The organism is Chelativorans sp. J32 (genome assembly GCF_000518985.1).
In the GTDB taxonomy this organism is placed as follows: Bacteria; Pseudomonadota; Alphaproteobacteria; order Rhizobiales; family Rhizobiaceae; genus Chelativorans.
In genome coordinates this window covers 110,398-222,964 of the sequence record NZ_JAEQ01000002.1, presented here as the reverse complement: position 1 = coordinate 222,964, position 112,567 = coordinate 110,398, and the positions used below count along the sequence as shown (strand labels likewise).

110 protein-coding genes, 1 tRNA gene and 1 pseudogene (2 of these 112 running past the window's edge) are annotated in these 112,567 nt (G+C 60.7%); 65 read left to right on the top strand and 47 right to left on the bottom strand.

Annotated features, from left to right (window positions below; genetic code table 11):
* From CHEJ32_RS23900 to CHEJ32_RS27010, 5 genes are all read left to right on the top strand, one after another.
* On the top strand, positions 1-720 hold the 3' portion of the coding sequence (locus tag CHEJ32_RS23900) for an ABC transporter substrate-binding protein (RefSeq protein ID WP_034657835.1). It extends 150 nt beyond the left edge of the window; the window shows 720 of its 870 coding nt (coding positions 151-870); its start codon lies off the left edge, out of view; its stop codon occupies positions 718-720.
* On the top strand, positions 717-1,706 hold the full coding sequence (locus tag CHEJ32_RS0104325) for an iron ABC transporter permease (protein WP_028032755.1): 990 nt from the start codon (positions 717-719) through the stop codon (positions 1,704-1,706). Before CHEJ32_RS23900 ends, CHEJ32_RS0104325 begins: the two co-directional genes overlap by 4 nt.
* A complete protein-coding gene (locus tag CHEJ32_RS0104320; protein WP_028032754.1) occupies positions 1,706-2,482 on the top strand; it encodes an ABC transporter ATP-binding protein in 777 nt (258 codons plus the stop codon). The genes CHEJ32_RS0104325 and CHEJ32_RS0104320 overlap by 1 nt, the downstream gene beginning before the upstream one ends.
* Positions 2,479-3,684 carry an energy transducer TonB gene (locus tag CHEJ32_RS26120; protein ID WP_028032753.1) on the top strand — a complete coding sequence of 402 codons (1,206 nt, stop codon included), beginning with the start codon at positions 2,479-2,481 and terminating at the stop codon, positions 3,682-3,684. Before CHEJ32_RS0104320 ends, CHEJ32_RS26120 begins: the two co-directional genes overlap by 4 nt.
* 84 nt (positions 3,685-3,768) lie before the next feature.
* A complete protein-coding gene (locus tag CHEJ32_RS27010) occupies positions 3,769-4,170 on the top strand; it encodes a hypothetical protein (protein ID WP_156936601.1) in 402 nt (133 codons plus the stop codon).
* 84 nt (positions 4,171-4,254) lie between these two features.
* On the opposite strand, the gene CHEJ32_RS23890 is transcribed toward CHEJ32_RS27010, so the two are convergent.
* Positions 4,255-4,590, bottom strand: a complete 336-nt coding sequence (locus CHEJ32_RS23890; protein ID WP_034657832.1) for a hypothetical protein — start codon at positions 4,588-4,590, stop codon at positions 4,255-4,257.
* Positions 4,591-4,875: 285 nt separating this feature from the next.
* A complete protein-coding gene (locus CHEJ32_RS0104305; protein ID WP_028032752.1) occupies positions 4,876-7,044 on the bottom strand; it encodes an OmpA family protein in 2,169 nt (722 codons plus the stop codon).
* A gap of 130 nt (positions 7,045-7,174) precedes the next feature.
* Here CHEJ32_RS0104305 and CHEJ32_RS0104300 point away from each other — a divergent pair, with 130 nt between their 5' ends.
* The 3 genes from CHEJ32_RS0104300 (at position 7,175) to CHEJ32_RS0104290 (ending at position 8,496) form a co-directional block, all read left to right on the top strand.
* Positions 7,175-7,618, top strand: a complete 444-nt coding sequence (locus tag CHEJ32_RS0104300; RefSeq protein WP_028032751.1) for a YcgN family cysteine cluster protein — start codon at positions 7,175-7,177, stop codon at positions 7,616-7,618.
* On the top strand, positions 7,615-8,031 hold the full coding sequence (locus CHEJ32_RS0104295; RefSeq protein ID WP_028032750.1) for a nuclear transport factor 2 family protein: 417 nt from the start codon (positions 7,615-7,617) through the stop codon (positions 8,029-8,031). The genes CHEJ32_RS0104300 and CHEJ32_RS0104295 overlap by 4 nt, the downstream gene beginning before the upstream one ends.
* A 111-nt stretch (positions 8,032-8,142) precedes the next feature.
* A complete protein-coding gene (locus tag CHEJ32_RS0104290; protein ID WP_028032749.1) occupies positions 8,143-8,496 on the top strand; it encodes a hypothetical protein in 354 nt (117 codons plus the stop codon).
* 61 nt (positions 8,497-8,557) lie between these two features.
* On the opposite strand, the gene CHEJ32_RS0104285 is transcribed toward CHEJ32_RS0104290, so the two are convergent.
* Positions 8,558-9,286, bottom strand: coding sequence for an SIMPL domain-containing protein (locus CHEJ32_RS0104285; protein ID WP_028032748.1), 729 nt, complete (start codon positions 9,284-9,286; stop codon positions 8,558-8,560).
* A gap of 163 nt (positions 9,287-9,449) precedes the next feature.
* Here CHEJ32_RS0104285 and CHEJ32_RS0104280 point away from each other — a divergent pair.
* The 5 genes from CHEJ32_RS0104280 to CHEJ32_RS26110 all read left to right on the top strand — a co-directional run bounded on the left by CHEJ32_RS0104280 (position 9,450) and on the right by CHEJ32_RS26110 (position 11,079).
* Positions 9,450-9,525: transfer RNA gene (locus CHEJ32_RS0104280), tRNA-Ile, on the top strand.
* Positions 9,526-9,687: 162 nt separating this feature from the next.
* Positions 9,688-9,939: a TRAP transporter large permease subunit gene (locus CHEJ32_RS0104275; RefSeq protein WP_028032747.1), complete on the top strand. Its 252-nt coding sequence runs from the start codon at positions 9,688-9,690 to the stop codon at positions 9,937-9,939.
* 3 nt (positions 9,940-9,942) lie between these two features.
* Positions 9,943-10,269 (top strand): hypothetical protein, encoded by a 327-nt coding sequence (locus CHEJ32_RS0104270; RefSeq protein WP_028032746.1) that lies wholly within the window; start codon positions 9,943-9,945, stop codon positions 10,267-10,269.
* Positions 10,270-10,327: 58 nt separating this feature from the next.
* A complete protein-coding gene (locus CHEJ32_RS27985; RefSeq protein ID WP_084032671.1) occupies positions 10,328-10,717 on the top strand; it encodes an enolase C-terminal domain-like protein in 390 nt (129 codons plus the stop codon).
* Between the two features lie 161 nt (positions 10,718-10,878).
* Positions 10,879-11,079, top strand: coding sequence for a hypothetical protein (locus CHEJ32_RS26110; RefSeq protein WP_028032744.1), 201 nt, complete (start codon positions 10,879-10,881; stop codon positions 11,077-11,079).
* A 225-nt stretch (positions 11,080-11,304) separates the two neighbouring features.
* Here CHEJ32_RS26110 and CHEJ32_RS0104250 read toward each other — a convergent pair whose 3' ends face one another.
* Positions 11,305-11,892: a DJ-1/PfpI family protein gene (locus tag CHEJ32_RS0104250; RefSeq protein ID WP_028032743.1), complete on the bottom strand. Its 588-nt coding sequence runs from the start codon at positions 11,890-11,892 to the stop codon at positions 11,305-11,307.
* A gap of 63 nt (positions 11,893-11,955) precedes the next feature.
* Positions 11,956-12,405: pseudogene (locus CHEJ32_RS23880) on the bottom strand (substrate-binding domain-containing protein); the annotation flags it as partial.
* Positions 12,406-12,618: 213 nt separating this feature from the next.
* Between CHEJ32_RS23880 and CHEJ32_RS0104240 the strand changes: the two are divergent.
* Positions 12,619-13,746 (top strand): lipopolysaccharide assembly protein LapB, encoded by a 1,128-nt coding sequence (locus tag CHEJ32_RS0104240; RefSeq protein ID WP_156936600.1) that lies wholly within the window; start codon positions 12,619-12,621, stop codon positions 13,744-13,746.
* Between the two features lie 72 nt (positions 13,747-13,818).
* Here the strand turns inward: CHEJ32_RS0104240 and CHEJ32_RS0104235 are convergent, their stop codons facing one another.
* Positions 13,819-14,268, bottom strand: coding sequence for a hypothetical protein (locus CHEJ32_RS0104235; RefSeq protein WP_156936599.1), 450 nt, complete (start codon positions 14,266-14,268; stop codon positions 13,819-13,821).
* Positions 14,269-14,703: 435 nt separating this feature from the next.
* On the opposite strand from CHEJ32_RS0104235, the gene CHEJ32_RS23875 reads away from it, so the two are divergent.
* The 9 genes from CHEJ32_RS23875 (at position 14,704) to CHEJ32_RS0104190 (ending at position 25,658) form a co-directional block, all read left to right on the top strand.
* The gene (locus CHEJ32_RS23875) at positions 14,704-15,636 is read left to right on the top strand and encodes a serine hydrolase (protein WP_051469445.1); all 933 of its coding nucleotides are present in this window, start codon (positions 14,704-14,706) and stop codon (positions 15,634-15,636) included.
* 40 nt (positions 15,637-15,676) lie between these two features.
* Positions 15,677-17,305 (top strand): amidohydrolase, encoded by a 1,629-nt coding sequence (locus CHEJ32_RS0104225; protein WP_028032740.1) that lies wholly within the window; start codon positions 15,677-15,679, stop codon positions 17,303-17,305.
* A 76-nt stretch (positions 17,306-17,381) separates the two neighbouring features.
* Positions 17,382-18,980: an ABC transporter substrate-binding protein gene (locus CHEJ32_RS0104220; RefSeq protein WP_028032739.1), complete on the top strand. Its 1,599-nt coding sequence runs from the start codon at positions 17,382-17,384 to the stop codon at positions 18,978-18,980.
* A gap of 145 nt (positions 18,981-19,125) precedes the next feature.
* Positions 19,126-20,061, top strand: a complete 936-nt coding sequence (locus CHEJ32_RS0104215) for an ABC transporter permease (RefSeq protein ID WP_028032738.1) — start codon at positions 19,126-19,128, stop codon at positions 20,059-20,061.
* Between the two features lie 5 nt (positions 20,062-20,066).
* On the top strand, positions 20,067-20,888 hold the full coding sequence (locus CHEJ32_RS0104210; protein WP_028032737.1) for an ABC transporter permease: 822 nt from the start codon (positions 20,067-20,069) through the stop codon (positions 20,886-20,888).
* Positions 20,885-21,868: an ABC transporter ATP-binding protein gene (locus CHEJ32_RS0104205; protein WP_028032736.1), complete on the top strand. Its 984-nt coding sequence runs from the start codon at positions 20,885-20,887 to the stop codon at positions 21,866-21,868. Before CHEJ32_RS0104210 ends, CHEJ32_RS0104205 begins: the two co-directional genes overlap by 4 nt.
* Positions 21,861-22,835: an ATP-binding cassette domain-containing protein gene (locus CHEJ32_RS0104200; RefSeq protein ID WP_028032735.1), complete on the top strand. Its 975-nt coding sequence runs from the start codon at positions 21,861-21,863 to the stop codon at positions 22,833-22,835. The genes CHEJ32_RS0104205 and CHEJ32_RS0104200 overlap by 8 nt, the downstream gene beginning before the upstream one ends.
* Before the next feature lie 54 nt (positions 22,836-22,889).
* Entirely contained in the window at positions 22,890-24,452 is a 1,563-nt protein-coding gene (locus tag CHEJ32_RS0104195) for a D-aminopeptidase (RefSeq protein ID WP_028032734.1), read from the top strand.
* 30 nt (positions 24,453-24,482) lie between these two features.
* The gene (locus CHEJ32_RS0104190; RefSeq protein ID WP_028032733.1) at positions 24,483-25,658 is read left to right on the top strand and encodes a M20 aminoacylase family protein; all 1,176 of its coding nucleotides are present in this window, start codon (positions 24,483-24,485) and stop codon (positions 25,656-25,658) included.
* Here CHEJ32_RS0104190 and CHEJ32_RS23870 read toward each other — a convergent pair.
* Positions 25,615-26,568, bottom strand: a complete 954-nt coding sequence (locus CHEJ32_RS23870; protein ID WP_051469443.1) for a LysR substrate-binding domain-containing protein — start codon at positions 26,566-26,568, stop codon at positions 25,615-25,617. The two genes, CHEJ32_RS0104190 and CHEJ32_RS23870, sit on opposite strands and share 44 nt — an antisense overlap.
* A 242-nt stretch (positions 26,569-26,810) precedes the next feature.
* On the opposite strand from CHEJ32_RS23870, the gene CHEJ32_RS0104175 reads away from it, so the two are divergent.
* From CHEJ32_RS0104175 to CHEJ32_RS23865, 4 genes are all read left to right on the top strand, one after another.
* Complete coding sequence (locus CHEJ32_RS0104175) at positions 26,811-28,016, top strand: FAD-binding oxidoreductase (protein ID WP_028032732.1); 1,206 nt, start codon at positions 26,811-26,813, stop codon at positions 28,014-28,016.
* Positions 28,017-28,209: 193 nt separating this feature from the next.
* Positions 28,210-28,530, top strand: a complete 321-nt coding sequence (locus tag CHEJ32_RS0104170; RefSeq protein WP_028032731.1) for a hypothetical protein — start codon at positions 28,210-28,212, stop codon at positions 28,528-28,530.
* 259 nt (positions 28,531-28,789) lie between these two features.
* Entirely contained in the window at positions 28,790-29,089 is a 300-nt protein-coding gene (locus CHEJ32_RS27890) for an I78 family peptidase inhibitor (protein WP_028032730.1), read from the top strand.
* 690 nt (positions 29,090-29,779) lie between these two features.
* Positions 29,780-30,604 (top strand): pentapeptide repeat-containing protein, encoded by an 825-nt coding sequence (locus CHEJ32_RS23865; RefSeq protein ID WP_051469441.1) that lies wholly within the window; start codon positions 29,780-29,782, stop codon positions 30,602-30,604.
* Positions 30,605-30,718: 114 nt separating this feature from the next.
* Here the strand turns inward: CHEJ32_RS23865 and CHEJ32_RS0104155 are convergent, their stop codons facing one another.
* The 4 genes from CHEJ32_RS0104155 to CHEJ32_RS23855 form a co-directional block, all read right to left on the bottom strand.
* The gene (locus CHEJ32_RS0104155) at positions 30,719-31,417 is read right to left on the bottom strand and encodes a hypothetical protein (protein WP_156936597.1); all 699 of its coding nucleotides are present in this window, start codon (positions 31,415-31,417) and stop codon (positions 30,719-30,721) included.
* A complete protein-coding gene (locus CHEJ32_RS0104150; protein WP_198023815.1) occupies positions 31,414-33,075 on the bottom strand; it encodes a PQQ-binding-like beta-propeller repeat protein in 1,662 nt (553 codons plus the stop codon). Before CHEJ32_RS0104150 ends, CHEJ32_RS0104155 begins: the two co-directional genes overlap by 4 nt.
* 105 nt (positions 33,076-33,180) lie before the next feature.
* The gene (locus CHEJ32_RS23860) at positions 33,181-35,064 is read right to left on the bottom strand and encodes a methanol/ethanol family PQQ-dependent dehydrogenase (RefSeq protein ID WP_245260956.1); all 1,884 of its coding nucleotides are present in this window, start codon (positions 35,062-35,064) and stop codon (positions 33,181-33,183) included.
* Positions 35,065-35,118: 54 nt separating this feature from the next.
* On the bottom strand, positions 35,119-35,604 hold the full coding sequence (locus CHEJ32_RS23855; protein WP_051469439.1) for a ubiquinol-cytochrome c reductase iron-sulfur subunit: 486 nt from the start codon (positions 35,602-35,604) through the stop codon (positions 35,119-35,121).
* Between the two features lie 420 nt (positions 35,605-36,024).
* On the opposite strand from CHEJ32_RS23855, the gene CHEJ32_RS0104135 reads away from it, so the two are divergent.
* Positions 36,025-37,017, top strand: coding sequence for an SMP-30/gluconolactonase/LRE family protein (locus tag CHEJ32_RS0104135; protein ID WP_028032727.1), 993 nt, complete (start codon positions 36,025-36,027; stop codon positions 37,015-37,017).
* Positions 37,018-37,074: 57 nt separating this feature from the next.
* Here CHEJ32_RS0104135 and CHEJ32_RS0104130 read toward each other — a convergent pair whose 3' ends face one another.
* Positions 37,075-37,530, bottom strand: a complete 456-nt coding sequence (locus tag CHEJ32_RS0104130) for a pseudoazurin (protein ID WP_028032726.1) — start codon at positions 37,528-37,530, stop codon at positions 37,075-37,077.
* A 331-nt stretch (positions 37,531-37,861) separates the two neighbouring features.
* Between CHEJ32_RS0104130 and CHEJ32_RS0104125 the strand changes: the two genes are divergently transcribed.
* The 3 genes from CHEJ32_RS0104125 to CHEJ32_RS0104115 all read left to right on the top strand — a co-directional run bounded on the left by CHEJ32_RS0104125 (position 37,862) and on the right by CHEJ32_RS0104115 (position 40,681).
* The gene (locus CHEJ32_RS0104125; RefSeq protein WP_084032668.1) at positions 37,862-38,611 is read left to right on the top strand and encodes an ABC transporter permease; all 750 of its coding nucleotides are present in this window, start codon (positions 37,862-37,864) and stop codon (positions 38,609-38,611) included.
* A gap of 174 nt (positions 38,612-38,785) precedes the next feature.
* Positions 38,786-39,814: an ABC transporter substrate-binding protein gene (locus tag CHEJ32_RS0104120; RefSeq protein WP_198023814.1), complete on the top strand. Its 1,029-nt coding sequence runs from the start codon at positions 38,786-38,788 to the stop codon at positions 39,812-39,814.
* Positions 39,815-39,859: 45 nt separating this feature from the next.
* Entirely contained in the window at positions 39,860-40,681 is an 822-nt protein-coding gene (locus CHEJ32_RS0104115) for an ABC transporter ATP-binding protein (RefSeq protein WP_028032723.1), read from the top strand.
* A 41-nt stretch (positions 40,682-40,722) separates the two neighbouring features.
* Here CHEJ32_RS0104115 and CHEJ32_RS0104110 read toward each other — a convergent pair whose 3' ends face one another.
* Genes CHEJ32_RS0104110 through CHEJ32_RS0104095 form a run of 4 tightly spaced genes read right to left on the bottom strand, consistent with a single transcriptional unit; the run spans position 40,723 to position 44,339 of the window.
* Positions 40,723-41,535: an ABC transporter permease gene (locus tag CHEJ32_RS0104110; protein ID WP_028032722.1), complete on the bottom strand. Its 813-nt coding sequence runs from the start codon at positions 41,533-41,535 to the stop codon at positions 40,723-40,725.
* A 53-nt stretch (positions 41,536-41,588) separates the two neighbouring features.
* Positions 41,589-42,836, bottom strand: a complete 1,248-nt coding sequence (locus tag CHEJ32_RS0104105; RefSeq protein ID WP_028032721.1) for an ABC transporter substrate-binding protein — start codon at positions 42,834-42,836, stop codon at positions 41,589-41,591.
* Positions 42,829-43,818 (bottom strand): PQQ-dependent catabolism-associated beta-propeller protein, encoded by a 990-nt coding sequence (locus CHEJ32_RS0104100; protein ID WP_034657829.1) that lies wholly within the window; start codon positions 43,816-43,818, stop codon positions 42,829-42,831. Before CHEJ32_RS0104100 ends, CHEJ32_RS0104105 begins: the two co-directional genes overlap by 8 nt.
* A 32-nt stretch (positions 43,819-43,850) precedes the next feature.
* Entirely contained in the window at positions 43,851-44,339 is a 489-nt protein-coding gene (locus CHEJ32_RS0104095; RefSeq protein ID WP_245260954.1) for a hypothetical protein, read from the bottom strand.
* 83 nt (positions 44,340-44,422) lie between these two features.
* Between CHEJ32_RS0104095 and CHEJ32_RS0104090 the strand changes: the two genes are divergently transcribed.
* Positions 44,423-45,181 (top strand): ABC transporter ATP-binding protein, encoded by a 759-nt coding sequence (locus tag CHEJ32_RS0104090; protein ID WP_051469437.1) that lies wholly within the window; start codon positions 44,423-44,425, stop codon positions 45,179-45,181.
* A gap of 196 nt (positions 45,182-45,377) precedes the next feature.
* Complete coding sequence (locus CHEJ32_RS0104085; protein ID WP_028032717.1) at positions 45,378-47,159, top strand: SLC13 family permease; 1,782 nt, start codon at positions 45,378-45,380, stop codon at positions 47,157-47,159.
* On the opposite strand, the gene CHEJ32_RS27980 is transcribed toward CHEJ32_RS0104085, so the two are convergent.
* Together CHEJ32_RS27980 and CHEJ32_RS23850 are read right to left on the bottom strand one after the other, a co-directional pair.
* On the bottom strand, positions 47,152-47,460 hold the full coding sequence (locus CHEJ32_RS27980; RefSeq protein WP_371179770.1) for a helix-turn-helix domain-containing protein: 309 nt from the start codon (positions 47,458-47,460) through the stop codon (positions 47,152-47,154). The two genes, CHEJ32_RS0104085 and CHEJ32_RS27980, sit on opposite strands and share 8 nt — an antisense overlap.
* A complete protein-coding gene (locus CHEJ32_RS23850; RefSeq protein WP_371179769.1) occupies positions 47,402-48,205 on the bottom strand; it encodes a DJ-1/PfpI family protein in 804 nt (267 codons plus the stop codon). Before CHEJ32_RS23850 ends, CHEJ32_RS27980 begins: the two co-directional genes overlap by 59 nt.
* Positions 48,206-48,361: 156 nt before the next feature.
* On the opposite strand from CHEJ32_RS23850, the gene CHEJ32_RS0104075 reads away from it, so the two are divergent.
* Together CHEJ32_RS0104075 and CHEJ32_RS23845 are read left to right on the top strand one after the other, a co-directional pair.
* The gene (locus CHEJ32_RS0104075; protein WP_028032716.1) at positions 48,362-49,006 is read left to right on the top strand and encodes a glutathione S-transferase family protein; all 645 of its coding nucleotides are present in this window, start codon (positions 48,362-48,364) and stop codon (positions 49,004-49,006) included.
* Positions 49,003-49,611 carry a GNAT family N-acetyltransferase gene (locus tag CHEJ32_RS23845; RefSeq protein ID WP_156936596.1) on the top strand — a complete coding sequence of 203 codons (609 nt, stop codon included), beginning with the start codon at positions 49,003-49,005 and terminating at the stop codon, positions 49,609-49,611. The genes CHEJ32_RS0104075 and CHEJ32_RS23845 overlap by 4 nt, the downstream gene beginning before the upstream one ends.
* Positions 49,612-49,729: 118 nt before the next feature.
* On the opposite strand, the gene CHEJ32_RS26105 is transcribed toward CHEJ32_RS23845, so the two are convergent.
* The 3 genes from CHEJ32_RS26105 to CHEJ32_RS0104055 form a co-directional block, all read right to left on the bottom strand.
* Positions 49,730-54,127, bottom strand: a complete 4,398-nt coding sequence (locus CHEJ32_RS26105) for an autotransporter domain-containing protein (RefSeq protein ID WP_051469432.1) — start codon at positions 54,125-54,127, stop codon at positions 49,730-49,732.
* 365 nt (positions 54,128-54,492) lie between these two features.
* Complete coding sequence (locus CHEJ32_RS23840; protein WP_051469430.1) at positions 54,493-54,942, bottom strand: hypothetical protein; 450 nt, start codon at positions 54,940-54,942, stop codon at positions 54,493-54,495.
* An 89-nt stretch (positions 54,943-55,031) separates the two neighbouring features.
* The gene (locus CHEJ32_RS0104055) at positions 55,032-55,379 is read right to left on the bottom strand and encodes a hypothetical protein (protein WP_028032714.1); all 348 of its coding nucleotides are present in this window, start codon (positions 55,377-55,379) and stop codon (positions 55,032-55,034) included.
* Positions 55,380-55,570: 191 nt separating this feature from the next.
* Between CHEJ32_RS0104055 and CHEJ32_RS0104050 the strand changes: the two genes are divergently transcribed.
* The 5 genes from CHEJ32_RS0104050 to CHEJ32_RS0104030 all read left to right on the top strand — a co-directional run bounded on the left by CHEJ32_RS0104050 (position 55,571) and on the right by CHEJ32_RS0104030 (position 60,083).
* Positions 55,571-56,098, top strand: a complete 528-nt coding sequence (locus tag CHEJ32_RS0104050; protein WP_156936595.1) for a molybdopterin-dependent oxidoreductase — start codon at positions 55,571-55,573, stop codon at positions 56,096-56,098.
* 135 nt (positions 56,099-56,233) lie between these two features.
* Positions 56,234-57,880 carry a HAMP domain-containing sensor histidine kinase gene (locus CHEJ32_RS26100; RefSeq protein ID WP_051469428.1) on the top strand — a complete coding sequence of 549 codons (1,647 nt, stop codon included), beginning with the start codon at positions 56,234-56,236 and terminating at the stop codon, positions 57,878-57,880.
* A complete protein-coding gene (locus CHEJ32_RS0104040; protein ID WP_028032712.1) occupies positions 57,877-58,947 on the top strand; it encodes a response regulator in 1,071 nt (356 codons plus the stop codon). Before CHEJ32_RS26100 ends, CHEJ32_RS0104040 begins: the two co-directional genes overlap by 4 nt.
* 152 nt (positions 58,948-59,099) lie before the next feature.
* Positions 59,100-59,447: a hypothetical protein gene (locus tag CHEJ32_RS0104035; RefSeq protein WP_028032711.1), complete on the top strand. Its 348-nt coding sequence runs from the start codon at positions 59,100-59,102 to the stop codon at positions 59,445-59,447.
* A gap of 168 nt (positions 59,448-59,615) precedes the next feature.
* Complete coding sequence (locus tag CHEJ32_RS0104030) at positions 59,616-60,083, top strand: pyridoxamine 5'-phosphate oxidase family protein (protein WP_028032710.1); 468 nt, start codon at positions 59,616-59,618, stop codon at positions 60,081-60,083.
* A 68-nt stretch (positions 60,084-60,151) separates the two neighbouring features.
* Here CHEJ32_RS0104030 and CHEJ32_RS0104025 read toward each other — a convergent pair whose 3' ends face one another.
* Complete coding sequence (locus CHEJ32_RS0104025; protein WP_028032709.1) at positions 60,152-61,624, bottom strand: FAD-dependent monooxygenase; 1,473 nt, start codon at positions 61,622-61,624, stop codon at positions 60,152-60,154.
* A 152-nt stretch (positions 61,625-61,776) separates the two neighbouring features.
* Positions 61,777-62,928, bottom strand: a complete 1,152-nt coding sequence (locus CHEJ32_RS0104020) for a DJ-1/PfpI family protein (RefSeq protein WP_028032708.1) — start codon at positions 62,926-62,928, stop codon at positions 61,777-61,779.
* A gap of 124 nt (positions 62,929-63,052) precedes the next feature.
* Here CHEJ32_RS0104020 and CHEJ32_RS0104015 point away from each other — a divergent pair, with 124 nt between their 5' ends.
* Positions 63,053-64,024: a GlxA family transcriptional regulator gene (locus CHEJ32_RS0104015; RefSeq protein ID WP_028032707.1), complete on the top strand. Its 972-nt coding sequence runs from the start codon at positions 63,053-63,055 to the stop codon at positions 64,022-64,024.
* Here the strand turns inward: CHEJ32_RS0104015 and CHEJ32_RS0104010 are convergent.
* Positions 64,021-64,590 carry a dihydrofolate reductase family protein gene (locus CHEJ32_RS0104010; protein WP_028032706.1) on the bottom strand — a complete coding sequence of 190 codons (570 nt, stop codon included), beginning with the start codon at positions 64,588-64,590 and terminating at the stop codon, positions 64,021-64,023. The genes CHEJ32_RS0104015 and CHEJ32_RS0104010 overlap by 4 nt on opposite strands.
* Positions 64,591-64,802: 212 nt before the next feature.
* Positions 64,803-65,225 carry a VOC family protein gene (locus CHEJ32_RS0104005; RefSeq protein WP_028032705.1) on the bottom strand — a complete coding sequence of 141 codons (423 nt, stop codon included), beginning with the start codon at positions 65,223-65,225 and terminating at the stop codon, positions 64,803-64,805.
* A gap of 158 nt (positions 65,226-65,383) precedes the next feature.
* Between CHEJ32_RS0104005 and CHEJ32_RS0104000 the strand changes: the two genes are divergently transcribed.
* Positions 65,384-66,151: an AraC family transcriptional regulator gene (locus CHEJ32_RS0104000; protein ID WP_028032704.1), complete on the top strand. Its 768-nt coding sequence runs from the start codon at positions 65,384-65,386 to the stop codon at positions 66,149-66,151.
* A gap of 126 nt (positions 66,152-66,277) precedes the next feature.
* On the opposite strand, the gene CHEJ32_RS0103995 is transcribed toward CHEJ32_RS0104000, so the two are convergent.
* Positions 66,278-66,727, bottom strand: a complete 450-nt coding sequence (locus CHEJ32_RS0103995; protein ID WP_028032703.1) for a GatB/YqeY domain-containing protein — start codon at positions 66,725-66,727, stop codon at positions 66,278-66,280.
* A 289-nt stretch (positions 66,728-67,016) separates the two neighbouring features.
* Between CHEJ32_RS0103995 and carA the strand changes: the two genes are divergently transcribed.
* Positions 67,017-68,216, top strand: coding sequence for a glutamine-hydrolyzing carbamoyl-phosphate synthase small subunit (carA, locus tag CHEJ32_RS0103990; RefSeq protein WP_028032702.1), 1,200 nt, complete (start codon positions 67,017-67,019; stop codon positions 68,214-68,216).
* A gap of 213 nt (positions 68,217-68,429) precedes the next feature.
* Here carA and CHEJ32_RS0103980 read toward each other — a convergent pair whose 3' ends face one another.
* The 4 genes from CHEJ32_RS0103980 to CHEJ32_RS0103965 form a co-directional block, all read right to left on the bottom strand.
* Entirely contained in the window at positions 68,430-70,001 is a 1,572-nt protein-coding gene (locus tag CHEJ32_RS0103980; protein ID WP_256375645.1) for a VWA domain-containing protein, read from the bottom strand.
* A 147-nt stretch (positions 70,002-70,148) separates the two neighbouring features.
* Positions 70,149-70,673 (bottom strand): DUF2937 family protein, encoded by a 525-nt coding sequence (locus CHEJ32_RS0103975; RefSeq protein ID WP_028032700.1) that lies wholly within the window; start codon positions 70,671-70,673, stop codon positions 70,149-70,151.
* A 34-nt stretch (positions 70,674-70,707) separates the two neighbouring features.
* Positions 70,708-71,598, bottom strand: a complete 891-nt coding sequence (locus CHEJ32_RS0103970; protein WP_028032699.1) for a neutral zinc metallopeptidase — start codon at positions 71,596-71,598, stop codon at positions 70,708-70,710.
* Between the two features lie 127 nt (positions 71,599-71,725).
* Positions 71,726-72,904, bottom strand: a complete 1,179-nt coding sequence (locus CHEJ32_RS0103965; RefSeq protein WP_028032698.1) for an MFS transporter — start codon at positions 72,902-72,904, stop codon at positions 71,726-71,728.
* 376 nt (positions 72,905-73,280) lie between these two features.
* On the opposite strand from CHEJ32_RS0103965, the gene corA reads away from it, so the two are divergent.
* Together corA and CHEJ32_RS0103955 are read left to right on the top strand one after the other, a co-directional pair.
* On the top strand, positions 73,281-74,264 hold the full coding sequence (gene corA / locus CHEJ32_RS0103960; protein ID WP_028032697.1) for a magnesium/cobalt transporter CorA: 984 nt from the start codon (positions 73,281-73,283) through the stop codon (positions 74,262-74,264).
* Positions 74,265-74,317: 53 nt separating this feature from the next.
* Positions 74,318-75,094: a class I SAM-dependent methyltransferase gene (locus tag CHEJ32_RS0103955; protein WP_028032696.1), complete on the top strand. Its 777-nt coding sequence runs from the start codon at positions 74,318-74,320 to the stop codon at positions 75,092-75,094.
* A 122-nt stretch (positions 75,095-75,216) separates the two neighbouring features.
* Here the strand turns inward: CHEJ32_RS0103955 and CHEJ32_RS0103950 are convergent, their stop codons facing one another.
* A complete protein-coding gene (locus CHEJ32_RS0103950; RefSeq protein ID WP_051469424.1) occupies positions 75,217-76,362 on the bottom strand; it encodes an acyl-CoA dehydrogenase family protein in 1,146 nt (381 codons plus the stop codon).
* A 158-nt stretch (positions 76,363-76,520) separates the two neighbouring features.
* Here CHEJ32_RS0103950 and CHEJ32_RS0103945 point away from each other — a divergent pair, with 158 nt between their 5' ends.
* Complete coding sequence (locus CHEJ32_RS0103945) at positions 76,521-77,213, top strand: helix-turn-helix domain-containing protein (RefSeq protein ID WP_028032694.1); 693 nt, start codon at positions 76,521-76,523, stop codon at positions 77,211-77,213.
* A 4-nt stretch (positions 77,214-77,217) separates the two neighbouring features.
* Here CHEJ32_RS0103945 and CHEJ32_RS0103940 read toward each other — a convergent pair whose 3' ends face one another.
* Positions 77,218-77,829: a LysE family translocator gene (locus CHEJ32_RS0103940; RefSeq protein WP_028032693.1), complete on the bottom strand. Its 612-nt coding sequence runs from the start codon at positions 77,827-77,829 to the stop codon at positions 77,218-77,220.
* Between the two features lie 125 nt (positions 77,830-77,954).
* Here CHEJ32_RS0103940 and CHEJ32_RS0103935 point away from each other — a divergent pair, with 125 nt between their 5' ends.
* From CHEJ32_RS0103935 to CHEJ32_RS0103910, 5 genes are all read left to right on the top strand, one after another.
* A complete protein-coding gene (locus CHEJ32_RS0103935) occupies positions 77,955-78,287 on the top strand; it encodes a helix-turn-helix transcriptional regulator (RefSeq protein WP_028032692.1) in 333 nt (110 codons plus the stop codon).
* 121 nt (positions 78,288-78,408) lie between these two features.
* On the top strand, positions 78,409-79,221 hold the full coding sequence (locus CHEJ32_RS0103930) for a MipA/OmpV family protein (protein ID WP_028032691.1): 813 nt from the start codon (positions 78,409-78,411) through the stop codon (positions 79,219-79,221).
* Between the two features lie 199 nt (positions 79,222-79,420).
* On the top strand, positions 79,421-82,903 hold the full coding sequence (gene carB, locus CHEJ32_RS0103925) for a carbamoyl-phosphate synthase large subunit (protein ID WP_028032690.1): 3,483 nt from the start codon (positions 79,421-79,423) through the stop codon (positions 82,901-82,903).
* A gap of 43 nt (positions 82,904-82,946) precedes the next feature.
* On the top strand, positions 82,947-83,732 hold the full coding sequence (locus tag CHEJ32_RS0103920) for a DUF5677 domain-containing protein (protein WP_028032689.1): 786 nt from the start codon (positions 82,947-82,949) through the stop codon (positions 83,730-83,732).
* Between the two features lie 1,086 nt (positions 83,733-84,818).
* Entirely contained in the window at positions 84,819-85,175 is a 357-nt protein-coding gene (locus CHEJ32_RS0103910) for an endonuclease domain-containing protein (protein ID WP_028032687.1), read from the top strand.
* 672 nt (positions 85,176-85,847) lie between these two features.
* Here CHEJ32_RS0103910 and CHEJ32_RS0103905 read toward each other — a convergent pair.
* Complete coding sequence (locus tag CHEJ32_RS0103905; protein ID WP_028032686.1) at positions 85,848-86,243, bottom strand: cupin domain-containing protein; 396 nt, start codon at positions 86,241-86,243, stop codon at positions 85,848-85,850.
* A 555-nt stretch (positions 86,244-86,798) separates the two neighbouring features.
* Here CHEJ32_RS0103905 and CHEJ32_RS27885 point away from each other — a divergent pair.
* Both CHEJ32_RS27885 and CHEJ32_RS27625 read left to right on the top strand, forming a co-directional pair.
* Positions 86,799-87,110 (top strand): S8 family serine peptidase, encoded by a 312-nt coding sequence (locus CHEJ32_RS27885; protein ID WP_198023813.1) that lies wholly within the window; start codon positions 86,799-86,801, stop codon positions 87,108-87,110.
* On the top strand, positions 87,107-89,590 hold the full coding sequence (locus CHEJ32_RS27625) for an autotransporter domain-containing protein (RefSeq protein ID WP_084032665.1): 2,484 nt from the start codon (positions 87,107-87,109) through the stop codon (positions 89,588-89,590). Before CHEJ32_RS27885 ends, CHEJ32_RS27625 begins: the two co-directional genes overlap by 4 nt.
* Positions 89,591-89,711: 121 nt before the next feature.
* Here CHEJ32_RS27625 and CHEJ32_RS0103890 read toward each other — a convergent pair whose 3' ends face one another.
* A complete protein-coding gene (locus CHEJ32_RS0103890; protein ID WP_028032683.1) occupies positions 89,712-90,527 on the bottom strand; it encodes a lytic transglycosylase domain-containing protein in 816 nt (271 codons plus the stop codon).
* 258 nt (positions 90,528-90,785) lie between these two features.
* On the opposite strand from CHEJ32_RS0103890, the gene CHEJ32_RS0103885 reads away from it, so the two are divergent.
* Entirely contained in the window at positions 90,786-91,334 is a 549-nt protein-coding gene (locus CHEJ32_RS0103885) for a methylated-DNA--[protein]-cysteine S-methyltransferase (RefSeq protein ID WP_028032682.1), read from the top strand.
* A gap of 233 nt (positions 91,335-91,567) precedes the next feature.
* On the opposite strand, the gene CHEJ32_RS27005 is transcribed toward CHEJ32_RS0103885, so the two are convergent.
* The 3 genes from CHEJ32_RS27005 to CHEJ32_RS0103870 all read right to left on the bottom strand — a co-directional run bounded on the left by CHEJ32_RS27005 (position 91,568) and on the right by CHEJ32_RS0103870 (position 93,547).
* A complete protein-coding gene (locus tag CHEJ32_RS27005; RefSeq protein WP_156936593.1) occupies positions 91,568-91,723 on the bottom strand; it encodes a hypothetical protein in 156 nt (51 codons plus the stop codon).
* A gap of 156 nt (positions 91,724-91,879) precedes the next feature.
* On the bottom strand, positions 91,880-92,488 hold the full coding sequence (locus CHEJ32_RS0103875) for a glutathione S-transferase family protein (protein WP_028032681.1): 609 nt from the start codon (positions 92,486-92,488) through the stop codon (positions 91,880-91,882).
* A 186-nt stretch (positions 92,489-92,674) separates the two neighbouring features.
* Positions 92,675-93,547, bottom strand: a complete 873-nt coding sequence (locus tag CHEJ32_RS0103870; protein ID WP_028032680.1) for an EAL domain-containing protein — start codon at positions 93,545-93,547, stop codon at positions 92,675-92,677.
* Positions 93,548-93,793: 246 nt separating this feature from the next.
* Between CHEJ32_RS0103870 and CHEJ32_RS0103865 the strand changes: the two genes are divergently transcribed.
* From CHEJ32_RS0103865 to CHEJ32_RS0103855, 3 genes are all read left to right on the top strand, one after another.
* Complete coding sequence (locus CHEJ32_RS0103865; protein ID WP_028032679.1) at positions 93,794-94,996, top strand: pyridoxal phosphate-dependent aminotransferase; 1,203 nt, start codon at positions 93,794-93,796, stop codon at positions 94,994-94,996.
* Between the two features lie 117 nt (positions 94,997-95,113).
* A complete protein-coding gene (locus CHEJ32_RS0103860) occupies positions 95,114-96,064 on the top strand; it encodes a helix-turn-helix domain-containing GNAT family N-acetyltransferase (protein WP_028032678.1) in 951 nt (316 codons plus the stop codon).
* 157 nt (positions 96,065-96,221) lie between these two features.
* Positions 96,222-98,237, top strand: a complete 2,016-nt coding sequence (locus CHEJ32_RS0103855; protein ID WP_028032677.1) for an elongation factor G — start codon at positions 96,222-96,224, stop codon at positions 98,235-98,237.
* A 293-nt stretch (positions 98,238-98,530) separates the two neighbouring features.
* On the opposite strand, the gene CHEJ32_RS0103850 is transcribed toward CHEJ32_RS0103855, so the two are convergent.
* Together CHEJ32_RS0103850 and trxB are read right to left on the bottom strand one after the other, a co-directional pair.
* Complete coding sequence (locus tag CHEJ32_RS0103850) at positions 98,531-99,421, bottom strand: LysR family transcriptional regulator (RefSeq protein WP_028032676.1); 891 nt, start codon at positions 99,419-99,421, stop codon at positions 98,531-98,533.
* 39 nt (positions 99,422-99,460) lie between these two features.
* The gene (gene trxB / locus CHEJ32_RS0103845) at positions 99,461-100,435 is read right to left on the bottom strand and encodes a thioredoxin-disulfide reductase (protein ID WP_028032675.1); all 975 of its coding nucleotides are present in this window, start codon (positions 100,433-100,435) and stop codon (positions 99,461-99,463) included.
* Positions 100,436-100,684: 249 nt separating this feature from the next.
* Between trxB and CHEJ32_RS0103840 the strand changes: the two genes are divergently transcribed.
* Together CHEJ32_RS0103840 and CHEJ32_RS0103835 are read left to right on the top strand one after the other, a co-directional pair.
* Positions 100,685-101,158 carry an Lrp/AsnC family transcriptional regulator gene (locus CHEJ32_RS0103840; RefSeq protein ID WP_028032674.1) on the top strand — a complete coding sequence of 158 codons (474 nt, stop codon included), beginning with the start codon at positions 100,685-100,687 and terminating at the stop codon, positions 101,156-101,158.
* A 60-nt stretch (positions 101,159-101,218) separates the two neighbouring features.
* Positions 101,219-101,989 carry a glycosyltransferase family 25 protein gene (locus CHEJ32_RS0103835; protein ID WP_028032673.1) on the top strand — a complete coding sequence of 257 codons (771 nt, stop codon included), beginning with the start codon at positions 101,219-101,221 and terminating at the stop codon, positions 101,987-101,989.
* Positions 101,990-102,120: 131 nt separating this feature from the next.
* Here the strand turns inward: CHEJ32_RS0103835 and CHEJ32_RS0103830 are convergent, their stop codons facing one another.
* From CHEJ32_RS0103830 to greA, 5 genes are read right to left on the bottom strand one after another with little or no spacing between them, the layout of a single operon-like run.
* On the bottom strand, positions 102,121-102,822 hold the full coding sequence (locus tag CHEJ32_RS0103830; protein WP_028032672.1) for a hypothetical protein: 702 nt from the start codon (positions 102,820-102,822) through the stop codon (positions 102,121-102,123).
* The gene (locus tag CHEJ32_RS23825) at positions 102,806-103,480 is read right to left on the bottom strand and encodes a hypothetical protein (protein ID WP_034657825.1); all 675 of its coding nucleotides are present in this window, start codon (positions 103,478-103,480) and stop codon (positions 102,806-102,808) included. Before CHEJ32_RS23825 ends, CHEJ32_RS0103830 begins: the two co-directional genes overlap by 17 nt.
* Positions 103,480-104,220, bottom strand: a complete 741-nt coding sequence (locus CHEJ32_RS0103820) for a glycosyltransferase family 25 protein (RefSeq protein ID WP_051469422.1) — start codon at positions 104,218-104,220, stop codon at positions 103,480-103,482. Before CHEJ32_RS0103820 ends, CHEJ32_RS23825 begins: the two co-directional genes overlap by 1 nt.
* Positions 104,217-105,305, bottom strand: coding sequence for a glycosyltransferase family 4 protein (locus CHEJ32_RS0103815; protein WP_034657822.1), 1,089 nt, complete (start codon positions 105,303-105,305; stop codon positions 104,217-104,219). Before CHEJ32_RS0103815 ends, CHEJ32_RS0103820 begins: the two co-directional genes overlap by 4 nt.
* A 10-nt stretch (positions 105,306-105,315) precedes the next feature.
* The gene (gene greA / locus CHEJ32_RS0103810) at positions 105,316-105,789 is read right to left on the bottom strand and encodes a transcription elongation factor GreA (RefSeq protein ID WP_028032669.1); all 474 of its coding nucleotides are present in this window, start codon (positions 105,787-105,789) and stop codon (positions 105,316-105,318) included.
* Positions 105,790-106,053: 264 nt separating this feature from the next.
* On the opposite strand from greA, the gene CHEJ32_RS0103805 reads away from it, so the two are divergent.
* From CHEJ32_RS0103805 to CHEJ32_RS0103785, 5 genes are all read left to right on the top strand, one after another.
* The gene (locus tag CHEJ32_RS0103805) at positions 106,054-106,938 is read left to right on the top strand and encodes a DMT family transporter (RefSeq protein WP_028032668.1); all 885 of its coding nucleotides are present in this window, start codon (positions 106,054-106,056) and stop codon (positions 106,936-106,938) included.
* 168 nt (positions 106,939-107,106) lie between these two features.
* Positions 107,107-107,532: a DUF3775 domain-containing protein gene (locus tag CHEJ32_RS0103800; RefSeq protein ID WP_028032667.1), complete on the top strand. Its 426-nt coding sequence runs from the start codon at positions 107,107-107,109 to the stop codon at positions 107,530-107,532.
* Positions 107,504-108,250, top strand: coding sequence for an extensin family protein (locus CHEJ32_RS23820; RefSeq protein WP_051469420.1), 747 nt, complete (start codon positions 107,504-107,506; stop codon positions 108,248-108,250). Before CHEJ32_RS0103800 ends, CHEJ32_RS23820 begins: the two co-directional genes overlap by 29 nt.
* A 93-nt stretch (positions 108,251-108,343) precedes the next feature.
* Positions 108,344-109,171, top strand: a complete 828-nt coding sequence (locus CHEJ32_RS0103790; RefSeq protein WP_051469418.1) for an extensin family protein — start codon at positions 108,344-108,346, stop codon at positions 109,169-109,171.
* Between the two features lie 75 nt (positions 109,172-109,246).
* Positions 109,247-110,563, top strand: coding sequence for a hemolysin family protein (locus tag CHEJ32_RS0103785; RefSeq protein ID WP_028032665.1), 1,317 nt, complete (start codon positions 109,247-109,249; stop codon positions 110,561-110,563).
* Between the two features lie 57 nt (positions 110,564-110,620).
* On the opposite strand, the gene CHEJ32_RS0103780 is transcribed toward CHEJ32_RS0103785, so the two are convergent.
* Positions 110,621-111,223, bottom strand: coding sequence for an NADPH-dependent FMN reductase (locus tag CHEJ32_RS0103780; RefSeq protein WP_028032664.1), 603 nt, complete (start codon positions 111,221-111,223; stop codon positions 110,621-110,623).
* Positions 111,224-111,416: 193 nt separating this feature from the next.
* On the opposite strand from CHEJ32_RS0103780, the gene CHEJ32_RS0103775 reads away from it, so the two are divergent.
* On the top strand, positions 111,417-111,725 hold the full coding sequence (locus CHEJ32_RS0103775) for a helix-turn-helix domain-containing protein (RefSeq protein ID WP_051469469.1): 309 nt from the start codon (positions 111,417-111,419) through the stop codon (positions 111,723-111,725).
* Between the two features lie 7 nt (positions 111,726-111,732).
* Here the strand turns inward: CHEJ32_RS0103775 and CHEJ32_RS0103770 are convergent, their stop codons facing one another.
* Together CHEJ32_RS0103770 and CHEJ32_RS0103765 are read right to left on the bottom strand one after the other, a co-directional pair.
* Positions 111,733-112,125: an acyl-CoA thioesterase gene (locus CHEJ32_RS0103770; protein ID WP_028032662.1), complete on the bottom strand. Its 393-nt coding sequence runs from the start codon at positions 112,123-112,125 to the stop codon at positions 111,733-111,735.
* A 113-nt stretch (positions 112,126-112,238) separates the two neighbouring features.
* Positions 112,239-112,567 carry the end of an NAD(P)-dependent oxidoreductase gene (locus tag CHEJ32_RS0103765; RefSeq protein ID WP_028032661.1) on the bottom strand. 565 nt of this gene lie beyond the right edge of the window, so the window shows 329 of its 894 coding nt (coding positions 566-894); the start codon falls outside the window, past its right edge; its stop codon occupies positions 112,239-112,241.

The following is a 112,567-nucleotide window of genomic DNA, read 5'->3' as shown; positions in this document are numbered from 1 at the left end:
CCGGGGCAGCTCGTCTCCATCTCCTTCCTCTCCCGCGATCCCTCCCTCTCGCCCATGAGCGGCCAGGCAGAGACCTATCCCGTGAACCACGGCCGGGCGGAGGAGGTCTTTCTGGAAAAACCCGACCTCGTCGTCACCGGCACCTATTCGCTGCAGAACACGACGGGGTTGTTGAAGCGGCTTGGCTTCCGGGTGGAAGAATTCAGCTTCGTCCAGACGATTGAAACGATCCCCGGCGACATCCGCCGCATGGGCGCGCTCCTCGGACGCAAGCCGGAGGCGGAAGCCCTGGCGAGCAGCTTCGAGAAGGAATTGGCGGGAATCGAGGCCCGCCAATGCGGTCAGCGCCCGACCGCAATCGCCTTCGAGCAGGGTGGCGTCGCGGCCGGAAGCGGTACGCTGGCTGACTCGGTCCTTGCCGCGGCCGGTTTCCGCAATCTCGCCGCCGAGTCCGGAATTGTCGGAATGGCACCCATGTCGATCGAGCTGATCGTCAGCCAGAAACCCGATGTCATCATCACCCGCGCAGGCGAGGAGGATACCCCCTCGCTGGGCGCGAAGGTCCCTTATCACCCCGCATTGCGGGCCCTCCAAGACACGCGCATAGGACCATTCGTGCCGCGTGGCACATGGTCCTGCGGCGGCCCCTTCGTCCTGGACGCCGTCAAAGCGCTGGCGAGACTGCGCGAGGAGATAGCGCCCTGCGGAGCCCTGCAATGAGGCCCGTCGTTCTCAACGCTGTCCTCTGCCTGCTGATGCTGGCTCTTTTCCTGGCCTCACTCGCCGTGGGCCCCGCCGAACTCGGCATTTCGGAGAGCGTGCGAGGTCTTCTTGCCGGCGGCGGTGAGGCGGCAGCCATCATCATGCGCGAAATCCGCCTGCCGCGTGCGCTGCTTGGCCTCGGCATCGGCTTTACCCTCGGCATTTCCGGTGCGGTGCTACAGGGATTTCTGCGCAATCCGCTGGCCGAGCCTGGCATTGTCGGTGTGTCGGCCATGGCGGCCTTCGGCGCCGTTCTTGTCTTCTATTCGGGGCTTGCCGGCAGCACGCTCTACGCGCTTCCGGCCGGTGCCTTGATCGGCGCCCTGATTGCAGTTCTCCTCCTGCTCGCCCTCACCGCGCGCAGTGGATCGACCCTCACGCTGATCCTTGCGGGCGTTGCCCTGTCCAGCCTCTCCGCGGCACTAACCTCGCTCGTGCTCAATCTTTCGCCCAATCCATTCGCAAGCTACGAGATCATCTTCTGGCTCCTGGGCTCGCTCAAGGACAGATCGATAGAGCATGTCTGGCTCGCCTTGCCCCTGACGCTCGCGGGATGGTTGCTGATCGCGCTTTCCGCCCGCGCCATCGATGCGCTTTCTCTGGGCGAGGAGACCGCAGCCAGCCTCGGAATCGACATGCGGCGCGCGCGCCTCTTTATCGTGCTGGGCACCGCCCTCGGGGTCGGGGCGGCGACAGCGGTCGCCGGCACCATCGGCTTTGTCGGCCTGGTCGTACCGCATCTCGTCCGTCCGCTGACCAACCGGCTGCCCAGCCGGTTGTTACTGCCGGCGGGTTTCGCAGGCGCCGCTCTCCTCCTTGCCGCCGATGTTGCCGTCCGCCTCATCCTCCCGGCGGGTGAACTCAATGTGGGTGTACTCACCGCCCTCATTGGCGCACCTTTTTTCCTCTGGCTGGTGATACGCTCCCGCCGGGAGGTTTTCTGATGCGGCTTGAGGTCGAAAATCTCGACGTCGCGCTTTCTGGCCGCCCGGTGCTAAGGGGCATAGCCATGAGCCTCTCCCCTGGCGAGGTGGTGGGTCTTTTGGGGCCGAACGGCGCCGGCAAATCGACCCTGATGCGCGCGCTGGCCGGACAGGTCTCCGCATCCGGCAGCATGCGTCTTGGCAGCCAGGACCTGTCAGCCCTCGCACCGGCTGCGCGGGCAAGGCTTCTCGCCTATCTGCCGCAGACCCGTGTCATAGGCTGGAGCATTTCTGTTCGCGATGTCGTCGGCCTCGGGCGGATTCCATGGCGCCGCCTCGGCGTTCGTCCCACCGCGGAAGACGTGGAGATTGTCGACCGCGCACTGGCGCTCATGGATATCGCGCATCTGGCAGATCGTCCCGCCACCGAGCTTTCCGGTGGCGAACAGGCCCGCGTGCTCACTGCGCGCGCCGTTGCCCAATCCACTCCGGCGCTCATTGCCGACGAGCCTGCCTCGGGCCTCGATCCAGCGCACCAGATCTTGATGATGCAGGCCTTGCGCCGGCTCGCCGCGGAAGGGCGCATGGTCCTCGTCTCCCTCCACGACCTCACGCTCGCCGCGCGCTGGTGCGACCGCGTCATCATGCTGAAGGAGGGGCGGATCGCCGCCGGGGGGCCACCCGAAGCGGTGATGACACCGGAATGCCTTGCCGATATCTACGGAATAGCGGCCCACTTCGCGCGCGACGAAGGCGGACTCATACTAGCCCCGACGGGGCTCACGGCTGTGCCATGACTTCCTGGCCGGAGATCGTCCGCGTAGCCGAACGCGCCGATGCGGAGCCCATCGAACCGCCTCGGAGGGAATTCGGCATCGATGCGGACCGCGCACCGCCTGTTGACCTGGACGCGTCCGACCCGCCGGAAGAGGCTGGCCCAGCGCTCCCGCCCCCGACAGGGCCTGCACTCCCGCGCCGTATCCGGCTCTTTTCCGCAGGTCTCATTCTCGCGGTCGTCGCCTCGGCCATGATCCACACAGGAGTGCTCGCCTTCCTGCTGGAGCAGATCGTCAGGCCGGGAGTTGAGGCGCCAAGCGACGCGGTTAGCGTCGAGATCGTGCTCGAGGAACCGCCCTCCCCGACAGCCGGAGTAGCTTCTCGGCCGCAGGTTTCCTCCATACCGGCAAGTCCAGCCTCTTCTGAAGAGACATTCGTGCCAGATGAAGAGGAAGTGCCCGCCGCTCATTCTCGAGACGAGCCTGCAGTGGAGGCTCAGGAACAGAATGCGGGGGGATCGGAAGAAACCGCAGCAAGCGAACCGGCGACTGCCGAGCCGGACGATGCTGGCGTCAGACCGATGGCCGAACCAGCGCCTTCCGAAATCGCCTCAGAGGCTGAAAACAAGCAGAAGGAAGAGCCGTCTGATCCCGCGCCCGAAAAGGAAGCGACGACCGAGACCGATACACTCGCGCTGATCGCGCCGCCGACCGTAAACATCCCTGTTCCAACCGCGCGCCCCGAGCCTCCAAAGCCACGACGGGAACAATCGACCAAATCCACCAGCCAGGCCGCGAAGCGCGAACAAGGCGGGAAAGCCGCATCCAAGGCATCATCGAATCAAAGGCAAGTCGCCACCGCCAAAAAACCTTCGCCCATGCCGCGAAAATCGCCCTCACCCTCATCCGCCGGCCGGCGGGGTGGTGCGACCGCCGGCGAGCTTCAAGCCTATACGTCACGGCTGCTACGGCACATCGACCGCCATAAGCGCTATCCCCGGGCAGCGGAACGCCAGGGCATTTCCGGGACGGTACGGGTTGCGATAACACTCGATCCCCAAGGTGGCTTTCTCGGCGCGCGGATTGCCCGAAGTTCCGGGCAGCCGGTCTTCGATGAAGAAGCCCTGGCGGCTACGCGCCGTGCAATACCATATCCCCGTCCGCCCAGCAGCTATACTGGCGGCCGGGTGACGGTCTCGCTTCGCTTCGAACCGGGCCGGTGACCCGCTTGAATTCCGCCATCAATCGCCGATATCCGTCATGAAGGCGGCGCAAGGCTGCCCGAGTAGAACAGTCTGAGGCACGTAATGGCTCGCAGCAGCACGATAATCCGCTCCCTTGCGGGCACATACCGGCTTGCGGTGTTGACGCTCCTGCTTGGCGCACTGCCGCTTTCAGCCTCCGTGTCTCATGCGCAAAATCCCGCCTTAGGCGGCGGACAACGCCATCGGAACATCGAGCCCACCTGCCCTCCCGGCTCCGTTCTCGTGAACGGGCGCTGTGGGGTTCCGCAGGTACAGCAGCAATGCCCTCCGGGAACGGTTGGCGCCTACCCTACCTGCCGGCCGGCGGTCCGCTCTTTCTGCCCACAGGGGACGCTGGGCGTCTATCCCAATTGCAGGCCGACGCTCAACCTTCCGCCACCGCTCGACGAGCGGCTGAGGGTGCCGAACATTCCTCCACCCGCTCCCGAGGTACGAATCCCCTGAGCTGAGCAGCGGCAGTCATTGTGAAGGGCACCTCAGCAAATGCCGAGGTGCCGATCGGCAACTTACGCCGCATTTATCGCTGGCTCAGACTTCCACAGAGTCAAAGACGCGGATCTTCACCCAGTTCGGATTGCTCTCCGGGATGAAGTGGTTCACGTGCGCATCGGAAACCTGATACGCATCATGCGACTGCCGGTCGGAGAAGATCATGTGAAAGGCAACGTCGAAGTCGTCCTCGTTGAAGAGATAAGCGACCTGCTTATGGCGCGTGAGATTGTGTGCCAGCACGGTCGCGGAGAAAGAAAGCTCCCCAGGATGATTGGTCAGATATTTCCTCCCGAGTTCAAGCTGCCTTTGAACGTTCTCCGGGCTCTTGTCCTTAAGAGTAATGTATATATCATGATGAATATTGCCTTTCATTAAATATCTCCCTAATATGAAACTATACTGCACATACCAACCATCATCTCACTCAAGTTATTTACGGCAAATAAAGAGCGTCGCTGAAATTAAAACCACTATTGTGGCAGCTGGCGTCGGGATCTTGTGACCTCCTCCTTCAGGCTTCTCTGGAGGTGGTGGCAAAATGGGCTATGCAGCTTTTCGGATTTTGCGGCACACGGCTCCCTTGGCGAAATTCTGCCCGGCCGGGGGAGGGAAACCGGCCGGGCGCCCTAGCCCTCCCAGCGGGAGGGCGGGGGAAAGCTAGCGGTTGCTTGCCACCGGGGCGACGAGCGGCGTGATGCGCCTGATAGCGACCCGCCTGTTTTCCCGCTCGCGCTCCTGAGTGTTGATCTTCAGATATTGCTCGCCGTAACCCTGGGTCGCGAGATTCTCGGGAGGAATACCGAAGACATTGGTGAGCGCTTCCGCCACGGCTTCCGCGCGCCGGTCGGAAAGTGCAAGATTAGCGACCTCCGAGCCTACGGCATCCGTGTGGCCTTCGATCAGGAACGTCTCCCCCGGGTTTTTGTCGAGGATCTGCGAGATGGCGTTTGCCACGCCTTCAAGCTTCGGGATCTCGCTCTCGGAAATGCTGGCCGACCCGAACTCGAAATTGATGGTATCGAGATCGATGCGGCGCACCATGTCGCGAACCCGGGCCGAGTAGCGCACTTCGTCCAGCGAGTAGAGCCGGCGCACGGGTTCAACCGGCGGCTGCTCGAGGAAGTTGTAGTAGACATTCGGGTCGTCTACCTGCTCCGCCTCGAGGATATACTCGTTGACCGGAATGGTCAGCCTGAGCGGCGGCAGATCTGCGGCCGGATCCCGGAACTCCAGCACGTCATCGTAGCGATCTTCCGGAACATAGACGAGCACATATTCACGTCCGTCCGGCGCCACACGCACCCGGCGGATGACATCGCCATACCGGTTGCGGACCGTGATCACCCGCGTGCCGTCGCGCCGCTCCACCACCTCGCGCACGCGCCCATTGCGCAGTTCCTCGTAATACACCTGATCGTCGCGACGGATCAGACGGTCATAATCGGGACTGTCGACATAGATGTGGTTGTTGATCTCAACGATCGTGCGGTTGTCGTTGAATTCCTCGACGACCCGGGCATTTTCGCGCGGCTGGAAAATCTCACGCCGCCGCACGCGCCGATCCTCCGGCGTTTGGCCGAGTTCGATCCGCTGCCCCTGCTCTTCCACGAGGGTACGGATTTCCTGCTGCACTTGCTGGGGATCAACAACGTTTTCCTGGGCCTGCGCATCCGATTCAGGAATGGGCGCAGGTTCTGCCTGGGGTGCAGGTTGGGCCTGCTCCTGAGGCTGTCCTGCTGGCGCCTGCTCTCCTTCGGCCGGCTGCTGCTGAGCGGGCTGTTGGTCCGCGGGCTGTTGAGCCTCGCCCGCAGGCTGAGCTTCCTTCTGGCTGTCGAGCACCGGCGCGGCATTTTCAGGGAGCGCCTCCTGCCCTGTAGCCGGAGCTTCTGCACCGGGCTGGGCCGCTTCGCCCTCGGGAGTAGGCTGGCCGCCTTCCTCGGTGGTACCCGGCTCCGCGCCAGGCTGTTCGGCCTGAGGCGCAGCCTCGGGCGCCTGCGGTCCTTCAGCCGGCGGGGCTTCCTGCTGCTCTTGCGCGGGTGCGGCTTCCGGCTGAGCGGGAGCCTCTTCCGTCGCGGGCGCTTGCTCGGTCGCTGGAGCTTCTTCCGTTGCAGGGGCCTGTTGCTCGGCTGGCGCCTGTTCTTCCGCTGGCGCAGTCTGCTCGGTCGGAGCCCCTTCTGGGGTGGGGGCCTCCTCGGTTGCAGGCGCCTCGTCTCTTGCGGGTGCTTCCGGCTCCGCTGGTGCCTGCTCTTCCTGGGGAGCTTGTTCTTCCGCCGGTGCCTCCTCAGCAGCGGGCGGCTCCTCTGCGGCGGGAGGAGCCTCCTCCCGGGGTGCAGCCTCCTCAGGTGCCTGCTCCTCAGCGGGTGCCTGTTCCTCGGCGGGTGCCTGTTCCTCGGCGGGCGGTGCTGCCTCCTCTGGAGCCTGCTCGGGCTGCGCCTCCTCGGCGGGTGCGGCAGGCTGTTCTTCCGCAGGAGCTTCAGCAGGAGGGGCTTCTTCAGGTGCGGGCTCTGGCTCGGGAGCCGGTTCCGGCTCCGGAGCTGCTTCCGGCTGCGCCTCCTGTTCTGGTGGTGGCGCCTCTTCCTCCTGGGCAGGAGCTTGCCCGACCGGAGCACATCCGCCGTCGGCCGGCACGGTTCCAGGCGGGCATCCACCGCCGGCGCCCTCCCCTTCGCCCGCCGGTTGCTCCGCCTGCGCCAACATCATCGGCGCGCTGAGATCTATGGGGCGCTCTCCAAAAGCGAGACGCGCCGTTTCGGCTTTTGCAGCGATCGGCGTCGCCATCAGCAGGCATACAGCGGTTCCTGCCCAAAACCGATTCGACTTTTTCATTCTTGTTGCTCCTGGTGGGCGTCCCTTCCGCAGGGTAAATCTGCGATTTTGAGCTTGGTTCCCGGAAGGGGCAGAAAGAAGGCTGCTCTGCGGCTTGACCTTGACCATCCGCCACGCCACATCGAAGTCAATGGAACCTTTCTGGAAAACAAAGCCCCTCGTGGCGATGGACGAATCGGAGTGGGAATCCCTCTGCGACGGCTGCGGCAAATGCTGTCTCGCCAAGCTGGAGGACGAGGACAGCGGCGAAATCCACTGGACGAGCGTCGCCTGCCGCCTGTTCGATGCCGGGACTTGCCGCTGCTCGGATTATGCCGACAGGCTGGCGCGTGTGCCCGATTGCGTACAGCTCACGCCCCGGAATGTCGGCGAGATCGCCTGGCTTCCTTCTACCTGCGCCTACCGGCTTTTGGCGGAAGGCAAGGATCTTCCCTCCTGGCATCCGCTCGTTTCGGGCCGGGCGGAGACCGTGCACGAAGCCGGGATCTCCATCCGCGGGCGCGTCAGCAGGCTCGAAGACGAGATTGAGGATCTGGATGAGTATTTTGAGCACGTCCTGGAGAAAGAACCGTGAGTGCAGCCGATACGGAAACCGTGATTGCCCGGGCACTGACAGCCTTCAAGGCAGGTGATATCGATGGAGTTGCAGCCTGCCTAGCGGAAGATGTGGCAGTGGATCTTCCTGGCACACCGCGGGAGATCGGTCTCGACAAGGCGCGCTGGCGGCTGGCGGACCTCTCCCGTTTCCTGAGGGCGGAGGCGATGGACATCGCCATCATGACAGACCGGGGCGGCGTTCGCGCCGCACTCGAGTTCACGTTGAGCGGTACTTATCTTGCAACCCTGCCTGGCTTTCCCGAAGCGCGCGGCCAGACTTTCCGGCTTCCGGCCGGCCTCTTCCTGGATATCGATGACGAGGACCTGATCTCCCGCGTCACCATATGCTGCGATCCGGCAAGGCTCTCCGCCTCGCTCCAGGAGGAATGATCCTCAGCTGAACCCAGGATGAACAGCGGATTCGCTCGCGGTTCAGACAGCCGATGCCATTGTGCGCCCATTCGCTTCGGCGTTTTTGCCACGGAGAGATCGGAGAGCCTCATGTTCCAGAAAATCAAAGTCGCTGCGCTTTCAGCCCTGCTGGGCTTCGGTGCGCTGGCTTCCATGCCTGCTGCAGCACATGCCGACGGGATCTATTTCAGCTTCGGCGGCGACAACAATCGTTCCGGCATCTATGTCCGCGATCATGACCGCCGCGACAACCATCGGCCGCGTTGGGCGGCTTCCTGCACCCCGCGGGATGCGGTGCGAAAGGCTTATCGGATGGGTCTGCGCGACGTCCATGTGCAGCGCGCGAACCGGAACACCATTCGTGTGACGGGTCGCACCCGCTATGAGCGTGCAAGCATCGTCTTCGCCCGCGCGCCGCATTGTCCCGTGATCCGCGCCCGCTGAGTCACGCGACACAAAAAAACGCCGCCGGTCCCGGCGGCGTTTTTCATTTATCGAATTTTGTTTACTGCTGGTCGAGCTCGAAGGTCACGTTGACCTGGACCGTATAGCTGTTTTCGCCGGCCTGGACAGGAACTGAGATGGCCTGGTCTGCCTCCATGCGCATCATCTTGGCGCCGAGCGGACGGGGCGGCGGCGTTCCCACCATGTTTTCGGAGATTTCCACCACGTCGCCAAGCTTCACGCCTGCGGCTTCTGCCAAGGTGCGCGCCTTGGAAACGGCATCTTGGACGGCGCGCTTGCGGGCATCGCTCAGGGCGGCGGACGGATCGTCATTGGTGAAGGAGATATAGCCGCCCTGGTTCACGCCGAGCGTGACGGAGCGGTCGAGGATCTCGCCCACTTTCTTGAGATCCCTAATCCGCACGGTGAGCCCGTTCGTCACTTGATATCCCGTGATCCGGGGCGCCTTTTCGCCGTTCTGTTCATTCGGATAGATATAGCGCGGTTCGATTGATAGCCCGCTTGTCTGGAGGTCACGCTCCTCTATTCCCGCTTCCTTCAGCGCGGCGACCACTGCGACCATGGCCTGGCTGTTGGCGTCCATCGCCTCGCGCGCCGTTGCAGCCTCGCGGACGACGGCAAGATTGATGACAGCCATATCCGGAGCGATATTGGCTTCCCCCTGCCCGGTCACCGAGATTTGCGGCTCTCTGCCGGCCTCCTGCGCTCCGGCTGGCGGCACCGCCAGGAACGAGGCGGCGAGCGCCAGCGGAATGAAGGGACGGGTCATGGCAATCTCCTCGGTTGGTTGATGCGAATCTGAAATAAAATCCGATTATGAACCGATTGCGGCACCGAAGCACAGTGATGCATGAAAGAGTTCGGTGGAGGATCGGCGAATGCGGCGCTCCGGACTTGTGCCTCATGCGAAAACCCACTAATTGAGCGTGTCCGGGCCTGTAGCTCAATGGTTAGAGCCGGCGGCTCATAACCGCTTGGTTGGGGGTTCGAGTCCCTCCGGGCCCACCAAAATACTTGATTTCTCATGAAAATTGCCTTCGGCCCAAAACGTTTTGGGCCCATCATGGGCCTACATGGAAAGTTGCGACCTATTTTGTCCGGTCGAGTCGCTTACCTCCCGGGCTTTTGCCGCCGATCTCGCGTGGGAGGTCATCCAACATCGCCCTGGTGATGCCGGCTGTCGCAGCCTCTGGCATCGACCCGTGGCAAGCGAGCATGGTCGTGATGGTGACGCGTGCCATCGGCCTGGTCACTCCTCGGGTCGGCGTTGTGCTCCTCGTGGTGATGCGCGTTGGCACCATAGCCATGATCCCTCTGATGCGGGCGCTCCTCCACTTCCTCATCGCGCAGCTTATCGCCGTGATCATCCTCTGCCTCGTCCCGGAGACATCGACGTGGCTACCCAACGTTCTCAATCCCTGAGTCGTGAACGCGGTCCATCGCAACCGGATATTCGTACTGACTGAACAGCCAAACCTTCACGGCTGGGGAGAGGCAACGCTCGAATGGAAAACCCGGGCGGTCTGCGCCTGCATCGAGGATCTTGAGCGCTTCGTCATCGGCGAGGATCCCGTGCGCATCCAGCATATTGTGCACCGCATGAACGGCTTCAGCTTTTGGCCGCTCGGCGCGATCGGGCTCACCGCTGTCTCACGCATCGAGCAGGCGCTCGGGGACATTAAGGGAAAGGCGCTAGGTGTGCCGGTTCACCAACTGCTCGGCGGGCGCGTTCGCGACTATGTGCGTATTTAGACCCACCTCCGCCGCCAAAAATCGGTGAGCAGGTGCCGGCGACCGATATCGGCGTGTTCTGCGATGCGGTGCAGGAAACCGTCGAGATGGGCTGCAATGCCATGAATTCGGCTTCGTTCCGTATACCGGTTACGAGGCGCCACTGCCCGAGGTCCGCCATGTCGAAAAGCTGGCTGTAGCCGTCCGCGGGCGGATAGGCGACAAGATCGCAATCATGACCGATTTTCACGGCCGCCCGGACAGTCTTGAAGCGGCCAAGGTGTATATCGACGCGATCGCCCCGATCCGCCCGTTGTTCGTGGAAGAAGCCATCCAGCCCGGCGACGCCGCGGCAATGGCGGACCTCGCCCGGCGCGTCGATTGCCCGCTCGCCACTGGCGAACGCCTCTTCACTCCACGCGAATTCGCCGATATCGCCGAAAACGGCGGTAGCCTACATTCAGCCTGACCTTGCCCATTGCGGGGCTTGACCGGTGGCCGGAGGATCGCCGCGATAGCCGAGGCTTCCCATATGGGCGTGGCTCCTCACAACCCCATGGGCCCCATGGCTGGCGCCGTAGCGCTCCATTCGACCTCGCCACCCCTAACTTCCTCATCCAGGAAGAGGCGGTGGGGCTGGTCCCCTGGTTTCACGATATCTGCACCAACACCTATCCGCTCGACCTGAAGGGCGGAGGATGGGGCGTGCCCGAAGCGCCGGGACTCGGCATCAAAACCGATGAGATTGCCGCCGCCCGCCATCCCTTCAAGCAGGAAGAGATCCCCGCACTCGAAGCCATCCTTCCCGGCGGCAGTATCGTCAACTGGTAAGTAGGAAGTCGCCAGACAGCAACTCGCCCCGGGCGACCGGACATCTGCCGGGGTAGCAGCGGCAAGTGAAACCCGCAACCGCCGCCTGGGCGCCGTGAACGAGTGAGCAGTTCGAGCCGCAGGATTTTGCTGTCGCCGCCAGGCGACGCTCACCACGCGTCGCCTGGTATCGGATAAGGAAAAGCCAATGCACTCCTGGCAGGGTGGCGCATTGGTCCCCATGTGCTAGCTGTGGACGATTTTTGTGCCAAGCACGTTCAGGCATTCTCGCATGAAAGCTGCGAGACCAGTCCAGCCCTTGGCTGACACCATCTTGCCGTCCACATAGGCTTCTGTCGGCTTTACGTCGACATAGATGCCACCCACGGCCGTCACTTCCGGCTCGCAGGCGCCGAGGCCGGCCACCTTCTTGCCCTTCAGGACACCGGGGACTGCCATCAAGATCTGCACGCCGTGGCAGATCGTGAAGATCGGCTTGCCGGTTTCATGGAAATGACGGACCATATCCTGGACGCGCTTGTCGGTGCGGATATATTCGGGCCCGCGACCGCCGGCGCAGTAGATCGCATCATAATCCTCGACCATCACTTCCGAAAAGGTCTTGTTGATGTCGGCATAATGGCCGAGCTTTTCGGTATAGGTCTGGTCGCCCTCGAAATCGTGCAGTGAGGTTTTGATGCGATCGCCCGCCTTCTTGTCGGGGCAGACGACATGGACCGTGTGCCCGACGGCTTCCATGCCCTGCTGGAAAACGTAGATTTCGTACTCTTCCGTAAACTCGCCTGTGAGCATCAGGATCTTCTTGCCGCTCATTGCGTCTCCTCTCATGTGTCGATTGTTGGCACCCGGACATGGCCGGGTGCCGATTGGGTCAGTTCAGAATGGAGAATCGGGGAAATAGAACTGGTCCGCATTCTCCGGCGTGATCAGCGGCGCGTCCAGCAGGAAGGAACCGCGCATGGGCGCCTGGCCAGCGAACTGGCCGGCGGTCATGTAAATTGCCGACTTGATCATGGACGGTGGGTAAGGTGTGGAGATCGGCGTACGCTCGTCGCCCTCCTTTACCATCTCGATGACCTGCTTCATGCCGTTGCCACCGAGTGCATACTTGATGTCGGTGCGACCGGCCTGATCGATCGCCTCGATAACGCCGAGCAGCATGTCGTCGTCGTTCGCCCATACAGCGTCGATCTTCGGATACTTGGCGAGATAATCCTGCATCAGCGTGAATGCCTCGTCCTGGTTCCAGTTGGCATACTGGATGTCGAGGATCTTGATGTTGGTCTCGGCAATCACGTCCGAGAAGCCCTTTATGCGCTCGCCCTCCTGCGTCAGGGAACCAGGGAAACGGACGAGGAAGGGCGCGCGCTCTTCGAGCGAGCGCTCGAGCTCGATTCGCACTATGCGCGCGCCTATGTCGGCCTGTCCCTTTCCTGGTTCAACGAGTGGGGTTACCAGTTCTGGGACCGCTTCCAGGAAAGCTGGCAGACCGCTTACGGGTACGCCCACACGGCCCTCGATCTCGACGACAATGATGCCATGGCGCATCTCGTTCTCGGCCGTCTGCTGATCTTCGATCGCAATTTCGAACGTGCGGCGTGGTATCTCGACCGGGCGCTGATGCTCTGTCCGAACGATGCCGAGCTTTTGATCCAGCAGGCGATCAACGCGGTTTTCCTGGGCCATCCCGAATCCGCGGTCGAGTACGCACAGAAGGCATTGCGGCTCAATCCGTATCACCGCAACTCATACTACGCCGTCCTGGCGCTGGCTTACCTCATGGCGCGTGATTTCGAGGCAACGCTTCTCACGATGGGCAAGATCTCGCAGATGTCGGAACATGCGCAGCTGATCGAAGCGCCCGCCTACACCGCCATCGTCTACGCCAAGCTCGGACAGATGGAGGAGGCGCGCCAACAGTTCGCGCTATTCCAAAGCAATTTCCGCCAGTCCATCATCGGCGGCCGCGAGCCAGAGCCGGGCGAGGCCTGCCGCTGGTTCCTTCAGAACATTCCCTATCGCCGCCAGGAGGACATCGATTTTCTGGCCGATGGTTTCCGCCTTTTCGACGGAGCTGTCGCGGCCACGCGCGGCGACAGCCTGCCGGCCGCCAAACCGCAAAGGCAAGATGAGCAGAGCTTCGTTCGCCAGGGGAATATATGGCTGATAACCTTCTCCCGGCGGCAGATCAGCCTGCCGGACATGAAAGGCCTGAGGGACATTCAGCGCCTCATCGAGCGGGCGGGCGAGGAAATCCACTGCCTCGATTTGGCCGAGCGCGGAGAGGATTCCTATGGCGGCGATGTCATGCTCGACGACAAGGCACGAACGGCGCTGAAGAGGCGCATCCGTGACCTGCAGGAAGAACTGGCCGAAGCGCAGGACATGAATGATCTTGGCCAGGCGGCGCGTCTGCGCGGCGAGCTGGACCAGCTTATCGATACGCTCGCGAGCGCCCTGGGTCTTGGTGGCCGCAGCCGGCGCATCGGCAGCCTGGCCGAGCGCGCCCGCACCACCGTCACTTGGCGCATCCGTCATGCCCTACGCAAAATCGAAGCCGTGCACGAGCCGCTCGCGAAACACCTCACCAACAGCCTGCGCACCGGCACGTTCTGTTCCTATCAGCCGGAGCAGGTCATCGAGTGGCAGCTTGCATCCGGCGGCTGATCGCGCCACAAAATGGGCAGCCTCGATCGAGGCTGCCCATTTTGTATTGACGATTGACTCGCCTCAGTTCTCTTAATCGTCTGAAACGGCGAAATCGTCAGAGGCATTGTAGCCGCGAGATCCGCGCCCGAACTGCAGCTGGCGCGGATAACCGCTTGTCCTTGTCTCCACGCCGGTGCTGGAGGTGATGTTGCCGATATCGGCCCCGCCAGACCGCCCCTTGGACAAAGAGGACGGCAGATCGTCCTGCTCGCTCGGACCAAAATCATCCGCCGCATTATAGCTGTGGATCCGGCCGGCACCGAACTGCGGATAGCCTGCACCCCTCCTCCCGACAATAGTGCCGGAGTTTTCGATCGCATCCAAGCCGGCAGGCTGCCGCTTAGAGATCGGCAGGTCGGTTTGTTCGCTGAAGCCGAAATTGTCTGTGACGCTGAACCCGATAATGTTCTCAAACGCGTCGGCCGTGCCTAGACCGAGCCCGAGGATGGCGAAGGTGGAACCGAGAATGGCTTTGCGCATGGTATTGCCCTTTCTGTTTGGTTTTGTGTTGTCGGCCAGAGCTGAAGTGGCGAATTGCACCGTCTTCCTGACCGATCGACCAAAGGGCGTGAGGGCGCGCCTCACGATGTGAGGCCGCAAAATTTTTGGAGTTCGCGGCGCTGACGCAGAGCTTGAGCGCTCTCGATCTCGCCTTCATCTCCAACGGTGCCAGTCGATCAATCGTATTGGCAGATACGAACCTGTCACCCAGCCTTTGATGGGGTCACCAGATATAACTTTCCGGAATGCATTCCGGAATGAAAGGAAATTGTGCTGCTAGCGAGTGAAATTCATACTTCCCCCTGCCTGCAGCCGCGAACTCCTGCTCGTCACGTCTCCAAGAGCGGGCTTTAGGTTTTGCCGGGGGAATAGGGATGGCTGATGTTTTACCAAGGATCTCCTGAGACACAGAGAATGGGCGATGAGCTTGTGGCTTGGGCGCTCGATCGGTTTGGCGGATGCGGTCTCAAAGAGGAAAATTTAGCCATTACGCTGCTTCCGTTTGCGGCTCGCCTCACGCCAGCCTGTGCCGGACAGGACGTCCAAGGTTACGGGCACAATGGCGGAAGGTCCTTCTATCCCTGCAGTGTTGTGAAGTTGTTCTACCTGGCCGCCGCCGAAGCGCGACTGGAGGAAGGTACCGTACAGATGCATGGTGAGCTCGAGCGCGCCATGCGGGATATGATTCTTTGGTCGAGCAACACAGGTACGAACTATATCGTTGACCTTGTCACCGGCACGACCGGCGACACCCTGCTCGATGATGCCGAAATGCGGGATTGGATCGACAAACGCCTATGGGTGAACCGATATTTTCGGTCGCTCGGCTGGGCCGAGTTCGAGAACCTGAATGTCTGCCAAAAGCTCATGGACGACCAGCGGTACGGCCGCGAGAGCATCTTCGTCCAGTGGGGCGGCAACAATCATAACCGCCTGACCACCGACGCCACCACACGCCTTCTCTATGCCATTCTGACCGGCAGCATCGTTACGCCCACCCGGAGCCGGCACATGCGCGACTTGCTCGAAAGGCCTACCGACCCCGCCTTCGCGTGCCATCCGCAGGCTCAGATCGAGGGTTATTTTGGCGCCGGCCTGCCCGACGGGGCGAGGCTATGGTCGAAATGCGGCCGAACACTATGGACTGGCGATGAAAACGCCAGCTACCGCCGCCACGATGCCGCATATGTGGAGCTGCCAAGTGGAAAATCGTTCATTCTGGCGGTCTTCACAGAAGGAAAGGAAGTCTCGGAGAACGCGGAAATACTGCCTGCGATCGCCGAAAAGGTCTGCTCATTGACGCAACAGTTCCGAGCCGCGCAGCCTGCGGCCGATATGCAGATATGATGCGGCCGGCTACGGCTCTTTGTTTGACGGGAGGGTGACAGTGGCGAGAGGGCAGTTTCTTCAGGCGGACACCATTCTGCATAACGGCACGATCTGGTGCGGTCATGGGGAAGGAGTGGTAGAGGCGCTCGCGATCTGGCAAGGCAAGGTGCTTGCGGTCGGGTCGAACGACGATATCCTCAACCTCAAGGGTGCCCAGACACGCCTGATCGATCTGAGCGGCAGGTTTGCCACCCCTGGTCTCAACGATGCGCATCTGCATCTTGTGGCCACCGGGCTTACGCTTTCGTGGATCGACGCAACACCGCAAAAGGCGCCTACCCTCGACAGCCTGCTCGATGCCATCAGGAAGCAGGCGGCGGTGACGCCACCTGGAGCTTGGATTCGTGCGCGAGGCTACGATCAGAACAAGCTCGATGTGGGCCGCCACCCACACCGCAGCGAGTTGGACGCCGCCGCCCCCGACCATCCAGTCATGCTGACGCGCGCCTGCGGACACGTGTCCGTTTTCAACTCGAAGGCTCTCGAACTCGCAAAGATCGACGAGTCCACACGAGTGCCGGAAGGCGGCATCATCGAGCAGCGCAACGGAAAGCTGACCGGCATGGTGGCCGAGACTGCGCAGCGGCTGATTCGAGCGATCATCCCGAAGCCGACCACCTCCGAGATCATAGAAGCGATCGAGAGAGCAGGAAATCTGCTTCTCTCCTATGGCATCACCAGCGTAATGGATGCTGCCGTAGGGCAGGTAGGCGGCTTTGACGAGATCAGGGCCTATAACCTTGCAAGGTCGAGCGGTAGGCTCCCGGTGCGCACGTGGCTGGTCCTTCTTGGCGATCCAGGCGTTTCCATCGTCCAGCAATGCCACGCGGCAGGCCTGATCTCGGGCATCGGCGACGAGATGCTCACGATAGGCGCCGTGAAAATTTTTCTCGACGGCTCGGCCGGCGGGCGCACCGCCTGGATGAAAAAGCCTTATCTCGGCGAGGATGACAATAAAGGCACGCAAATCCTTTCAGACGAGGAGCTTGAGGGGCTGGTTCTCGACTATCATGGCAAGGGTTACCAGCTGGCGTGCCACGCCATCGGCGACGCCGCAATCGAGCAGTTGATCACCGCGTATGAGAAGGCGCTTGCGAACGTGCCGGACCCGGACCGCAGGCATCGGATCGAACATTGCGGCTTCTCCAATGACGAGCAGCACAAGCGCATGCGAAAGGCCGGCATCTACCCCTGCCCGCAGCAGGTATTCATCTACGATTTCGGCGACGGTTACATCTCGGTTCTGGGCGAGGACAGAGCCCTGTCGAGCTATCCGCTCAAGACCTGGCGAGACTTGGGCTTCAAGCCGGCGACAGGCAGCGATTCACCGGTCTGCCACCCCAATCCGTTCCCGAACATCTACACGATGCTGACGCGCAAGACCGGGAAAGGTACGGTTATGGATGCGCGGGAGCGTGTGTCCATTGGGGAAGCGCTGCAGGTCTATACCGAATACGGGGCGTTCTCGCAGAAGCTCGAGGATGTGAAAGGCAAGCTCGTTCCAGGGCATTTCGCCGACGTCGCGGTGTTCTCGCGCAACATGTTGGAAGCGACGCCAGAAGAGATCTTGCACGATACACAATGCGTACTCACGCTGCGCGGCGGCGAGGTGGTCTTCGTCCGGTAGAGGCTAGCAGCCGTATCGGCAAGAAAGAGGGGAAGGTTACCCACACAACGGGTGCCGGACAACAATGGAGAAGGTTATGGCTGGAAGATCAGCATTTGCTCTGGCGCTTGCCGCGTTTCTGCTTGCGGCAGGTGCATCATCCGCCCGGGCGGACGAGCCGCGGCAAGGTGGCACGCTCAACTATGTTGCACCGTACGGGTCAAGCTTCTCGTCACTAGACATCCATGCCTCGGCGCAAATCCAGGACGCAATTTGGTCCAAGGCCATCCACAAACCGCTTTATGACTGGGACGCCGACGCGAACCAGCCTGTGCTGGCCCTCGCGACCGATGTCGCGGCGTCGGACGACGGACTGGTCTATACTTACAAGTTGCGCCAGGACGTGTATTTCCACAACGGCAAGCAGATGACGGCGGACGACATCATCTGGACCTATACGCGGATCATGGATCCGCAGAAGGCTTATCCGTCGGCGCGGTTTATCCGCTACATCAAGGGAGCCGCGGAATATAGCGAAGGCAAGGCGGAAGCGATTTCCGGCCTGAAGAAAATAGACGATTTCACGCTGGAAATTACATTCACGGACCCGATGGATCCGGCCTATTTGCTGATGCGAAACGTTACCTCGATCTATCCGAAGGACGAGGGTAACAGCGAGGAGTTCCTCAAGCATCCGATCGGCGTCGGGCCTTACAAATTTGCCGAATATGTCCCCGGCTCACGCCTTACCGTGGAAAGATGGGAGAAGTACTTCGACTCCGGCAAGCCTTATCTCGACAAAGTAAATATTATGATCATGGGGGATGCCTCGGCACGCGACGTGGCCTTCCGCAACAAGGAGATCGATGTTTCTGTTCTGGGCCCGGCGCAATATGTGGCCTACAAGGCGGACCCGGAAATGTCGAAGTACATTCTGGAGGTGCCGGAGGTCTTCACCCGTTTTGTCGGCTTCAACCTCGATTATGAGCCGTTCAAGGACAAGCGTGTCCGCCAGGCAATCAATTATGCGATCGATAGCGATCTGATCATCAAGCGACTGGCTAAGGACAAGGCTTATCGCGCAACAAGCTGGCTGCCGATCTCTTCACCGGCCTATGACAAGGATGCCAAACCCTATCCGTACGATCCCGAGAAGGCCAAGGAGCTTCTGAAGGAAGCAGGCTATGCGGAGGGCTTTGAGTTCGAGCTCACCGCAACCCAGAACGAGAGCTGGGGCCTGACCATCGTGGAAGCTATCATCCCGATGCTGGCGAAGGTCGGCATCACGGTGAAGGCCAAGCCCGTGGAAAGCTCGGTGCTGTCGGAAGTCGTTCCCGCTGGCGATTTTCAGGCTTTCATGTGGTCATATACGAGCGGGCCGGATCCGCTCACGGCGCTGCTCAACTTCCATTCGGAGACGCCTCAATCGAGCGGCAATTATGAGAAGTTCAACAATCCCGATTACGACAAGCTGATCGATGCCGCCAAACAGGCCAGGAACGAAGACGAAAAGAACGAACTCCTGCGCCAGGCCAACAACCTCCTCCAGGAGGAGGCGCCGATGTGGTTCTTCAACTACAACAAGGCGGTGATCGCATATCAGCCCTGGCTGCACGGGGCACAGCCCAACTCTATGGAAATCGCGCTCCAATCTTACGAGAAAATCTGGTTCGACGAGAGCGCACCGTCTCGTTGATCGAAGCCGAAGCAACCGGCGCGGGCAATCTGCCGGCGCCGGTTGTCCTCCGGGTCTCGGCGTGGCTGTCCTGTAGAGGGATTGCAGGTTATCGCAAACCTCCCATGCAGAGATTCACTGCAAAAATGGAAGGAGAACGGGCTCGGTGCTCCGTTTCATCTTACGCCGCCTTCTGCAGATGGTTCCGACAGTGATCGCGGTATCGCTGCTGATTTTCATCATCTTCAGCGTCGTGCCCGGCAGCATCGCTTCCAGCATGATTGCGGATGGCCGCGGCGCCAATGACCCCGAACTGATCGAGAGGCTCAACCGCGAATTCGGTCTCGACCGGCCGGTCCACGTCCGCTTCGGCGACTATATCTGGAACCTTGCGCAGTTCGATCTCGGCACATCCTTTCGCACACGTCAGCCGGTAACAGAGTTGATCGGGGAGCGGATTTGGCCCACCCTGAAGCTGGCGATTGCCGCCATGTGCGTGGCGATCGCGATCGGCCTGCCGCTTGGCTTCTTCGCGGCGATGAGGCCGGGTAGCCTGCTCGACAGCATCACCATGGTCGGCGCGGTATCAGGTCTCTCCGTGCCGCAATTCTGGCTTGGCCTGCTCGCCATGTACCTCTTTGCGCTGACGCTCGGCTGGCTGCCGAGCTTCGGATATGGCGAGGGAGGTCTGCGCAATCTCGTTCTGCCCGCCCTGACGCTCGGCGTGGGGCCAATGGCGCTGCTGGCGCGCACCACACGCGCTGCGGTCCTGGAGGTCATGAGCACGGACTTCATTCGTACCGCGCGATCCAAGGGCATGAGCAGTTTCCGGCTGGTGAAATGGCACGTGACGCGCAACGCGTTGGTGCTGATAATCACCACGCTAGGGCTGCAATTCGGCTCAATGATGGGACAGGCGGTCGTTGTCGAGAAACTATTTTCTTGGCCGGGCCTGGGTTCCCTGCTGATCGATAGCGTAGGCTTGCGCGATATACCGGTGGTGCAAGGCAGTATACTGGTGCTTGTGCTCTGCTTTCTCGTCATCAACACAGTTGTCGACGTCCTCTATGCGGTCATCGACCCCCGCATCAGCCACGGGTGAATGCCATGGGACTAAGACTCAACCTTGTGCTTGGCGGCACGCTATGCCTCATCGTCATCGTAGCGGCAGTGTTGGCACCCTGGCTGACGCCTCTCAGCCCGGTGATGGACGCGGACTTGATGAATGCCGAACTGCCACCGAGTGCAGAATTCTGGTTCGGGACGGACGCGCAAGGCCGCGACGTATTCACCCGCATTCTCTATGGCGCGCGGGTTTCGCTCACTGTGGGGATCGGATCGCAGCTCATCAATACCACCATCGGGCTCATCCTGGGCATATCGGCCGGCTACTTCGGCGGCTGGTGGGATGACCTGGTCAACGGCCTGACGAACCTGATGCTGTCGGTGCCGTCGCTCATCTTCGCACTCGCTATCATGGCTGTCCTGGGCCCCGGTCTATCCAGCCTGCTGATCGCGCTTGGCCTCACCAACTGGTCATGGACCTGCCGCATCGCCCGCAGTTCGACATTGTCATTGAAGAGCCAAAGCTATGTGCAGGCAGCCAAGACGCTCGGCTACAGCGATTTCCGCATCATGCTGACGCAGATCCTGCCCAATATCGTCGGCCCGGTTCTGGTCATCGCCACACTCGGGATGGGAGATGCGATCCTTGCCGAGGCCGCGTTGTCCTTCCTGGGGCTCGGCATCCAGCCACCGCAGCCGAGTTGGGGCAACATGCTGACAGATGCGCGCGAGCTGATCGCCATCGCGCCGTGGGTCGCGATCTTTCCCGGACTTGCGATCTTCATGACCGTTCTCGGGCTCAATCTCTTCGGCGACGGACTGCGTGACTGGTTGGACCCGCATATGAGGACACGGCCGGTATGAGCGGGACACGCGCGCTTCTGGAGGTGCAGGACCTGCAGATCGACATTGTGTCAGCGAAGCACCGGCACAACGTGGTCGAGAATGTCTCCTTTACCATCGACCACGGCGAGACCTTCGGCCTCGTCGGCGAGTCCGGCTGCGGCAAGAGTATCACGGCACTTGCGATGATCGGCTTGCTACGATCCCCGCTCGTCATCAGCAGCGGCTCGATCCGCTTCAGGGACAGGGAATTGCGCGGCTTGCCGGAGCGGGAGCTTCGCAAGCTGAGGGGCAATCGCATCGCCATGATCTTCCAGGAGCCGATGACGGCGCTCAACCCGGTATCTCCGGTGGGTCGCCAGATCGCGGAAATGTTCGTTCTTCATCAGGGGGCGACCTGGCATGAAGCGGAACGAAAGGCTGTCGAAGCGCTCGCCAGCGTGCAGGTGCCAGCGCCGGAACAGCGGGTGAAAAGCTATCCACATGAGATGTCGGGCGGTATGCGCCAGCGCATCATGATCGCCATCGCCTTGGCCTGTAAGCCGGATCTGTTGATCGCCGACGAACCGACCACGGCGCTAGACGTTACCGTCCAGGCGGAAATCCTCAAACTGATGAAGGAGCTCTGCTCGGCACGCGGCACGGCCGTGCTGATGATCAGCCACGATCTCGGCGTGATCGCCAAAATGTGCAGGAACGTGGGGATCATGTATGCCGGGCATCTGGTCGAGCAGCGGCCCGTGGAAGCCATATTCCGCTCGCCCTCTCACCCTTACACCAACGGCTTGCTCAACTCGCTGCCGCGGCTCGGTTCCCGTGGCATTCATGGCCGCAAGCGCCTGCAGGAGATCACTGGAGTCGTGCCCTCTATTTCCGCTTTCCCTGCCGGCTGCCGGTTCCAGCCGCGCTGCGAGCGTGCGAGCGCGCTGTGTGCAACCACGCAACCCGACCAAGCCGATCTCGGAGATGAGGGTTATGTCAGGTGCTTTCACCATGGATAATCGGGCCGGGCCGTTACTGCGAGTAGAAAACCTCAGCGTCCACTTTCCCGTGAGAACCGGGCTCCTCGGACGATCACGCAGGCTGGTGCGCGCTTTGAACAACGTCGATCTGACGCTCGAGAAGGGCGAATGCCTGTCGGTGGTTGGCGAGTCGGGATGCGGCAAGTCCACGCTGGCATTTTCCATCGTCGGCCTGCAAACGCCGACTTCCGGATCCATCCATTTCGAAGGCCGCGCGATCACCGGGAAAGCTCAGCCCTCGCGCATCGAGCGCGCGCGTATGGCGCAAATTGTCTTTCAGGACCCCTACGCGTCGCTGAATCCGCGCCAGACCGTGCTTACCTCGCTCGCAGCGCCTCTGCGGTTGCAGGGCATCGTCAACAATGGCGAGGTTGAGGGGCGCGTTATGGAGATGATGCGCCTGGTCGGACTGAGCCCGGACAAGGCCAAGTGCTTTCCGCATGAATTCTCGGGCGGCCAGCGCCAGCGTATCGGCATCGCCCGCGCCTTGATACTCAGTCCCAAGGTGGTGGTGCTGGACGAGCCCGTATCCGCCCTCGACGTTTCGATCCGCGCACAGATCATCAATCTGCTGCTCGACCTCAAGGAGAGGCTGGAGCTTTCCTACATCATGATCAGCCACGATCTCAGCGTCGTCGAACATATGAGCAACCGCGTCGCTGTGATGTATTTTGGCCAGGTCGTCGAAGAAGGGCGCTGGGATCGAATCTTCGGCAATCCCGCACATCCCTATACGCGCCGCCTAATCGCGGCGATACCAGATCCCTTTGCCGCGTTCACCACCCCCAGCCTGATCGACGAGGCCGGAGCGCAAGGGCCGCCCCACGGCTTCGACTACCATCCGAGGGAGTTCGGCACCCACGATATCTACAGCGACCCTCCGGCTTCGCAGCTCGTTTCCATAGGTGACGATCACCGGGTGCGGCTCGTGCCGGCAGCGGCGTAGGCGTGCAGGCAAGTATCGGTGCCGCGTTTGTCGCGGCCTTTTGAGGGATGTGAGGTGACAGGAGCAATCGACATTTCCGCCCTGGAGCGGGCAATCCTCTGCCTGCCCCAGCAGTTCAAAGGGCCAGGCGGTGCAGTCGGCGTCGTGGAGTGCGGCAAGATCGTCGCGCGGCAAGCGTGGGGATACGCAAACCTGGCGACCGGCCTAGCCATGACGACGGCGACGCGGATGCCGATCTGCTCCATCACCAAGCAGTTCACTTGTGCGGTTCTGCTGGATCTGATCGGCGATCCCCACCTGCTCGACGCGCGCCTTGCTGATTATCTGCCGCACCTGGAAGGCCATCCGCCCGGGGTGGTGGATCTCTGCAATATGCAGTCGGGCCTGCGCGATTATTGGGCGCTGACGGTGCTGCATGGCGCGCACCCGGAGGGCGTATTCCCGCGCGAGGCAGCAAAGCCCCTGCTCGCCAGCGCGCGCACGACCCACTTCGAACCGGGCAAGAGCTATTCCTATTCGAACGGGAACTTCCGGATTCTGGCGGATCTGCTGGAGGAGTATGCCGGCCGTTCTCTCGCAGAACTCTATGTTCAGCGAATTTTCGACCGGGCCGGCATGCACACCGCTCTCCTGACCGCCGACACCAGCACGCCGCTGGACGGCGTACTGGGCTATGAGGGAAACGACCGCGTCGGGTTCTTCCCCGCCACGAACCGCATCTATTGGGAGGGGGACGCGGGCATCTCGGCATCGCTGGACGACATGCTCGCCTGGGAGATCTATATCGATGCGACCCGGGACGACCCTGATGGTCTTTATCGCCGCCTCTCCGAAAAACAGACATTCTCGGATGGAAAACCGGCGCCCTATGGTTACGGCCTCGTCCACGGCCACGTCGGCGATGCCGCCACGACAGGGCATGCCGGGGGGCTGCGCGGCTTTCGCCTGCAGCGCTTTCACGTCGCATCGAGGAGATTGTCGGTTGTGGTTTTCTTCAATCATGAAGCAAGCGCAAACGAAGCCGCGCTGACGCTGCTGCGGGCGGGCCTCGGTATTGAAGAAAAGCCGAGCCAAGCTTATCCGGTGGATCCGGATTGGAACGGCAGTTATCTCGACCAATCCAACGGCCTGCTGCTCGAGATCCATATTAGTGGAGAAGGCATGGAGGCCCGCTATGCCACGTCGCCCGAACGCCTCTTTCCCGGTCCCGGCGGCACGCTCGTTTCCCCCTCGATGACGCTTGCGCGTGCTGGCGATACCGTCAGGCTCGAACGCCCAAGGGAGAATCTGGTCGCAACTGCGAACCGGGTGACGGGCGACAGCGTTCAAGACCTGCCAGGACGATATTTCTCACCCGAGCTCGCAGCCTTTCTGCATATCGATATGGCAGGAACCTGCCTCTTCGGCTGCTTCGAAGGCCTGCATGGCCGCGGCCCCATGCACGCGATCTATCCCGCGGGAAAGGACGTATTCGTCTTGCCCTGCCAGCGGTCCATGGATGCACCCGCTCCGGGAAGATGGACCATCCAAGTAAACCGGAACGATGCCGGACAGATCTGCGGGCTGACCGTGGGGTGCTGGCTGGCAAGAAACATCCCCTACCGGAAAGTCGATTGAAAGCCTGACAACGCCGAAGAAGAGACGCTCATGCCTATCCTGAATCGCGTAGCCGAAATGCAAGACGAGATTGCCGGTTGGCGCCGTCACCTGCACCAGATACCGGAGCTTGGTTTCGACGTTCACCGCACCGCTGCCTTCGTCGTCGAAAAGCTGAAGGAATTCGGCTGCGACGAGATCGTGACCGGCATCGGCCGAACCGGTGTCGTCGGCATCATCCGCGGTCGCCGGGGCGATGGCCCAACAATCGGCCTGCGTGCCGACATGGATGCCCTTCCAATCCATGAGACCACCGGCAAGCCCTATGCTTCGACTGTTCCGGGCACGATGCATGCCTGTGGCCACGACGGCCACACCGCCATGCTCCTGGGTGCAGCCAAATACCTGGCAGAGTCACGCAATTTCGCCGGTAGGCTTGCGGTCATTTTCCAGCCGGCGGAAGAAGGTGGCGGCGGGGGTAAGGAGATGGTCAATGACGGCATGATGGAGCGTTTTGCCATAGAGAAGGTCTTCGGCATGCATAACCGGCCGAGCATGCCGATCGGACATTTCGGCATCCGCCCTGGCCCAATCCTGGCCGCTACGGCCGAGTTCACCATCACCGTGAAAGGCCGCGGCGGGCATGCTGCGCTACCGCATCACACGATCGACCCGATCGTCGCCGGCAGCCAGCTTGTCATTGCTCTCCAGAATATCGTCGCGCGCCACACCAATCCTCTTGAATCCCTGGTCGTGTCGGTAACCACGTTCCATGCGGGCGAAGCCTACAATGTGATCCCCGCCCAAGCCGAGATCACGGGGACCGTGCGCACCTTGAAAAGGGAGGTCTCCAAGAGCGCAGAGGAGCGTATCCGCACCATATGCAACGGAATCGCCGCCCTTTTCGGCGTGACGGTGGATCTCGCTTACAACACGAATTACCCGGTCACCTTCAATCATCCCGATGAGACGGAGTTTGCCGGCAACGTCGCTGCGGATATCGCTGGCGAAGAGCAGGTTGACAGGAGCTTACCGCCGGCCATGGGCGGGGAGGATTTCTCCTATATGCTGGAAGCCAGGCCCGGTGCGTTCATATTCATGGGCAACGGCGACTCCGAGTATCTGCACCACCCCGCTTATGATTTCAACGATGAAGCGATCCCCTATGGTGTGAGCTACTGGATCAAGCTGACCGAGAGTGCTCTGCCTGCGAAAGCCGGGACGTGAGTTCAGATTTGGATTTCGCTTCGATGCTTCCCCGCTGCCTGACGATCGCGCCCACGCGCGAAATGAACTCGGCGCAGATGCGAGACTGCGGCACAAGCTCGTTGTAGAGAGCGACGACTTCGAACTGTATGGCCGGCGTTATCCGCGATATCGTGATGCCGCTGTTGGAAAAAGCCTGCGCCGTGAAAGCGTCGATCACGGCTGTCCCGCAATCCTTCTCCGCAAGGGCACATGCGATGTAATAGGTCTGCACACGAATGGCCGGGGCGGCCGCGAGCCCCAACTGCCGTAGCCGGACATCCAGCTTCCGTCCAAGTGGATCGCCTTCCTCGAGCCCTATCAAGCGCTGCAGGTCGAGATCGGTCAACTGCATCTCGCCATTCTGTGGCTTTGCCTGCTTGCTTTGAACACAGACGAGTTCGGCGGTTCCAAGCGTCTCCATATGAATGCCTGCCGTCGGGATCGGGTCGAGCGCAATGCCTACATCGATTTCCTGGGACAACAGGGCTTCGACCAGCCGTCTGCCGTGCTGCGTATGCACCTTGTAAGTGAGGCTCGGGTGCCGGGATTGGAACTGCTGGATTGCCTGAGGCACCAGGCCGAAGCCAAAACAGGGAAGGCATCCGATGCGAAGATGCTCCTGCTCGCGCGCCAAAAGGTTTTGACTGAGCCTTTGCACCTGGGTGAGTTGACAGAACAGCTTGTCAATTTCAGCCGCCAGCAACTTCCCTTCCCGCGTTGGTACAAGACGGCCTCTGATGCGTTCGAAGAGGGGAAAACCAAGCCGTTGTTCCGCGTGCTTTACAAGCTTGCTCGCCGCAGGCTGGCTGATCCCAAGCAACTGTGCAGCCCGGCTGATCGCGCCGGTCTGAAAAACTGCGTGACAGACTTCGATGTGGCGCAGCTGCATGGCCTGAGGTTCCCCAACCTATAGTTTTGCGGAATAGATACCAAAATAAAAGGAAGTTGCACAGCAACCGGCCGGTACTCATAGTCCGCCGCAGGAGATGCCATGTCAGCATGTCGCCGCTGCTGCACATTGGCGATGAGGGGAATGGAGCCAGGGTCGCGAGGAACTTACGCATGAGCGCAGATGTGAGCCAGCAAACTGCCGTTCAGGGCCATCGGCCGGGCGCTTAAGGGAGATCCCGCATGACACAGGCGATCGTTCTCGGCGCAGGAATGGTTGGCGTCTCCACCGCGCTGCACTTGCAAACGTGCGGTTGGTCAGTGGCACTGGTCGATCGCACCGGCGTGGGAATGGAAACGAGCTACGGCAACGCCGGTCTCATTCAAGGCGAGGCTGTCGAACCCTACGGCATGCCGAGAAAGCTCCGCCAGCTCTGGGCGATAGCGCGCGGCGCTTCCAACGATGTCCGCTATGACCTGCGCTCCCTGCCGGGACATTTTGCTCCGCTCTTCCGCTACTGGTGGCATTCTGCGCCGAAGCGCCACCGCCGGATTTCAGCTGCATATTCGCAGATGGCGGCGGCGGCCACGCGGGAGCACCAAGCGCTGATAGAACGCGCTTCGGCCGATCACCTCGTGCGGCGCGAGGGCTTCCGGGTCATGGAGCGCGATGAGGAGGCGATGGCAGCAGCGCTTGCCGATGCGGAGCGGGTGCGCGCCGAATACGGTGTCGCCTTCAAGTTCCTATCCGCGTCGGAGCTTGCCGCGGCCGAGCCAGCCCTGAAACAGGCGGGCGTAGGAGCAATCCATTGGCTGAACGCGTGGTCGGTCAGCGATCCCGGCGCACTGACCAAGGCGTATGCCAAATCCTTCACCGATGCGGGAGGCACGATAAGCATTGGAGAAGCACTCTCGCTGCGCCAGAAGGCATCCGGCAGCTGGCAAGTGGACACGCAAGGCGGAGTGCTCGAGGCGGAGCACACCGTTGTCGCCCTGGGCCCTTGGTCGCCTGAACTGCTGCGCCGTTTCGGCTATAACTATCCTATGGTTCGTAAGCGCGGCTATCACCGCCACTATCGATGCCAGCCTACCTTGCACATACCGCTGCTGGACGCAGCCAATGGATATGTGATGGCGCCCATGGCTCGCGGTTTGCGCATCACCACCGGCGCTGAACTCTCCGCGCCGAATGCCCCCTCAACACCGTGGCAGCTTGAACGCGCCGAACGGGCAGCACGTGAGCTCATTTCTCTTGGCGAGCCGGTAGAAGATCAGCCCTGGCTAGGCACGAGACCTTGCATGCCCGCCATGCTGCCTGTCGTCGGTCAAGCGCCACGGCACAAGAACCTCTGGCTGAATTTTGGGCACGGCCATCAAGGTTTCACGCTGGGCCCCGTAACTGGCCGCGCATTGGCGGAACTGATGTCTGGAGAACAAGGTGTTCTCTAGTTCCAGCGGATTCTCTGCGAAACCCGAAGAGTGGCAGTCGCATCGCCCTTTTCCCGGCAGCTGCGGACTTAGCGGCCGGTAGATATCCAGCGGTCGGAACGCAGTTTCCGCTGACCTGGATAATCCCTGGGCAAAGAACTGTGGGAACGGCTGCTCCGACACGGAGTTAGTCACCCAGAAAGAGAGGTGACGAATGATGAAACGCATCAGTCTACTCCTGCCGGTCCTTCTGTTCGCCGCGCCGTTCAATGCCCTTGCTCAAGATCACATGATCGACGGCAAGGCGGTCCCCGAAGGTCAGATGAGCGCTGTCGAAGAACGCTGCTCTGAGCTTCAGGCACAGCAAGGAACGACAGGCACTCAACAGCCCGAGACGACCATGACTGAAAACGCTGGTGACCAGGCCCGTCAAAGCACGAGCGAGAGCGGAGAAAACGCCGCGTTTGACGTTTCAGAGATCACATTGCAGCAATGTATTGACGGCGGATTTATCGAGGGAAACACCGATCAATGACCGATACGCGGCCCAGCCCTCACTTAGGCTAGGCCAATCCTCGCGCCCTGCGGGGAACTCCTCGGGCGCGCCACTCACTTTTCGTTGGGGTGGCCTCGCCCGGGAGTTTTGCACTCCGACCTACTTGGAACTTCACCGCGACTCGGAGTTTGGTGAGCGCCCTCGCTCTTATGGGAGCCTTACCGTCATCCGGCACCTATTGCCAGCATGAGCCACGTCTGATTTACCCTTCACTGCTTTTCATGAACGAGGTTCAGCTTTGATTTGCGCGCGTCACCTTGCCGTTTTTGCAGCCGCTCTCCTTTCCCTGGGTTTAGCGGGTTGCCAGAAAGAACCACCTATTGCTGAAGCGTCTGAAGGTACTTGCAAGCCGGAGGCCGCCCAGGCCTTGGTCGGGCGGGACAGGGTGACCGACGAACAAGCCAAGCAGTTGACCGGAGCGACCATCGTGCGCCAGGTCAAGCCTGGCGACCCGGTGACGATGGATTTCCGCGAAGATCGCGTGACGATCGAAACCGATGCGGATACGGGAAAAATAGTCCGGGCCACCTGCGGTTAGACACGACGGATCACGGGTCAGAAGCTGCGGTCTCTCGCTAAGATCCCCGTATGGCAACCAGCCTGCTCGATCGAGCCACCCACCCGGCTAAACGGCGGTCATTCCGGGTGTCAAAGCAGGAACCGAACGTTTGCTTGTTCGCAGGCGCCATGTGTGTTTCTCTTGGGGCAAGCGTCACCCGGCCCGAGGTCACGTCCCATGGAGCCACCAGTTCGGTCTATGGTCATTTCGCTGCGGTGCTGATCCTGGCTGCAATACTTTACTTCGCCGCTAGATCACTGATGTGAAACCGCCAAGCACCGGTCGCCGCTCGCCTCATGCTGGCTCGGCGTCACGTCCTTACCCGCAAATGTCATCCTGCCTCCAGCTGATCTGTCTCGGCCGCCTCGCAGTATAGAATTTTCCCTGAAACTGAGGTCCTCTCCGGGTTTATGTATGAACTACCGTACTCTCAAGAAGCCTCAATGGTATCGCTTAACCCTGAAGGTCAGAGGCTACCGGGTTCTTTCGCGGCCCGTCACGGTGTCACTTCCCGCCAGTGTGGAAAGCGTCTCGCCACCCCAGAAATCCGCGCTTTGGCACGCTTGCTCCCGTAGTTCCCCATGTATTAAATGCATCGGTTCCTTCTTGAACCCGCCCCTGCAACTTGGATAGATTAGCCTGACTCCATCCGAAAGGCGCGAACTCATTTTGGCCCGTCTGATCCTCACCGTTTTTGCTTTGACCAGCCTTTGTTTTCCGGCCTTTGCCCAGAGCGGCGGCCGGATATGTCATCCGGTCATCTCGCAACCCTTCGCCCCCCTCCCCTCGATTGATCGGTCGGAGCCGCTCCCGGTTGGTGATGCGCAGGCGTTCCTCGCAGGAGGAACGAAGGATTGTCCCGGCTGCAGTCTGAAAGGGGCACAGTTGCAACGGCGCGATCTCGCGGGCGCAGATCTTCGCGGCGCGGATTTGTCCGGTGCCTCGCTGCACCGCGCATCGCTCACCGGCGCAAAGCTCGATGCGGCGAACCTCGCAGGCGCCAATCTCAACCTGACAGATCTGAAGAACGCATCACTGATCGAAGCGAACCTCAATCAGGCATTGCTCTACAGGTCGGATCTGAGCCGCGCCGTGCTCACGCGCGCGGATCTCACCTGGGCGCGCCTGCAACACGCGCGGCTGACACAGGCGCAGTTGCAGGAAGCCAAACTTGTCCACGCCATGGCGATGCAGGCGAATTTCACCGGTGCGGACATGCGCAAAGCCGATCTGCAACTCGCCAATCTGCAAGGGGCCAACCTCCAGCGGACGGATATGCGAAGCGCGGTGCTGACGAATGGGGGCTTCATCGAGGCGAATTTCACCTCGGCGGATCTCAGCCTCGTCAATGCCTTCAATGCCGATTTCATGTCCGCGAATTTCACCGATGCCCGCATGGTCAACGCCGATCTTCGCGGCATGCGGCAGGACGATGCCGTGTTCGCTTGCGTGCGGATCGAAAACGCGCTCATAGGCCCAGCCACAGGAAACTAAGCTTCCTGTGGCCGTAAAGCGCTGTACGTCCTTTGCGACGCACAGCGAGGTTATGTTTATTGAATCGAAGCGACGGCGCGTTCCGAACCGCTCCGGTTTTCAGGATAGCCGGTTTCAGCGCTGCTGCTTCATCTCGAAGCGCGCCTGGCTGATAAAGAGACCCGGCTGCACATTGCCGAATTCGTCCGTGAAGGACTGTCCTGCACGGTGGTAGTATTCGCTTTCGACGGAAAGCTCGACTCCCTCCACTGACTTGCTGCAGCGCTCCCGCAATTTGAAGCTGGCCACCGGCGTCTCTCCCGGCACCTCAGGCAGGTCCTCGCATGTCCAACCTTCCACCCCGTACCGGCGCTTGAGCATATTGCCCAGCGCCCAGGCATTGCTCCGGTCGGCTGGCTCCACCCCACGCGGATCGGTCACGAGGCGAAGCCCCCGCACAACTCCGTCACCATCCAGCAGAACCGTGGGAACGACGGGGAAGCCGAAAACCTTCGTGCCCTCGCAGAGCGCTAAAGCGCGTGTCTGCTCAAGGGCACGTGCCACGAACTCCTGCTCATCGTCATAGCGGAAGGCGACTTCAAAAAGCCCGTCTCCTTCCGGCCTGCACTGTTTGAAATCCTCAAAGCTCGACAACAGTTTGCCGGGAGGGCCGCCATTGCTTCCGCAGGCATGATCGGTAAAGCCACCCGGCAGATCCCGGATCATCGATCCTAGCTGGATATCCCACACGCTCGGTCCACCCTGGCACGCCAAGGCGGGCGAAGCTGCCAGCAACGTCACGAGGCAGGTGCCGATGAGTTGGAGCCGTCTCATGGCCGCAGCCCCAGAACAGCCAGGACGAAAAGCGGCTCGGACAACCCCATTTCCGGTGGGCGATAGGAGAGATTGCCAGTGTAGCTGTTTCCACCGACGACGACCGCGATGAACTGTTGGCCGTCTACCTCAAAGGTAATCGGCGGCACGTCCGTCAGCGAACCGAATTTGGTGCTCCACACCGTTTCAAGCGTTTCATCATTCAGGGCATGGAGCGTGCCCTCGGCGGTGGTCGTAAACACCAGCCCTCCTGCAGTCGCCAAGGCGCCGGCATGCAGCGGAAAATCAAACAACCGTTGCGCCTTGACCGTCCCGCTTTGCGGATCGACAGCCGTCAGCATGCCCATATCGGCCGCAGCCCCGGAATAATAGGCGCCGAGCCAGCCAGGCGCCGATTCCGTACGAATGACCGGGATGTTTTCGGAAAGGCACCCGTCGGCCCCTGAACCATAGGCAAGAGCGGTCCTAGGGCTGTAGGCGGAAGCGAATGACGACGCCCCCTTGATGTTCGGGCAGTCCGGGCGGCCTTGCCAGGCACCCGACTTATAGGCCTGAACATCCGCGCTGGCCCGATACTCGACCGGATGACCCGCTTCATCGATGCCGGCGGTCCATTCGAGCCCCACGACATAAGGAGCCGCGATCTGGAATTTCCCTTGCTTGCCGGTCAGGCCGTAGAAATAACCGTTATTGGCGAAGTGCGTGACAACGGGCTCGCTCGCACCAGCAGGATAGACCAGCTGATGCGTTCCGTCCTCAGAGAAACCATTGATATCCCCCGGAGTATACTGAAAATGCCAACGCAACTCGCCGGTCTCCACGTCGATCGCGAGGACGCTGTTGGCATGCAGATCGTCTCCGGGACGGGCCTGCGGATTGTAGCGGGGATTGGGATGGCCGGTCCCCCAGATGGTCAGGCCTGTTTTGGGGTCGAAAACCCCTGTCTGCGAGATCGTTCCGCCGCCAAGGGCGTTATCGGTGGTGCCTACATGCCATAACGACGAGCCCGTCTTCGCATCGATGGCGTCGATCCTGCCGATGGCGCCCCGCTCGGCACCGCCGCTGCCAACGATGATGCGATCGCCGACCACCAGCGGAGAGGCCTGAATGGTGTATCCTTGCTTAGGATCCCCCACCTGGACAGACCGGACGGATTTGCCGGTGTCCTTGTCGAGCCAATGAATATGGCCGTCGGAAGAAGCGGCAATAACGAAATTTCCATAAAGGGCCAAGCCTCGGCCGGCTACGAACCAACTGTCGAGATCAGTCTGCAATTCGCTGTTCTGCCAGACCACCTCGCCCTTTTTTCGTGCATCCAGCTTTGAGACGTGACCCCAGCCATCGACGATGTAGATGAATCCGTCTTCCACCAGCGGGCTCATGGGCAGCGCGTTCCGGAAATTGCCGCTTCCTTCGATCAGCCCACCGAGAGGAACGCTGTAATGAACAACCAGTTTCGACGCATTATCGCGATTGATGCCAGCGAGGCTGGAATAACGGCTGCCGTCATAAGCGCCGAGATTCATAAGCCAGTTCTGGGGCTCCTCCGCCGCATTGAGGAGGCGTTGCGGCGTGACCTCGGCGGCGATTGTGCCGGATGCGCTCCATAGCGCAAAGCCGATCCCCAGGATGCATGCAGGGACAGAAATGGATTTCATGATGCCTAACATCTGCGACGGCGATACGAGCATGCCCGCACCGCCGTCAAAATGAGCTCATAGAGCCTGTAACCCGCCCCGGCTTAACCGAGGCGGGTTGCTGCATTAGTTGTTGTCCGGGAGTGCGAAGACCCAGATCACGCCGCCGGTCGGAACCGTCGGACCCGGCTTGAACTTGTCCGGATAAGATGTGGCGAGACGGCTCTGCATGGACGCAGCGTCAATACCCCAACCGGCCTGCACCGAGACATACTGCTTGCCGTCGACCTCAAAGGTGGAAGGCACACCGATCACGCTCGAATTGAGCTTGGTCTCCCAGACGACATCGCCCGTCTTGGCGTCGAAGGCACGGAACATGTTGTCATTCGTTCCGCCACCGAACACCAGACCGCCAGCCGTGGTCATGAGCGGGCCCCAGTTCGCCGAATTGGGGAACTCATGCTTCCACACCTGCTTGCCGGTCGACAGATCCCAAGCCTGGACTTCGCCGATATGGTTCGCGCCTTCGGCCAGATAGAGATCGGAACGGTCACCCTGCGTGCCGCGCGTGAAGCTGGCGCCGGGACGGTATTCGACCACGGTGCCGCCCTGCATCTTGGTGCAGAGGTTCTCGTTCGCCGGGATGAAGACGTAGTTCGTCTCCGGGTCATAAGCGACGGGAGGCCAATCCTTACCACCCCAGAACGAGGGGCAGAAATCGCCGAGGATACCCGTACCCGGCTTCGTTCCCTCGGCATATTCCACGCGGCCGGTCTCCGGATCCATGCTCTTGATCCAGTTTTCCTTCACGTAGGGTGTGCCGCGGATGAACTTGATCTCGCCTTCGTCGGTCCGCTCAAGCTCCCAAAGCACGCCGTTACGGGCGGCATGCACCAGGCCCTTGACCTTCTCGCCACCATTCTTGCCCGGCAGATCGACGAGGATCGGAGCGGCCACTTCGTCCCAGTCGAACGAGTCGTTCGGATGGTATTGGAAGTGTCCCTTGATCGCGCCGCTCTCGGGGTCGAGCGCAATCACCGAAGTGACATAGAGGTTGTCGCCCGGGCGCTGATCGCCCATCCACGGGCCGCCATTTCCGACACCCCAGTAGATCAGCTTGCTTTCGGGATCGTAGTGACCGGTGATCCAGGTCGAGCCGGCACCCGTCTTCCATGCGTCGTTGTCAGGCCACGTCTCCGAACCCGGCTCGCCCGGAGCAGGTATGGTGTAGGTGCGCCAGAGTTCCTTTCCATCGTCGGCATTGAAAGCCGCGACGAAGCCACGGATACCACGTTCGCCGCCCGAGGTGCCGACAATGACTTTGCCGTCGATCACGAGCGGGGCCAGGTTCGCATAGTAGCCGTTCTTGTAATCCTCGATTGGCACGGTCCAAACTTCGGCACCGCTCTTCGCATCGAGTGCGACCAGAACTGCGTCGCGCGAGGTGAAGAAGATCTTGTCGCCCCAGAAGCCCACACCGCGGTTTGTCGGGTGCGAAGTGTGCATGTCCTGAGGAAGCGCGCGCTGATAACGCCACAGGATTTCGCCGGTGTCAGCCTTGATAGCCATCACCTGGTTGCTCGTCGTCGTGGCCTGAGTGACGAACATGATGCCGTCGATTACCATCGGCGGCGACTCATGTCCTTCAGCTGCTCCGGTAGAGATCATCCACACCGGCTCCAGGTCAGCCACGTTCTCCGTGGTGATCTGCTTCAGCGGGCTGTAGCCCCATCCGTCATAGGTGCGGCGATAGTTCGGCCAGTCACCATCGGCGGGGTTTGTCAGCATGTCCTGGGTCACGGGTTTGTAATCCGGGATCACGACCGGTGCGGCCGGTGCTGCGGGAGCACCTGCGGCGGCAGGTGGGGCTCCGGGGCCAGCCGGAGGAGCCGTCGGTCCGGCCGGAGGTGCGGTGGGTCCCGCGGGCGCCTGCTGAGCAAGCGACGTGGACACCATGAGCAGGGCAAGCCCCGCGCCAAGTAAAGTTGAAGAAGCTAATCTACGCGACATAATTCCCTCCCTAGAGAGCGCGATGAGAAAGTGAAGATATACGTACGGGTGGGGTCAGCCCCCAACGCGCCCGTCGAAGCCAGAAGCTACAACGATCTTGTCCCCGTCCAGCTTGAGAGCAAGAGCGGGCAGCTTGCGGTTGGCGGGTCCTTGCATCACCGCACCGTTCTGCCGAGGATCGAAGCGGGACAGATGGCAAGGGCACTCCATCAAGAAGTTCTCAGCAACCCAGCTGGTAACCTCGCATCCCTCATGCGTGCAGATCGCGCTTTGCGCGACGACGCCTCCGGCTGCGTATTGCTGCCCTTCGGGGCTGAGCACGGCGGGATCCCACCGGGTCAGCACGAGCAGATTTTGCCAGTTGTCGCTGCGCACCGTCTGTGTGGCCGAATCCGCCGGCCATGCCTGGACCGGCGCCGAGTTTGGCACAATGTCGTCTGGCGTAAGCGGGGTCGTCTGGTCATCGCCGCTGGCGCGAACGAGATAGTCGCCCGGCTGGGGAGGAGCGGAAGCTGCATCCGAGCTTTGGTCTTGGGCCAATGCCGGTGCTGCTGCGATCCCGACGATGCCGCCAACGACTAGGCGGCGATTAACGTTTCCCCCACAGCATCCTACTGTGGACTGTTGGTTTTCCGAATCACGTTTCAATGGATGACGTCCTGAACTCGTTAACTGGGCCCAAGGGCCCATTCTTAACACCGCATCGGAGAATTCAGTGAACTTTCACATCCCCAGGCCGCTGACCTCTGGGTCACCTAGGGGAACCTCCTCACATCATCTAGGCTATAAAGAGAAGCAGGTGACTGCAAGTAAAAAAGTCGCAGTTAAGTCTACCCACGTGACCCGTTTCAGTGGCAACATGACATGCCCGCAGCGAAAAGCTGCTCCATGGCCAGGGAGTGTACGGATTCCCGTATTCATTGCTCCCGCGCACATACTTCACGATAGGAGGTTTCAATCATGAAATATCTGGTACCGACCATGCTTGGTCTGCTTCTTACGGGTTCCACGCTGGTCCATGCACAGGATGCGAACCAGGGCGACAAGCCCTTCGAAGCAGGACAGCCTCTCGGCGTGACGGTCAACGGCAACTACACGGCCATGTCCGACAACGTCAAAGTCTACGGTGCGATCGTGAATGCGGAAAGCTGCTCCTACGACGAATCGCGAGACCTGATCGTGGCAGTCAACAGGGGGGCGAATCAGGATGAGGCGCCGAATGACGGCTTCATCTCCCTGATCAATCACGACGGTTCGGTTCACACCGCCCGCTGGATCGGCGTGAATCGCAACGGGTTGGTTCTCAACCAGCCATTCGGCAGCGACATCGAGGGCGGCAAGCTTTACGTGGCCGACCGGGATGGCGGCACCGACGAGAACACCCCCACCGTTTCCGTGATTCGGATGTTCGACATGGAGACCGGGGCGCCTGCCGGCGAAATCAAGACGGAGGAATCCCCCGGCTTCAACGACATCGAGGTGGCCTCTGACGGCACCATCTACGCGACGCAGACTTCCGCCGGCGGTCAGAACCCCGATCCTTCGACCTTCCGGGTCTTCAAGATCACCCCGGACGGGACCTCGACCGTCTTGATCGAAGGCGATCCGCTCAACCTGCCGAACGGCATCGCCATCGACAATGACGGGAATCTCGTCGTGGTGAACATCGGAGACAAGGCCGTGTTGACCTTCTCGCCCGAAGGCGAACTGATCAAGACCGAAGAGGCCGCGCAAGGCGGAAGCGACGGCATCGTGATCATGGAAGACGGGACGAAATACGTCAGCAGCGTCAGGGAAGGCGGAATTTCCCGTATTTCCCCGGATGGAAAGGCGGAACTCATCGCCACCGGCATCCCGAGCGCCGCATCCATGTGCTACGACGCCGGCGCAAACCAGCTCGTCATCCCGATGAACCCCAACAACGCCCTCGCATTCGTCCCCTTGGGAGACTGAAGCCGGCGCCATTGAGAATGCCTCCCGGCGAAAAATTGCCGGGAGGCAGATCCGATTTTACTGGGTGGCGGAAGCCTGCTCGAAATATGCCGTCATCCGCTCAGCAGCCTTGTTCGGCAGCTTGACGGCCTTGGCTTGTTCGAGATTGGCGGGGTTGTCTCCAACCTGGATCAGGCCGACCATGCCCATTCCGTAATGCGGGGCGCAGCGGTAACCGTAGACGCCTTCCTGGTCGAAGGTGACCTTGATCTCCTCGTTGATCTTACCCTTCCACATTTCGGCGCCCTCGGGCACCATGCCCTTGATGGCTTCCGAATTGTGCCCCTTGTCGGTGGCAATGAAGGTCACGGTGTCGCCCGGCGCAATCTTCAGATATGCGGGCTCGAAGACCATCATCTCGCCATCGCTGCCCTTGTTGAGCATCTTCACTTCATGATCCGCCGCAATTGCAGGAAGGCTGAAAGCCACGCCCGCAAGAGAAGCAGCAAGCATAATCGTCCTGATCCGTCGCATTCTTTTTCTCCCTATTGAGCCCAAGAGGGCTTTCAACGCGAAACGAGCGCGGTTTTCCGCTTCAGACCCGCCGCTTCACCTTGGAAAGGCGAAACTGTCAATCGTGTCAAGCGTTCCAACGTCTCATCAGCTGGGCGAGGAAACAGGTTCGGATCGAAAACCGTCGTTGAAGATGACCGCCCTCCACGGCTCGCGGGCAAAGAAAAGCCATTTCCTGCACGGAGCTGGCAGGTCCCCTCGCCCACTTTGATCTGGACGCATGCCAAGGATTTCTGCTCAATAGATTTGCGCCTCCATTCCAAAATCGATGGCGACCGGGTTGAAAGCTTCGATGATCACCGTCTACCGCCTACTGGCCTTCGTGCTGTTTCTTCTCCTCTGGTGGGTCATATCCCTGGTCGTCGGGGAGAACCTGATCCCTACCCCGCTCAGCACGCTGTCGGCCGCGCAATACTTAATCGGCGACGGAAGAATCGCGCAGCCGCTGCTGAGCAGCCTTGGCGTCTATTGCAGCGGCTATGCGCTGGCGGTTGTGGTCGGCATTCCGATCGGGATGCTGATGGGAGGCATCCGCGATCTCGGTCGCACCCTGGACATTTATGTGAACGCACTCATGGCGACGCCGAGGGTTGCCTTCATTCCCCTCATCATCCTGTTTCTCGGCCTCGGCCCCGAGGCAAAGATCGCGGTCGTCTTCCTCGGCGCCGTCATTCCCATCCTGATCGGCACCTATTCCGGCATTCTCAACAGCGATGCCGAACTGATCGAGATGGCACGCTCCATGGGAGCGACCCGTTCCCAGATCTATTGGCGGATCATGCTGCCGGGCGCGCTTTCCTTCGTCGTCATGGGGCTTCGGATCGGGGCCACCATCGGCTTGATCAACACCGTCGTGGCGGAGCTTTACACTGCGGCCAGCGGATTGGGCGGATTGCTCGCGCTTTACGGCAATACTTTTCAAATGGCGCGCTACTTCGTTGTCGTTCTGGCGCTGGCGCTGATCGGGGGACTTGTAAGTCAGGGACTGAGAATGCTGGAGAACTGGGCCAGCCGCTGGCGAGTCACGACGGCTGGAAATTGAGCCGGACGAGTTGTTGCCGGCTTCCGCGCTTGATATGAGTTTGAAGATTGTTCTATCGAGGAACGAAGCGTCCAGCGCGGCTGATTCTCTTCCATTTTGCGCAAGTGGCCAAATGGGCGGGAACAACTTCTCATCCGATGGGACGAGGATGCTCTGAGAAGAGGAGGAGCTTCAGTGGCCAAGCCTGTCCATTACTTCAAACTTGGAATTGTCGCCGCGGCGGCGCTTCAGATATTCGCACAGGGCGCAGCGGCTGAACCTTTTCGCCTTATCGTAACCGATCTTACGACTCCGCTCGTCCCGAACTCCGTGATGGATCTGGCGGTGGAGCTTGGATATTTCGAGCGTGAGGGCGTCGATGTCGAGCTGGTCAGGGTTCAGCAGACGCCATCGGCGCTGGTGGCGCTCCGTGCCGGTGAAGGCGAGATGGCCAATATCTCGGTGGATTCCGTTCTGCAGCTGGTCGCGCGCGATCAATTGGGGATGAAAGCAGTCCTTTCTCCCAACAAGGCCCTCCCCTTCCTCATCGCTTCAAAGTCGGAAATCGCTACTCCGGACCAGCTTTCCGGAAAGAGCTTTGCCGTCGGCCGGCTGGGCAGCCTTGATCATACATTGAGCACCAAGGTCCTGCAGACGAAAGGCGTCGACACCGAGTCGCTGAAATTCGTCGGCATTGGCCAGCCGAGCGTCCGCGCCCAGGCCCTCGCCGCCGGGCAGGTGGACGCGACGACCATGTCGATCGGCGTATGGTTCTCCTTGCCGGACAAGGATGGACTGCACGTCCTGGTCGACCAGGATGAGTACTATGCCGCCGCACCCGTCGTTCAGAAAGTCAATGTCGTCATGGACGAGGTTCTCGAGAAGCGCCACGACGACGTGGTCGCGGTCACGCGGGCTATCATCGCCGCCTCGCGCGATTTCGCAGCGGATCCCCAGAAATGGGTCGACGCGATGGCAGAGGCGCGGGACGATGTCAGCCGGGAGGACCTCGAGGCGCTTGCCGAGGCTTTCGCCGAGAGCTGGAGCGTCAATGGTGGCCTCAATCGTGAAGAATTGGAGTACACGGCCAACTGGGCCTATGAGAGCCCGGACTTTGAAGGCTTGCAAAAGGTCGACCTTGAGCAATGGGTGGATTTTTCCATTGCTGATGAGGCGCTGGAAAAGCTCGGAAAGGCCGAAGGATCTGATCAGCCTGTGCGCTAGAATCAACGCAATGAGCGGGCGGGTCGGGTCAGCCGTGGCGATGCTATGAACCCGGCTCCTCCCGTCGTCGTTTCCGGCGTATCGAAAACCTTCCAGCGGGCGCGGGACCGAAGCCCCGTTGAAGCGTTGAAGGACGTCTCCCTCAACCTCCGTGCCAACACCTTCGTTACGCTCCTGGGGCCTTCCGGTTGCGGGAAGACCACCCTTCTCCGCATGATCAACGGCCTCATCAAGCCGGATTCTGGACAGGTCCTCGTGTTTGGCGAACCGCCGAAGCCCGGTCCGCGGATTGGCTTTGTCTTCCAGTCTTTCCGCCTCATTCCCTGGCTGACGGTTCGCAACAATGTCGGCTTCGGCCTCTCGCTTCAGGGCGTCGACCAGGGCGAGAAGAACGATCGGGTGGAATACTATCTTAAGCTGGTGGGACTTTCCCGTTTCGCCGACGTCTATCCGCACGAACTGTCCGGTGGAATGAAGCAGCGCGCCGCACTCGCCCGGGCGCTCGTCACCGAGCCGGAAATCCTCCTGATGGACGAACCGTTTGCCAGCCTCGACGCCCAGGTCAGGGAACTGATGCAGATGGAAATGATGCGGCTCTGGTCGGAGCGCAAGAGCATCGTGCTCTTCGTTACGCACAGCGTCGATGAGGCTGTCATCATGGCCGACCAGATCGTGCTGATGGGCCCCCGGCCGGGACGTATCGTCGAGACAATCGACGTGACCTTGCCGAGACCGCGATGGGATGCAGAAATCAGGATGCGGCGCGACTTCGTCGAACTGAGAGGATATCTCTGGAACCGCATCCGCGAGATGGTGATGCGGGATCCTTCCTCGGACTTCTACACAGGCGAATCCGACAGCATCTGAGGCTGCTGGCGAAGTCCTATAATGCCGGTGGGCTGTGCCCTTTAGACTTCCACTGCCCCGCGCCGGCGAATAAGACCGCGTTGCGGATCGTAGCCGGCCACCGCGAGCAGGAAGCAGACAACGCTCATGGCCACCACGACGCTCAGCGCAATTCCGTTGAACTGGCCATAGGCTGCGAAGCGGATGAGTTCCACCGCATGGGTGAACGGGTTGGCCAGGGCGATCTGATAGAGATATTCAGCTCCGCTCTCCCGCACCTTCCAGAGGGGATAAAGTGCCGAGGAGATGAAGAACATCGGGAAAATTACGAAGTTCATCGTGCCGGCAAAGTTCTCGAGCTGCCTTACATAAACCGAGAGAAGCAAACCGATCGCCCCCAGCATGAGCGCTGCGGCGACCAGGGCGGGAAACACCAGAAGATATCCCAGGCCAGGTAGCCGCACGCCAAACAGCCAGGCGACGAGCAGAAACGCATAGGCCTGGAGCGTGGAAAGCGCAGCTCCGCCGATCAGCTTGCACAGAAGCAGGTACCACCGAGGCAACGGCGCGGTCAAAAGCAGGCGCATCGTGCCCATTTCCCGATCATAGACGAGCGATAGCGACGACTGCATGCTGTTGAAAAGCAGCACCATGCCGAGCAGTCCGGGAATCATATACTCCTGATAGGTGATGTAGGTCCGGTAGGGCGGAATGATCGACACGCCGAGAAGGTTGTGGAACCCGGCCGCGAACGCAATCAGCCACAGGGCGGGCCGGACCAGAGCGGAAAGCAGTCGGGCATATTGATGGGTAAACTTGATGACCTCTCGCCGCACGATGGCGCGGAGCGCTAGGAAGGCGTGGGCGCTTTTCATTGGCCTCTACCCAAAAGGTATGGTCCGAACTGGCAGCTGCAAAACCGGTTCAGCTAGAATTGACAAGCAGTCTCCGGGGCATCCATTCCAAGCGTGTCGAGTTCATTGGTCTGGTGCAGGAAACCTTCCAGCGGCGCTCTTTCGATCACAGCATTTCCCGTACTCAGCAAAATGGGCTGCCGAATCTGATGATCCCAGCTGCGCACGCTGAGCGGGTTTCCTTTGAACCCATCCAGATTTAGCCGCTCGCCGAGAAGATAATCTTTGACGGGCTGGAATTCGGTCGACTTGCTACGCAGGACGGACTGGACCACGGCCTTGATCGCCGTCCATGCCGCCCAATCCTCGCCGCCCATACGCCGTCCGGCAGCCTTTTCGAAGCGGCTGTTGAGCTGCGGTGCACCATGGCGCTCCCAACTCCAGTGCCATGCCGATGGAACCAGGCCGGCCGCCCCAACCACCGGGCGGGGGAACTGAGTTGCATAAGGGACGTAGCGGGCAAACTCGCCATCCGTGTCGGCGACCAGGACGACGTCGTAATCCGCATCGGCGGTAACGAGCGCCACATTGCTCTGCTCGCGTCGGCGCGGATCATTCGTGAGCTCGAATGGGCGGACCTCAACGATCCGGGCGCCGAACTTTTGCGCCGCGCGCTGGACAGCGGCCGTCAGTTGGGCATCCCCATCCAAGGGCCCCTGCAGCACAAGGATGTTGCGCCAGTTCCGGAAGGTCAGATACTGGACCAACGCATCCGCCATCATGGCGTAGCTAGGGATAACGTGGACCAGATTCTCCCGGCAGCTTTCGCCGCGCAATGCGTCCTCAGGCGCGGCGAGATTGAAGATCACGACATCCCTGTCGCGCAGTGCATCCGAGAGCTGCAGAAGCTCGGCAGCCGGCAGATCGGCCAGAACAAACCCAGTGCCCTGATCGGACCAGCTCTGCACGGCCGAAACCAGCTCTTCGATATTCGCACCGGTCTTGCGCTCGACACCAAAGTCGACGCCGATCACCTTTCCGATCTGCGCTGCGTCGGCAATCCCCACGCTTGTCGCGTCGAAAGGTCGTCCGAGCGGCCTCACCGGGACCTGTGCATAGGCATAGTCCTCGTTATACCGAGGATCTTCGGCAAGCTCCACATAGCCCATCAGCACCTTTTTCGCATGGGCTGCGGGTTCCTGCTGCGCGCCGGGCTGTGGAGCCGTCGGCGGTGCAGCCTCCTGGGCAAAGGAAGGCTGCGCGCACGCAAGAGCAAGCGAACCCGCGAGAACAGCGTGGAAGAATGCCAGCTTTCTAATCATCGATGCGCACCGTATGCGGTACACGCCCCACCTGCACCGACTGCAGCACCTTCATCGAGGCAACGTCGATGATGGAGACATCGTCGCTCAAGCCATTCGTCACGAACATGGTGCTCTCATCCGGGCTCAGCGCTACGCCCCAGGCCCGGCTGCCGACCAGGACATATTCCTTGATCTCCTTGGAAGCGGCATCCACGCTGGCGATGTGGTTCGCGCGCCCCAGCGTGACATAGACGGTCGATCCGTCCTTGCTGATCTCCATGCCCACGGGGGTGACATCCACGGGGCGGAAGCCGGGCGGAAGGAACTGAAGGGTATGCGACACCTCGTTCGTGGCCCTGTCGATGATCGAGACCTCGCCCGACAATTCGTCGGAAACCCAGAGTTCCTTTCCGTCCGGAGTGAGAACGAAACGGCGTGGGCGTGTGCCCACGATGATGTTGTCCGTCAGCGTGTGCGTTTCGGCATCGATCACGTGCACCATGTCGGAGACCTCCGACGTCACGTAGACGGTTTTGCCATCCTCGCTGACCACGACGCCCTCGGGCTCGGCTCCCGTGGCGACTTCATCCACGATGACTTTCTGCGCCACGTCGATGATCTGCAGACTCGAATTCTCTTCATTGGAGACGTAGATGAGGCTGTCGTCGGGGCTGAAGTAGAACACTTCGGGGCTCGGGCCCGTCGGGATATGATCCACCACTTCCAATGTCGCCACATCAATGACGTCGATCACGTCGTCATCGCCGCAGGCCACGTATAGCAGGCTGTTGTCATTGTTGAACCGCATGTCGCGCGGGCGTCGCGACGTCTCGATCCATTTGACGATGCTGTAGTCCTTGGGATTGAGGACGGCGATATTGTGGGTCTTCTCGTTGCTGACGAAAATAAGCCCGGTGCCCGCGGAAAAGGCCGGGGCGGGCAAGCCCACCGCGGCCAGGAGAAGAGCTACGCAGCCCAATCGGCGAAGTTTGGAAGTCAAGATCTCACCCCCTGGAAACAGCGGTGCTGCGATTAGCGGACGATGAATTTCCCGAGCATTCCGCGCTCTTCGAAACCAGAGGCGTAAAACTCGAAATCGCCGGGAACGATTGGAACGAACCAGACATCTGCGGTGCCTTCGTCATCGAACTCAACACCATAGATACCGCCGCCGACCGGTTTGACTTCGATATCGTTGATGACAACCTGGTTGACCCAGGAATTCCGGAACAATTCCGGCGCTTGAACCAGAAATTCTTCGCCGCCCTGGCTCTGGATCTGCCAACGGTAATATTTACCCGTTTCGAGCGTGTATTCCTTTACGGAAAACGAAAGATCGGCGCCCAGCACCAGCGGCTCGAGCCGCTCCGGCTTGGAAGCCAAATTCCCCTCGGCATTGCCGTTCGCCACCGTGCCCAGAAGAGCGGCGGCACACACGAACAATGCAGTTGAAACTTTCATGTCAAAAACCCTCCACTTTATCAACGACGAAATCATTGCTGAAATAACAACGCCGTGCAAGTCTTCCGGCTGTGGATTGAACGGTGGCTAAGTTTTACTTTTAGACCGGCTTACCGGTATCGCTGGCGAAACGCGGGGGTAACGTGCGGAAACCCGAAGAAAGAAGGGCCGTTCTGGCGGTGGAAGGCCTGCGGAAATCCTACGGCTCCACCCTGGCGCTCGACGGCGTGACGATCGAGGTTCGCGAGGGCGAGTTCGTTGCCCTCCTGGGACCGAACGGGGCGGGAAAGTCCACTCTCCTCCAGCTTCTCACCGGGCTTTTCGCTCCGGACGAAGGCACGATTCGCATCCTGAGCCAGGACATCCGCTCGCATCTGACGGGGGCGCTCGCGCAACTTGGTGTCGTCTTTCAACAGCCCACGCTAGATCTGGAGCTGACCGTCGAGGCCAATCTACGATATCACGCCGATCTCCATGGCCTCCCCCGCAGCCAGGCACGCAGGCGAATCGAGGAACTCCTGGAACGATTCGATCTTATTGACCGCCGTCGCGACCGCGCACGAACCTTAAGCGGCGGGAACCGCAGGCGTGTCGAGCTCGCTCGCTCTCTCCTGCACGAGCCGAGGCTGCTCCTGATGGACGAGGCGACGGTCGGGCTCGACCCAGCAAGCAGGAAGGACATCCTGAACCGCATCCTGCAGATGAAGACAGGCGGTGAGCTCGGCGTCCTGTGGACGACCCACCTGGTGGACGAGGTGGAGGAAGCCGATCGTGTTGTCGTGCTTCACCGCGGCCGCGTTCTCTTCCAGGGTCCTCCCGCCGAACTCAGAAGAGAAGGTGAAGCCGATACGATCAGCGAAGCCTTCCTCAAGCTTACCGGCGCCCGGGCCATCGCGATATAGGCTGGCATCTTGCTTCCCGGTCATTCATGACAAGTGGGAGAGGCCGCATATGCCTGGAATCCTCGAGGCCTAGCGCGGTTCCCGAAAGAAAATTTGATCCCCTGGACGGCCGCGCTTTTTTCCAAAACGGAATTTGCCGCTGCCGCAACGAAATTCCACATGCTACGTTTCTCATGGCCCATCAACGAAGCGCCTGATGCTCACGCTACCCCAGATCCTTTCCTTTACTGTGATCGCTCTGGCCATGGCGGCCTTCGTCTGGGGCCGCTTCCGCTACGATCTCGTCGGTGCGCTTGCGCTTCTCGCCGCTGTGGCCGTGGGGATCGTGCCCCTCAACCGCGCCTTTAGCGGGTTCAGCGACGACATCGTCATCACGGTTGGGAGCGCCCTTCTCGTGAGCGCGGCCGTTGCACGCAGCGGCATTCTGGAGCTCACCATCCACCGCTACGCGCCGCGCGTCAGCACGGTCCGCGCGCAGATCGCGATTCTGGTTCTCACCGTCGCTTTCATGTCCGCCTTCGTGAAGAATATCGGAGCGCTTGCCATCATGATTCCGGTGGCGTTCCAATTCGCCCGCCGCTCCAACACCACCGCTTCCACCTTTCTGATGCCGATGGCCTTTGCCTCCCTGCTTGGCGGCCTGATGACCCAGATCGGCACGTCGCCCAACATCCTCGTCTCACGGCTGCGGGGTGAGCTTACGGGCACCCCCTTCACGATGTTCGACTTCACGCCGGTGGGCCTCGCCCTCACGCTGGCGGGCGCCGTCTTCCTGATCCTCTTCTATTGGATCCTGCCACATCGGGAACGCAAGGACGTGTCGGTGCAGGAGGCGATCGTCATCAAGAACTACGTGGCGGAAGCACGCGTCGGTAAGGATTCGACGGTGGTAGGCAAGACGCTCGCCGACCTCCTCAAGATATCGGCCGGCGATCTCGCCATCACCAGCGTGCTGCGCGCCGACGGACTGCGCATCGCTCCCCTTCCCGACGCCGTGCTTAAGGAGGGGGATATCGTGCTCGTGGAAGGCGAGCATGAGGCCATAGACCGGCTTATCGCCCAAGCGAAGCTGAAACTCTCCGGCAACAGGGATGTGGCGGATGGCGGCGAGCCGGGATTCGAGGTCGCCGCAATCGAGGCGGTGGTGGGAGAGAATTCGAGCCTTATCGGCTGGTCGGCCCAGGCCCTTCTGCTCTATGACCGCTTCAATGTGAACCTGCTCGCCGTCAGCCGCCAGGGCGAGCGGCTCAACCAGCGCGTCGGCACGATAACGCTCCGTCTGGGCGATGTGGTCGTGCTGCAGGGCAATCAGAAATCCCTGCCGGAATTCCTGCGTGACTTCGGCCTGCTGCCGTTGGCGGAGCGGCCCCTGCTTTTGGGCAGCGCACGGCGCGGCATGGTTCCGATCCTCATCCTGATGGCCGCCATGGGCGCGACGGCTGTCGGTGCGGTTCCGGTCGCCCATGCCTTCTTTGCAGCCGCGGTCGCGATGGTGCTCTTCCGGGTCATTCCGCTGCGCAATGTCTACAGCGCCATCGACGGCCCGATTCTCGTCATGCTGGCAACCTTGATCCCGGTCAGCGATTCACTGCGCGCCACGGGTGCGACGGATGTCATAGCCGCGGCCCTCGCCGATCTCGGCTCCCATCTTCCCAGCTATGGTGCGCTCGCTCTCATCCTCGTTGCCGCGATGGCGGTAACGCCCTTCCTCAACAACGCCGCAACGGTTCTGGTCATGGCGCCGATCGCGGCTGGTTTTGCGACGACGCTCGGCTACAGGCCCGAAGCGTTCCTGATGGCGGTTGCGATCGGGGCTGGCTGCGACTTCCTCACTCCCATCGGTCATCAGTGCAACACGCTGGTCATGGGTCCGGGCGGATACCGCTTCTCGGATTATCCCCGCCTAGGCCTTCCCCTGTCGCTGATCGTCATCCTCGTAGCCGTGCCGGCGCTCATGCTGGTATGGCCGCTCAAATAGAAGATCCGCCGGAGATGGTGCGGCTATGCGAGCCAAATTCGGAGCCGCATGGACTGCCTCCCGGGGCTCTGCCCCTAAACGCCTTCCTGTAGGCGAGTGGCGTGGTTCCCACCACACGCTGGAAATGATGGCGCATCGTATCGGCAGCTCCCAACCCCGCTTCGAATGCGATCTGATCGATGGACATGGAGGTTGTCTCGAGCATGTCCTTCGCCAGCCTCACCCGCTCTCGTAGAAGCCATTCATAAGGCGCGTGCCCGGTGGCAGCCTTGAAGCTCCGGAACAAGGTTCTGGGGCTCATCGCCGCGATGCCCGCCAGCTCCTTGATCGTGTAGTCCGCCGCCCGGATCGCGGCGCAGGCGGTCGATAAGCCGGGCAAAGGCGCTATCCTCGGTGCGTGGTACCGCCTGGTCGAAGAACTGCGCCTGCCCGCCGTCCCGATGCGGCGGCACAACCAGCATGCGTGCCACCTTATTGCTAGCGACGGCGCCGAAATCGCGGCGTATCAGGTGCAGGAGCATGTCGATGCCCGCAGCAGAACCCGCCGAGGTGACGATGTCACCTTCATCGACGTAAAGCACGTCGGGCTCGACCCGGATTTTCGGATGCATCTCCGCCAGAGCGGCAGCGAACTTCCAATGAGTGGTGGCGCGACGGTTATCGAGCAGGCCCGCCGCAGCGAGAACAAAAGCCCCGGTGCAGATGGATGCGATGCGGGCACCGCCGACATGAGCAGCACGAACTGCGTCCACGATTTCCGACGGGACAGGCCCCATGCGCCAACCCGGCACAACAACGATGTCGGCATCGGCCATCTTGTCGAGTCCCAAAGCAGAGGTCAGTGCCAGGCCACCTTCGACATCCAGAGGAAGTCGCTCCGCGCAAAGCTCGGTTCGGTACCAGCGCGGCCCGATCTCTTGCCTGCGGTCGCGAAGGATATCGAAGGCAAGGGCATATTCGAACAGGTTGAGACCGCGATAGGCCAGGATGACGACCCGAGGGCGGTCCAGTCGATGTTGCCCGATCTCGCCGTTAACCACCGGCATCCTCCCATCTCACCTTGAGCCGTATCTTGCGACGGCGCCCAGCGTCAGAGCGCTGTTCTACATTGGCAATTTTTGCCGCAACAACGGCCATAACGCCAGCGGCAGCTTAGAAGCATGCGGCTAAATTCGATTATGGAGAGAGCCCACGACAAAGCCATGATCCTGTACTTCGCAGACCTTCTCTATCCGCGGAAAGCGTGCGCTGCCGCTTCCTATCTCGGCGCCCCCGTGACGTTGCGGCCCATCGACGTGGAACAGGATGAGCACAAATCCCCAGCCTTTCTCGCACTCAATCCGAACGGTCTCCTGCCCACACTTGTCGACGGGCCAATGATCATCTGGGAGTCGAATGCAATCCTCTGCCACCTCGGCCGGAAGATGCGGTCCGATTTCTGGCCCACGGACGAGCGTCAGGTCGACGTGATCCGCTGGCTATCTTGGGATGCTGCCGGTTTCGGACGATATGCAGGCGAGCTTTACTTCCAACTTCACGTGCTCAAAAGATTCAACCTCGGGCCGGCAGATGATGCGGCCGTCACCCACGCCCGCGAGGCGTTCACGGCATGCGCGGAAATCCTTGACCGGCATCTTGCCGAGCATGAATGGATCGTCGGAACCAGTCCTACCGCTGCAGATTTCGCGCTCGGCGCGCCATTGCCCTATGCCGACGAAATCGGGCTGCCGCTCGCGGCATTTCCGTCCATGCGCAGATGGCACGAGCAGATGAACGCACTTCCAGGCTGGGCGTCGCCATTCGACATGCCGCGACACACCAGAACGTCTAAAAGAGAACCGAGTTGAACCCGAGGAACGCCTTGTCGGGATTGGACAGCCTGCTTGTTGTTCGTACGCTCGATCAAGGCACGATCGGCGATCTCGGCCGCCTTTTCGACAGCAGTTCTGCAACCCGGGGCTGCTGGTGCATGTGGTTCATCATTCCGGTCAAGGACTTTCATGCAGGCCACGGCGAGCAGAACGGGCGGCTGTTTGCCGCTCTGGTCGAACGCGAGCGTGTACCGATGGGTCTTCTGGCCTATGCTGGCTCCGAGCCTGTCGGATGGATCGCCGCAGGTCCGCGGTCGAGATATGTCCGCGCGGTGAAAACCCCGACATTGCGCGACGGCGATCCTCTGGAGAACGACTCCGTCTGGCTCGTCAGCTGCTTCTTTGTTCGCCAGGAGTTTAGACGGCGCGGCATTACCGGGATTCTGCTCGATGAAGCCGTCACCCTGGCAGGCCGTCATGGCGCACTCGCCGTAGAAGGGTTCCCGACCAAAGGAAACAGGATTGGCGCGGCCGACAGTCAGGTCGGCACCGAATACATGTTTGCCAAGCGCGGCTTCAGGCCGGTTCGAGAACCTTCGACCAACCGGGTCATCATGCGATTGGAACTCCAGGCCCGCTGATTCCTAACTGGCGCTTTTCAAGAGCCGTGAGACCGGCCAGAAGGGCCAGCCCGTGCAGGGCCCGACGGCGGCGAAGAAATCTGGCGCCGCCATCGATGCTTTGCTGATTGAAAAGCTCTCAGAACCGCATGTTGAAGTTGGCTTTTACGGTCTGATCCTGAACGTCAGAGGCGAACTGACCATTATAGGAGAAGCCGAGCGTCGCACTCTGCGAAATCGCGAAATCCATGCCGGCTTCGATGAGCGCTATGTCCTCGCCGATCGGTACGCCGGCAACGGCAAAGCCCTGGCCGCCGACAAAAGCATGCGCCGCGGTCGGAACCGTATCGCCGAATGCGTGCCGCCAGCCGACCATTCCCCGAGCCGTCGCCTCGATCGTGCCGAAGGCGAAGCCATGGGAAGCGCGCAGGCCCAGGGTGGTGAACGTCGTGTCGACGGTCTGGCTACCGCCGGTCAAAGCGGCCCCGCCGCCGGTCTCTGTGAAACCGTCCGCTTTCAAGCTGACATGCGCCAGGTCGGCAAATGGTTCGAACACCGTTTTAGGCGCGACGTCCAAGCGATAGCCAACCTCACCGAAGGCCTGGAAGGTGCCCGCATGGTAGGATCCTTCCAGCTTTTCCGAAAATCCCGGGAAGGAGACGGAGCGAGAGGTATCGATGTCGTGCCAGGAATAGGCCACCCCTGAACGGAACCCAACTTTCCCCCATTTCCTGCCGCCGTAAAGGCCCAGATGATAATTGTCGCTCGACCCGGACGAGGATCTTTCTCCAAGGGAGAAGCTCGAGTGGCTGTATCCCGCGACGAGACCGAGCCTCCAATCTGCAACATAGGCATCACCGCCCACGAGCAAGCCACCCGCGTCACGGGAGAAGCTTGCCGCATTGCCATTGCCTTCCCAATGGCCCCAGGACCCGAACGCCTGCGCCCACATCGCGAAAGTGTCCGTGTTGGCAGCAGAGAGCCTTGCGCTCCCGTCATCGAACTCCATCACAGGGGGAACAGCGAGGGTGGTATCGCCGAAGGCCGCCCGGATGCGGTTCATGACGGCATCGCGAATGAAGCGGCTGTCTTCCAGCATTGCTGTCTTCACCGAGGCATGGACTTCGCCCGACAGCCGATCGAATGCGTCTCGTGCCTGTTCGCCCGACAGGTTCAGAACCGCATCGTGGACGGCGTTGCCCGCGCCCAGGCTCTCGATAGCAGCGCCTGCCGCCTTCTGGTTGCGGGTATTGCCGACATTAACGAAGCCGACCTCGTTGCGCGTCATCGTCAGATAGACATTGTTGGCGTCATAGCTCAGGCTTGGATCAAGGAAGGCGAGGTTCGAGGTGACGCCACCGGTGTAGGCGCCGAAAACGCCACCATCCGCGGCCAGGATCGTGTACTGGCTGGCGGCGGCATAATTGCCGGTGCCCGCCAACACATGAACGGCTCCCCCTTCCAGGGTCGCGGTGCCCGAAACGTCGATCAGATCCGACGTGCCGTCCGCATCGGCATCGACCTCGTAGAGGGACCCCGAAGCCTGGGTGAAATCACCCGCGACGGTCAATGTGCCGGCACCGGTGCCGGGGGCCACTGTCGCGCCGGAGGCAATATAGGTCGTACCTACCGTCCCTGCGCCGGCAAGCACCGTCCCATCCTGCATGGAAAGGAACCCGCCAAGCCTTCCGTCCACAACCAAGCTGCCGCCCGTCACGGTGGTCTCTCCTGCAAACGCGGAGCTGTCCCCCGTCAGACGAAGACGATTGCCAACACCAATGGCAACTTGAAAATCGCCCGAACCGGCAATCATGCCGTGGTAAATGTCGCTGGCATTCTGGTCGAACCGCATGAATGCGTCTTCGGCAATCTCGAGATTGCCGCCCAACAGGTCTGCCCTCGATACCAGCCCGCCTTCCTCGATCGCCCAGTCGAGGGCGCTGCGGCTGTCAAGGATGAGTGTTCCTTCACCTCTTTTGCCCATCGTTCCCCGGCCCGAAATGGTGCCGGAGAATACCGCATCCTGCTCCTGATCAAATATGACGTGACCGTTATTGGCGATGTTGTTCCTGATGCTGCCGGTATCGCCGACGAGTGTGCCAGACCGGACAATGGTGTCCCCGCGATAGCTGTTCTGGCCGGTTAACACCAACGTGCCCAGATCATCCTTGACCAGCGCTCCGTCACCCCGGAGTTCGGAAGCGATGGTGGCCGTGTAATCCGTACCGGCCTGCGATCCATCGCCGACGCGGATCAGTGTTTCCTGCTCTGCCAGCGTAATCGCATCCCCCTCGACACGGTAGCCGTCGATGGCGAACTGCATTCCGGTTATCGATATATCGCCATCGTCATCGCTGACTGTGATCGTTCCCGGCTCCCCTTGGAACACGGCGAAGCGCCCGCCCCAGCTGTCGTTGACCTCGCCATTGGTGCGGGTCCAGTTCGTGGTGCCGGTCCTCCAGATACCGTACCCGCCGGAAATCACACCGTCTGCGGTGGTACCGGATCCATCCCAGAACTGCGTGTTGGGGCGCGGATCGGGGCCCGGACCCGGATCGCCATCCACCACAATGTTGACCTGCTTGTCGATCGCGGTCTGAATTTCGATGTCACCGATATCAAACTCGCTGTCATCGGGCAGGCCGACCACTTCCAACCCGTTGTCGGTCAGACTGCCGCCGTAGTTGAACAGACGATAGACGCCCCTCCCAAAGGCGGTGCCGACATCGTCGTCAATGGCCAGGCGGCCGTCCAGCACGAGATCACCCTGGATTTCGAAGAAGGCCTGTGTTCCCGGTTCGTCTACGAGAATTTCGATATCGGAATTTTCATTGAGCGTCAGGCTGGCCATAGTGAGCGTACGATCATACTGGCCATAGAGCCGTCCGCCGTCGGCGATTTCCACATGACCGTCTATGTAGCCGGAGCCGGTGACCGTTCCGCCAAAGGCGGCTTCAACATTGTTGTTAAACCGGCCGTCAAACGAGAGAGCCCCCTCGCGAACGATCGCCTGCGGCCCGATATAATCATTATGACCGGAGAGGCTTATCGTGCCACGTCCCATCTTGGTGATGGCCAATCCTCGATTGCCCTCGAGTATGCCGCTTAACGTGGCGAAGTCATTGTTCTCGAGGATCACGTGGGAACCAAACAGCATCACGTTTGAGAGATTGACGCCGTTTGTCAGCTCGAGCACATTGCGGCCTTCAGAGGGTTGGATGAATTCCACCGCTCCCGTGCCGAACGCCTGGGATGCCCCGGCCACGACCCTCCCACCTCGAATATGGGTCTTGCCTGAATAGGTGTTTTCGCGGAGCAGTTCGAGCGTGCCCGTGCCTTCCTTGCGGAGTTGAACGGTAGCCGCGTCGCCGGATATCACGCCGCTGATGATCGAGTCGCCATTATACCCACCCACTATGAGGGTGGCGTCGCCAATAACGATACTGCCATTGCCCGTGATCCGGTCGATCGCCTCGGTCTGCGCGACCTGCAATGTCCCGAACGTCCCTACGGATATATGCGAATCGTCGGCAATCGCCTCGCCACTGGCGAGAACGAGCGTGCCGAATTGAACGTCAGTGCCACCGGTATGATGGTCTTTGCCCGCAAGGACGAGCGTGCCATTGCCATATTTTATGAGTTGGCCGGCACCGGAGATCACTCCGCTCAGGATTGCCGAACGGCCGTCTGCGATGTCGAGAAGCGCTCCAGCCGTCCCCGAAATGATGAGGTCGTTCTCGACGGCCGCCGCCTCGTTGCGAAGGAGAAAGGACAATCCCGAGGCGGAGGGACCGTTTGAGTTGAACGCGATTGCTCCACTTCCAAGCGCCCTTGCATCGAGCATCCGGACGGTGCCATACGCGATCTCGGTCCCGCCGGAGAAGCTGTTTGCTCCGTCCACTGTGAGTGTACCTGAGCCCGTCTTTCTTAGCCTGATGCTGCCCGCGCCGTCATTCAGACCTTGCTGTATGGATCCCGTGGTGAGAGACAGAACTGCAACTGTATCGACAGTGCTGTTTGTCAGGGACTGGTTTGTCGTGGCCACGAGATTGTGGATGTGCTGATCGGCACCGGCGAGATCCAGAGTGCCGCCTGAAATGACGATATTGGTATTCTCTCTGGCGAAGAACTCTCTGCCGACGGCGTTGCCGAACCGTAACGTGCCAGCTCGCAGCTGCAGTTGACCTAAAGTGATGACGGTCCCCGGTGCAGGCACAGGGCTCGAGATACTCTCCGGCGCGAACACGATCGTGCCATTGTCCAGTGCCCGGTCGCCTACGAAAAGAGACGCAGCTTCCTGGAAGGTGAGATTTCCGACATAAGTGGCAACGGTGTCTTCCGCAGTCGATACCGTTGCCGTGCCGCGATACGGCGCGACAATATCATTATTGTAGGTTCCGGTCTCCGCGTAACGAACGTTTTGCGCCTGTGCCGTCGTCAGCGGCAGAAGAACGCCGACGAGCGCTGTTGCGCAGAGGAGCCGGCTCTTGCGGGATAATGAAACGGAACGCGTGGTGGTGCGATCAACTGCGACCATGTTGCTACTCTCTGGATGTGATTGGTCAGGTTGCGCGGATCTATGGTGACGCGCCGGCAATTTGGCAGGCCTAAAAGGGTGCCTTGGCGCCTTCGAAGGTAATTAAGCTTTGGTCCGCTTTGCGGGGTGGTTCAGATGCTTCGGGGCTGATCGGCGGTCGCGCCATTCGCTGAAAGTCTCCGTTCACATTTCTGAACGGCCTATCAGGCCCCTATCTGCCCTGCCCCATGTGAACGAAGGGGAAGATGCAAAAAGCATAACTTCGCAATAATCCGCCGATACCGAAACCAATACGGCGGGAGTTCATCGCCCCCGCCGTTCCCAGTTCCGGTCATGCTTGTTGCCCAAACTTGTCAGGCTGCATCCTAGTTTTCGAGGGCGATCTTCCTCAAACGTTGGGCATAAGGACTGACCACATCCTGGTACGGCGCGCCGCGTTCGCGGATAGCGTCGAGTTTGCCGATGTCCGCGCGCAATGCATCCGCCGCCTCTTGCTTCTGTTCCGGCGTCATGTTCGTGATTTCACCGATCCTGTTCACGAACTCTTCCATCATCTCTTCCAGTTCCGATCGTGGAATGGACGCAATGAAGCCCGTCATCGTCTGGTCGAAGGCTTCCTTCCAGGCGCGCCGGGTAAAGCCAGCGGCAGGAATCCGCTTCGAACTTTCGTCGTCGATCAGGAACCACTCGTCGGCGGCTTCCTCGTCGTAGAAGACCGTGTCGCCGGTTTCGGATGAAAGTTCTTCCAAAATGGTCACGACAGCCTGGACCTCGCTGCTGTCCAGGCCCGCAGCTCCTACGGTTGCAAATCCCATAAACGCCGTAGAGATCATCGCAATGGCGAGCGATCGGCATAGGCCTCGGCTAAGCCGATTGCATCCTGCCTTCAATCTATACTTCTCGATCAGTAGCATTCCTTCATAACCCTCGCGCGCGCATTTGCGGATTGGCTCGTCGCCACCATGTTGCCTGCCGTCGAAGCGACCTGGCTGGCGACCATACCGCCACGCCCGCCGAGCCCTCCGAAACTGCCGACCATGCCAAGTGCGCCTCCCAGCATGGCCGCGTTCTGCTGGGCTTGAATGGCTTCCGAGCAGCCGTCCTTCTTTGTCGCGGCCGTTCTTTGCTGACTGGCGCGAGCGGCTGGTTTTCCCTCGCTGAAGGCCAAACCTGTCGATTCCCCCGCCGTCTGGGCACAGCCGGCAAGAGCAAGGGCGAGGGAAACCAGGCCCACGATTGAGATGCGTTCCATGTTTTTCCTATGATCTCGCGAAATAAATCCCGCAGCCCCTCCCGGAGCCCGAAGATTTTCGCTGTTGAAGTGAAGTGCAGGGTCGGGAACTAGATGAAAAATCGGCTGGACGCCCCCTCTACCCATAGGGGGAATGCAGAATCATGGGCTGATATTGTGGCTGCAGCTGAAGACCAGCCGAAAGAATCTTGATGAATCCCACTCGATCTAAGGGGCTCCGGGTGCCGATGCTCGGCCTTGTGGCGATAATGCTCTCGCTTTCAGGCATTGCTATCGCTGGGGAACTTCGGAAGCCGAGCGGCCCCGTTCTGCTGACCGTCACCGGCAAGATCGCAAGGGCGAATGGCGATGGTGCAGCGCTCTTCGATGAGGAGATGCTGTCGGCGCTGCCTCAGCATCGGATCGTGACGCGAACGCCCTGGACGGATGGCATCAAGCTCTTCGAAGGCATTCGGCTGAAAGCTCTCCTGGATGAGGTCGCCGTCAAGGGCAGCGTCCTTCGCGCCGAAGGGATCAATGGGTATCGAATCGATATCCCCGTCTCCGATGCTGACAACTTCGGTGTGCTCATCGCGCTGCGGATGGACGGGGAGCGGTTGCTGCGGCGAGACAAGGGACCGCTTTGGATTGTGTATCCGCGAGACAGTGTTCCTGCCGTGAGAGATGAGCGATATGATTCGAGATGGGTTTGGCAGCTCGACAAAATCGAGGTTCGATGAGCATCGCGGCAAAGAGGCGTACCGGAGCAGCGATCACCGCGGCAGTAATCGCGGCCTGCGCTATGCTGCTCGGCCTCGCCCTCCATCGGCTGGTGGAAAGCCGAAAAGAACCTTTCCAACTCCCTCGGCGAAAACATGCTGTGGCTCGTATCCCAGGTTCATTATGAGGATCACCGCCTTGCATTGGCCGCGGAAGCTTGGAACCGCGGTGAGCGGACGGATGAAGACGCGGAGCACCTCCAACTCCGTCTCGATCTGGCATTCAGCCGTCTTGCCCTCCTCTCCGAAGGCTCCTTGGGAAAGGTGATCGCGCAGCATCTGGGGAGCGCGCCGCTGGAGGCGGCTTTCGATCGCCTCACCGCCTTCGAAGCAGCCTTGGCTAGCGCGACGGCGTCACGCTCCCCGCTCCCGCACCCCGTTCTAGACGATCTGCTCGACGACGCTGCCATGTTCAGGGCAGTGGCCAACGACATCATGATCGCGGAGCGTACCAGCCAAGCCGCTCAGCGGGACAAATACAGGGCTGTTCTGCTCGAGGCGATCTTCGCCGTTCTGCTCATTCTGGGTTTCGGGACCTTCATCGTCATGCGCCTGGTGGCGAGCCTGCGCGCCGCTGCCCGCGCCGAGGCCGAACTCAGGCGCGACCGCGATTTTTCCCGCCTCCTCGTTGAATCGAGCGGGGACGGCGTGATTGCCATCGACACCGAATTTTGCTGCACGCACTGGAATTTGGCGCTTGGCAGAATGTTTCCCGCGCCCATCGACGACGGGCGAGTCGTCGGCCGCTTGCTGCAGGATGCGTACCGGCTGCCCGAAGATCACCTCATCATGGACATGATGCGGAAGACGCTGGCAGGGGAAAGCCTTCATATGCCCCCGCATGCCATCCCCGGCAGCGCCCTCTATGTGGAGAAATTCACCTATCCTATCCTTTCGGACGAGGAGGTGATCGGAGCGATAATGATCTTCAGGGACGTCACCGACGCGCATCTGGCCCAGCTCGAACTCGTCAAACATCGCGATCAGCTCGAAAGCATCGTCGCCGAGCGAACGAGGGATCTGGAGGAGTCGCTGAAGCGGGAAACCGCGCTTCGGGAGCTCTACAAGGGTTTCGTCTCGATGGTCTCCCATCAGTTCCGGACACCCCTGTCGATCGTCGATGCCAGCGCGCAGCGGATGATCCGGCGCGGCAGAGAGATGGACGAAAACGAGATCCGGGAACGTGCAGGAAAGATCCGGTCGGCTGTGATGCGGCTTACGCGTCTCGTCTCCAGCACCTTGAACGCCGCAAAGGTCGATGCCGGGCAGATCGATGTCGAGGTGAAGCGGTGCGACCTCGCAAGGCTCATAGTCGATGCCTGCGAACGTCAGAAGGAAACGGCGCCGGACAGGGAATTCAGACTGGATCTGGATCGGCTGCCATTTTCCGTTTCCTGTGATCCGCTCCTGATAGACCAGGTCGTCGCCAACCTGCTTTCCAATGCCGTCAAATACTCACAGCCACCACATCCGATCGAAGTCACCGCCAATGTCGATCATCTATGGATCCACATAAGCGTGTGCGACCGGGGAATTGGCATACCCGAGGACGAACGGCCGAAACTGTTCGAGCGATTCTTTCGGGCCACGACCGCCGTCGGTGTCGAGGGCACGGGCATTGGGCTGCATGTCGCCCGCACTATTGCCCGGATGCATGGGGGCGATGTTGAAGCTTTCCCGCGTGAAGGAGGCGGCTCCTCCTTTGTTCTCAAAATCCCCATAGACGAAGCGATCGCAGCATGATGTTGGATCAGCCTGACGGTTCCGCCCCCCCAAAGAGGACGATCCTTTGCATAGAGGATGAAGCTGCTCTTCGAGCCGATATCACCGAGGAGCTCGTTTCGGCAGGCTACCGGGTCGTCGAGGCGAACAACGGACGGGAAGCATTCGACAGCCTGGAAGCAGAGCGGCCAGACCTCATTCTGTGCGATATCACCATGCCCGAAATGGGCGGATACGAGCTGCTGGCGAAGGTGAGAGCAGAAAGACCCGATCTTGCCGAAGTGCCCTTCATCTTTCTTACGGCACTGGCCGATCGCAGCGAGGTGTTGAGCGGAAAGAACGCGGGCGCCGACGATTATTTGGTCAAACCAGTCGACTTCGATGACCTGCTGGCAACGATCGGGTCCCGGCTTCGCCTCGTGGACCGGGTTCGCCAGTCGCTCCTGACAAACCTCCAGTTCGAGCAGCAGCGGGTGATCGAACAGGCCGTCCGTGACGGTGAGGTTACGCTTGCCGCCCTGGCCGCCGCGTTGGACCGCCTCGCCATCGGCATTTTCCTGCTCGAGGAAACAGGCGAGGTCCGCATGGCCAATGAGGCCGGGCGAAAAATGGCCGAGCGGGCGGATGGCGTCTCGCTGACGCCCTCAGGTCTGCTCGCCCGCTCGACCTCCTCCTCGCAATCCATACGAACGGCACTTGCCGACGTCCTGCGAGATGTTGGAAGCACCCGAACGCTCGCTCTTGAAAGAGAAGAAGGGCACCCGCTCGTATTCCAGGTTTCCTCGCTCAATCTGCCCGGCAGCAACTCGCGACACGCAATCGCCCTGCTGGTCGATCCGGACACGCAAGCCGATATCTCTGCGGAGGTTCTGATCTCCCTGTTCGGTTGCACGTCGACTGAAGCGAAGCTTGCCGCCGCGTTGGTGGCCGGGAAGAGACTGGATGAGATCGGAGAAGAGTTCGGGGTCAAGCAAACGACGCTTACATTCCACCTCCAGAACCTGTTCCAGAAGACCCACACCCATCGCCAAGCTGATCTCATTGCGTTGTTGATACGGGCGACGCTTCCTCTCTCGCTCCAGAGTTAGATCGACGGCTACCGGCCCCTGTCTTCGGAGGGGTTCTGATTCAGGTGGACGTGATAGGCCTTGCCTCAAACGAGGCTGGGGCCATGGGAAACAAGCCGCATCGAAATAATCCTAGCAAGATCCGCGGTAGCGCACGCATGATTGCGTCCACAATGGCAATCGCTCTCGTCGCCGGCGGCTGTCAAAGCACCGCCGGTACCGAGTCGAGTTTCGACAATCCGGTATTCTCGGACGAAACGCGTGCTTTGGAAAAGCAACTCGAAACGGAAGCTGCTGCATTGGGGACTGCCCAAGCGGTGATGAGCATGCCTGCCGCTTGGGATCCCACCGGCGCCGCCAGCCTTGTAACGATTCCTGCCGGGCTGGCGGCACGCGAGGCTTGGCGCAGACAGGCAGATGCGAGAATGGAGGCGCAGCTCGAGAAGGACGAGCGGGAGTTCCTCCGCAGATACGGCATGAATCCTGACGGAACACCCTCGGGGCGGCGACCGGGATCGTAGTGCCCTACGGCACGGCCAATTACGGCGCGCTGGCGATGATGTCCCGCCGGGCGAAAGGCAATTGGACCGGAAAGGCAGATAATCGGGATCCTGAGCGCTGTCGATTGATTCATTGCCGATAGCTTGTATCACATGGAGGCCAAAAGAGTTTCGGAACTGGAGATTTGCATGCGGCTGAACGAGACGGTGCGAAGCGAAATGGAGAAGGCGGTTCTTTGCTGGCTGGCAACGGTTGGCGGGGATGGAGATCCGAACGTCTCGCCGAAGGAGATTTTCGCTCCCTTTGCAGAAGACGACCTGGTCATTGCCGACATCGCTTCGCCCATCAGCGTCAGAAACATCCGTCTGAACCCTAAGGTTTGTGTGAGCTTTATAGATGTCTTCCGCCAGTGTGGCTTCAAGCTTGCAGGCGAGGCCTCGGTAATAGGGCGCGACGGCGAAGATTTCGCAGATTTTGCTGCACCGCTCCGCAGCAAGGCCGGCACGGCATTCGAGATACGTCACGTCATTCACGTCCGGGTAGAGCGGGTCTCGCGCATATGGGCCCCGAGCTACGCCGTCTTTCCCAATCGAAGCGAGCAGGAGCGGCTGGAAGAAGCCTATCGCACCTATGGAGTGCAACCCCGGTCTGCATAGAAGAGCCGCGCCGGTATCCGCAGCAATGCTCGAAACAGGCTTCCCATGAGCACCATGCCGAGGCTTTGCTACGGGGCAGAAGGCGGCCCGAACCAGATGGTTAGCGCGTCGACGAGTCCCGCTTGGGTTTGATCGGCCGCCCAAGCCACATATCCATCCGGCCGGATCAGCACGGCAGTGGGCGCGGCGACAAGGCCAAAGACCGGGAGTTCCCACGCACCGTCGTGTCGCGCATCCACCAGGCGCACGCGGTTCGCCCATGAGCCGAGATCGATGCTACCGGGTTCTGCGAGGTTCAGCAGCAGCGGCCGGCAATCATGTAGGAAATCGTAGACCCGCACCGGTCCGCTGCTGTGGGTCAGGTCGAGATCGGGCATTCGCCGCCCGACGAGCGGATGTCCCTCATTCTGGCCGTAGCAAATGTCGAGACCCGACATCATCGACGTATACCACCTGCGCGGCTGGTCCATCTCCATCACCCCGGCCATCATCTTGCGCAGGGCATTCGTCCGGGCGTCACCGCGACTGAGCGCAGTGATCGCCAGCGTGTGCTGGAGTACGCGCGCAGCAACAGGATGCCGCTCCTCCTGATAAGTGTCGAGGAGATCGTCGGGCGAAATGCGCTTGACCACCTGCGCCAGTTTCCACCCGAGGTTCACCGCATCCTGAATGCCGATATTGAGTCCCTGTCCACCGGCTGGGGAATGGACATGCGCCGCGTCGCCGGCCAGCAGCACGCGCCTTTCCCGATAGGCAGCGGCCTGCCGCGCCGCGTCGGTGAACCGGGAGAGCCAGGTGACGTTGCACACGCCATAGTCCGTGCCGTAGGAGGCTGCGAGCGCACCGCGAAGCTCGTCCAGCGTCGGCTTACCTCCATGCACGAGATGCTGCTCGGTCACCACCCCACGGACGCGTTTGCCATCCTCCAGCCTCCCCAGCGCGTATATGCCCCTCTCGCCGTGGCGGATCCCCCAATCCGGCTCCTCGGCCATATCGGCTTCGAAGATGAGATAGCTGATGTCGGCATCCCATCCTGGGAAGTCTATACCAGCCCTCTTGCGGATCGTGCTGCGCCCGCCATCGCATCCCACGAGGTAGCCTGCCCGGAGCGACCCGCCATCGTTCAGCGCCACATCCAAGCCGGTGTTGTCTTGCGTGAAACCGGTCACCTCGCGACCCCGATAGAACGTGACCGGCAGTTCGCCGACCCAGCCCGCCAGAATGCTCTCGAACTGCTCTTGCCACAGCGCGAGCCAGTAGTCGTGCCGGGTCGGAAGGTCGCTGGTGTCGAGAACGGTTCCCGCGAAGAGTGCGACCTGGTGCTTCTTTCCCCGTTCAATGAATCGTTCGGCAATGCCGCGCTGGTCGAGCAATTCGATCGTTCGAGGATGCAACCCACCTGCGCGCGAGCCCTCCAGGTCCTGATTCAGACGTCGCTCGACGACAGCGACATCGACACCCGCCAGCGCAAGTTCACCGGCCAGCATCAATCCGGTCGGACCACCACCGACGACGACGATCGCGTGTTCGGGATTGTGCATTCGCGACTCCTGAGCATCGGGTCCGGGCAGCGTTTTTACCGGGCACAGCAGTTATGAAGCAATCCCCTGCAAATGGCTCGGAATCCGTGCTTTATCTCGCGCTCCAGGAGAATGACCGCCCGGCCTGTCGGGACAGTCCTTCAGATCAAGGTTTATCGAATCGTATCCGGTCGCGGATATTCGAGCTGCATCACGACGACATTGGTGGTGGCTTTGCCATAGCGTTCGGCGATAGCCTGCAGCGTCTGATCCAGTGCGCTTGCTGGCGGCAGGTCCGCGAAGGTCGAGACCCTGCCATTCTCGGGCCAGTCTTCCCTTGGCTGATCCGGAAGAACGCGAACGCCGTTGGCCGTCATCACCACAGAGGTTGAGGGCGCGAATGTCAGGGCGCGCGACCGATAGGTCCGCGACCACGCATCGGCCACGAATGCCAGCGATACCTCGTCAATGCCTGGTTCAAGGCGGACGCCGAGCTCTTCGCGGTTCCAAAAGGCCATCCTGTTGGCAAGCACGGTGATTGCAAACTGGCGCGTCAGCTTGAAGGCGTCGCTCGCATGCCGGGCATCCCACGCTGGAACGCCAAGTTCGCGCGCGACCTCTTCCGCCTTTGCCCGCCCGCCGATCGCCTCTATCAGCGTCAGCATCATGGGCATGGAAGCCGTGATCCCGGTGGTTGTCGCCACGCTTCCATCCGAGACTATCCGGCGATCGGCGACATATTCGGCGGTGGGGCTACGGTCGAGCAATTCGCCGAGGTAGTACCAGTGTGTCGTTGCGCGCTTCCGCTCGAGAAGACCTGCCGCACCGACCACCTTTGCACCGGCACAGATCCCGATGATCTTCGCCCCCTTGTCCGCCTGGCTCTGCAGCCAGGCAAGCGCTGCCGGGTCGTCATCGCGGCTCATGGCAGGCACAATGACGTAGTCAGCACCGTCGGGATGCGCAGCGTCGAATTCCGCGATGGTCGCATCCGGCTCTACAGTCAGCGCGGGAAATAGCTGCACTGGTCCCGGGCCCGTGGCGAGCATCACCACATCTGCCACATCCGCGCGCCGCAAGATGCCGGTCGGCACGAGATAATCGGTGGTTTCCGTAGCGTCGTTGATCCCGATCACCGCAACGAGCGGCCGCTCGCGCTTGGTTGGCCTGAGCGAAGCAAGCAGGGCATCCATCTCGGCCTTGGGCACGGAAGGCGCATTTGCCGCTGCCGTCGCAGAAGGCAGGCTGAATATCCAACCGCCGAAGCCCGCCAGGGCGAAGAGAACAAGGGCGGCACCACTCCAGATCAAGATGGACTTGGGCATGACGGACTTGCTCCGACAACAGAAGAATTCTCCGGCGACTGTCGCTCGATATCTTCTCACCGGGAGCCAACACTACAATTCAGGCGCAATGGCAGAAATGACAAAAACGGGTTAATTTCTGCCAATGCATCAGATCGTCTTCATCGTCTATCCGGGTTTCGAGCTGCTGGACGTTTCCGGGCCGACATCGGTTTTCAGCGGTGCCAATCGCGCCCTGCACCAGCGCGGGAAGCCGGCCTTCTACAAGATTGGACTGGCATCCGCCGAAGGAGGGACGGTCGAGAGCAGCAGCGGCGTTGCTGTGGAAACAGCTGCGGCCACGGCTTTTCAACCGCGGGAAGTCGGGACCATGCTGGTCGCCGGGGCAGAACGTGAGCCGCTCCTTCGGGCCGTGGCGGACCCTGTTCTGCGGGCAGCGATCCCAGGCCTCGCCGAGGAGGCGGAGCGCTTCGGGTCGGTCTGCACCGGCAGCTTCTTGCTGGCCGCGCTCGGGCTTCTCGACGGCCAGAAGATCGCGACCCACTGGGATTCCTGCAAACCTCTTGCTGCAGCCTTTCCGCACGTTACCGTGGATGCGGATGCGCTTTACGTGGCCGACGGCCGATTGTGGACTTCGGCCGGCGTGACGACCGGGATCGATATGGCGTTGGCGATGGTCGCGCATGATCTCGACGCGGCCATCGCCGGCGAAGTCGCGAAACGGCTGGTCCTCTACGCTCGCCGTCCTGGTTACCAGTCCCAGTTCAGCCCGGTTCTGCAGGCACAGGTGAAGGGCGACAGCCCATTCGCCGACTTGATCGGTTGGATCCAATCCAATCTTAATGCTCCGCTGGGTGTGGCATCGCTGGCAGCCCGCGCCGGCATGACCGAACGCACCTTCCATCGCAAATTCGCTGCCGCTACCGGCGAAACGCCGGCCCGCTTTGTCGAGATCGCCCGGCTTGATACCGCGCGAATGCTTCTTTCACGCGGGCTGCCGCTGAAGTCGGTCGCGGCACAAGTGGGCCTTTTCCCGCCCGCGCGCCTTGCCGACGCCTTCGAGCGTCGTTTCGGCGTTGCGCCAAGGCTTTATCGCGAAATGCACGCCGGGCTTTAGGCTTCGCTCGAGGCCCGGTACTGCGGTTCATAATACAAGATGACGGCACCGATTTTTAATGGCGTAGTTTTCGTGAGCTTCATGTCCAATGTGCCGTCGAACGGCTTGAACAACGGGTTTCCCTTCCCCAGCACCACGGGCGCGATGCAAAGGCGGTATTCGTCGACTAGTCCGTGCCGCAGCAGGGCGGCCACAAGGGCGGCGCTGCCGAACACGTAAATATCCTTGCCCGCCTGCCGCTTGAGCTCTTCCACTGTATCCGGCAGTTCGCCTTGCAGGAGGCGACTGTTGTTCCAGTCCGTTTCCTCCAACGTCCTGGATACCACCACCTTCTCAACGCCATTCATGAAGTCGGCGATCGGCCCTGTTTCGCCGTGCCAATGGGCGGCCATGCCCTCGTAAGTCACGCGGCCGAACAGCAGCGTGCCAACCTCCTCCCCCTGGGTCAGGCTGTAGGCGTGGAGCTCGTCGCCCCAGGCCCTGGTGTGGAAGTCGAGGTCCCACTTCTCGGCACCTTCGAACGAACCGTCGAGAGTCATCAAGTTCCAGACGACAAGCCTCCTCATTCTGTCCTCCCGGGAATTGCTCGTTAACGAAGGGTCAAACGCACCATTGCTTGAGCACGCCCGCTCTGCAAATCATGTGTCCCGCCTCGCGGCCAAAGCTGGACCATACCGACGTCCATCTGTGCCGCAATGACAGAAAGCAGGGGATATCTGCCAAAGGAGCATCCCTGCGGCATATCAAGCCGCAGGGGCATAAAGGCGATCCCGATGTTTCAGTCCTTCGGCAGGAATGCCGGGTTGTACACCACCTCCCAAAGATGGTCGTCGGGGTCCTGGAAATACCCGGAATAACCACCCCAGAAGGTTTTCTGGGCAGGCTTGATCAGGCGTGCACCAGCCGCAATGGCCTGGCCCATCACTTCATCGACCTCGGCCTCGCTGCCGACATTGTGACCGAGAGTGAATTCCGTCGGGCTTCGCCCGGCTGTTTCGATTCCGGCGTCGTGAGCGATGTCCGCGCGCGGAAACAGCGCCAGCTTAGCACCGCCTTGCAGGTCGAAGAACACCACCGCGCCGTGCTCGAATTCTTGTCCGACAATGCCCTCCGTCGGAAGTCCCAAGCCGTCTCGATAGAACTTCAGCGACGCTTCAAGATCGTCGACGCCGATTGTAATGACGCTTATCCTGGGTTTCATAATTTCTCTCCTGCCTTCCATTCGACTATGGGGACGTGGCGGATCACCGCCGTGCGCCTCCGCATTGCGCCGATTTGTAGCCGACCGCGGCACGGGGATTCTTGAACGTTTCGGCCAAAATGCGCACGATAGCGCCTCGACCTTGCGAAGGAGCCGGAATGAAGCCAGTGCCTGCAGGCGCAACAGGACGTTTTCAGGAGCGGGCGGTCGCTGCCGATCTGCAAGGCAGTTTTGCTGCGATCTGGATCCACCAGTTGCCGACGGAAAAGGCGCCGCCGGTCATCGTGGCTCCGGACGGGACGATCGATCTTCAGTGGATCGATGGCGTCCTGAGGGTCGCAGGTCCTGACAAAGACCCGAAGACGGAGATCCTACCGGCAGGCGCGACGGTAATAGGCTTCCGCTTCCGGCCCGCCGCCGCGGCGCAATGGTTGGGGATTCCTGCGAGCGAACTCATTGGTCAAAGGCTGGAATTGGAGGACCTATGGGGCTCGAAGGCCCACCGCCTCATCAGCAAGATCAACTCACGGCAGAAGGGCGGCGTCATAGAAGCGCTGGAGGCAGCCTTGGCCGATCACATGCCCGAAAACCCAGCCGACGCAGTGATGAGCGCAGCTTATGCCTTGGTCGAAATGGGCGCGCCGTCCGGAGCTCCGCTTGTTCCATGGCTCGCTCGCTCCCTGGCCATGAGCGAGCGCACGCTGCGGAGGCGTTTTGACGAGAGCTTCGGCTATGGCCCGAAGACGCTCGATCGCATCTTGCGCTATCAACGCTTCCTGAGACTTTCGCGGGCGTCTCGGTTACCGGTCGCAGTCATTGCTGCCGAGGCGGGATATGCCGACCAGGCGCACCTCGCACGAGAACGCAAGCGACTTACCGGGCTCGTTTCAAGCGACAGCACCATGCCAGAACCTGGCGAAAGCTAGTCCCGGAAGAGGAGTCGCCGGCCAACGGGCCGCCGATCGGGCGGAATGGTTCGCAGTCCCAACGGGCCACATACCCATCAGATTTGTGATGGCGTTCGGGCGCAACCTCGACCAGTGGGCAGGCTGCTATTGCAGCATGTCCTTTACGATCCCGCTCGCTCTTCCGATATCCATCTGGCCGGGAAACTTCTTCTGCAACTCGTTCATGCAGCGGCGCATGTCGCGCAGGCCACCTGCCCCCATCTCCTGTACCACTTGGGCGCAAGCTCTCTTCATGTCTTCTTCGCCAAGGGGCTTGGGCAGGAACTCGGATATGATACCGATCTCCTGGCGCTCCTGCTCCGCGAGTTCGAGACGGTTGCTTTCCTCGAAGCTTCTCGCGGACTCCTTCCGCTGCTTCAACATGCGGTCGAGAATCTCGATGATCTCCGCGTCGCTTACCGGGTCCTTTCCGGCCGTGCGGTTTGCAATGTCCCGGTCCTTGATCGCGGTCAGAATCAGGCGGAGCGTTGAGATTCGCCGCTTGTCGTCTTGTTTGGTTGCGTCTTTCAGCGCCCGAGCGATTTCCTCGCGCATGGCATTCATCTCCCGTCGCGTCCGCGACCATAGCGCCGACCTACCCTAGAGGCAAACCCTTTCTGGCCGGCTAAGTGACTGGTATTTTTGCGATAAATAATCACCTGAGTTTGCCGGGATCGAAATTGACCAAATCCTGGCAGTTCTCTATTGTCCGTCGCCTGCATGAACATTAAATGTGGCGCGCGGGCGAAAGTTGCGGCATAGCCGTGGCTGCCGGCGTGTCGCGCGCCATATGGCCCGCGACGGGCCTTTTTGCAAGCCCTGCAGAAACGACAAGGAGAACGACATGGCATCAACCGCGCCCTGGAGCGAACCCAGGCCGACGGCGCTTCTGGTCCTGGCCGACGGAACGGTAATCGAGGGCCGCGGCATCGGTGCCACCGGCGTGGCGGTGGGAGAAGTTTGCTTCAACACGGCACTGACGGGCTATCAGGAAATCCTGACCGATCCGTCCTATGCAGGCCAGATCGTCACCTTTACCTTCCCCCATATCGGCAATGTCGGGGCCAATGGCGAGGACATCGAGGACCTCAATCCCGCCGCCCGTTCCGGCGCGGTCGGAGCCATCTTCAAGGCGGACATCACCGATCCTTCCAATTACCGCGCAAGCGAACATCTCGACCAGTGGCTGAAGCGGCGCGGCATCGTGGCGCTTGCCGGCGTCGATACGCGTGCCCTCACCGCCCTTCTGCGCGAGAAGGGTGCGGCCAATGCCGTTCTTGCCCACGCGCCGGATGGACGCTTTGACGTAGAGGCGCTCAAAAGCCAGGCCCGCGAGTGGGGCGGACTTCTAGGCCTTGATCTCGCCAAAGCCGTAACATCGGGCCAATCATCCGTCTGGACGGAGACACCCTGGGTCTGGAACGAAGGCTACGACGAGACCAGCGAGACCCCCTATCATGTCGTCGCGGTCGATTTCGGCGTGAAGCGCAACATCCTGCGCATGATGTCGAGCCTCGGAGCCAAGGTCACCGTCGTACCTGCCACCACCTCCGCCGAGGACATCCTGGCCATGCGCCCGGATGGCGTGTTCCTGTCGAACGGGCCGGGCGATCCGGCGGCCACGGGCGAATATGCCGTGCCCATGATCCGCGAATTGCTCAAGACCGATATTCCCGTCTTCGGCATCTGCCTGGGTCACCAGATGCTGGCGCTGGCGCTCGGCGCCAAGACGATCAAGATGCATCAGGGGCACCATGGAGCCAACCATCCGGTCAAGGACTTCACCACCGGCAAGGTGGAGATCGTGTCGATGAATCACGGCTTCGCCGTCGACAGCGACAGCCTTCCGGAGGGCGTGGAGGAGACCCATGTCTCGCTGTTCGACGGCTCGAACTGCGGCATCAGCCTCGTCGGTCGGCCCGTCTTCTCGGTGCAGCACCATCCCGAAGCCTCGCCCGGGCCGCAGGACTCTCACTACCTCTTCCGCCGCTTCATGAATCTCGTACGCGAGAAGAAGGGCGAGCCCGCGCTGGCCGAGCGCTAAGAACAGTTCGCTGCTCCAGCGGTGATTTCAAGGCGGCCTACGGGCCGCCTTTTACGTCGGTACGGCAAGCCTACTCGCCGGCTTCAGCAAAGGCTACAGCATCGGCCGGCAAACGGAATCGGTTTTCGGAAAGCGTCGATTCGATAACCTGCAGCGTCCTTTGTGCGTCCGAATGGGCGCAGCGCTGTAAACGTCCGAAGGCCCCTGCTTTATTCAAAACGACAGCCGCAGCTTGGTGATCCCATCGCGGATCTCCTTGAAGACGTTGTCGAGTTGCTCGCGCGAGGGCGAGTCGAAGAAGTGGCCCGGAGTCGTGGCGCAATCCTTGAGCATCATTCCCGTCTTCACATCCGGCTCCTCCAGCCGGATCGTAAAGACCGTGATCTTCTCATCATCTCTGCCTTTAGCGTTCCTGCAAGCCTCAAGCGTCTTGGCATTCATCGCGTCCGTAACGGCACTGTTGCTTCGCAATGTCGTGAGGCGGTTGCTGATCAGGTAACCGAAGCTGCTATAGGTGGAGCGGAAGACGTTCGAACTGCCCTGCACGCCGAACGTGTTGGAACCGTCGGTGAGCACGATCATGATCTTTTCGACGTCGCTCGCCGGTTCCCTCCCCTCGCTGAAGGGCTCCTGCGGCGAGAGCACGCGCATGCCCCACGCGACACCCTCCATGATGTTCGTGTTTCCGTCGGCCACGAGGCTGTTCACCTTTCGCTTCAGATCGGCATAGTCGTTCGACAACGGTGTGATCGGCTGTGTCACGCACCCCCTGGAAGGGCCTGTTCCTCTTGGGAAATTATCGTTTATACTAACCCAGCCCTCCGGCCCGACATTGAGGCCGACCAAGGTCGTGTACCCTTTCTTCGCCTCTGCAGCTGCGTTCTTGAGACCGTATTTCTCGAGTCTTCTCGCCCGCTCTGCGGAGGTGCTCGAAGTTGGATCCGCGCTCGACGAGATGTAATTATTTGGATAGCTGATCTGCCGCGTGGGGTCTGGCTCGTCGATCGCGAAAGCCGGGATGAAGAGGCTGTACCGGTCTGTGGCGACCGCAGGCGTATCATCCACATCGTGAGCAAAGCCGTTGGTCGGCATACGCGTTTCCACACAGCCCTTCCAATCCTGCTTGAGATGATGAGCGACCTCGAAGCGGCTGAGACCCGACAGCAGATCCATCTGTGGAATAGGACCGACACCCTGCAGGTCCAGCCACGCCGCTCCCGAACCCGGAACCATCTTTCCCTTCCGGTCGAATGTCGGCCCGAATTGCGGTCCCACATTCACGAATGTCGCGAAGGGCACCAGCGCAAATTTCAGCCGCTCTTTGTCGGTAACCCGCGAAGAAAGGTCATCGATCAGCCCGATCACCGCCTCCTTCATGGATCTGAGCTTTCCGCCCGCCATGGACCCTGTCGTGTCCAGCACAAGAGCGATCTCGTAATAGGCAAAGGCCATATCGGCCGTCGAGGAGGCGGCGATGCTCGCTTCATCCCATCCGAACACCCCTCCAAACGAGAGCGGCAAGGAAGTCTCCGCCGAGAGCGTGACTGATGTATCGTTCCGCGTTACCACCATGTTCCTGTAGGCACCGGATAGATTCCCCGTCAGGAACGAAGCCGCGATGTTCCGCGCTTCCTCGTCGGATATCTTGTCGCCGCGCTGAGCGACTGCCAGTACGGCCGCATCAAGCGCATTCTGCAGTTCCGAGTGGGAGCGGCTGACATTCGCATAGTCGACCGCCAGCCCTGCCGCCCCGACGAGAGGCACCGCGGCAAGCGCCATGATCACGGCAAAATTGCCTCCATGATCGCACCTAAAGGCTCGGAATGCCGAACGAAGGCTTCTGATGAAGTGCATGCCCCGCAACTCCCCGTTGTGCGAGGCACGCTAGCACAAGGTGTTTAAGGGCCCCTTAGCGCGATCGTTCGGTTTGAATCAAATTTGCCGCTGATGGCGCGCGGGTGCCTGGACAGAACGCCGACGGCGGAACGGAAAGGTGACGAGTCTGAACAGGCCGAACCCCAGGAGAAGCCCCACGCCGGTCCAGATCAGTCCGTGGCTCGTGAGCGGTACGGCTGGCTCGAAGTCACGCAGCGAGCCTGCGAACACCTCTCCGTCCGGATCAGCCACCACCGCCACCGGCCGGAGCGCCGGCGGCAGTTCAGCCAGCCGCGCAGACTGCTGGTCGATATGTTCCGCACGTTCGATCACTCTGCGGACGGATCGCGCACGATCGCGAATGAACGGCTCCTGCGACCGGTCCTGCAGCGCCAGAGCGCCCTCGCGATCGAGTTTGTTGCGTGCCGCATCCGCGTCGAAATCGGAGACGACCCGCGCAAGTTCGTGACGTGCGCCCTCGAGCCGCTGCCTATACTGCTGTGCGAATTCGGGCGCTTGCGATGTGGCCATACCGGCCAGAACGGATGTCACGAGCGCGGCGACCGTGCCAGGCCTAATCATCTTCGATCCCCTGCGATCAGAAACCGGCGCCTGGTCAGATCGGCCCGCTCAACGTGTTGCAATCAGCCGGGTCCCCGCTTTCGAATCCGCGCCGGAACCAGTTGCTGCGCTGCTCCGAAGTGCCATGGTTGAAACTCTCCGGCACCACATAGCCTTGGGTGCGCCGCTGTAGCGTGTCGTCACCGATTTGGAAGGCCGCGTTCAGCGCCTCCTCGATGTCCCCCTCCTCCAGAAGGCCCTGCTGGTTGGTGTGATTTGCCCAGACGCCCGCATAGCAGTCGGCCTGCAGCTCCACCCGCACCGACATGGCATTGGCCTCTCCCTCGCTCAGATTCGCACGCATGCGGTTAAAGCGGGGGAGCACGCCCGTGAGGTTTTGAACATGGTGGCCGACTTCGTGCGCGATCACATAGGCCTGGGCGAAGTCGCCCGCCGCGTCGAAGCGCCTCGCAAGCTCATGGAAGAAGCTCAAATCTAGATAGACCTTCCGGTCTCCGGGGCAATAGAAGGGGCCGCTTGCAGCCGAAGCGAAACCGCAGGCCGAATTCACCTGTCCGGAGAAGAGCACCAGCGGCGGCTGTTCGTAAGTTGCGCCCTGCGACTGGAAAATCTGACCCCAGACATCTTCCGTATCGGCAAGCACCACAGCAACGAACTGTCTCTCTTCGTCATTGCCGGCCTGTTGCGTCGATACCTGGCCTGTTCCTTCCTCCAGCATCTGCAGGGGATCGATGCCGATCGCCCTCAGGCCGAAGAAGAGGATAACGAGGATGATGATCGTGCCGATTCCGCCGCCACCTGCCCGGCCGGTCCCGATCGGAATTCGGATCGGCCCGCCGCGCCGCATGCCGCCGGGAAAAATCCCGCCGCCCGCGCCGCGACGATCCTCGATATTGCTACTCTCGCGACGGCCCCTCCAACGCATGCGCAACCTCTCCGTTTTGCCATCCAGGGTCTTGTGGCCCTATCGGGGATATAACGCCATCATGCCCATGGTCTATGGTGACCGAAAAGTTAATGGAAAAGCAGCGCGCTGTCATGACACCGGCGGGTCAGGTGCTGCTTGCCACCACGGCGCGGGATGAACGCCGCCCCGCGGCAAGCAGGAGCAGTGCCGAGGCGGTGAACGCCGCCCCCACGAAACCGAGCTCTGCGGCCCCGTCCATCTCGAGAACCCGCCCGCCGATCAGCGTTCCAAACCCAATTCCGAAATAGATGGCCGAGACGTTGAGCGCCAGCGTCAGGTGAGCCAGTTCTGGAGCCACGGCCACGAGGCGGCTTGCCTGAGCGGGCGGGAAGGTCCAGCCCACGAAACCCCATGGCACCATGAGCGCGATCAGCAGCGGCCCCGCAACCTTATCCGGCGCCCATTCGGCCAGTGCCGAAAGAATCAGGGCGAAACAGGTGGCCGCAAGCATGGCAAAGCCCACCACTCGCGTCGGCCCCAGCCGATCGGCGATACGGCCGCTGGCGTAATTGCCAAGAATGGCGCCGACGCCATAGGCGAGCAGCACGAAAGGCAGGAGTTCCCGCGCAATTCCTGTGCCTTCGATCGCAAGCGGCCCGATATAGGAGATGACGGCGAACCCGCCCGTCAGATAAAGAAAGGTAACCGCCAGCGCCGACAGGACACCGGGTCGCCGCACTACCGTGATGCGCTCCATGAGCGTGGAACCGGCCGTCCTGAGATCCCTCGGCAAGCGCAGCCAGAGGGCTGCAAGACAGAAGGCGGCAATCAAGGCCAGCGCCAGGAAAGCTCCGCGCCAGCCCACGACGTGTGCCAGGAGAGAGCCCGCGGGCGCACCGAAGGCTACAGCGAAGGTCGTCCCTCCAAGCACGGCGGAGATCGCCACGGCGCGCCGCTCCGGTCCTGCGATGAGCACGGCCGTCGCCTGCGCGGTCGCGGCGAAGAGACCCGCCGACATTCCCATCACCACCTGCGCCAGAAACAGTGGCAGCATGCTCCCGGCAAGCGCTGCCGCAAGATTGCCTGCGGCGAAGAACAACAGCGCCAGGCCAATCAGTCGGCGCCGATCCAGCGAATCCGATACCGTGGAGAGAACAGGCGTGCCAACGGCATAGGCAAGGGAAAAGGCAGATACGAGATATCCCGCTTCGGGCACGGTGATTCCCGTGTCTTCGGCGATCAGCGGTAGAAGCCCGGCAAAGAGAAACGCGACCATGCTGGTCGCGAAGGCTCCCAGGGCCAACAGGAAAAGCCGTCTGTCCATTAGGACTATCCCTAGTTCAAAGATTATTGAACAATTGGATGAGCAGCGTCCGCCGGTCAAGAGCCGCGCAACACCTTACTGCCAGGATTTGCCAGTTTCTCATTATACCAGGGGTGACTTTCGCATGGGCACCCCACCCTGAAAAGAAAATGCGCCGACGCCGGTGGCTTTGCCCGCGACGGGTGACCCCGAAACTATTTGACAATACCCGCCTTTTGACCGATCTGAGGGCCGGCGGCCACTGCGGTTGCCCTTTCACAACAGGAACGATCATGGACCCGGACAGTCGAAGTCGCTCTTCGCTTACCCCGGCCGCGCAGCACCTTTAGCAGGGATGGCTCCGCGGCCGTGAACGTCACGCCGAAAGGAGCTTTCAATGCTGCGCATCTACACGAGCCAGAATGGCCACCTCACGCCTGTCGAGAACTTTCAACGCCCCGAAGCGCTCGGAGCGCTCTGGTTCGATCTTCTGGACCCGACACACGAAGAAGCTTCCCTGGTCGAATCGCATCTCGGTATCGCCCTCCCCACCCGTGACGAAATGGCGGAGATCGAGCTTTCCGACCGCCTCTTCCAGGAAGACGGCGCCGAGTTCATGACGGTGACCACCGTGACCAGCATGGAAAGCGACGACCCCGTGAAAGCTCCGGTGACGTTCGTGATCAAGGGCCAGGCACTGGTGACAGTCCGTCATGCCGATCCCAAGCCGTTCCGCACCTATCTCGCTAAGGCTGAACGCGGAAATCTTGCTCCATGCACCTCCGGCGAAGGGGTGATGCTGGGCCTGATCGAGGCGATCATCGACCGCGCGGCCGACGCATTGGAACGGATCGGAGACGAGGTGGATGCCATATCCCGCGAGGTCTTCCGCAACAAGGCGAAGAGCGTCTCCAAGAAGACCCGCAATCTCCAATCGCTGATCGAGCAGATCGGACGCAAGGGCGATCTCCTGACGAAGCTGCGGGAGAGCCTCGTCAGCGTTACGCGCATGATCGCCTTTCATGGCGCGGTCGACAGAAGCGCCCGCAGGGCCTCCAAGGATGTTCGGCAGCGCGCCAAGCTGATCCAGCGTGATGCGGCCGCCTTAGGCGAGCATGCGGTCTTCCTGTCCGGAAAGGTCAATTTCCTGCTCGATGCCACTCTTGGCCTCATCAATCTGGAGCAAAACCAGATCATCAAGATCTTCTCGGTGGCAGCGGTCGTGTTCCTCCCGCCCACCCTTGTGGCCTCGATCTACGGCATGAATTTCGATTTCATGCCCGAGCTCCACTGGTCTTTCGGCTATCCGTATGCCATCGCTTTGATGGTGGTTTCGGCTATGCTCCCTTACCTTTATTTCAAGCGGCGCGGTTGGCTATAGCCGCCTCAGGCGTGGCTGGCGGTCAGCCGGCCGCCTAGCAGCGGAGAAAGAACATGTCCGGTGACAAGAGTCACGAAGCCTTGGTGGGCGGGCAATTCGGCTCGCAGGCGGAAGCTTATCTGAAGAGCGCGGTCCATGCGCAAGGCGAGGACCTGCAAGCGCTGATCGCCCGGATGGCAGGCAAAAGCGATGCACGCGTGCTCGACCTCGGCTGCGGCGGCGGTCACGTCACATTCAATATCGCCCCGCTGGTGCGGGAAGTGGTCGCCTATGATCTTTCGCCGCAGATGCTGGACGTGGTCGCCCGCACCGCCCGCGAACGCGGCCTGTCCAACGTGAGCACCGCGCAGGGGGTTGCCGAAAGCCTTCCGTTCGAAACGGGCAGCTTCGATGCGGTGTTGACCCGTTTCAGCGCGCATCACTGGCGCGATCTCGATGCAGGCTTGCGCGAGGCCGCCCGCGTGCTGAAGCCCGGCGGAAGAATCATCGTCGTTGACACCGTCTCGTCGGGAATTCCCCTCATCGACACCTTCTTCCAGGCGATAGAGCTTTTGCGCGACTGCTCCCATGTCCGCAATTATCCGCGCGCGGAATGGGAGGCGGCACTTGCCCGCGCCGGCTTCCAGGTTTGCTCCTCCGACCAGTTCCGCTTGCGTCTCGAATTCAAGTCCTGGGTCGAGCGCATGAACACGCCGAAGCCCCAGGTAGAAGCCATAAGGGCGTTGCAGACCTCTGTCTCGGAGATCGCGACACGGCACTATGAGACCGAGCCGGACGGCAGCTACACCATCGATGTGGGTCTGTTCGAGGGAACGAAACCGCTTCGGTAAGCCTGCCATCTTCCCGGGCCTTGTCTCTCATCTACCCCGGCGCATCGGCGAGTGGCGCGACAGCCGGTCTCCCCTCGTTGAAGGGGAGACCAGAGGGGCAGACCGCCCTCACCTGCCGGACCTCAATAGATTTGCGTCACCGGCTGGCCGAGCGCCATGGCGCCTGCATATCTCGCCTGCGGTCCGGCCTGCAGAGGATGGAACCGTGCACCCTGGATATCCCTGAAGCGCCGCTCCAGCCCGTTACGGCGATAGAAGCCGGCCCCGCCGGAAAGCTCCATGGCAAGCTCGACGGTGCGGATGGCATGCTCGGCAACCAGGGAGCGCCCGATCATCACCTCATTGACCGTTTCCGCCGATGGAGCGTTCCGCGCTACGGTCTCCAGCATCCAGCGGTGCGCAAGCTGCGCAGCGCGGAGCGATGTGTCCATCCGCCCCGCAAGATCGAGGCTGTAACTTGTTGGCTCCTTTCTCTTTGCGAGCTGTACTGCGATATCGCGGGCGCTTTCGGCTACGCCCAGATAGGCTGCATAGATCAGCGGAAAAGCGATGGTTGCAATTATCTGGAAGACGGGGTGCCACTCCCCGGCCTTGCGCACGAAGGATATGCTTTTATCCGGCACAAATAGTTCCTCGAAGACCACATCCTGGGAGCCGGTTCCCCGCATGCCGAGTGTACGCCAGGTGTTCACCACCCTTACCTCGGATGCTTGCATAGGTGCGCCGAAATGGATGACGGAGAGAACCCCGTACTCGTCTTCGCAGACGGCCCCGGTCATGAGCAGATCGCCTGCTTCTGCGCCGGAAGTGAACACCTTGCGTGCGGTGACCCGGTAACCGCCGTCGGTTTTCACGGCCGTCCCGGAACCGCCGATCCAGTCCGACCCTCCGCTTGAAAGCAAGATCAGGCGCTCGGATGCGACCCGTTTCAGGAGAGGCTCGACTGCCGCCACATTCTGGTGCCGCCAACGCCAGGCCGGGATCGCCACCTGATGCGTATGCATGGAAAATGCGAGTGCGGTCGAGCCGCAGGCATGCGCCATGATGCGCAGCATTTCGGCCAGTTCGGCGACATCGGCGCCGCCGCCGCCGAGTTCCGTGGGAACGCCCGCCTCGACCAGCCCGGCTTCCTTCAGAAGCGCATAATTCTCAGCGACGAAACGATCCGTTTCGTCGAAATGCTCGGCCCGTTCTGCAAGCGTCGGCAGAAGCTCGCGGACAATGGCGGCAGGGCTTGCGATCGAAACCGCAGCCGGGCCCCCGCTCATAGGATATGTTGAAGCGTTCGACATTGTTTCTCCTCCGGTTTGGAACCTGCAGAATCTCGCAGAGACGTTGAGCGGTCCAGTTCACGAACTGTACCGCTGCCATTCCAGTTCGGTCGATTTTGCGATATTCTCTGCTCTTGGCGCCGAAGGTGACTGCAATGCAGGACCGTGGAGGGTACGGGCAATTCTGTCCGGTGGCGATGGCCTCGGAGGTGCTCTGTTCGCGCTGGACCACGCTCATCATCCGTGAACTTCTCTGCGGCACGACGCGCTTCAATGACCTGCGCCGCGGCGTTCCGCGCATGTCCCCTGCCCTTCTGTCGAAGCGGCTCAAGGAGTTGGAGCGGGCGGGCGTCATCCGCACGCTGCCAGGCCAAAGCGGTGTGATGGAATATCGCCTTACGGAAGCGGGGGAGGATCTGCGCGCCATCATCCTGGGCATCGGCTTCTGGGGCCAACGTTGGGTGGAATCGCGGCTGACCTTGAAGAATCTCGACCCTTCGCTGTTGATGTGGGATATGCGGCGCAACCTCAACCCCGAGCCGCTGCCGCCAAAGCGCTGCACGATTCAGTTTCAGTATCCGGAGGTTCCGCCTTCACGTCAGAACTGGTGGCTCGTTGTCGATTCCGGCAATGTGGATCTCTGCGGTTTTGATCCAGGTTATGAGATCGACCTCTTGGTGACGGGTTCGCTGCGCAGCATGACCGCTGTCTGGATGGGGCTCAGCGTCGTGCGCAAGGAAGTGGAGGCCGGCAGGCTGGAACTGATCGGCGATCCGAAAATCGCGCGCGCCATGCAGCAATGGCTGGGCCTCAGCACCTTTGCGCCCGAGCCGCGCCGGGTGCAATAACCCCCTAACGTTCCGTCAAGGCAAGCTTCACGCCCAATCCCACGAAAGCGGCGGCGAAGGTGCGCCGCATCCAGGCGAGCACGCGCGGACGTGAGATCACGTGGTTGCGGATCGCCGCCGCAAACAGCCCGTAACCGACGAAGACGACGAAGGTGGCCGCCATGAAGACACCGCTCAGCTCCAGCATGCGGACAAACGCGTTGGGGTCTGCGCTGCTCACGAACTGAGGCAGGAAGGCGAAGAAGAAGATCGAGAGCTTGGGATTGAGAATGTTGACGAGGATGCCGGAGACGATCACCTGCCGGTCGGAGCGTGGAGCAGTTTCGGCTTCCACCTTGAGCGCGCCGTGTTCCTTGAGCGTTTGCCACGCCATGAAGAGCAGATAGGCAACACCCAGATATTTCAGGATCTGGAAAGCGACCGCACTGGTATGCAGCAGAGCCGCCAGACCGGTGATCGCGGCCGCCATATGGGGGATGATGCCAAGCGTGCATGCAAAAGCTGCGACTGCGCTTGCCCGTGCCCCGCGCGACAGGCCGGCGGCAAGCGTGTAGAGTACCCCTGTTCCTGGGGAGGCGACGACAATCAATGTCGTCAGAAGAAATTCGATACTCACATCGTCCTCCCCGATTCCTGCTGCCGGTATTTAAGGAAATCCACCAGATCAAGACAAGCGGATGGTCATTTGCTTTCGAGCCTTCCGCTTGCATCGCGCCTGGGATCGATTACCTTTGGGTCGTTATGTTGCCTCATCCGTCGACCGAAGAGATCAATCTGGCGACCGTTCTTGCCGTTTTGGGCGATCCTACGCGGCTGGCCATCTTGGGCGATCTTGCCCGGCAGGACGGTAAGCCGCTGACCTGCTCCCACTTCACCGATCTCACCTCGAAATCGAACCTTACCTATCACCTCGCAAAAATGCGCGAAGCTGGCATCGTGCGGGTCGAGCCGCGCGGCACCTCCCGCTTCATCACCCTCAGGCACGCCGATCTCAACACACGCTTTCCCGGCCTCCTCGACTCGATCATCGCTACGGCGATCACGCTGCCCCCGCCGGAAAAGGCTGCGGAATAGAAGAGAACCGACTGCCGAATCCCGGAGGCGGCGAGCTTTATTCGCTACAAATTTAATCAATTTTTACAACCTCCGGCTTATGCGGCGATAATCTGTACTGCGTTCGTACCCGGAGTTCATTTTGTTCAAGCGTTCTCTGGCGACCGTTGCGGCCGCCCTCCCCCTTCTTGCACCAGCGGCGGCCGAAGCTCAGCAAGCCGGAAGGCATTTCTGGTCGGGCGACTGGTCGTTGACCGTCGGTGCTGCGGGCTTGGTTGCCCCAAGCTTCGATGGCTCCAAAGATTGGATCTTCAAGGTGACGCCCGTGGTCTCGCTGAGCCGCCAAGGTTCGGCCACGCGCTTCTCCTCGCGCAATGACAATCCCTCCTTCGGCTTCGTGGACACCGGCGTGTTCCGGGCGGGCATCGCCGGAAAGCTCGTCTTCCGCCGCGATGAGGACACCGACGATTCCCTCAAGGGCCTGGACCCGGTCAAGTTCGGGGTGGAGGCTGGCGGTTTCGTTGAAGTCTATCCGACCGACAACATCCGGCTCCGCGGCGAAGTGCGTAGGGGCATCCGCTCTCACAGCGGCGTGGTGGCCGACGTCGCCGTCGATGTCTTTGACGATCTCTCGCCAACCGTCCGCGTTTCCGGCGGTCCGCGCCTGTCCATGGCGAGCGCCGACTATTTCGACGCCTATTACGGTGTCAGTGCCGAAGAATCGGCGCGCTCGGGCCTGCCGCGCTACGATCCCGGCGGTGGCATCAAGTCCGTTGGCGCGGGTGCCGCGATCACATGGAAGACGACCGACAAGATCACCACCAGCTTCTTCACAGAATATGAGCGGCTGATGGGCCCCGCCGCCGACTCACCTCTCGTGGACCGGCGCGGCTCCCGCAATCAGCTCACCGTCGGCGTTTCGGCCACTTATCGCTTCGATTTCACGCTCGATTGAACGGGCCAGGAGGGGCGGGCGACGGAAGGTCGCGCGCCTTCGTGGCGCGCTTCTGGCACATCTGCGCTTTTGGGGGTTCCCTGCACGCGAAGACTTCCCTATAAGGCGCGCCTAGCCTGACAAAAAGAATCCTCCGCTGCGCCGGCCGGGCTCGCCCGTTCCGGTTCTTCGCGCAAGCGCCTCTTGGAATGGACCATTCATGCCCAAACGCACCGACATCAAGTCGATCCTGATCATCGGGGCCGGCCCCATCGTCATCGGCCAGGCCTGTGAATTCGACTATTCCGGCACCCAGGCCTGCAAGGCCCTGCGAGCGGAGGGCTATCGCGTCATCCTGGTCAATTCCAACCCGGCCACCATCATGACCGACCCGGAGCTGGCCGACGCTACATATATCGAGCCGATCACCCCCGAAGTGGTCGCCAAGATCATTGCCAAGGAGCGCCCGGACGCGTTGCTGCCCACCATGGGCGGCCAGACCGCGCTCAACACAGCGCTGTCGCTTCGCCGCATGGGCGTGCTCGAGCGCTACGGTGTCGAGATGATCGGCGCCAATGCCGAGGCGATCGACAAGGCCGAAGACCGCGCCCTGTTCCGCGAGGCCATGGCCAGGATCGGCCTTGAGACGCCGAAATCCATGCTGGCGAACGCCACAGAGGTCAAGGACGCCGACCGCAAGAAGCACGAGGCGGAGCGCGCCGAGCTGCGCAGCAAATACACCGGCGCCGAGCTGGATGCCGCACTCGACGCGCTCGAAGCCGAATGGCAGCGCGGCGAAGGCGACCGCAAGCAACGCTACATGTCCCATGCGCTCGGCATCGCCGCCCAGGCGCTCGACCATGTGGGCCTCCCGGCCATCATCCGCCCTTCCTTCACGCTGGGCGGAACGGGCGGCGGCATCGCCTACAACCGCTCGGAATTCTTCGAGATCGTCGAGCGCGGCCTCGATGCCTCCCCGACCACCGAAGTCCTCATCGAGGAATCCGTCCTCGGCTGGAAGGAGTTCGAGATGGAGGTCGTCCGCGACAAGGCGGACAACTGCATCATCGTCTGCTCCATCGAGAACATCGATCCGATGGGCGTGCATACCGGCGATTCCATCACCGTTGCGCCTGCGCTGACCCTGACCGACAAGGAATACCAGCGCATGCGCAATGCCTCGATCGCCGTGCTGCGCGAGATCGGCGTCGAGACCGGCGGCTCCAACGTCCAGTTTGCCGTCAACCCGGCCGACGGCCGCATGGTCGTCATCGAGATGAACCCGCGCGTCTCCCGCTCCTCGGCGCTCGCCTCCAAGGCGACCGGCTTCCCCATCGCCAAAGTCGCGGCCAAGCTTGCCGTCGGCTACACGCTGGACGAGCTGGAAAACGACATCACCGGCGGCGCCACCCCGGCTTCCTTCGAACCCTCGATCGACTACGTCGTCACAAAGATCCCGCGCTTCGCGTTTGAAAAGTTCCCGGGCTCCGACCCGGTTCTCACCACCGCCATGAAATCGGTCGGCGAGGTCATGGCGATCGGACGCACCTTCGCCGAGTCGCTCCAGAAGGCGCTGCGCGGCCTCGAAACCGGTCTCACCGGCCTTGACGAAATCGAAATCCCGGGCCTCGGCCAGGGTGACGACAAGAACGCGATCCGTGCCGCATTGGGCACGCCGACCCCCGACCGGCTGCGCATGGTCGCCCAGGCGCTGCGCATGGGAACATCGGTGGCCGACGTCCACGCCATGTGCCACATCGATCCCTGGTTCCTGGAGCAGATCGCCGCGATCGTGGCCATGGAAGAGCGCATCCGCGAGCACGGCCTGCCCGGGGACGCCGCCAATCTGCGCATGCTGAAGGCCATGGGCTTCTCCGATTCTCGCCTCGCCTCGCTCGTGAAGAAAGACGCCGAAGAGGTTCGCCGGATTCGCGAATCCCTCTCCGTCCACCCGGTCTACAAGCGCATCGACACCTGCGCCGCCGAGTTCGCCGCGCCCACCGCCTATATGTACTCCACCTATGAGACACCCTTCGCCGGCCTTCCCGCCGACGAGGCCCGCGTCTCCGACCGCCGCAAGGTCGTCATCCTCGGTGGCGGGCCGAACCGGATCGGCCAGGGCATCGAGTTCGACTATTGCTGCTGCCACGCGGCCTTTGCGCTGGCGGAAGCCGGCTTCGAGTCGATCATGATCAACTGCAACCCGGAGACGGTTTCGACCGACTACGACACCTCCGACCGGCTCTATTTCGAGCCGCTCACCCCCGAGGACGTGCTGGAAATCCTGCGCGCCGAGAAGGCCGCCGGCGAACTCGTCGGCGTGATCGTCCAGTTCGGCGGCCAGACGCCGCTGAAGCTCGCTGACGCGCTGGAGCGCGAGGGCATCCCGATCCTCGGCACCTCGCCCGACGCGATCGACCTTGCCGAAGACCGCGACCGCTTCCAGAAGCTCCTGCAGAAGCTTGGCCTCAAGCAGCCGAAGAACGGCATCGCCTATTCGGTGGAGCAGGCCCGCGTCATCGCCTCCGAGCTCGGCTTCCCGCTGGTCGTGCGCCCGTCCTATGTGCTGGGCGGCCGCGCCATGCAGATCGTCTATGACGACGCGCGCCTCCAGTCCTACCTGCTCGACACCGTCCCCGGCCTCGTGCCCGAGGAGATCCGCCAGAAATACCCGGCCGACAAGACCGGCCAGATCAACACGCTCCTGTCCAAGAACCCCCTCCTCTTCGACACCTATCTGACCGAAGCGATCGAGGTGGACGTCGACTGCCTCGCAGACGGCACGCAAGTCTACGTCTGCGGCATCATGGAGCACATCGAGGAGGCCGGCATCCATTCGGGCGACTCGGCCTGCTCGCTCCCCGTCCACTCGCTCTCGCAGGAGATCGTGGCCGAGCTCGAACGCCAGACCAAGGCGCTCGCCAAGGCGCTGAATGTCGGCGGTCTGATGAACGTGCAATATGCCGTGAAGGACGGCGAGGTCTTCGTCCTCGAAGTCAACCCGCGCGCCTCGCGCACGGTGCCCTTCGTGGCCAAGACAATCGGCCGGCCCATCGCAAAAATCGCCGCGCGCGTCATGGCTGGCGAGACGCTCGCCCAAGCCTTCGAGACCTATGGGCAGCTTCCCGACATCAACGATCTCGGCCACATCGCGGTGAAGGAAGCCGTCTTCCCCTTCGCCCGCTTCCCCGGCGTCGACATTCTGCTTGGCCCCGAGATGAAGTCCACCGGCGAGGTCATGGGTCTCGACCGCGACTACGCGCTGGCCTTCGCCAAGGCCCAGCTCGGCGCGGGCGTCGATCTGCCCCGCTCCGGCACGCTCTTCGTCTCCGTGCGCGACGAGGACAAGGCGCGCGTGCTACCCGCCGTCCGCCGCCTCGCCGATCTCGGCTTCAAGGTGCTCGCCACCGGCGGCACCGCGCGCTTCCTGCGCGAGAACGGCGTCGAGGCCGAGAAGATCAACAAGGTGCTCGAAGGCCGCCCGCACATCGAGGACGCCATCCGCAACCGGCAGGTCCAGCTCGTCTTCAACACGACGGACGGCCAGAAGGCCGTTTCGGACTCAAAATCACTGCGCCGTGCGACGCTGATGCAAAAGGTGCCCTACTACACCACCATGGCCGGGGCGGACGCGGTGGTGGAAGCCATTGCGGCGCTGAAGGCTGGAAGTTTGGAGGTCAGGCCGCTGCAGGGGTATTTTTGAGCTGCTGGGCTGTGGGGATGTTATGGCTCGTCGAAAATGGCGAATGGATGAAATTGACAAAGCAGTTCAAAAGGTGGTCGAGAGGGAGGCCCTGAAAGCCAAGAAGGCGGGAATATCGGAGACCGAGTTGGAAAAGATCATTGGCAACGCTATAACCAAGGCTATCGCGGAGCTTTCCAAAGCCGTTTTCTCCGATTGCAAGAAGCGCTTGCCGGAGATGATCTCCGAATATGCGGAGTTGGAGTCTGGATTTCGAGAGCGAAATTACCAGCGTTGGAAGGATGGGTTCGATCTTCTTCAAATGCTGATAGTTACCAGCCAGGAAACTGGTGAAGCAATCAACATCGCTGAGAGAGAGAAAGCGTATCGGACGCAAGATTGGAAGCTCGAAGCCCTCATAAACATACACGCTCGCTCGGTTTTAGTAGCGCGTGAAATATTCAGCCTAATGAAAAATGGCTTTCCTGACGGCGCTCTGGGGCGTTGGAGAACACTTCACGAATTGTCAGTCATTGCGTTATTTTTATCGCAGCATCAGAAAATAGTTTCGAGGAGATATATAGCTCATCGACATATAGAAGCATTTAAGGCTGCTAAGCAATACAGAGAACATCAGAAAAGAGCTAACCTAAAAGCACCTAGAGATAAAGAATTCGAAGAAATATCCCAAATTAATGACCTAGTAGTCGCTGAATTTGGGAAGGAAATCGCTCGCGATTGGGGTTGGGCCAAACCTGAGTTAAAGGGCTCTCCAAATTTTTCCGAACTTGAAAAATCGGTTCGGATGGATCATTGGCGACCGCGTTATAAGTGGGCTTGCGCTGAATAAGTGGGCTTGCGCTGATACTCACGGAGCCTATCGCCCTCCAACGGCCATGCTGGGCACCTCTGAGAACAGAAAGACGGTGCTTTTGGTAGGCGAGAGCAACAGCGCCATGGCAGATCCAGCTCAAATGATGGCCCTTTCGCTAACTACGACAACGGTTGCATTGATATCCAGCTATCCGACTATCGACCGAATAGCTGCCGCGCAAATGTTGCAGAATCTATGCAACGAGATAGCAACAATTTTTATGCGACTTGGCCCCGAAACGCTGAAAGAACATCGGAAGCAGAATGCCGCGCTTCGTAAGCGCGAAGCGAAGCCTTTCACAAGCTAGTCCACATCTTTGTGTGTCGCAGTCGCCCAGCAAATCGCCAGCCTCTGCGATTAACGGCGACGTCAATGCCGGCGATATCTCCCCCCTTGCGGGGGAGAAAGCGATTTCAACATCTTAGCTGGAGCGAAGCGGAAGCTAAGTGTTAGAAATCGCAAGAGAGGGGCCCTTTTAACGCGCGACAGAACTACCCCTCTCTTGCGCTTTGCATTGCTGCTTCAGCAAACCACCAATGTCTGCGACTGCCGCCGAGGCCGGTGCCGGCGATATCTCCCCCTTGGTGGGGGAGAAGGCGATTTCAACATCTTAGCTGGAGCGAAGCGGAGGCTAAGTGTTAGAAATCGCAAGAGAGGGGGTCCCACGGCGCTGCAGAATATCCCCTCACTTGCAAATTCTAAGGGCTTGGCTTCGCCAAGTCCCAAGAATTTGCTTTCTCCCCCACAAGGGGAGAGATCGATGCGCCATCGCTCCCGCAAATCATCACCCTCTGCGATTAGCGGCAAGGCCGAAGCCGGCGTTATCTCCCCCCTTGCGGGGGAGAAAGTCTTTTCCTGCGCTTGCGAGGGGACCCCGAGCAAGTGCTTGGAAAAGACAAGAGAGGGGGTTCCTCGCGACACATCAAAATATCCCCTCTCTTTCGATTGCTAACGCTTGGGCTACGCCGGTGGCTTGCCTAAGACGTTGAAATCGCTTTCTCTCCTGCAAGGGGAGAGATGGGGGCGCCGACGCTGCTCTCTTCCCCTGGGGGGAGAGATATCATGCGCCAAGCTGTTCCACCGCCGCACCGCACGTATGCCCGCACCATGCGGGCCGATGCGACGAAGGCCGAAAACCTTCTCTGGCAGGCGCTGCGCAACAGGAAACTCGAAGGGTTGAAGTTCAAGCGGCAGGTGCCGCTCGAAGGCTACATCCTCGATTTCGTCTGCTTCGAGGCGCGGCTGATCATCGAATTGGACGGCGGGCAGCATTCGCAGTCTCCGCGAGACGCCGTGCGCGACCGGCATTTCGAAGCTCAAGGCTTCAAAACCCTGCGCTTCTGGAACGACGAGGTGGAAAAGAACCTCGACGGCGTCTGCCTCACGATCCTGCATGAGGCGGGGAGGATCGGGAGATAAAACACCCCCTCTCTTGCAAATTCTAGGGGCTTGGCTTCGCCAAACCCAAGAATTTGCTTTCTCTCCCGCCAGGGGAGAGACAGGGCGCTCTGCACCATCGCATCCGCAAATCACCAGCCTTTGCGATTAGCAACAGGGCCAATGCCGGCGATATCTCCCCCTTGGCGGGGGAGAAAGCGATTTCAACATCTTAGCTGGAGCGAAGCGAAGGCTAAGTGTTAGAAATCGCAAGAGAGGGGGTCCCTCTCAGCACGACAATCAATCCCCTCTCATGCAAATTCTAAGGACTTAACTAGCGTCAAGCCCAACAATTCGCTTTCTCTCCCGCCAGGGGAGAGATAAGGCGCTCTGCACCATCGCATCCGCAAATCACCAGCCTTTGCGATTAGCAACAAGGCCGATGCCGGCGATATCTCCCCCTTGGCGGGGGAGAAAGCGATTTCAACATCTTAGCTGGAGCGAAGCGGAGGCTAAGTGTTAGAAATCGCAAGAGAGGGGGTCCCTCTCAGCACGACAACCAATCCCCTCTCTTGCAAATTCTAAGGGCTTGGCTAGCGCCAAGCACAAGAATTTGCTTTCTCTCCCGCAAGGGGAGAGATAGGGCGCTCTGCACCATCGCTTCCGCAATCACCCAAGGTAGCGATTGGCGGCTAGGCCGACGCCGGCGCCACATCACCCGCCATACTCCTCGTCGGTGACATGCTCGAGCCATTCCACCGTCGCGCCGTCCTGCCTTTCCTGGATGGCGATATGCGTCATCGCGGTGGTGGGGCTGGCGCCGTGCCAGTGCTTTTCGCCCGGCGGAAACCAGACCACGTCGCCTGGCCGGATCTCCTCGATCGGCCCGCCCTCGCGCTGCGCCCGCCCGAGGCCGGACGTCACGATCAGCGTCTGGCCGAGCGGGTGCGTGTGCCAGGCCGTGCGCGCGCCGGGCTCGAAGGTGACGAGCGCGCCCACTGCCCGCGCCGGCTCCGGCGCAGTAAATAGCGGGTCGAGCCGCACCGTTCCGGTAAAATACTCCGCTGGGCCCTTGCCGGAGGGCGCCGACCCGCTTCGCATGATCTCCATCCTGTCCTCCGCTTCGTTGGTGCCGATGGTGCCATTATAGGAGGGCGGACCGTGATCCCATAGAGGGCCGGACGGCTATCATCGGTCTTGCAATAGGTAGTCACGGCAGCGAAAGCGTAAGGGCACTCGACGCCGCGTCAGGGTCGGTTCCGCGCAGCTGTTCGAGAGCGCAGTCACCTCCCTCGGGGATGGGAACCTGAGAGAGAGATGGCGAGGGCAGGAGCGCCGGAAGGGCTGACATTTACCGTCCCAAGCCCTCTTCCGTGGCATATCAGAAGCCGGGAATCAGTCGAAAATAACAATTTAAAATTGTATTTTCCCTATCCACAGGAGCGAAAGCCCGGCTGGTTAGAACGACATATTTGGAGAATGATATGCTTAGAGCCTTTTGGAGGAGCGTTAGCCTCGTCGCAATCTGTGCGTGCATCGGAGCCTCACCCAGCGTCGTTTATGCCCAGTCGGCCGAGGCCTTTGCTCTCGAATTCGACAGGAGCTGGTATCTCGGCCCCATCAATGCAGCGGAGGCTTATAAGCGGGGGCTATGATGGCCGCGGCGTGCTCATCGCAATCATTGATTCGGGCATTGATGCAAACCACCCCGAGTTCTTGGGCCGTGTTTCGCCTTTGTCCTTTTCTTTTTTGAGGGGCGAAGACGCTGATGATATCTTCGATGATGATGGCCATGGCACCCACGTTACCGGTATTCTCGGCGCCGCGCGCAACGGTATCGGCAATATGGGCGTAGCCTATGCCGCCGAACTCATGGCGTTGAAGGCCATCGGCAGTGGCCTACTGACGAACTGTGGCCATTTCGGGCACCGACGAATAATGCGCTTGTTTATGCTGCAAGCCGAGGCGCCAAAGTGATCAACGGCAGCTACGGCCCACCCGCCTATCCTCCGCAGTCTCTGCAGATTGGGGGAAGAACGATAGCGAACGTGCACTACCGTGTCATGCCCCACCCAATCACGGCGTTCGGTTTCGAGGAATCGGCCGAAGCGGTCGAAGCCGCAGCAGACGCAGATGTCGTTCTCGTTTTCGCGGCAGGTAACGAGTACGACGAACAGCCGAACCAGGCAGCGAATCCTACCGGCCCGGGATTCTTGCCACTGATAACAGCGGGAAACCTACGTTCGAATGTCTTTCAAATCATAACGGCCGGGAAATACTACGACCCTGATAGCTATGTCTACGCAAACCCCACGGATCCCAAGTACGACGATCTCGACTATTCGCATCTGGGCGGTTCGTTGATTGCAGTGGTCGCTACGAACCGGGAAGGCGCCATCGCGAGCTACAGCAACCACTGTGGCCTTGCTTGGCAGTGGTGCCTTGCCGCACCCGGAGGCGATGATCCAAAGCCTGGGCAAACAGAGGAATATTCAGAGATCTATTCTACCCTGCCCGATGGGAAATATGGTCTTGAGGTCGGAACGTCGATGGCAGCGCCGGTTGTTTCCGGCGGCGCTGCAGTGCTCCGGCAGGCCTTCCCCTACATGACCGCACGCCAGATCAATGAGATAATCCTGACCACCGCTCGGCCGATCGGTCCGCGGGAGATCTATGGTCGGGGCATGTTCGATCTAGGACGGGCGATCCTCGGCCCCAAATATTTTGGCGATCCGCTTTTCGGCATGGTCTTCGATGTCGATACCAAGGGTCACGACACCATGTGGCTCGGCGATATCGAAGGGCCCGGCAGCTTGATTAAGCGCGGTGAAGGCCATCTGCTGCTTGGCGGCGACAACAGCTATGAAGGAGGAACACAGGTTCTTGGCGGTGCGCTGGTTCTCGCGGGCACCTTGCGCTCTGATGTGATGGTTGGCGAAGATGCCACGCTTTACGCCGCAGATGGAACCATCATTGCGAACCTCGAAATCTGGGGGGTGCTCTCTCCAGGTACAGCGGGAAACGTCGGCGAGTTGGAGGTGGACGGCGACACCATCCTTACCGGGACTTCGACCTATGAGGTGGACGTTGCCGCAGACAAGGCCGACTTACTTGACGTTGATAACCCCGGATCGATTAGGCTGGAAGGCGGTGCTCTGGCCGTCAAATTAGAGGGTGGCCTTGCCCCTCTTTCGCCGCTGGATATCATTGTCGCGGAGAGGGGCATCAACGGGTCATTCGGTTCGTTCACGACCAACAGCATGTCGGCCTTCCTCAACCCGCTTCTTTATTACGGAACCAATGCCGTCACGCTCTCCTTTGTGCCCAATGGGAGGACCTTTGCCAGCGCGGCGTACACGCCAAACCAGTCTTCTGTCGCGAATGCACTTGACGGCGCTCCTTACTCAACTCCTTGGAAGCACGTGGCACAACAGAGTCTGGATGGCGCAAGACGAGCGCTCGATCAGCTTTCCGGCGAAATCTACGCGAGCCAGAAGCCGGCAATCGTCGAGGACAGCCGCTATATACGGGATGCCGCGAATGATCGCCTGAGAGCGGCGCTTAGCGGCGCACGCACTCTCAGCATGCCCATTCTGGCCTACAGCCCCGATGGCGCGGAAGCCCTCCCGGAGGACAGCGAGCGGTTCACGGTTTGGAGCGCAGCCTTTGGCGGCTGGGGCAGTTTCGACGGCAATGGAAACGCGGCCGGCCTAGACCTTGACAATGGCGGGTTCCTCATCGGTGGCGATCTGCCGGTTGGAGGATTGCGTATCGGCGCGCTCACTGGAATGGGCTGGAGCAATTACTCCGTCGATGAAAGGTCTTCCACCACTGATTTGAAGGCCTATCACCTCGGCCTCTATGGTGGCGGCCGCTGGAATGCTTTTGGCGTGCGAAGCGGTCTCGCATATAGCTGGCTCGATCTCACCACCATGCGGATGATCAAATTCCCCGGCATCGCGGAGCAGCTCAACGCCGATTATCACGGTAGCCTGTTCCAGACCTTCGGCGAGATTTCATGGGAAGTGGACAAGAACGCGTTTCGCTTCGAGCCTTTTGCGAATCTGGCCTATGTCAACTTGCGGACCGGCAGCCTCGATGAAAATGGCACCGTCGGCCTGTCGTCCGGAAAGGACAGATTTAGCAAAACGTTGAGCACCGCTGGTATTCGTGCCTCGATGAAACTGAAGAGCCTTCCGGTTCCCGTAAAGCTGAGCGCCACTGCGGGCTGGCGGCACGCCTTCGGCGACACCAAGCCGACATCGGATCTGGCTTTTGAAGGTGTACCGTCCTTCACCACGGCCGGCCTGCCACTCGCCAAGAACGAGGCTATGGTGGGTCTCGGTCTTGATCTGGAACTCGCAAAGAATGCGACGATGAGCCTTTCCTATAGCGGGAGTTTCAACGGCGATACGCGAACGAACACGTTCGACGCGCGCTTCAGGATGCGCTTCTAGTACAGCGCCGTGCGTCCATTCGGACGCACAAAGGACGCTGAAAGTCATTGAACAGATTTCGGTTTCGGCCGATGCTGTAGCAAGCTGGACATTCACGCCGCTTCCGGGCGGTGTGAACCGCTTAGTTCCTGAGGCCGGCTTCCTCAAGAAGTCCTTTGCGCTTGGCGTCGTAATAGTAACCCCGCGAATAGAACCGGACAGCCTGATCCTCGTTGCCGCCGGCGGTGACATAAGCGCCCCGCAGGTATTTGACTGCGTATTTGAGATTGGTCTCGGCATCGAGCAGGCCGTGTGCCGGTCCGCGATAACCCATAGTTTGCGCCGTGTCGTGCCGGATCTGCATCAGGCCCCAATAGACACGGTTTCGGGCGGCAGGATTGAAATTGCTTTCCCGTTTGACCACGCGTCTGACCAGCCTCTCGGGCACGTTGTAGAACGCGGCATATCTCGCGATGAGAGCATCGAGCTCCGGGCTGCCTGGCGCAACGGCACGAACCTTCCCGCTCTCTTCAAGCGCCGCTACAGCTGCGAGCTTGTCCTTGCCCGGATTTGCAAACGCAGCCGCCGTGACGGGAACAGCGTCCGGCATCACCTGCGGCTTCACACCCGGAAGTATCTGGGCTCCAGCGGAAGCATTGGCTTGCTCCGCGGTTCCGTCCTTCTTATCGCTGACAACCGCATCAACCGCCGCCACCGCTTCCTTGTTCGGCCGGGGCGATGGTGTAACCAGAGCCGTCACGCCTTCGATCTCAGCATCCTGCTCGGCAGCCAGGCTGTTGGCGACGACATCGTCCTTCCCGGTCGCGCGCTCTTCCGCTGCCGTTCCGGCATTCGCCATAGCGAGCGCCGTGGCGCCGTCGCCCGAAGTGCTGCATCCTGCAAGAAATGGAATAGAGAGAAATGCGCAGAGGCCGACGGCCCGGATATAGGATGGCAAGGTCCCGCAAGCTCCCCGTTTCACTTTGCCTCCGCGCCCCGGAAATTTGCATATCCGATCCTTCCGCATTCTTCAACGAGGTTTCTGACGCGCCGACCCGAAAACAGGGATCGCCTTTCAAATATACCCTGCTCTCGTGCGGTTGCCTGCAGTTTTCCCAATCTACGCAGGCAGTGTAAGGGGCTGTAAGTCAGGCTTTTGTTCTTGATATGTACTCAAAACCAATTACACTAGGCCGTTTCATATCGGAAGCGCTTGATGTCTTTCCATTATGTGTTCGAAACCGCCATGGGCTTTTGTGGAATAGCCTGGAGCGAGCGCGGCATCCGCCGTTTCGCGCTTCCGATGAGCGCGCCGGCATCGGTTGAGGAGCGAATGACACGTTCTCTCCAAGGCTCCATCGCCTGCGAACCGCAGGGCACGGTGGCGGAAGCGGTGGAGGCGACGCGTTGCTATTTCGCGGGCGAACGAATTGAATTCTCGTCGTTCCCGCTCGACTTGGAAGATGTGGATGCGTTTCGCCATGCCATCTACGGGGCAGCACGCCGTCTCGTCTATGGGCAGACCACCACCTACGGGCGGCTTGCCGCCGCTGCAGGTTTCCCCCAGAGCGCACGCGAGACGGGTGTCGCCCTCGGAAGGAATCCAGTGCCTCTCATCATTCCCTGCCACCGCATTCTTGCTGCCGGTGGCAAGCTTGGCGGCTTTTCGGCGCCAGGCGGAACGACCACAAAGCAAAGAATGCTGGCCCTCGAAAAGGCGCAACCGCCCAATTCAGGGCCAATGCAACCGTCCTTCGCTTTTTGAACAGGCTATCCACAGACGGGTTCTCCTCACGATGAACCATCCTCCTTGCGCGATAAGGCTTGCGAGGGTGTCTTTCTCAGGCGTAATCTTAGGTTGTGATTCGCGTTGCGTGTGTTTTCGCGAATGCCTTCCTGTCTCCGTATTTGTCGCGTGTTTTGGAAAGATATCGGCAGCGTCAGCGGCCACACCTCTTTGCCCACGGGGAAAACATGCGGTCCCAATCAGAGGACAATTTAAAGATTCGCCTTGTCGATCGAGCGCAGCTCATGGTTGCCGTTCAGAAGATGCTTGCCCACGGCATATCGGAAGAAATGATCCCGATCCGCCTCGCCCGGGCCTTCTATGTCGACATTGACGAACTCAACGCCGTACTGGAGATGGTGCGACAATCCCGAAAACCGGCGCCCGGACCTTCGAATTCCTATAAGGCCGCTTAGCGCACGCCGCAAAAACCAGAGTCGGCCTTCAGATTGCGGTGATCATTTACAGCTTCGGAGCATTCCGTCCTTCGAAGCGCAAACCGGCTGAAGGGTCGCCATCGCCGCTCAACCCACATAGCTGAGCGGCACATGCCCTGGATCATTTGCGACGCGCTCCAGCCATGCCGACACCGCCGGAAAGAGCGATAGATCGAATCCGCCAGTGTCTGCATCATGGGTATAGGCGTAAAGCGCTATGTCAGCGACGGTGAGCTCAGCACCGATAAGAAATGGGGTTGATGCCAACTGCCGCTCCATCACTTCCAAAGCGCGATTGCCGCCGTCAAGGGTGGCCGCCATGCGCTCGGGGGTCGCCAATGCTGCCCGCTCGGGATATTTCGTAAGGGCGCGCCGCACGGCTATGTAGGGCTCGTGGCTGTACTGCTCGAAGAAGAGCCATTGATATACGAGTGCGCGTCTATAGCCATCCGCCGGAAGAAATCGGGTGCCCTCGGCCAGATAAAGCAGGATGGCGTTGGATTCCCAGATGAACCTGCCGTCATCCAGTTCGAGTACCGGCACCTTCCCGTTCGGGTTCTTTGCAAGGAAGGCGGGCTGACGGGTGGAGCCGTCACGTGAGTTCGTCTCCACATGCTCGAAAGGTATATCCAGCTTTGCCAACAGCAGCCGCGGCTTGTAGCAGTTGCCGCTGTCCTTCATTCCATAGAGTTTCATTGCCCGCTCCGCCCCTTGGCTGCCTACAGCGCTTAATGTCTATTCGGCCGCACGAGCGAAGCCGTAAGCTTCGGATCGTGCTGCACGAGAAATCGCGTTCGGTTCTCGGCTGATGCTGTAGCGTGGCGACAGCGCTGCTACGAATGAATAGTTTTGCTCAACCCATCAAACGGATTGAGCAAACGCTCAGCGCGAGCGGCCCGGCGCGGCAAACAGCGGTACGACCCTGTCACCCGAGGCAAACAGACCCTCAATATGGAGCGGGCTTGCGTCAAAAATGGCGCCGGCGAGCTTCGGGCGCCCAAGCAGGTAGCCTTGGACGAAATCAGCCCCTGTCTGCATCGCAACCCGTAGCTGAGCGGCCGTCTCGATGCCTTGGATAAGCACCTGCCGGCCCTCGCGTTGCAGTGCATCCACCAGCGAGTTGAGAAGTTTGGCCGCCATCGCGACATCGGCGATGCGGCGGAACCACCCACCGTCGATCTTAACCACCTCCGGATCGAGCAATCTCACGCGGGACAGCGTGGAGCGGCCGACGCCAAAATCGTCCACCGCGATGCGGATCCCGCGTTTGCGGAGCTCTGCGGCAATCTCGGTCATTAGCGTTTCGTCGGCAGTCTCCGCAATTTCGCAAACGAGCAGCGCAGGATCGACGGAGATCTCGTCCAGAAAGGCGGCCACGTCCGCAACCTGCCGTCTTGCGGCGTCCAGGCCGAGATCGGCGCTCGCATAATGTTTGATGAAGAGCATCAAGCCATCCACGCCGATGTTCGGATAGTTTCGAAGATGCAATGTATGGCAGAGATTCTCGACAAAGAGCCTGTCTTCCGCTGCGCTCACTTCGGCAAAGAAGGCACGGGTGGCGACAGGCTGCCCCTCCCTTTGAGGGCCTGCCAACCCCTCTACCCCTCGGGGAATGAGGCCCTGTGCGGTATTGGCAAAGATCGGCTGGTAGAGTGTCTTCAGGTGATAGGGCCCGTAGCGGCCGGTCTCTATCCCTATTTCATCGACGAGGATGGCGTTGTCGATGCGCCGGGCAAGGTCTGCTGCGTCCGTCATGTGTCCGTCATTCGCTCGCGCAACGGCGCTCGCGGAGAGCCATCTCTAGCTCTGCGCTCCGTCGCGGCTTGAATTCATCTGACGCGACAGTTGCATTCGCCCGATGAAGCCCCCTTAAAAAATTTGAGTGCATTTTTAGCGACCTCGCAAAAAGCCTCTGCCCTTGCGAATTCGCGCGCGATCGGACATTAAGGCGTGTCCCGCGAGCCGAGCGGAGACATCAATTCCCAGTGGAGAAATCGACCAATGGCTTTCCTTGCCGACGCCCTTTCACGCGTGAAGCCCTCCGCCACCATCGCCGTCACCCAGAAGGCGCGGGAGCTCAAAGCACAGGGTCGTGACGTCATCGGACTTGGCGCAGGCGAACCGGATTTCGATACGCCGGACAACATCAAGCAGGCGGCAATCGAGGCGATCAAACGCGGCGAGACGAAATACCCGCCGGTCTCCGGCATCCAGCCCCTGCGCGAGGCGATCGCCGCTAAGTTCAAGCGCGAGAACAATCTCGATTACGACTGGAAGCAGACCATCGTAGGAACGGGTGGAAAGCAGATCCTTTTCAACGCCTTCATGGCCACGCTCAATCCTGGCGACGAAGTGGTGATCCCGACGCCCTACTGGGTGAGCTACCCTGAAATGGTGGCCCTGTGCGGCGGCACGCCTACTTACGCCGAGACTCGGCTCGAAGACAATTTCAAGCTTCAGCCGGAGGTGCTTGAAAAGGCCATCACGCCTAAGACCAAGTGGCTCATCATGAACTCGCCATCCAATCCGTCCGGCGCAGCCTATACGCGCGAAGAGCTGAGGGCGGTTGCCGATGTGCTCCTGAAGCACCCGCATGTCTGGGTTCTGACGGATGACATGTATGAGCACCTGACCTATGGCGACTTCACCTTCCACACGATTGCCGAGGTGGAGCCGCGTCTCTACGAGCGCACCCTCACCATGAACGGCGTCTCCAAAGCCTATGCCATGACCGGCTGGCGGATCGGCTATGCGGCAGGCCCGATCGAGCTTATCAAGGCCATGGACATGATCCAGGGCCAACAGACATCGGGTGCGGCGACCATCTGCCAGTTTGCCGCCCTCGAGGCTTTGACCGGACCGCAGGATTTCATCCCGCGCAACAAGAAGATCTTCCAGGAACGTCGGGACCTCGTGGTATCCATGCTCAACCAGGCTAAAGGCATCAACTGCCCGGTGCCGGAAGGTGCGTTCTATGTCTATCCGTCCTGTGCAGGAACGATCGGCAAGAAGGCACCGTCAGGCAAAGTCATTGAAAACGACGCGGACTTCGTCTCCGAGCTTCTCGAGACGGAGGGCGTCGCTGTGGTCCATGGCTCGGCCTTCGGGCTCGGCCCCAATTTCCGCATTTCCTACGCGACGTCCGAGACGCTTCTTGAGGAAGCCTGCCGGCGCATTCAGCGCTTCACCGCTAACCTGCGTTAGACGCAAGGGCCGTATTCTCATCCGAACCGCCTCGGCTCTTTGCTGGGGCGGTTTTTTATTGCGCGCGGGGCGGATCGACATATACTTGACTCTGTCAAGTATCAGATGAGCCGCCAAATGAGCTTTGCCTCGCGTCAGCTTCCATCGGAAGAGCAGATATCAGCGGTCCGCCGCTTCAACCGCTTCTACACCAGACAGATCGGACTTCTCGAAGAAGGGTTGCTCAAGAGCGAATTTTCGCTGACGGAAGCGCGCGTCCTCTTCGAACTAGCGCATCGGGAGGGTCTCACAGCAACGGAACTCGGCAACCACCTGGCGCTGGATGCTGGGTATCTGAGCCGTATCCTCAAGAAGTTTGAGGAACGCGGCTTTCTGAAGCGCAGCCTTTCCGCCAAGGATGCACGACAAGCTTTGCTTGCATTGACGGACGAAGGGCGAAACGCCTTCAGACCGCTCGATCAGGCTTCGCGAGAGCAAATTGGAGATTTGCTTGCATCCATTCCCGCGCGCGAAAGGGACAGGCTTGTGGACGCGATGGAAAGCATCGAGCAACTGCTCGGGCAGGCGGCCGATCGAGAGGGGCGGTACGGGCTGCGTCCACTGCGCGTTGGCGATATCGGCTGGATCACCCATCGCCAAGGGCTTCTCTATTCCCAGGAATATGGCTGGGACGAAACTTATGAGGCGCTGGTAGCGCAGATCCTGAGCGATTTCGTGCGGAACTTCGATCCACGCTGGGAAGGCTCCTGGATTGCGGAATGCGACGGAGAAGTTCTTGGCTCGGTCTTCGTCGTCAAGCAATCCGAGGAGGTCGCCAAGCTGCGGCTCCTCTATGTGGAGCCAAGTGCGCGGGGTCTTGGCATCGGCCAGAGGCTCGTCGACGAGTGCATTACCTTCGCGCGGGGCAAGGGCTATGGAACCTTGACCCTCTGGACGAACGATATTCTTGTCTCCGCGAGGCGAATTTACCAAGCCGCAGGCTTTAGGCTCGTCAAGGAAGAGCCGCATCACTCCTTCGGAAAGGACCTCGTGGGGCAGACCTGGGAACTGGATCTCCAGCCCGGCTAGCCTCCCTTTCCGGCGGAACTTAACCTCCCCCCTTGCCGAGGGAACGAACCCATGTGACCATGCCCTGTGGCGTCGACAAAGGTCGCCGCCCGAAAGTGCGACGGCCGTTGGGGGGCCGGCTGCCGCTCATGGGAGGACACGTGAGAGGAGGTCGGCCATGGGTAACCGAGCCGGAGACAGGTACAAGGGTCCGAAATGCATCGCCATTCTCGGTCCGCTTGCCAGCGGTAAGACAACTCTGTTCCAAGCCATATTGCAGCGCACGGGCGAAATATCAGCGCAGGGCAACGCGATTGCCGAGGCCCGCACGCATGCGATGAGCGTCGAGGCGAGTTTCGCCACGACGAATTTCATGGATGAAAGCATTACCTTGGTCGATTGCCCCGGCTCTGTTGAATTCGCAGAGGAGTCCGGCCCGGTACTTGCGGCAGCGGACGCGGCCATCGTGTTGGTCGATGCCGAGGATCATAAGCTTCCCATGCTTCAGCTCATCCTTCGCCGGCTCGATGACATCGGCATTCCTCGGATGCTGTTTTTGAACAAGCTCGACAAGAGCGCCGTTGGCGTGCGGGAGGCTCTGAAGGCGCTGCAGCCCGCAAGCAAATCCCCGCTGCTCCTGCGCCATATTCCGCTTCGCAAGAGCGGCGTGCTCATCGGTTCGATCGACCTGGCGCTGGAGCGCGCCTATATCTATCGAGAGCACGCGGAAAGCGAGATCGCACCCATTCCCGACGATGAAAAGGCGCGTGAACTGGAAGCCCGCTTCTCCATGCTTGAGACCCTGGCCGATCACGACGACCAGCTGATGGAGCAGTTGCTGGAGGAGATCGAGCCGCCACGAGACGCGATCTTCGATGACTTGGCGGCAGATGTCCGGGAGGGGACCGTCACACCCGTCCTGATAGGCTCGGCTGAGAAGGGCAACGGTATCCTGCGGCTACTGAAGGCAATCAGGCATGACGTGCCCGACGTAACCGCGACAAGAAAGCGGCTCGGCCTTGCCGATGGCGAAAGCGGCACCACGCTTCAGGTGATGAAGACGATACACACCGGCCACGGCGGCAAGATCTCGGTTTCCCGCGTCCTTTCCGGAAGCGTCAATGATGGAATGGAGCTTCCGGGCGCCGGCAGAATCTCGGGCATTTACAGGCTTCTGGGCCGCGACCAGACAAAGCTTGCCGCAGCAAACGAAGGCGAAACGGTCGCGCTTGGAAAGCTTGAGGGCGCGAGCACGGGGGACACGCTCTCGACGGGAAAGGCCGCCGTGGAGCAACTTGCCAGGCCCACGCCCCCTCGCCCGGTTTTTTCGATGACAGTCAGCCCACGCGACCGCAAGGATGAGGTAAAGCTGTCGCTCGCCCTTCAGAAGCTACGGGAGGAAGACCCCTCCCTGATCCTGCAGCAAAGCCAGGACACTGCGGAAACGATCCTGGGTGGCCAGGGCGAGATGCATTTACGGGTTGCGAAGGAAAGGCTGGAGGGGAAATACCAGGTCGCGGTCGAGACGCGTCCACCTTCGGTCCCTTACCGGGAGACCATCCGCAAGGCTGTAACACAGCGCGGAAGACACAAGAAGCAGTCGGGAGGCCATGGGCAGTTCGGCGACGTCGTTCTCGACATAAAGCCCCTGCCCCGCGGCAGCGGCTTTGAATTTACCGAGACGATCACGGGCGGGGTGGTTCCCAAGCAATATATTCCTTCGGTGGAGACAGGCGTTCGTGATTCGCTGAAAACGGGGCCGCTCGGCTTTCCCGTCGTAGACATCTGCGTCAACCTTGCCGATGGCTCCTATCACGCGGTGGACTCCTCCGACATGGCATTCCAGCAGGCAGCACGCCTCGCCATGAAAGAAGGCCTTGCCGCAGCCAGCCCCGTTCTCCTCGAGCCGATCCTGAAGGTGGAGGTCCACACACCATCAGATGCGACGGCGAGGGTAACGGCAATCCTCTCGCAAAGGCGTGGGCAGATTCTAGGCTTCAATACACGTCCGGGCTGGCCTGGATGGGATATGGTGGAGGCCATGGTCCCGGAAGCAGAGATGGGAAATCTCATCATTGAGCTTCGTTCGGCAACTGCGGGTGTTGCTGATTACATCGCCGTCTTCGATCACATGGCCGAATTGACCGGCAGATTGGCCGAGGATGCAATGAGCAGCCGGGGCAAAGCGGCTTGATTCTTCAACGAGCAGCAATGATTCGCCATAGCCCCTGCGCCTTTGGCGGATCAGCCTGCTCTCGCGAGAAGCAGAACCAGAGGCAAAAAAAAAAAGCCGGATCAAAGAGATCCGGCCCAATTGTTGGAAGTGCCATAAAGGCGAAACCTCCAGAGGGGAACACTCGCCGGGGGCTAATGGGAGGAGAACGCGCCCCGGGAGTGACTACGATATGAGCATTGGCTGCTCAAATAACAACCACGGTCTTTTGCATTTCACCTATGCATTTTTGCAAGGCTCTGCAAAACAGCCGGTCAGTAGGTCCAGCTACGGGACTTCGAAATCAGGAAATCCCTGAAAACCTGAAGCTTCGCCTGGTTCTTCATCGTATCGGGGTAGCAGAAATACGTATCGAAGGAGGGTACTTCCGTCTCGGGCAGAAGCTGCACAAGGCCGCTATCGTTGCCCACGGCATAATCGGGCAGGATCGCGATCCCCGCACCCCGTTGGACGGCGATCTTTATAGACAGGATATTGTTGATCTGCAGCGCGGCAGCGCGCTTTGACCCTTCGGGCCTGCCGGCCGTCTCCAACCAGTTCATATCGCTCAGATGTGGCGGCACCGTCTCTCCGAAGATGACAATCCGGTGCCGGTCCAACTCGTCGATCGAATTGGGCTTGCCGAACCGGCTGATATAGGCGGGCGAAGCGTAGACGTGAAAATGGACCGTAAAGAGCTTGCGCTGGATCAGGTCCGGCTGCTGCGGCTGTCGCATGCGCAGAGCGCAATCGGCCTGCCGCATCGTAAGGTCGAGCTCCTCATTGTCCAGGATCACCTGGAGTTGCACATCGGGATAAAGTTCGCCAAATTCCGGCAGTCTCTCCGTCAACCAGCCATTGCCGAGCCCCACTGTGGTCGAAACACGGAGTACGCCGGAAGGCCGGTCCTTCGTCTCGGACAGGCGTATTTTGACGGTCTCGAGTTTCATGAGGACGTCGTGCGCGGCACGATAAAGCATCTCGCCCTGTTCGGTAAGCACCAGGCCGCGCGCATGGCGGTGGAAGAGGCTGACGCCCAACTCCTGCTCGAGCGCGCTCACCTGCCGCGAGATCGCCGACTGCGAGAGGTGGAGCGTCTCGGCGGCATGGGTGAATGACCCTGCCGACGCCGCGGCATGGAATACACGTAGCTTGTCCCAATCCACCGTCGGGTTCCCCTTGATTTTCTTATTACGCCGCGGGCTTTATTCCGCGGCCTCGCGAAGCGTTTCCAGCTCAGCCAGGTATTTTTCCGCCTCAAGCGCTGCCATGCAGCCCAGCCCCGCAGCCGTGACCGCCTGCCGGTAGACGTCGTCGACCACATCGCCCGCAGCGAACACGCCGGGGACGTCGGTACGTGTGGAATTCGGCTCGGTCCAGAGATAGCCGCTCGGCTTCTGCTTGAGCTTGCCTTCGAAAAGCTCGACGGCCGGCGCATGACCAATCGCGACGAAAACGCCGTCGACCGGAAGATCACGCACCTCACCCGTCTTCACGTTCTGCACGCGGATACCCGTTACGGAGGGCGGCAGCGGCGGCTTGGGCGTTTCGCCGAGGATCTCGTCCACCACGGTATCCCACATGACTTCGATATTTTCCTTGCGCTGCAGGCGCTCCTGAAGGATCCGCTCGGCCCGAAACTCGCCACGACGATGGATGACCGTTACGCGTCTGGCCAGATTGGCGAGATAAAGAGCTTCCTCGACAGCCGTATTGCCGCCGCCGATGACCACCACATCCTTGCCCCGATAGAAAAATCCGTCGCAGGTGGCGCAGGCGGAAACCCCGAAGCCCATAAAGGTGTTTTCCGAGGGCAAACCGAGCCATTTGGCCTTGGCGCCGGTGGCGATGATGAGGGCGTCGCATGTATATACGGTGCCGGAATCGCCCGTCAGCCTGAAGGGCCGTGAGTGGATGTCGGCCTCCACGATGAGATCGTGCACGATTTCGGTGCCCACATGCTCCGCCTGGAGACGCATTTGCTCCATGAGCCAGGGCCCCTGGATGGGTTCGGCAAACCCCGGATAGTTCTCGACCTCCGTGGTGATCATGAGCTGCCCGCCCTGCTCCAGGCCGGAAACCAAAACAGGCTTCAGCATGGCACGCGCGGCGTAGATTGCCGCAGTAAAGCCGGCCGGTCCTGACCCGATTATCAGAACTGGCGCGTGGCGGGTGGTCATGGCTCATGTCCTTTCGTTGCTAGGCAGGCTCGAATGCTGCGCCGTTGATCTAAGTATTGCATAACACTTTGTGCAAGGCGAAGGACGGTTTTCCAACAGCTTGGCATCCCTTGCAGCGCAATCGTCCGAACACATGTCGCACGCCAAAATTCATCTGCAAGGCCAGAGCTTGGCGGAATCAGCACGATCGCGTAAATTTATTGCGCAACCACGACAGATTCGTGCGCGAGAGACCGCGCAGAGGGCCGCATGCCATTGAAAGCCGATCTCGACGCCATCGACTGGAAAATTCTCCGCGAACTGCAAAAGGATGGACGCATCACGAATGTGGAGCTTTCCAAGCGGGTGGGGATATCGGCGCCGCCCTGCCTGCGCCGGGTGCGCCGTCTCGAAGAAAGCGGAATCATCAAGGGGTATAGGGCTCTTCTCAACAGTCCGGTGCTTGGTTTTGACGTCGTGGCCTTCTGTCTCGTGGGGCTGCATCACCAATCGGAGGCCGAACTGAGGACATTTGCCGAGCGGGCGCGCAACTGGCCTATCGTCAGGCGGGCCTGGATGGTTTCCGGAGATTCGGATTTCCTGCTGCATTGCGTCGCAACCGATCTGGGAGCATTTCAGTCCTTTGTGATCGAGGAACTGACCTCCGCGCCCAATGTCGACACGGTCCGTACTGCCCTCACGATCCGACAGGTGAAGGACGAAGGCCTGGTGGCGATTGATTAAAGCGAGGACGGCCGGTACCAGTGGCGCTGACCGGTAATTCCGCCGGGCCGGAGCTCGGGCATGCTGACAGCCTATGTGATCAATCTCGACCGCGATGTAGAGCGCTGGGCACGTATGGAGCGCCTCGGCCGACAATTCGGCATCGCCTGGACGCGGGTCACTGCGGTCGACAAGAACGATCCGGCAATCATCGCGCGAGCGGAGAAGATGCCGTTGAGCTTCTACGGCGCCGTTATCGGACCGGGCGCGGTCGCTTGCTTTGAAAGCCATCGGAAGATCTGGCGCGAAATCGTTTCATCCGATGCGACTTACGCAGCAATCTTCGAAGACGACGTGCACTTCTCCGACGGGCTGAAGCCGTTCCTTTCCTCAACCGACTGGATACCAGCTGATAGTGACTTGGTACGGCTCGAAACACGCCTGAAGAGAGCCAAGCTCGGTCGGCCAGCGGAAAGGCATTTCGGCCGGCGTGTCGCGAGGCTGTTAAGCACGCAAATGGGTACCGCCGCCTACGTCATCTCCAAACAAGCGGCGGCACGTCTCCTCGACCTGTCGGAAGGTTTTCGAGATCCGGTAGACGAGTTCCTGTTTAGCGAAGGCTCCCCGCATTTCGCTCAGCTGACCGTCTATCAGGTCATTCCGGCCCCCTGTATTCCCGGAAAGAATATGGGCCTCGATAAGACAGAGCCTTATCTCCGATCTGGTTTGAAGGCCGACAGGGTGCTTCGAAAGCGCGATCGGAGTCTCGTGGAAAAATTAGCGCACGAGTCCGTCAAGCCTCTCCGGAATCTGCATCAACTCCTATCGCACGAAAAAATTCGTTTCCGATAACAGCAAGCAGGTCTGGAGAGGAATCCTTCCGAGAGACTTGCGGACGCCCCCTCCTCAGTGCAGCCCGGCTTATGGAGCCGGGCTGTCACCCACATAGTCAAGGGAAGCCCCGGCGCACGAGCCGATAGTTGCTAAATCGGCTTCCAGTCAGGATCCACCCTGGAGGCTTCCGCCTTCCAGAGATCGGCATAATCGACTTCCTGCCAATCCTTGAACCATGGGCCGCCATTGGTGAAGTGGATGGCGCTGGGGGTTCCGGTGGCCGGCTTCTCGCTCCAGCCTTCCAGCCAGTTCCAGGTCTCCGGGATTCCACCGATTTCCTCATCCTGAGCCCACTGCATGCGGTGAAGATAAGCACCGGTCTCCCGGTTGATCACCTCCGGTGTAAGCGTTCTGGTCGAGGGATGCTCGCAGTTGAAAAGCATGAAGGACGACCAGTTCTTGCGCGGATAAGTGGTCTGAACCTTGCCGTCCATCTTCACGGTGGCCTTCGGCGTATAATCGTGTTTTACGCAGAGCACCGCCTTGGAAGGGTCGCGATAATCGAGCAGCTTGGCAACGTCGTCGAGAAACAGGAAGTCGCAATCGCAGAACAGCGCCCATCCCTGGTATCCGGCAAGCCAGGGCGTGAAGAAGCGCGAATAGGTGAACTCCGTCGACGCGAGCGGGTCGATATCCCGCGTGTAAGCGCCCTTCTCCACCAGATCGGAAAGCTTGATCGGATGCACTTCGACCGGGATGCTCGCTCTTTCGAGCAGGGTCTTTCTTGCGACCTCATAGGCGATCGGCTCGCGTGAATCCCAGCCGATGTAGACGTCAAGCCTTCTGTCCATCTTCTCTGTCCCTTTCCTTCGAGTTCGCCCCGCCGTCATCCGCCAGCCATACTCGGATATTGCGCTCTTCAACCTTGCGCATCACCCAGGCCCGTTCGTCGCCCCAGGCATGGCGCCGCCACCCTTCCCATGAAAAGCCGGCGATCTCCACATCCCATTCTTCAGCTGGCAGCCGTTCGAGTGCATACCGGATACCGAAATATCCAGTGCTTGGAAACACGCTCCGCATCATTTCACGGGTCAGGCCAAGCTCTGCGCAGCCTGCCTCATAATTTGAAGGAGGGAGCAGAGCGACCGCCTTGCCGGCCTCGGCAAACATGGCCATTGCCGCCTTGGTCCAGTCGGCCCGCCGACCGCCGAGCCAGGAGAGAAAATTCGGCTTCTTGAAATATTTGCGCACGATCTGGGGGTGATAAGCGAGAAAAACCAGATCGGTGGCCTGCACGATCGGCGATGTCGGATATTTGGGATCCTCCAGACGCCGCTGCATGGGTTTTCCGGAATTGGCGACGAAGAGCCATGTCGTCTTGGTGCCGGTCATGCCGATCGATTGTTTCGGCTCGTTGAACCGCACCACATGATCGCTCGAATCCACCTGCTCCGACATGTCGAAGGGCACGCGTCCGTTGCCGATGATGAACAGTCTCTTTCTTGTCATCAGTTCCTGACCGAACGGGAATGAAGCTTGTTGAAGCCCTGGAGCGCCAGACGGTAATAAGCGCGGCCTACCTCCCGACGCAAGGTCTCGCCGAGCCGCTTGTTCTTCTTCTGAACCGTCGTGCCGCCAAGCTCAGCCGCCACTTCTCGCACCGCGACGGGCGAAGAGCTCAGGATGCTTACACCATGCAACCAGCGCATCTGGATGATCGTATCGACTGGGCGGTCGAACTCGCGCGTGAAGGCGAGCAATTCGCCCGCGGCATCGCGGCCGACGAGCTGGGCCTGCATGCCGAGGGCCACGGAACGAGGAACGAAGATGCGAGCTGGCCCCTCTTCGGCCATTGTAGGACCCCGCTCCCTCGCCTTCTTCGGGAAGCGAAGGAAATCCCCCCTGCCCGCACTGGTCAAGGCATGCTGAAGCAAGCCCTGGAACTCCGGCATGGGCTCCACGTCGTCCTCTATGATGAGAGCAGCATCGAGGCCGCGATCCAGGATCATCTGCCAAGCTCTGCGATGGGACAGAAAGCAGGCGATCTCGGTCCGGCGGAGGGAAAAGGGATAATGCGGCCGATGAAGCCCAGGCCTGTAAACCCGCGCGATCTCCTGATCCGAGAGCGTTTCGGCGTCGATCGCGTTGATCACCGTCACGGGCATCGGCAGGGTTTTGCACAAACGTTCGACCTGCGGCGCGCGGCCTTGAGCCCGTGCGAGATGGATGACAAAGGCTTCGGCTTTCACCGCCCCTTCCTCCACAAGCTTTCGTAAACCTCCCGCAGTGCAGCGGCCTCGCTGGCCAAAGCGAAGCGGTTCACGACATGCGCGCGGCCGGCTGTTCCCTGCCGCTCGGCAAGGGCGGGATCGGCCAGATAGGGCTCGATCGCGCTGACAAGCACCGGACCATCATCCGCAGGCACCACCATTCCGGTCTCCCCCCCAACGACCAGTTCGGCATAGGCGCCGGCATCGCTGGCGACGACGGCGGTTTCAGACGCCATCGCCTCGAGCGGCGTCAATCCGAACCCTTCGTTTCGCGAGGGGGCGACATAAAGGCTGAGCCGCCGGTACCACGGACGAACATCCGGCACCTCGCCGAGAAAGCGAATTCTGTCTGAAAGACCTGCCTCGCGCACGCGGCGCTCCAGCTCCTCCGCAAACGCCCTATGTTCCGCTGTCGCACGACCGAGAACAACTGCGGTCCAGTCCGGATAGCGCGGCAAAAGCTCGATCATCGCATCGACGAAGAGATCCGTACCCTTCTGATGCCTTATGCGGCCGAAGCACCCGATGCCGTAACGACCGGGCAAACCCGTGGCAGCCCATAAATCGTCGGCATTTTGGGGCGGATGAAAGCGTTCAGTATCCACCCCGTGCATGATCACCCGATGGGGCACCTCGAGAAAGGAGCCGGAGCGGGTGCTGGTGGCCACCACCGCATCCATGCGGCGGATGAGAAAACGCGTGAAGGGCTTGTGATGGCGTTGAGCGGCAGAGGTAAAAAGGATGCGCAATGGGGCGCGGAAGACATCCCTGAGGATGAGGCCGGCGACCATCTCCACGTTTCGGCGTGCATGCCAGATGCGGAAAGGTTTTCCCGCCGGCCGCCGGAGCAGCGCCGGAAGCTGCCACCAGCGCATTTTGGGCAGGCTCGGCGGCAGGCCGAGGCCGAAGCTGGCGATCCCAAGATCCTGCGCCTGAAGCGGAATAAGCTGGATGATCGTGCTCGTGACGCCGGAGAGGCGGCGCTTCAGATTGGGCGCCACCACCTCCACGTTGCGAACATCCAGGTGACCGGCGGCGGAAGCCCGGCCGGCAAGAGCCCCCATCTTCGTCGGCTCAGCCGTACTGGACGCGCAAAACCTCGTAGCCGCGCGCGCCGCCGGGCGCGTTGACCTCGACGGAATCGCCGACACCCTTCCCGATCAGCGCCCGCGCGATGGGCGAGGAGATCGAAATGCGGCCCGACTTCACGTCGGCTTCCTGATCGCCAACGATCTGATAGGTCTTTTCCTCTTCCGTATCCTCGTCAACGAGAACGACGGTTGCCCCGAACTTGACGGTATCACCGGAAAGCTTGCTCACGTCGATGACCTCGGCGCGCGCGATCAGGTCCTCAAGTTCGCTGATGCGGCCCTCATTGAGGCTCTGAGCCTCCTTGGCCGCGTGATATTCGGCATTTTCGGACAGGTCTCCGTGCGCTCGGGCTTCTGCAATCGCCTCGATGATCCGCGGCCGCTCTTCCTGCTGGCGCCAGCGCAATTCTTCCTTCAGCGACTCGTATCCAGCCAGGGTCATTGGGACCTTATTCATTTCTCACACCTTCCTGACCTCATGTGGCCGCCACGCCGGCGGCACACAAAAAGAAAACGGTCCGAAAGCCAGGGCCACGGAACCGTTTCGTTCGACTCCCATGAAATATAGCAATGTCCTGCCGTTTTTCACGTGAATTTTTGTCCCGGCCCGGAATCGTCAATCCGGGATGGAAGCTGGACCATCACTTTAGTGCCGTTGCCGGACTTGCGAAGATGATCCCGGCTGGTATGAGCAATGCGACACGAACCGCAGATGTCTTCCATGACCCGCTTTCAGGCCAATGTTCTCCTGCTTCTCGCCGGTGCCATATGGGGCATGGGCTTTGTCGCGCAGTCTACTGCGATGCAGGCGATCGGGCCATTCCTCTTCACCGGCCTGCGTTTTGCGATAGCCGGCATTTTCATGCTGCCCTTCGCGCTGCGGGAGGGCAAGCGTTCAGAACGCCCCCTCTCCTCCTCTGACTGGCGCGCATTCAGCGTTATTGGCCTGCTTCTTTTCCTCGGCGTCACTGCCCAGCAAGTGGGGCTTCTGACCACCACTGTGACAAACTCCGGCTTTCTGACCGGCCTCTATGTCGTCATGGTTCCTTTTCTGGGTGTTCTCATTTCCAGGCAGTGGCCAAACGCAATCGTCTGGCCGGCTGCGCTCACGGCGCTTAGCGGAATTTGGCTTTTATCCGGCGGAAGCGTGGTCGCGTTGAAATCAGGAGACTGGCTTACGATCCTTTGCGCCGTTTGCTGGGCTCTTCAGGTTGTCTTCATCGCCCGCGCAGCCTCCGAAAGCGGGCGTCCTGTGACGCTTGCCGTGACGCAGTTCGTCATCACCGCCGTCATAAGCCTGGTCGTCGCGTTTGCTTTGGAACCGGTCGTGCCATCCGCCATCAGGGCGGCGCTGCCCGAGATCCTCTATGCCGGCATTTTCTCGGGCGGAATCGCCTTCACGCTTCAGGTGGTCGGCCAGCGCTACACGACGGCACCCCAGGCAGCGATCTTCCTATCGACAGAAGCCGTCTTCGCCGCGCTTTTTGGCGCCATCTTCCTGGGCGAGAGGCTTCCGCCAGCGGGATTGGCCGGCTGTGCCCTGATCTTCTCAGCGATCCTGATGGTGGAACTCGTACCGGCTCTCAAAGCCCGAAGGGCCGCCTGAATCCGCCGGAGTGCATCCCGATCAGGATGCGCTATGATGCACTTCGTGTAGCATCCGCTTGAAAATCGCAATCGATTTTTAGAAGCATGGTGCGAAGCTTCAATAGCTTACAGTGCCTTTGTGCGTCGGGGTGGCCGCATGATCCTGTAATTGGCTGCGGAGCGCCTTATGAAGAAACCGACCGAGAGGGAATGGGAGTTGTCGCTTGATGCGGACACCGTCCGCCTTCTCGCGGAAAAGGCACGCGCCTTAAGCGCCGCTGTGAATCAGGACTACGAGGACGGCAGGGAACATGAGGTCGAGCTCGGTCCCGACGCGCGCGCACGCCATAGCCATGATGGCCTTGCGGAGGAGGAAGGCCAAGATCTTTCGGAGGAGGAGTTTCGCGAACTCATCGCTGATCTAAATCAGGATGAGGGTGCCGAACTGGTCGCGATCGCCTGGATCGGCCGGGGCGACTATGACGCGGCGGAATGGGCACAGGCGGTGGCTGATGCACGGGGGCGCGTGAACCGCCGGCTCGCAACCTATCTCCTCAACATGCCGATGCTCGGGGATTATCTGGATGACGGACTTGCTGCCCTCGGTGCCTGAGCGGCAAATTCGCGCGGCGGGCGCCCGTCCGCGGCTGCTGCTCTTTGTCTGCACCTTCTTTCTCGCGACCGCGCCGGCTTTGGCCGGAAGCATCCAATTGCCCGAGCGGGCGCCAATACCGCAACCGAGGCCGGAAGCTTCAGCGGAACCATCGACAACGGAGCCGAGGCCCGACGCCCTTCCTTCCTCGGAGCGGGCATGCCGGGAACAGCTGCGGAAACTTGACGTTGTCTTCAGAGAAGCCGATGACGTGGCCGCGGAAGAAGGCTGCTCGCTCCCTCACCCGATCGAGATAACACAACTTTCCGAACGCATTCGCCTGGAACCGCCTGCCACACTCGAATGTGAAACCGCCCTCGCCGCGGCCCGCTTCTTCCAATCCGCAGCCAGCGATCTGGCTCGAAAGCACTTCAAGGCGGATCTTGTAGCGGTGCGCCAAGCCTCCGGCTATGTGTGCCGACCGATCAATGGTGGAAAAAACCTGTCCGAACATGCCTTCGGCAAGGCATTGGATATTGCAGGTCTGGCGTTCTCCGACGAGACGGAGATTGAGGTGACGCAATATGGCGATGGGGGCGAGCCGGCAGGTTTTCTCAAGGAACTCAGGGCTGCCGCCTGCGGTCCGTTCTCAACCGTGCTAGGTCCCGGCACGAATGCCGATCACGAAGACCATTTCCACTTGGATATGAAAGAAAGGCGCGCGCCCTACTGCCGCTGAGCGCCCCATTTTTGACACAAGATTCGCGCCGGCGCTGAGGTTTCATTTACCATTCGCCGTTAGCCTCCCTTTGACCGACGAGCCGAAGCGGAGATGCGTAGCGTGTTGGAGTATGAGTCGCGTCCGCGACTTTTCCGCCTGCCCCAGGTTGCAAGAAACGCCCTCATACTCTTTGCTCTTGCAGCCGCTTCGGCTTGTTCGGTTGACAGCGTTCTCAGGCCGGAAGTGGACATCGGTGTCAGCACGGGCGCTGTGACCGGCGGCGGCCTGCAGAACCTCGTACCATCCAATCCGATGATGATGAGCTATCCTGCGCCAAGGCTCCCCGAGGCGCCTGCCGGGGAAACCCCGCCCGATCAGCCGATGATGGCTATGCCCGCCCAGGAAGTGGCATGCCGACAAGAACTTCAGAAGCTTGGAGTCGTCTATCGCGATCTTCCGCCGATCAATGACGGCGGGGGATGCGGGATCGAGCACCCGGTTGAGGTGAGTGGCTTTTCCGGCAATATCGCGCTGCAGCCTTCAGCAAGGCTGACCTGCCAGATGGCGCTGACGGTTGCCTACTGGACCAAGAATGAACTCGCGCCTGCGGCCCGCAAGCGCTACTTCTCGGGTATCGGCACCATACGCCAAGGCTCCAGCTATTCCTGTCGGCGTATTCGCGGCACCGCAGTCGCCTCGGAACATTCCAAGGGCAATGCGTTGGACATCATGAGCATCACGCTTAAGAACGGCCGTGAAATCGACGTTCGGCGCCCCGGTTTGTTTGCGTTCCGTCAGCGGGGGCTTCTCAATACCGTCCGCGCCGACGGTTGCCAGTATTTCACCACTGTGCTTGGCCCCGGCTACGACGCCGACCACCGCGATCACTTCCATTTCGACATCAAAGCGAGGCGGAACGGCTATCGCGCCTGCAGGTAGCGTGACCGCTTACAATACCCTATCTTGGCGCGGGGCAGGTTCTGCTCCGTCACAACGCTCCAACCAGAGCCCATCATGCTCTTTATCGAAATTGCCATTCTTCTTCTCCTGATCATCTTCAACGGCTTCATGGCCATGTCGGAACTCGCCGTCGTGTCCGCTCGCCCCGCGCGCCTCAAAGCACGCAGCGAAGACGGCGACAAGGGAGCCGCTCGCGCCCTGGAGCTCTCGGCCGACCCGGGCCGTTTTCTGTCCACCGTCCAGATCGGCATCACCCTTGTCGGCGTGCTGTCAGGCGCCTTTTCCGGTGCGACGCTGGGCGTGCGCCTGTCGGCCTGGCTCGAAGGGCTGGGGCTTTCTGCCAGCATTGCCAATCCGCTGGGCGTGGGCATCGTCGTCGCACTGATCACCTATGTCTCTCTCGTCGTGGGCGAACTGGTACCCAAGCAGATGGCGCTCCGGCACGCGGAGAGTATAGCGGCCAGGGTCGCGCCATTCATGGCAATGCTCGCCAAGGTCGCCCTCCCTCTCGTCTGGTTGTTGGATGTTTCAGGACGGGGCGTTCTCGCACTCCTCGGCCAAGGCTCCGAGGAGGCGAATCGCGTAACGGATGAAGAAATCCGCACCCTGATTGCAGAAGCGGAGCATAGCGGGACGATCGAGACCGAGGAACGGGACATGATCGCGGGCGTCATGCGGCTTGCCGACCGCAATGCTCGCGCGATCATGACGCCAAGAGGCGACGTGGACTGGCTCAATCTCACCGCTCCCGACGCAGTCCTCGAAAAGATGCTGCGCGAGACACCACATACGCGCCTGCCCGCCGCAGAAGGTTCAGTGGATAAACTGGTCGGCGTCGTGAAGACCCGCGACCTGCTGGCGGCATATCTGACGGAGGAAAAGGTCGATCCGCGGGCTTTCGTCCAGCCCGCACCCATCGTCCATGATTTCGCTGACGCTCTCGACGTGCTGTCGACGTTGCGTCAGGCGGAAGTGCCGATGGCGCTGGTCCACGACGAGTATGGCACTTTCGAAGGTATCATCACCCCCGCCGATATCCTCGGCGCGATCGCGGGTGTTTTCCGCGCCGATGTGGAGGAAGGCGATGTCGATGTGGTGCGACGCGAGGACGGCTCATGGTTGCTTCCGGGCCTGATGCCTGCCGACGAGATGGCCGACAAACTCGGCCTCAAGCTTCCCGAGGAGCGCGGCTATAGCACGTTAGGAGGGTTCCTTCTCTCCTATACCCAGGAACTGCCGACAACCGGGACCGTGGTGGATGCGCTGGGATGGCGCTTCGAGATCGTCGACATGGATGGTCGCCGGATCGATCGCGTGCTCGCGACGAAGACCGACCGCTCGGTAGGAATCGAAAACGTCGGGTGGGACTGAACCGAACAATCACCCCTCTGGCGCATCGACCAGAGGGGTGCAGTAGAAAAGCCTGTCTCAGGCCGCCTTCGCTTCGCCGGCGGCCGTGGCTTGGCGAGCGGCCTTCAGGGCACTCGCCCACCATATGAACTGGTCGAGCATGCCGCGGGCACCATCGTTCAGATGCTCGATTTCCGCGAGCGTCTTCTGGCCACTGCGCACGGCCACGAAATCCGGAAGCAGAATGTGGACGCCGGTCCTGATTGGCGCCATCTGCAACTCAACCGCGTGAAGCCGCAGCTGCTCTACGGCGCGGGTTCCGCCCGTTCCGCCATAGCCCACAAATGCTGCGGGCTTGTTGTTCCACTCCTTGTAGGCGTAATCGAGAGCATTCTTCAAAACGGCCGTCGGTCCGCGATTATATTCGGCGGCAGTGAAGATGTAGCCGTCGAGCGAGGCGATCTTCTTCTGCCATTTCTGCGCGATCTCGTTGGGCGAAGGCCCGTAGGCGGGAGAGGTCGCGTCCTCGAAGAAGGGCAGCGGATAATCGCGCAGATCGATCAGCTCGACATCGAGCTCGCTTCTTTCCTTCGCCAGATCGAAGATCCAGCGCGCCGGCTGGTCCGCGAAACGGCCTTGACGCGTGGAACCAATGATGATTCCCGTCTTGAGCTTTGACATTCCGTCCGTCCTTTTAAGATGAAGATGGTATCTGGAGGATACCGACGCTATATTGGAAACCAGAGCCATCGCACAAGGAGGCACTTTTTTGAAACCTGGTTACCTGGAGTCAACCGCCCGCGCGGAAAGCACCGCGCCTTATATCGAGGCTCACAACACCGATGCTTGCCGGCCTATCAGCGAACTGCTGAGTATGGTCGGCGACAAATGGACCATGCAGGTGGTGAAGCATCTCGGTAACGGCACGATGCGTTTCAACGAGCTGCGCCGCACCATCGAAGGCATCTCTCAAAAGATGCTGACGACGACGCTGCGCAACCTCGAGCGCGACGGTTTCGTCACGCGGACGGTGTATCCGACCATCCCGCCCAGGGTGGAGTACCAACTCACCGACCTCGGCTGCGAACTTCTGATCCCGATCCGGGCCCTTTCGGAATGGGTGAGCGAAAACCGCTATCGTATCGAGGAGGCCCGCGCCCGCTTCGATCACAAGCACGGTTGATACCGCATCAGACCTCTGGCGGGACGGGTGTCGGGCGCCCCGTGCCATCGAGCGCGACCATGACGAACTCCGCCTTGGTCACCAGTTCCATCGTATGGGACAAGTAACGCTGCGCCCAGGCTTGCACCTTCAATGTGATTGATGAGCGGCCAACGGCAGTGATGTGCGTGTAGACGCACAGCGTATCACCGATCTGAACAGGCTTCCGGAAAGCCATTTCCTTCACTGCGGCCGTCACGACGCGTCCGCGTGCCCGTTCCGCCGCCCGGATACCGGAAGCCAGATCCATCTGCGACATGACCCAACCGCCGAAGATATCCCCCGCGGCATTGGCATCTCCCGGCATGGCCTGAGTGCGCAGCGTCAACTCCCCTTGCGGATCGGCGGAAGCCTCGGTCATGAATTGCCCTTTCGTTTCGAGGATTTGAACGGTTTATCGGAATCGGATCGTCAGGAATTTGATTCAGTCTCTGAAGGTGGAGCGAGCACCTTACGGCGCCGGCTCCGCCAGCTCTAGGATTGTTCCAGGAGACGAATAACGGTTTCCGTTAACAGAGCCTCCCCGCCAGGCCTCCATCCAAGAGATCGCAGCCGGTTCGTACGCATGGCATTCACTGCCCGGCCATCGGCTCGAGGGGGAAGCGGATGCCGACAACCCTTCTTGTCTTTCACAATGGCCAAAAGATCCTGCCGATCCAGGAGGAGATCCGAGACATTAAGCAGGGGCGACGGGGCTTCAGGCGCTTCCAAAACCACGCGCACCGCTTGGCCGACATCCTGCCCATGGACTTCGGTCGCCACCCGCGGCTCGATCACTTTTCCGGCCAGGTAATCCTCGAACA

Bases quoted from the DNA above. Each gene is read 5' to 3' on its own strand.
- CHEJ32_RS0103950 (WP_051469424.1), bottom strand. From the start codon at position 76,362: ATGAGCGGGGGCCCGGCTGCGGTTTCGATCGCAAGCCCTGCCGCCATT.
- CHEJ32_RS0103970 (WP_028032699.1), bottom strand. From the start codon at position 71,598: ATGCGTTGGAGGGGCCGTCGCGAGAGTAGCAATATCGAGGATCGTCGC.
- CHEJ32_RS0103975 (WP_028032700.1), bottom strand. From the start codon at position 70,673: ATGATTAGGCCTGGCACGGTCGCCGCGCTCGTGACATCCGTTCTGGCC.
- CHEJ32_RS0103785 (WP_028032665.1), top strand. From the start codon at position 109,247: ATGCTCTTTATCGAAATTGCCATTCTTCTTCTCCTGATCATCTTCAAC.
- CHEJ32_RS27980 (WP_371179770.1), bottom strand. From the start codon at position 47,460: ATGAGCCCCAGAACCTTGTTCCGGAGCTTCAAGGCTGCCACCGGGCAC.
- CHEJ32_RS0104020 (WP_028032708.1), bottom strand. From the start codon at position 62,928: ATGCCCAAGTCCATCTTGATCTGGAGTGGTGCCGCCCTTGTTCTCTTC.
- CHEJ32_RS0104240 (WP_156936600.1), top strand. From the start codon at position 12,619: ATGGCGCATCTCGTTCTCGGCCGTCTGCTGATCTTCGATCGCAATTTC.
- carA (WP_028032702.1), top strand. From the start codon at position 67,017: ATGGCATCAACCGCGCCCTGGAGCGAACCCAGGCCGACGGCGCTTCTG.
- CHEJ32_RS0103860 (WP_028032678.1), top strand. From the start codon at position 95,114: ATGAGCTTTGCCTCGCGTCAGCTTCCATCGGAAGAGCAGATATCAGCG.
- CHEJ32_RS26120 (WP_028032753.1), top strand. From the start codon at position 2,479: ATGACTTCCTGGCCGGAGATCGTCCGCGTAGCCGAACGCGCCGATGCG.
- CHEJ32_RS0104325 (WP_028032755.1), top strand. From the start codon at position 717: ATGAGGCCCGTCGTTCTCAACGCTGTCCTCTGCCTGCTGATGCTGGCT.
- CHEJ32_RS0103775 (WP_051469469.1), top strand. From the start codon at position 111,417: ATGGTCGGCGACAAATGGACCATGCAGGTGGTGAAGCATCTCGGTAAC.
- CHEJ32_RS0104035 (WP_028032711.1), top strand. From the start codon at position 59,100: ATGGCAATCGCTCTCGTCGCCGGCGGCTGTCAAAGCACCGCCGGTACC.
- carB (WP_028032690.1), top strand. From the start codon at position 79,421: ATGCCCAAACGCACCGACATCAAGTCGATCCTGATCATCGGGGCCGGC.
- CHEJ32_RS0104220 (WP_028032739.1), top strand. From the start codon at position 17,382: ATGGCTGGAAGATCAGCATTTGCTCTGGCGCTTGCCGCGTTTCTGCTT.
- CHEJ32_RS0103885 (WP_028032682.1), top strand. From the start codon at position 90,786: ATGTCTTTCCATTATGTGTTCGAAACCGCCATGGGCTTTTGTGGAATA.
- CHEJ32_RS0104085 (WP_028032717.1), top strand. From the start codon at position 45,378: ATGCTCACGCTACCCCAGATCCTTTCCTTTACTGTGATCGCTCTGGCC.
- CHEJ32_RS0104105 (WP_028032721.1), bottom strand. From the start codon at position 42,836: ATGATTAGAAAGCTGGCATTCTTCCACGCTGTTCTCGCGGGTTCGCTT.
- corA (WP_028032697.1), top strand. From the start codon at position 73,281: ATGCTGCGCATCTACACGAGCCAGAATGGCCACCTCACGCCTGTCGAG.
- CHEJ32_RS0104200 (WP_028032735.1), top strand. From the start codon at position 21,861: ATGGATAATCGGGCCGGGCCGTTACTGCGAGTAGAAAACCTCAGCGTC.
- CHEJ32_RS0103945 (WP_028032694.1), top strand. From the start codon at position 76,521: ATGCAGGACCGTGGAGGGTACGGGCAATTCTGTCCGGTGGCGATGGCC.
- CHEJ32_RS0104190 (WP_028032733.1), top strand. From the start codon at position 24,483: ATGCCTATCCTGAATCGCGTAGCCGAAATGCAAGACGAGATTGCCGGT.
- CHEJ32_RS0104175 (WP_028032732.1), top strand. From the start codon at position 26,811: ATGACACAGGCGATCGTTCTCGGCGCAGGAATGGTTGGCGTCTCCACC.
- trxB (WP_028032675.1), bottom strand. From the start codon at position 100,435: ATGACCACCCGCCACGCGCCAGTTCTGATAATCGGGTCAGGACCGGCC.
- CHEJ32_RS0104320 (WP_028032754.1), top strand. From the start codon at position 1,706: ATGCGGCTTGAGGTCGAAAATCTCGACGTCGCGCTTTCTGGCCGCCCG.
- CHEJ32_RS0103835 (WP_028032673.1), top strand. From the start codon at position 101,219: ATGCTGACAGCCTATGTGATCAATCTCGACCGCGATGTAGAGCGCTGG.
- CHEJ32_RS27010 (WP_156936601.1), top strand. From the start codon at position 3,769: ATGGCTCGCAGCAGCACGATAATCCGCTCCCTTGCGGGCACATACCGG.
- CHEJ32_RS26100 (WP_051469428.1), top strand. From the start codon at position 56,234: ATGCTGTGGCTCGTATCCCAGGTTCATTATGAGGATCACCGCCTTGCA.
- CHEJ32_RS0103800 (WP_028032667.1), top strand. From the start codon at position 107,107: ATGAAGAAACCGACCGAGAGGGAATGGGAGTTGTCGCTTGATGCGGAC.
- CHEJ32_RS0104290 (WP_028032749.1), top strand. From the start codon at position 8,143: ATGTTCCAGAAAATCAAAGTCGCTGCGCTTTCAGCCCTGCTGGGCTTC.
- CHEJ32_RS0104285 (WP_028032748.1), bottom strand. From the start codon at position 9,286: ATGACCCGTCCCTTCATTCCGCTGGCGCTCGCCGCCTCGTTCCTGGCG.
- CHEJ32_RS0103935 (WP_028032692.1), top strand. From the start codon at position 77,955: ATGTTGCCTCATCCGTCGACCGAAGAGATCAATCTGGCGACCGTTCTT.
- CHEJ32_RS0104030 (WP_028032710.1), top strand. From the start codon at position 59,616: ATGCGGCTGAACGAGACGGTGCGAAGCGAAATGGAGAAGGCGGTTCTT.
- CHEJ32_RS0103830 (WP_028032672.1), bottom strand. From the start codon at position 102,822: ATGGACAGAAGGCTTGACGTCTACATCGGCTGGGATTCACGCGAGCCG.
- CHEJ32_RS0103905 (WP_028032686.1), bottom strand. From the start codon at position 86,243: ATGGAGATCATGCGAAGCGGGTCGGCGCCCTCCGGCAAGGGCCCAGCG.
- CHEJ32_RS23860 (WP_245260956.1), bottom strand. From the start codon at position 35,064: ATGTCGCGTAGATTAGCTTCTTCAACTTTACTTGGCGCGGGGCTTGCC.
- CHEJ32_RS0104040 (WP_028032712.1), top strand. From the start codon at position 57,877: ATGATGTTGGATCAGCCTGACGGTTCCGCCCCCCCAAAGAGGACGATC.
- CHEJ32_RS0103770 (WP_028032662.1), bottom strand. From the start codon at position 112,125: ATGACCGAGGCTTCCGCCGATCCGCAAGGGGAGTTGACGCTGCGCACT.
- CHEJ32_RS0103840 (WP_028032674.1), top strand. From the start codon at position 100,685: ATGCCATTGAAAGCCGATCTCGACGCCATCGACTGGAAAATTCTCCGC.
- CHEJ32_RS23870 (WP_051469443.1), bottom strand. From the start codon at position 26,568: ATGCAGCTGCGCCACATCGAAGTCTGTCACGCAGTTTTTCAGACCGGC.
- CHEJ32_RS23825 (WP_034657825.1), bottom strand. From the start codon at position 103,480: ATGACAAGAAAGAGACTGTTCATCATCGGCAACGGACGCGTGCCCTTC.
- CHEJ32_RS0103815 (WP_034657822.1), bottom strand. From the start codon at position 105,305: ATGGGGGCTCTTGCCGGCCGGGCTTCCGCCGCCGGTCACCTGGATGTT.
- CHEJ32_RS0104155 (WP_156936597.1), bottom strand. From the start codon at position 31,417: ATGAGACGGCTCCAACTCATCGGCACCTGCCTCGTGACGTTGCTGGCA.
- CHEJ32_RS0103995 (WP_028032703.1), bottom strand. From the start codon at position 66,727: ATGCGCGAGGAAATCGCTCGGGCGCTGAAAGACGCAACCAAACAAGAC.
- CHEJ32_RS0104075 (WP_028032716.1), top strand. From the start codon at position 48,362: ATGATCCTGTACTTCGCAGACCTTCTCTATCCGCGGAAAGCGTGCGCT.
- CHEJ32_RS26105 (WP_051469432.1), bottom strand. From the start codon at position 54,127: ATGGTCGCAGTTGATCGCACCACCACGCGTTCCGTTTCATTATCCCGC.
- CHEJ32_RS0104205 (WP_028032736.1), top strand. From the start codon at position 20,885: ATGAGCGGGACACGCGCGCTTCTGGAGGTGCAGGACCTGCAGATCGAC.
- CHEJ32_RS0104170 (WP_028032731.1), top strand. From the start codon at position 28,210: ATGATGAAACGCATCAGTCTACTCCTGCCGGTCCTTCTGTTCGCCGCG.
- CHEJ32_RS0103965 (WP_028032698.1), bottom strand. From the start codon at position 72,904: ATGGACAGACGGCTTTTCCTGTTGGCCCTGGGAGCCTTCGCGACCAGC.
- CHEJ32_RS0103875 (WP_028032681.1), bottom strand. From the start codon at position 92,488: ATGAAACTCTATGGAATGAAGGACAGCGGCAACTGCTACAAGCCGCGG.
- CHEJ32_RS0103870 (WP_028032680.1), bottom strand. From the start codon at position 93,547: ATGACGGACGCAGCAGACCTTGCCCGGCGCATCGACAACGCCATCCTC.
- CHEJ32_RS0104135 (WP_028032727.1), top strand. From the start codon at position 36,025: ATGAAATATCTGGTACCGACCATGCTTGGTCTGCTTCTTACGGGTTCC.
- CHEJ32_RS0103865 (WP_028032679.1), top strand. From the start codon at position 93,794: ATGGCTTTCCTTGCCGACGCCCTTTCACGCGTGAAGCCCTCCGCCACC.
- CHEJ32_RS23890 (WP_034657832.1), bottom strand. From the start codon at position 4,590: ATGAAAGGCAATATTCATCATGATATATACATTACTCTTAAGGACAAG.
- CHEJ32_RS23875 (WP_051469445.1), top strand. From the start codon at position 14,704: ATGGGCGATGAGCTTGTGGCTTGGGCGCTCGATCGGTTTGGCGGATGC.
- CHEJ32_RS0104250 (WP_028032743.1), bottom strand. From the start codon at position 11,892: ATGAGCGGCAAGAAGATCCTGATGCTCACAGGCGAGTTTACGGAAGAG.
- CHEJ32_RS0104235 (WP_156936599.1), bottom strand. From the start codon at position 14,268: ATGCGCAAAGCCATTCTCGGTTCCACCTTCGCCATCCTCGGGCTCGGT.
- greA (WP_028032669.1), bottom strand. From the start codon at position 105,789: ATGAATAAGGTCCCAATGACCCTGGCTGGATACGAGTCGCTGAAGGAA.
- CHEJ32_RS0104005 (WP_028032705.1), bottom strand. From the start codon at position 65,225: ATGAAACCCAGGATAAGCGTCATTACAATCGGCGTCGACGATCTTGAA.
- CHEJ32_RS0103780 (WP_028032664.1), bottom strand. From the start codon at position 111,223: ATGTCAAAGCTCAAGACGGGAATCATCATTGGTTCCACGCGTCAAGGC.
- CHEJ32_RS0103920 (WP_028032689.1), top strand. From the start codon at position 82,947: ATGGATGAAATTGACAAAGCAGTTCAAAAGGTGGTCGAGAGGGAGGCC.
- CHEJ32_RS0104150 (WP_198023815.1), bottom strand. From the start codon at position 33,075: ATGAAATCCATTTCTGTCCCTGCATGCATCCTGGGGATCGGCTTTGCG.
- CHEJ32_RS0103910 (WP_028032687.1), top strand. From the start codon at position 84,819: ATGCGCCAAGCTGTTCCACCGCCGCACCGCACGTATGCCCGCACCATG.
- CHEJ32_RS0104000 (WP_028032704.1), top strand. From the start codon at position 65,384: ATGAAGCCAGTGCCTGCAGGCGCAACAGGACGTTTTCAGGAGCGGGCG.
- CHEJ32_RS0104110 (WP_028032722.1), bottom strand. From the start codon at position 41,535: ATGAAAAGCGCCCACGCCTTCCTAGCGCTCCGCGCCATCGTGCGGCGA.
- CHEJ32_RS0103955 (WP_028032696.1), top strand. From the start codon at position 74,318: ATGTCCGGTGACAAGAGTCACGAAGCCTTGGTGGGCGGGCAATTCGGC.
- CHEJ32_RS0103805 (WP_028032668.1), top strand. From the start codon at position 106,054: ATGACCCGCTTTCAGGCCAATGTTCTCCTGCTTCTCGCCGGTGCCATA.
- CHEJ32_RS0104050 (WP_156936595.1), top strand. From the start codon at position 55,571: ATGAATCCCACTCGATCTAAGGGGCTCCGGGTGCCGATGCTCGGCCTT.
- CHEJ32_RS23850 (WP_371179769.1), bottom strand. From the start codon at position 48,205: ATGCCGGTGGTTAACGGCGAGATCGGGCAACATCGACTGGACCGCCCT.
- CHEJ32_RS0104305 (WP_028032752.1), bottom strand. From the start codon at position 7,044: ATGAAAAAGTCGAATCGGTTTTGGGCAGGAACCGCTGTATGCCTGCTG.
- CHEJ32_RS0104115 (WP_028032723.1), top strand. From the start codon at position 39,860: ATGAACCCGGCTCCTCCCGTCGTCGTTTCCGGCGTATCGAAAACCTTC.
- CHEJ32_RS23840 (WP_051469430.1), bottom strand. From the start codon at position 54,942: ATGGGATTTGCAACCGTAGGAGCTGCGGGCCTGGACAGCAGCGAGGTC.
- CHEJ32_RS0104300 (WP_028032751.1), top strand. From the start codon at position 7,175: ATGGAACCTTTCTGGAAAACAAAGCCCCTCGTGGCGATGGACGAATCG.
- CHEJ32_RS0104055 (WP_028032714.1), bottom strand. From the start codon at position 55,379: ATGGAACGCATCTCAATCGTGGGCCTGGTTTCCCTCGCCCTTGCTCTT.
- CHEJ32_RS0104015 (WP_028032707.1), top strand. From the start codon at position 63,053: ATGCATCAGATCGTCTTCATCGTCTATCCGGGTTTCGAGCTGCTGGAC.
- CHEJ32_RS0103855 (WP_028032677.1), top strand. From the start codon at position 96,222: ATGGGTAACCGAGCCGGAGACAGGTACAAGGGTCCGAAATGCATCGCC.
- CHEJ32_RS0104125 (WP_084032668.1), top strand. From the start codon at position 37,862: ATGATCACCGTCTACCGCCTACTGGCCTTCGTGCTGTTTCTTCTCCTC.
- CHEJ32_RS0104130 (WP_028032726.1), bottom strand. From the start codon at position 37,530: ATGCGACGGATCAGGACGATTATGCTTGCTGCTTCTCTTGCGGGCGTG.
- CHEJ32_RS0104210 (WP_028032737.1), top strand. From the start codon at position 20,067: ATGGGACTAAGACTCAACCTTGTGCTTGGCGGCACGCTATGCCTCATC.
- CHEJ32_RS0103790 (WP_051469418.1), top strand. From the start codon at position 108,344: ATGCGTAGCGTGTTGGAGTATGAGTCGCGTCCGCGACTTTTCCGCCTG.
- CHEJ32_RS23820 (WP_051469420.1), top strand. From the start codon at position 107,504: ATGACGGACTTGCTGCCCTCGGTGCCTGAGCGGCAAATTCGCGCGGCG.
- CHEJ32_RS0104275 (WP_028032747.1), top strand. From the start codon at position 9,688: ATGCCGGCTGTCGCAGCCTCTGGCATCGACCCGTGGCAAGCGAGCATG.
- CHEJ32_RS0104010 (WP_028032706.1), bottom strand. From the start codon at position 64,590: ATGAGGAGGCTTGTCGTCTGGAACTTGATGACTCTCGACGGTTCGTTC.
- CHEJ32_RS0104025 (WP_028032709.1), bottom strand. From the start codon at position 61,624: ATGCACAATCCCGAACACGCGATCGTCGTCGTCGGTGGTGGTCCGACC.